Genomic DNA, 115343 nt, shown 5'->3' on the forward strand with positions numbered 1-115343 from the left:
CACGCATGCTATTCCGCGTTTGGGAATTCCATCCATGACGGTTTCTGATGGTCCGGCGGGTTTACGTATCGAACCTATCCGCGATGGCGATAAATCAAAAACGTATTACGCCACTGCTTTCCCGGTGGCAACCCTATTGGCCAGCAGCTGGGATACCCAATTGGTAAATAAAGTAGGCGTAGCCTTTGGTAACGAAGTGCGCGAATATGGTGTGGATATTTTATTGGCGCCAGGCATGAACATCCACCGCAATCCTCTTGGTGGCCGTAATTTTGAATACTACTCCGAAGATCCGCTTGTTGCAGGTAACATGACCGCGGCCATTGTAAACGGCGTTCAGTCAAACGGCGTAGGTACCTCTATAAAACATTATGCGGCCAATAACCAGGAAACCAACCGTAATTCTATAAACACCATTGTGAGCGAAAGGGCTATGCGCGAGATTTATTTAAAAGGTTTTGGCATTGCTGTAAAAAAATCACAACCGTGGACGGTAATGTCATCCTACAATAAATTGAACGGAACTTATACTTCTGAAAGACGCGACCTGTTAACCACCGTTTTAAAAGACGAGTGGGGGCTGAAAGGCTTTGTGATGACAGATTGGTTTGGCGGCAAAGATCCCGTGGCGCAAATGAAAGCCGGTAACGACCTCATTATGCCGGGTAGCCCAAGCCAGTCGGAGGCTATTGTGGCTGCGGTTAAGGATGGGTCATTGAGTATCAAACAGCTGAATGCCAATGTAGAACGGATGCTGAGCGTAATTGTTAAGTCGCCATCCTTCACCAAATACAAATATTCAGATGCGCCTGATCTGCCGGCTCATGCTAAAGTAGCACGCGAGGCAGCTGCCCAGGGCATGGTACTGCTTAAGAACGACGATCATGCTTTACCATTTTATCCTGCAAAAAGGATAGCTGTATTTGGCAACACCAGCTATGATATTATTGCAGGCGGCACAGGTAGCGGCGATGTTAACAAGGCGTACACCATTTCGTTGATGCAGGGTTTAACAAACGCCGGTTTTAAAGTGCAGGAAAAGCTATCAGGCAGCTACGCTGCTTACCTGGCCGATATGAAGCTAAAACAGCCTAAACCTAAAAATTTCTTTGATCATCCCGCGCCTATTCCCGAAATGGATGTAAATGGCATGGTGGCCGATGAAGCTGCCGGTGCCGACGAAGCACTCATCACCATCGGCAGAAATGCCGGCGAAGGGGCCGATAGGAAACTGGAAGGCGACTACTATTTAAATGATGCCGAAAAAGGCCTGATTAGAGGTGTAGCCGATGCTTTCCATGCCAAGGGAAAAAAGGTTGTTGTAGTGTTAAATATTGGCGGTGTTATTGATGTTGCCAGCTGGCGCGATGAGGTAGATGGTATTTTGCTGGCATGGCAGCCAGGCCTTGAGGCAGGTAACGCCATTGCCGATGTTTTAGGCGGCATGGTTAATCCATCGGGTAAGTTGGCCACCACTTTCCCAATGGATTATAAAGATGTGCCATCGGCAAATAATTTCCCGGGTACGCCCGCAGCTAAACCTGAATCTGTTACTTATGAGGAAGGAATTTATGTTGGCTACCGTTATTATGATGCCGCCAAAGTAAAACCGGCCTATGAGTTTGGTTACGGTTTATCTTACACCAAATTTAAATTTAGTGACCTGAAGCTGAGCTCCTCAAACTTTATGCGCAGCATTACGGCTACTGTAACGGTTAAAAACACAGGCGATATTGCAGGTAAAGAAGTAGTGCAGTTATACCTGAGCGCACCTAAAAAAGATATTGATAAACCAGAGCAGGAATTAAAGGCATTTGCTAAAACCCGACTACTGGCAGCCGGCGAATCGCAAACCTTAAGCTTTACCATTAAAGCAGCCGACCTGGCATCTTTTTACACCAGCCGCGAAGCCTGGATAGCCGATGCCGGTAAATATGAAGTTAGGGTTGGTTCATCATCAAGACAGATAGAAGAAAAGGCCTCGTTTAAGCTGGCCAAGGATATTACCGTTGAAAAAGTGGTTAAAGCGTTGACCCCGGAGGTCGCTATCAATGAGTTGAAGCTGAAATAACTGTTCACTCCCGTCATTGCGAGGCACGAAGCAATCCCAAACTATGTGGGACTTAGCATGTCGGGGATTGCTTCGTGCCTCGCAATGACGTTTTTTCGCACATATATTAACTAAACTAAACTATCAAGCCTTTGCGACTACGGTTGCAAAGGCTTTTACAGGTACAAGGCAATTATAAATACAAACCAAACAATTACAGTCTTCATGGCAAATCAATTCAAATTTATCGCGTTGCTCTGGCTGCTGCCTGCAACCGCCGCTATGGCTCAAACTAAATGGACCGAGAAAAAATCGGGTGATATTGTTTTTGTAAACAATAGCGGCGGGCAGCAACTGGGTTATGCCACCACATCGGGCGTAAAGATATTAACGGTTGATGGCCTGGCTTTTAAAGACCTGAATAAAAACGGCAAGCTGGATAAATATGAAGATTGGCGCTTGTCTGTTGACGTGCGGGCCAAAGATCTGGCATCGCAAATGAGTGTAGAACAAATTGCCGGGCTGATGTTATATAGCAGGCACCAGCCCATACCGGCAGCACCCGCTGGGCCATTTAAAGGTACTTATGGCGGTAAAGTATTTGCCGAGAGCGGTGCCAACCCCTATGATCTGTCCGATCAGCAGAAACAGTTTTTAGAAAAAGATAATGTACGCCACGTGCTCATTACATCGGTGCAAACACCTGAGATTGCAGCAAAATGGAATAATAACGCACAAGCGTTTGTAGAAGGTTTAGGATTGGGTATACCCAACAATAACAGCTCCGATCCGCGCCACGGCACCGTTGCCACGGCCGAGTATAATGCAGGGGCTGGCGGTGCCATTTCTATGTGGCCGGGCTCGTTGGGCTTTGCGGCCACGTTCGATCCAAAGGTAGTTGAAAACTTTGGCCATATAGCTGCTTTGGAATACAGGGCACTGGGCATTGCCACCGCGCTATCGCCACAGGTTGATATTGCTACCGAGCCACGCTGGGCAAGGGTAAGCGGTACGTTTGGTGAAGATCCGCAGTTATCCGCCGATATGGCCCGGGGCTACATCGATGGCTTCCAGACATCCGCAGGCGATAAAGAAATTAACGGCGGCTGGGGCTATGGCAGCGTTAATGCCATGGTAAAACACTGGCCGGGTGGCGGCGCCGGTGAAGGTGGCCGCGATGCGCATTATGGCTATGGCAAATACGCGGTTTATCCCGGTAATAATTTTAAGCAGCATTTAATCCCTTTTACCGAAGGGGCTTTTAAGCTGAATGGAAAAACAGGTATGGCTGCCTCAGTTATGCCCTACTATACCATATCTTTTAACCAGGATACCAAAAATAAAGAGAACGTTGCCAACAATTATAACTCTTATATCATTAACGACCTGCTGCGCAAAAAATACAAATTTGACGGGGTGGTTTGTACCGATTGGCTGGTTACCGGCGACGAAACCGCTGTAGATGTTTTCCTGTCGGGAAAGTCATGGGGTGTAGAGGGCTTGTCGGTGGCGCAACGCCATTACAAAATATTGATGGCCGGTGTTGACCAGTTTGGCGGTAATAACGAGGTTACACCAGTGATTGCTGCTTACCAAATGGGCGTGAAGGACCACGGAGAAGCATTTATGCGGGCAAGGTTTGAGCAATCGGCTGTACGCTTGCTGCGCAATATATTCAGAACAGGCTTGTTTGAAAACCCGTATTTAGATCCCGAAGCTACTAAAGCTGTTGTAGGCAATCCCGAATTTATGAATGCGGGTTATGCAGCTCAGCTTAAATCAATAGTTATGCTTAAAAATAAAGGCAACGTTTTACCATTACAAACCGGCAAAACCGTTTACGTGCCTAAAAAGTTCACCCCCGCCGGGCGCAATTTCCTGGGAATGGAAACTCCCGAGAAATTAGAATACCCGGTTAATATGGAAACTGTGAAAAAATATTTCAAGGTAACCGAAAATCCCGAGGAGGCCGATTATGCCCTGGTATTCATCAACAGCCCTAATAGCGGTGGTGGTTACAATAGCCAGGATGCCAAAAACGGCGGTACGGGTTACGTACCTATCAGTCTGCAATATGGCGAATACAAAGCGGTTGATGCCCGCGCCACAAGCATAGCCGGCGGCGACCCGTTAGAAAAATTCACCAACCGGACCTACAAGGATAAATCAGCAACAGCCATTAACGTTACCGACCTGGCTATGGTGAATGATACCTATGCAAAAATGAAAGGCAAGCCTGTTATTGTATCGGTAAATATGGCCAACCCAATGGTGTTTTCTGAATTTGAAAAGAATGCCAATGCTATCGTGGTAGATTTTGGCGTGCAGGGCCAGGCTACTTTAGATGTCCTCACCGGTAAAGCCGAACCATCTGCATTATTGCCGCTGCAAATGCCTGCAGATATGAAAACCGTAGAGCAGCAGTTTGAGGATGTACCCCACGATATGAAATGCTACACCGACGAGCAGGGCCACGTATATGATTTTGGTTACGGTTTAAACTGGAAAGGTGTTATCAGCGATGCCCGGGCTGCAAAATATAAGGTTAGTGCAAAGCCGTAAATGGGGCGTTCTATCTTCCATCCGTCATTGCGAGGTACGAAGCAATCCCGAACAATGTGGGACTTAGCATATAGGGGATTGCTTCGTACCTCGCAATGACGGATATTTGACATTTAAAATATTGTATAAATAAAATCTATATGAAAAATTACTTTGCATTGTTTTTATTGATATTGACAAGTGGTGCCGTATGCTATGCACAAAGGAGTAGCCTTAATACGGTAAAAACCAACAGCGGGATGGTATCCGGCAGTGCTAATAGCGATGGCTCCGTTCATATATTCAAAGGTATCCCCTTTGCCGCCCCACCGGTTGGTAATTTTCGTTGGAAAGAACCTCAGCCCGTAACGCCATGGGGCGGGGTTAAACAATGCACCACATTTTCGGCCAGCCCTATGCAGCCCAGGCCTGATGAGTTTGGTGTTTATACCCGCGAGTTTTTGATTCCCTATCAGCCCATCGGCGAGGATTGCCTGTACCTGAACGTATGGACCAACGCCACATCATCCGCTGATAAAAAGCCGGTACTGGTATATATTTATGGAGGTGGTTTTGGATCGGGCGGAGCGGCTTGCCCTATTTACGATGGAGAAGCAACATCCAAAAAAGGGGTTGTTTTTGTTGTGATTAATTATAGGGTGGGGATTTTTGGTTTTTTCGCCCATCCGGAGCTGAGTAAAGAATCGGGCCACAATGCCTCTGGTAATTATGGTTTGATGGATCAATTGGCTGCGCTTAAGTGGGTAAAACAAAACATCAAAAATTTTGGCGGCGATCCTGGTAATGTCACCGTAGCTGGTCAGTCGGCGGGTGCTATGAGTGTGAACTGTTTAGTAGCCTCTCCTTTAGCAAAGGGATTGTTTCAAAAGGCTATCGCCGAAAGTGGGGCTATGTTTATTAGCGGCCCATTTGGATCGCCAACATTACAGGAGGCCGAACAAAGGGGATTAAAATTAGCACAGCAATTAAAAGCAAACACCCTTGCCGATATGCGGAATATTCCCGCCGCCGATTTGCTCAATAAATGGCAGGCACGCCCTATTATTGATGGCTATGTATTGCCTGGAACCATTGCAGGTACATTTGCCTCGAATAAAGAAAACCCCGTGGCCTTACTTACCGGCTGGAATGAAGACGATGCCTTTGTAGGCAAATTGAAAACCGCCGAAGAATATAAAAAGCAGATAGCCGAACAATACGGCGATAAAGCGGCGGCTTTTTTACAACATTACCCCGGAAATACTGATGCTGAGGCCGCGCGGTCGCAGATCAATATTAGCCGCGATCAAATCTTCGGTATTCAAAACTATACCTGGGCAAATGTGCAGAGCAATAAAAAGCAGGCTAAAGTATATGTTTACCGCTTTACCCGCCGCCTGCCTGCCACGCCCGATTTTGTAAAATACGGCGCGTTCCATACCGGCGAGGTGGCTTATGCCTATGACAACCTTAAATTCCTGAACCGCCCCTGGGAGCCTATCGACCAGCAATTGGCCACAACCGTATCCACCTACTGGACAAATTTTGCCAAAACCGGTAACCCAAACGGGGCTGGTTTACCGCTATGGCCCAGCTATAACGCCACGGATGCCCAAATAATGATATTGGGCGAAATGCCCACAGCTAAGCCGTTACCTGATAAAGCGGCCTTAGATTTTATGGTTGGTTTGATGGGAGGAAAGTAATTCGCGAAAAGTAGATTTACGAAGTTTTTGAAACTTCGTAAATCTGTGCGAGACTTTTTGGCGTTTAACACCTTACTGCCGGTTGCAAAAATTACAATGCCGCCCTGATTACTTTCACCGGGTTGCCGCGCTCCAAAGAGTGGTGTGCCATCCATTGGCTTTCCAGCTGGGCTATTTGCTTTTCGGCCTGCGTGGCTATCAGCTTAGCCTCCAGGCGCTCGGCACAAAGTTTTTTATTTTGTAATTGCGAACGGCTATCCATAGCCAATACTCGCAGCCCTGTGGGTACATGCGTCCCTCGTACCGCTGTTTCTACCTTGTTTACATTTTGCCCTCCGGGGCCCGATGCACGCAGGGTTTCAAACTTTACATCGTTAGGATTAAACTTTACCTGCTCGCCCACACTAAAAATGCCCACCCCAACAAACCAGTTTTTGCGCTTGTGAAATTTGCGGTATGGGCTTTGCGATATCCACTGTACAGTGCCGTTCCACTCGTTTATAAAACCATCTGTATTATCGCCCTGCAACAGGAGGGTTGATGATAATAACGCGTTATTTAATTCAGCCTTTTTGTTTTCTATCACCGATAAGTCCAGCCCGCTGCCGGAGGCTTGTTTCAACATCAAATCCTGTACTTTGGCTACCACCAGGCAACATTCCAGCGGGCCTTTGCCTGCTGTTATTTGTATGATTAATTTTTTCATTTTACTATTCTTTATTCATGCGTACAATGTGCGGCCAAAATTTGCCCTGTATGGCAACCAGTTCGGTTTGCGCCTGCATTACCAATTCAATATCCTTATAGGCTGCCGGGTTCTCCTCGATACTGCCGTCAATCAACGTTACATCAGCCCCGGCCAGCATTTTTTTCATTGCCGATTTGGTGGTGCTGCCCCTGGCATCATGCCTGCTCATAGCCCGGCCGGCACCATGCGATGCCGAGTATAAGGCACCGGCATTGCCCTTACCCATTACCAAATAGGCAGCAGTAGCCATACTGCCGGGGATGATGCCCAACTCGCCAATATTTGCGGGCGTTGCCCCTTTGCGGTGAATGATGGCTTCGGTGCCATCTGTAAGTTTGTCTTTCCAGGCAAAATTGTGATGGTTTTCTATCTTACAAAGGGCTTTTAACCCAAGCGCTTTTAACAGGTTGCTATGTATCCGGTCGTGACAGGCTTTGGCATAATTGCCGGCCAGGGTCATGCTTACCCAATATTCCTGCCCGGCTTCGGTATCCAGGTCAAGCCAGGCCAATGGCTGCGCTTCGCGCGGGAGCTTGCAGGTATTCATGGCCACCTGTGTATAATGGCGGGCAATATTTGCGCCCAGCCCGCGGCTGCCCGAATGAGTAAGCAAAGCCATATAGGTTTTAGCCGGTAAGCCCATCGCGTTATTCTCGGCCAGTTCTATCGCACCAAACTCTACAAAATGGTTACCGCCGCCCGATGTACCTAATTGTTGCACGGCCTTGCCGCGCAGTTTTTTAAGCAGCGGCGTTTCATTAAACAGCGGGCTATCCAATACTTCATGCTCCTGGGGTACAGGCAGGCTGCCTTCCATGCCAAAATGTGTCCATTTGCCTATCGCCTGTTTAATTTGATGATCATACCGTTTGATGAATTTTTCATCGGCATCAATAATAGTTAAGGCCATGCGGCAGCCAATATCCATACCTACCCCGTAGGGAATCACCGCATTGCGGGTGGCCAATACGCCTCCAATGGGCAAACCATAACCGCTGTGTGCATCGGGCATTAAGGCGCCACGGATACTGATGGGTAATGACAGCGCCAGGGCCATTTGTTTTTTGGCTATCTCTTCAATTTCATCGGCCCCATAAATTTTAATAGGGGCGGGCTCGTCCGTTAGCTTAAATGTTTTTAACGCCGGTTCTGCCTCACCATTAATAAATGCTTCAGCTATTTTTTGCAACCGGTCATCGCCCGTATAGGCAGCCGGGTTATCCCGCACAGCAGTTAATAATGCCAATACATCGACTTTGTTGCTGTGCTTGTAGTACCGGGCTACTGTATTGATGGCGAGGCTTTTTAATGCATCGCCTGTGTAGCCTATTTTATCTAATTCTTTTGTTTTTAAATTGCCCATAAGGGTGCTGTTTAATAGCCCGTATATTCCTCTTGTAAGGAATGCGGGGGTTTGTTTTTTAATTCGTTCTTGTATTTTTTTTGTTCCTCGCGCCACTTCCAATATTTGTGCCGGCTACCGCCAACCAGCTTCGACATCCGTGGTTGCAGGTTTTCGCGGTCAATCCTGTTTTTGATTTGCTTGATCTGCTTTTCCAGCAATTCATCGTGCTGTTTTTTCTCATATATTATATGGGGTTTTACAACCAATACAAACCGCCAGGTTTCCATAAAGTGATACTCTGTTATCATCGCTTTTTTCCTGACCGACCATACTTCTTTAGGACTGAAAAGAACTTTTTCCCTATCCGTTAGCTTAAGGGTGTTGCGCAGCCAGTCGTATTCGTCAATTACCCGCAAAAGCTGCCGCTTTTCAGAATACACATATTTCCCCCGCTTTCTTTTCCTCTTTTTAAAAGCGCGGTCATGATGATATTGAACAGTATTAATCTTTTTGAGCAGGTTTTGATAAAATTCTCCCTTAGTACTGCGTAAGATATCGCCACGCAAAACAAACAGCCGTTTCCAGCCACTTTGGTAGGGAATTTCCAATGGCACCATAGGCAACTTATACTTTGTTGCCCACAATATGTCAAGCTGTTTATCCAACCTGATCAGTTGTTTATCGAAATCTTTTTTTACGAGCCGTTTCTTTCTCCGGGCCGACTTTTTAATGTACGGCCAATCATGCATGTCCATCGGACTTGTTCGTTTATTTTTTTGCCAATCTGTTAATGATTTTCAAAAGTCCATCCGCCGTGGCGGATATACCCATTTTGAAATTGCAGCAAACCACGAAACTTAAAAATCCGGCGACATGCAAAACCTTCAGGCGTTAAAAAAAAACGACAATTACAAAATGCTATTTCGGTAAAAAAGGGTTGCTGTCCACCTGTTTCAGGTAGTGCACTAATGGGATATGGATGAGATACTCTGCGTCATGATTCCTGATTATTATGAGTTAACAATTAAGGAATTGCTGCAAATGTGCAATTATTTTTTGAAAAGGCGAAGGAATTAAATCAACCGCGATGAATGAGTGGGGCGGGTGGCGTGATCATTATTGCTTCGTACCGGGCATCATGTATTGGAATTTACAACACATTCGCTTGAACGCTGGCTAAGACTCACCCGGTCGAGGCTACGCCCAACCACCCTCTCTTCACCTGCGGTGGAAAGAGGGTGGTTGTATTTAATTATTTAATAATCAATTATTTATTGAGTTTAAATTTCCCAAACCCTCTTTGCGGCTTCAGCCGGCGAGAGGGTGGTTGGGCGTAGCCTCGACCGGGTGAGTCGTAATCGACATACTAAATACTTTGTTATCCTTTCATTAGAAGCATAAACGGATTAGTAAACCAAATTTAGACAGGTTCTAAATCAAAAATCTTCGACTTATGGCTTCGGGCTCAATACTTAGCACTCAGGACTTAACACTAAATCTTCAGCCTCACATTTATTTTATCCAGCAGCCCGGTAAGCCACACCATTACAAAGGCAAAAACAATGCATTTGATCAGTCCGCCGGTGCCCTGGCTAAGGTATTCGGGGTAGCCAATATTGCTCATTTCATACAGCGGATAAAATATAAAAGGAACAATATAGCAGGTGAACGTATTGGTGCCTGCCGGCTCAATAATTTTAAACCATTTGTATTTGTGCTTAAAATCAACCACAAAAATAAATATGGCATAAGCTATCAGGCTGATGCCGGTACATATTAAAACCCATGAAGGGGTATCTCTTGTTTTGTTGATGCCGCCGCTAAAGTAGCGCACAATAAAGCCCAGGTTAAACAGTATGATGGCGATGAGTATTAGTGCCGCCCATAACATTTTAAGCTCGTTATTGGCCTTAAGGCGCATGTACAGCACCGATACAAACACCCCTGCCATGGTAAAAGCCTGCATGGCGCCATTGCCCGCTATCCAAACGTATTGCTGTACCGGTTCTAAAAAATTAAAGAAACCAAAATGAACATCCAGGTTAAACATCATGAAAAATATCCAGGCCGTGGCCTGTATCCATAAATGCCCGCCCGAGTAATAGTAAATAAGCGCGCATACCAGGTAGCTCCAGCCTATCAGGCCTAAAATGCCCCACCAGCTAAAATGCAGCCAGGTATGTCCCGGATCGCTGGTGCGGTACAGGGCCGACATGGCTATCAGCAACGCTACTCCAAAACCCTGCAGCAGGTAACGTTTCAGGTTGCTGGTATCTTTGCTGTAATCTAAAAATATAAAAAAAAAGCTGAAGGTAACCAGGCTTTCCCATACGGGCTTGGGCAGGGCGGTGGCAGCCTCATTATAGGTTTCCATATTGGCGTGAAAAAAACCAATGAACACCAGCGCCAGCGATCTGCTGGCTATGCGCGACAATAATTTATAATTACCGCTTTTTAACCTGTTTTGAAATGCGAAGGGGATAGATAAGCCAACGATAAATAAAAAAGCCGGGAAAATAGTATCTGCCAAACCCAGTCCATCAGCGTTTTCGGCAACGTGCTTGAGCCATTGGGGCGTACCCGGAATACCGTCAAGATCATTCACAAAAATCATGAGCAGCATCGTAAAGGCACGAAAAGCATCGATGGATCGTATCCGGTCCGAAAAAGTATTCATCAAGGGAGTAAATGCATTAGTAAAGCAAATGTTTTAACTAAACGGTAATTAAATTGAAACATTATGGTTACTAAATGGTTTTTTTAGTCCCTGTCGCGGCTCAGTTTGCTAAATGCCAAGGGGTTTTCGTTCAGTTCCAGCGTTTCGCGGCGATGCTTAACTATGTGAATAGCAGTAAATAAGGCCTCGCGGAACGATACCTCCGATGCCAGGTTTTTACCGGCAATATCATAAGCGGTACCATGATCTGGCGATGTGCGTACAAATTTTAACCCGGCGGTAAAATTCACCCCCGATTCAAAAGCAATTTGTTTAAAAGGGATCAGCCCCTGGTCGTGGTACATGGCCAGCACCGCATCAAACTGCAGGTAAGTGCCATTGGCAAAAAAGCCATCGGCAGGGTAGGGGCCAAAAGCCAGTACATCGTTATCGCGGGCAAGTTCAATAGCGGGTATAATGGTATCCTTTTCTTCGTGGCCAATTAAACCGTTATCGCTGGCATGCGGATTTAGCCCCAGTACGGCAATTTTGGGTTTGCGTATCCAGAAATCATTTTGCAAACTGTGGTTCATCAGCTTAAGTTTGGCCACAATTTTATCAACAGTAATACTTTCAGATATTTTCGATACCGGGATATGGCCGGTAACCACACCAACCCGCAAGGTGTCGCTCACCAAAAACATCAGCGATTCGGCTGCGCCGTCGCGCTCCTGCAAATACTCGGTATGGCCGGGAAAGTTAAATTTATCGCTCTGGATGTTATCTTTATTAATAGGCGCCGTAACCAGGGCATCAATGTAACCCTCCTTTAAATCGTAGGTAGCACGCTCCAACGAAATAAATGCGTATTTACCACCGGCTTCGGTAACCATGCCCGGTTCAATTTTTACGTCCTCTTCCCAGCAATTAATCATGTTGGGTTTTTTATGCTGGGTTTGCGATGGGTCGTTAATCACCTGGAAATTCAGTTCGGCAATATTAGTAGCCCTGCGGTGGAACGACGCCACCTTGGTATGGCCATAAACAATAGGCGTACAATAATCATAAATTTTACTATCGGCCAGGGTTTTAATAATTATCTCTAAACCTATTCCGTTAACGTCGCCTATGCTGATGCCTACTTTTATTTTATCGCTCATTTTTATTTTATGATTACACTGATTTTTGGGTGACTTCACCGATTATTGGAGGTGATTTCACTAATTAATCCGTGATTGAATTTATATTGGTTACCCTGAAACTATCTCCAGGATTATTTTTGTTCTTATTTCTTAATCTTCTAATCTAAAACGCCCCCGTCTTGATTCCTGACTCTTAATTCTTTGGCCCGCGGTATATCTTACTACTTGATACTTACTACTTACTACAAAAACGGGCGTTCCCTTCGGGCCGGGCTTTACGTTCATACTGCACAGGCCTTAGCCACAGGCCGGTATCCACTTCAATCCCTAACGCAACCTGTCTGAACCGGGATTTACAGGATTTTAGAATTTTCAGAATTACAGTTTATTATCCGGTTCCAATTCCTGCCTTTCACCCTTTACCTGTTCCCAACCCGGGCCTTTCACCCTTTACCTTTCGCCTTTAACCTGTTCCCAACCCGGGCCTTTCACCCTTTACCTTTCGCCTTTAACCTGTTCCCAACCCGGGCCTTTTGCCTTTTACCTTTCGCCTTTAACCTCTTCCCAACCCGGGCCTTTTGCCTTTTACCTTTCGCCTTTAACCTCTTTCCCCCTGCAAATAAAACATTTGTTCCCAATCAATGCGCAAATATCACGTAATTTGCTCAAATATTTGACAGATAATGACATTGGTAAGGGCAAAAAAACATTTAGGGCAACACTTTTTAACCGATAAAAATATTGCAGCCAAAATTGTAGACAGCCTGAAACCCGAAGGCAGGTTTACCAATGTGCTGGAAGTTGGCCCCGGAATGGGCGTACTCACCGATTTTTTATTGCTCAAGACCGAGTATGAAACCTCGGTAATTGATATCGACGATGAATCGGTACAATACCTTAAAAAGAAGTATCCCCAGTTGGGCAACCGCCTCATGAATGCCGACTTTTTGGAAATGGATTTTAAAACCGTTACTGATAAGCCCTTCGCCATCATTGGTAATTTCCCTTACAATATTTCGTCGCAAATACTTTTCAAGGTGTTGGATAACCGCAGCCAGGTTATCGAGGTAGTGGGCATGTTCCAGAAAGAAGTTGCCGAACGCTGCGCCGCCAAACCGGGTAGCAAAGAGTACGGCATCCTGAGTGTATTTTTGCAAGCCTATTATAAAGTAGAGTATTTATTTACCGTTAAAGCCGGCGTATTTAACCCGCCGCCCAAGGTACTCTCGGCCGTTATCCGCCTTACCCGCAACCAGGCCGAAAACCTTGAGTGCGACGAAAAACTATTCTGGCAAATTGTAAAAGCCGGCTTCAACCAGCGCCGCAAAACCCTGCGCAACGCCATATCGTCCCTCATTAACAAAGAAAAAATGACCGACAACCCAACGCTTGACCTGCGCGCCGAGCGCCTGAGCGTGGCCGATTTTGTGAAGCTTACGAACGAGGTAATGGCGGCGAGGTAGATTTGCTGATTTTTTAGCTCTCGTTGATTAATTTAACCCTATACAAAAAGCGTTATATACAAAAACTCCCAGATGAAATTAAGCATCCGGGGGGTATATTTATTACTTAGCATGGCTTTTACCTATCAGCGGGCCATAAGGCTGGAGGCGGCAACGACGGTTTTTTAACGTCTGTTCAACCAATCAACCCAATCCAACCACCCACAAAAATCCCTATTGTTTAATCAAAATATTTATATAGCTTTATTTCCAAATCAAAACTAATCACAAAATGAAAATTTTTATTACCGGGGCAGCTTTTATCGCGCTGCTATCGTTCTCGGCAACCTCTATGGCCCAGAAAGTTAAATTAAAAGATGGCGACTTTACTCCGCTAAAAAGCGAAACAACCGTCAATGTTGAATTTACTTACAACAACATGGCCGTTGGCAAATACAAAGACGAAGCCGATTACCTGGAACGCAAAAGAGCAGATTATAATAAAAAAGAAGATGGCAGAGGCGATACCTGGGTAAAATCATGGGTGGGCGACAGGCAGGCTAATTTTGAGCCTAAATTTATGGAATTGTTTGAAAAATACTCGCAAATGAGCCAAAGCAAAACCGCCAAATACACCATTATATTTAACACTTATTTTACCGAGCCCGGCTACAATATTTATATCAGCCGCGAAAACGCCAAGATTAGCGGCGACGCCGTAATTGTTGAAACGGCTAACAGGAGCAAGGTAATTGCCACCATATCGGTTGAAAAAGCGCCCGGCCGTACTTTTGGCGGTTACGATTATGATACCGGCACAAGGTTAGCCGAATCATACGCGACGGCAGGCAAAGCGCTGGGCAAGTTTTTAAAAGATAAGTAGTAATTTTTAATAACTGAATTAAAAAAAGCCGCCCCGTCAATAAAAATGAGGCGGCTTTTTTGTAACCTGCTATATCTGTTTTGAAGCCCATGCATTAGTTTGATGCTTTCTGCATTCGACTTTAAGATTATACCTGTTTGATGCTTTCAGCTTTTAGCCTTCTGCTTTCAGCTTTTAATCAAACACTACAGGCACTGTTAAATTTTCCCAATTTAACTCAAATCCTTTTCCCGAAATGGTGTAGGTTAGTCTTTCACTCATACCTGCTGATTTTCCGGGGGTAGCGGTTACTACAGCTACATCTTTTGCGGGGTCCTGGGTGGTGGTGCCATCGCGGTTAATGCCCCACTGCCCGGTTTGCGAATTGAAGATAATTTTCCATTCTTTTTCGCCCGGTACTGCGTATAGGCTGTATTTGCCGGCCGGGATGGTTTTACCTTGTATGGTTAAAGCCTTATCGGTAGTAAAAATGGTTGCCTGGTTGGCACCGGCCCGCCATACTTTGTCATAAGGCACAAGGCCACCCCATATGGTACGGCCTTTAACCGCAGGGCTGCTGTAAGCAATAGTTACCGCCGCGCCGTTTATAGTGCCGGTGGCGGTAGCCGCAGGACTTGCTTTTTCCTGTGCCATAACAGTAAACGACATCATGATGCCGAACAAAACGAGCATAAATGATTTTTTGAATGTGATACTTTTCATAATGGGTAATGTTTTATTGGTTAATATGAAGCAAGTTACAAGTTATTGACGAATAAAAATCATTAAACAAAGCTTGTATTGAATAAGTAAACAGCAGGAAGATTTGTTTGATTTTTTTAACCGTATGCTGTTCGCGGCTGTTTGCTGTTCAAATGTTTCTGCCCCGAACTGCTATGCTTTTAGTTGATAACTACCGAGACTAAGGTAACTAACATTTGGGATTTGCATACTCATTACATACCACATGGTGCACAAGGCCGGAGTCTTGTATTAGCGAAAAATGCCTGCAGAGTAGTGCGGGACGTCATATTACTCCAAAGATCTGCACCTATAATAATATAAACTACAAGTATATTGGCTCGGAGATATCCGAACGACGGCAGACAACGGAGAACAGGGAAGAAAGAAATTTTTAGGGCAGAATATTGTGTGGCCGCCCGGGGTGGAGAACAAATGATTTCGGGAACAGCAGTATGAAATAGAACCTTCATCACGTATAAAAAAGTAAAACCGTCAAAAGACGGCTTTACTTTTACCATAAAAATATCTGCTGTTAAAACCCGCTATTGAAGGCAGCCGAGAATGCGTAAATCAGTCCTTGTGTCGACGGGCTTTCGGTAATGCTAAATAAACCATAGGTTAACGTCCAATCAATTGACTGGTTATTACTAATGGAATAAGTTCCCACCGAAGTATCGCCGGTACCGGCTTTTGTGAACACTTCAAGAACCATTGTTTGCGCCATATTTTGTAGCATGTCGTCATTTACCGGGAACTGCCAGTTCACAAAATTTTGTGATAGCTGTTGTTTGAGTTGCACAATTGCAGCTTCAACAGTTGGGTCTGAGGGCTGCGCATCTGCACCGTTACCACAATAGTTATTAACAAGGCCGTTATCAGAGCGGATACCTGTATCGCCGGTGTAAGTGCTTGCAAAAACGTTTTGTGATTTTGCTAATGCAGCCTTCATGGTACTTTTGATTAAGGGCCCGATATCCTGTTGATCGTCGCTTAAAAGTAATGACCTGTTGAAGGCGTGATTTTTATGTAAGCCAACCGCGTAACCTTTTAATGCGGGGGCCTTTAATGAAGCCGAAGGTGTTACCGCGAAACTTGTTGCTAAAGTTGTAAGTTGTGCGGCTGTAGCGGTGGCGTCGGAAACGGTACTGGTTATCGCTCCTACAATTCCATCGATGCCGTCAGTTACGGCACTTATAATTTTTCCCATGATTTCTTTTATTTGTAATTTTTTTACCTACTCTGTTCAGGCTTTTCGGCATCGGCCTTTTTTGTCATCCAGGATTGAAAGCGCTTTCTTGTTTTGTTTGACAATTCAAAGTAACGGGATACTTGCGGGCGGCTTAAGCGCAGTAATGCGGATATTATAAAACAGGTAGTAATACGGGGTATTAAAGTAGTTGTACGTATGGCAGACGGGGTTAAAGCACCTCTATCAATTGGTGTTTAACGGCATATAGCACCAGGCCGGCGGTATTGCGGCTTTGGGTTTTAAGGAGCAGGTTGTTGCGGTGGCCCTCTACAGTGCGAATGCTTAAGAATAACTTCTGGGCAATTTCGGCGCTGGCATATTCTTTACAAATAAGCTCAAGCACCTCTCTTTCGCGGTTGGTGAGCTCAAAAGGCGAGGTGCTGAAAACGTTTGTGGTTTTACTACGGCGGGCGGCGGTATTTTGGATCGCTACCAGTGTTTGCCGGTTAATATAAAAGCTGGTATGATGAACGGTTTGTATCGCCGTAATCAATTCTTCCTTATCGCAATTTTTAAAAAGATAGGCGGAAGCGCCTGCCGAAACCATTTTGGCTATAAGCCTTTCCTGCGAATGTACAGACAGCACCATCACTTTTATTTGCGGGTACTGTTCCTGTAAAATCTGGTTAAGCTCGATGCCGTTCATGCCGGGCATATTCATATCCAGCAACAGCACCTCGGGGATTGAAGGGATGGTTTTTAAGATGCCGAGCAGGTCTGCTGCGCTTCCGGCATCGGCAACCAGCTCAAAATTGGGTACGCTGTTAATGAGTACTGCCAGGCTTTGTCTGAAAATATTCTGATCGTCGACAATGGCTACCCTTATTTGTTCCATTTTTAAATATTATCTGTTTTAAGCCGGATGCTCATATTAAACCCTTTGCGGCCTGGCAAATTAACCTCATAAGCTGCTCCGATAATGCCCAGCCTGCTTTCGATGTTTTGCCTGCCCATTCCTTTTTTTGTTTTGTCGGCAGCTGCAATACCCCGACCGTCGTCGTGGTAACTAATTAGCAGGTAATCGTCAGCTATATCAAACTTAATATTTACCAGGCTGGCATTGGCGTGTTTAAGGGTATTATTTAATAATTCTTCAAAAACCCGGTATAGGGACAGGGATACATTGGCACCAAGCTTATCGGTTACCGGGTTGGCGTTGTCGGTAATGTTTACCTGCAGTTTGCCCGTGGCGGTGATAAACTCGGCCAGGTCTTCTAAAGTCCCCATAAAGCCATACAGTTCAAGACCGGGCGGCGACAGGTTATGCGAGATATGCCTTACATCCTGTACAATTTTATCTATCTGATATTTACAGGTGCTTGAAAATTCACCGCTGCCGGTTGTAGCCACATTATTAAACATTTCGATAGTGATGCGCAGGTTTGACAGGGCGGTGCCAACATCGTCATGCAAATCCTGGCCAATGCGCTTACGCTCCGCTTCCTGCGATACGATGATGGTTTTTAACAGTTCCTGCTGGTGCGCAAGTTCTGCCTGTTGTAATTGGTGTTGCTTTTTTAACAGGTTGTTTTGGTTGCGGATAAAAATAAGCACAAAAGATACTACCAGCATGAACAGGCCGCCCATGCTAATCAGTAATAAAACGTAAATATTATCCTTCATTTTTTACCTGTAAAAAGCCAGCTGCCACCATAAGGTACATCAGTAGTACGAGGGTAGCATGGATACCTCCGAAAATGAAATAGAGATTGTCACTCGCTTTTTGAGTAATGAGATTTAAAAAAGCAAAATAAGCGAATGAGCTGGAAAAGTATATTAATAAACCGGTTACAATCCAGTTTACGGGGATAGTTACCCAGGGTGTTTTATTTTCTTGATTACTGTAATTTAAAAAATAATACATACACAAGCCAATTATAATTAGAGCAGAAATAGGCCTGGGATAAGAATTGTATTCATATATGTTTTGTATAAAAAGAAAATCAAGCACACTCAACAGAGGGAATAAAATAAATAAGGCCCAAATTATCCAGGAGACTCCGGATTTGTTTATGGACAATTGAAAGAATCTGAGTATAAATAAATATTCTGCAATGGTATAAAAGTGCAGTAACGGCAAATTATTGATGTTATGCAACCCCATTATTCGCTCAATAACATCTGTTACACCTGCAAATAGCAGGTATAACAGCATTGTTTTTGAGGGTTGGTTTTTGTAAACAGTTTTTATTAAACCGGTACCTATGGGTATCAAAACAGTTGCCGGCACTATAACCGTAACGTATATATGATTCATTTACAAATGATGTAGCTAAGAAACAGGTACATACAATTCACTTTGTTGATCGCAATATTTAGGGCAGGGTGATGTAAAATCATAAACATTGGTATCGTTCGGGTCAGGATTACTGGCATCCTTATGTACTGCATCAGTATACGGTGCCGAATGGTTAACCTTTAAAACAGGTACAATAAGCCCGCGCATATCGTCGGGGGTTGCCGAGGTAGGCATTGTTTCGCCGGCTATCCCGAAATACACCCTGATGCCAACCAGCGTGTCTTCATTATAGTAGTTTTTACATTCCTCTTGTATTGCTGTAATATCTGCAAAGGAGATATAAAGAGCCCGTGGAATGGATTCCGGATTTTTTTTAAAGCCAGGTATTTGCAGCATGGCATTTAGCCACCTGTCGATACGGATTTTGGCAAGCTCAAGGCTGATGGCTGTTTTTGAGGGATCTTTTTTGGGTTCAGTTTTATGTGTCATGGTACTTAGGTTGAAATTGTTATTATTATTTAATAAGCAATAATTTTAGGTAATAAATGAAACGCTTTCATATGCCAGCCGGCTGAGTTATAACATTCGGGAGCTATGCTAAATTAATATATATATTCAATAATTATAAGGCGAGTGAATATTAAAATACCGTGCTTCCCGGTTGTTGGTATTCCTCGGCGTCTGCCTCCCTTTGGTCGAGTTGTTTTCAACAAACTGTAGCCGCAATAATCAAAGTCCTCTTTGCCCGTAATAAAAGACCGGTACCCTTTCGGTATGGTTACTAACAGGTAATTATTTCGCAAGATATTTGCATTAGCGCAAAACCAGGCAACGTAGGTAAATATATTGTGCGCGGCTTTTCTTTTGGCAGGCACGGCGCTTTGTTTGATTGTTTTTTACAACCTGTGTGATGCAAGGCGCGTTTGGTTAAAATATGTTAAACACAATCCACGAAAGTCGCCGCCCGGTTATATTTGTAAGGAGCTCATTAATAAAGTTCTAAGTTTTGAGTCGGAAGCCCTAAGTACAAAGTTTAAAAAGATGCCTTTCGACTCAGAACTTTCGACTTAAGATTTGGGGCTTATGACTTAGAACTTACCACCACCACCTATGCGGCACCTGCTTATCATATTTTTTATTTGCACCGGCCTTGCGGGCTACGGGCAAAAAATAAACGGTATAGTAACCGATAAGGCAACCGGCCTGCGTATTAGCGGCGCGCTGGTAAGCACAACAAACTCCACGGCCATAAGCGACATGGAGGGCATATTCAGCATTGGTGTTGCCAGGCAGGGGGATACGTTAAAAGTAAAAATACAGGGTTATAAATCGTTTAAGCAGGCGGTGGCCCCTGCAGCAACCGGGGATGTGATTGTACAGTTGGAGCAAGCCACTATCCAGCTGCAGCAGGTAAACATCAGTGCCCGGCGCGATAGGGTGAAAGATTCCATCAGTAACCGCATTCAGTTTGCCCGGGATTTTAACAGCCATCCGCCAAAGTTTTCGGATATCATCAGGCCGGGCGCATCTGTCGGGCCCATACCCATGGCAGGCGTTTCCATTGTGCCCAGCCAGTTTATTGCCCTGCTTACCTACAAACACAGCAATGCCTACAGGTTTAAACAGGCGCTCATCCGCGACGAGGAGGGCAAATATGTAGATAGCCGCTTTAGCGACGAGCGCGTGGCCCAGCTCACCGGCCTTCAATCCGATTCGTTATACCATTTCATTAACCAGTACCGGCCCGCCGCCGCCCAGGTACGCAAAATGAGCGACTATGATATTTTTACCTACATCAAAAAAAGCGCTGCAAAATTCAGGAAGCCACACCGGGATGATGTAAAGGAGGCGGAGTTTTAGCACGAAATACAATAAAGGGTTCATTGGTGTGCTAAGGGTGCGTAGCAGGTACCCGGAAGGTGTGTGAAAGGATAGTCGAAGATGCTACGAGGGGTATGGCAGGGGGGCAGAAACAGGGTAATCTGAATGTAAAACTCAAGGCGCCACTTGACATGTGGTTTGAATTTTGTAATTTTGATTATGACTACCGAAACACTTGAAGATTTTTACAAAAACAAATTCGACTGGCTGCCCAATAACCTGCAGCAAAACATCGGTCATTTTAATGTTTTTAAAATTGAGGATTGTATTGGCCCCAATGCCAAACCGGTTACCTACAGCCGCCGCAGCTTTTATAAGATAAGCCTGATGCGGGGCGAAAACATTATCCATTATGCTGATAAAAGCATTACGCTGTCGGGTACTTCGCTCATGTTTTTTAGCCCGCTTGTGCCCTATACGTTTGAGCACATGAGCGACGACCGCACGGGCTTTTTCTGCATTTTTACCGAGGAGTTTTTTGTGGAGCGGTTTCGCAATGGTTTGAGCGAACTGCCCATGTTCGGCCTTAACGCCAAACCGGTGTACCAGCTTGATCGTACACAGGATGAATACGTTACGGGCCTGTTTCGTAAGATGACGGATGAGATTGCTTCTGATTACGCTTTCAAGTACGAACTGATTCGCAATTATGTAACCGAATTGTGCTACTATGCATTAAAAACCCAGCCATCCGAAAATGTTTATAAACACGCCGATGCCAAATCACGCATAACATCGGTATTTACCGAGCTGCTGGAGAGGCAGTTTCCGATAGAAACGCCTTCGCAGCGCTTTGCCCTGCGGTCGGCCAATGATTTCGCGCAACGGTTATCGGTACACGTAAACCACCTCAACCGCGCCATCCGCGAAACCACCGGCAAAACCACCACCGACCACATCGCCGACCGCCTGCTGAGCGAAGCCAAATCCCTCCTGCGCCATACGGATTGGAATATCTCTGAAATAGGTTACTGCCTGGGTTTTGAGGAACCAACGCATTTCAATAACTTTTTCAAAAAACAAACCCAGGTTACGCCATCACGGTTCAGAAATGTTTGAATTTCGTAATAATTGGTTTGAATAGCGTAATTACTCCCTTTTGCTGTCATATTACCTTTGTTTTATCAAAAACAAACACACTATGGACAACAAAAAAGTATGGTTTATCACTGGCGCCTCCAAAGGGTTCGGGCTCAGTTTAGTAAAACAATTACTGGATGCTGGCCAGCTTGTTGCCGCCACTTCCAGGAACCAGCAGGAGCTTGTAGCTGCCGTTGGTTCAAACAGCGCTGATTTTTTACCCTTACAGGTTGATCTGGTTAATGAGAGCAGCGTATCACTGGCGTTGCAACATGTTTATGAAACATTTGGCCGGATAGATGTGGTTATTAACAATGCCGGCTATGGCATTGGCGGTGCTATTGAGGAACTTACCGATGCCGAAACCCGCTCGGCTTTTGATGTAAATGTATTTGCTACCCTCAACGTAATCAGGTTTGTGATGCCTTACCTGCGTAAACAGCGCTCGGGGCATATTATAAATATCGCATCGATAGCAGGTATTACAGGAGGCACAGGGTGGGCGGTATACGCAGCGGCCAAATCGGCAGTAATTGGCCTGTCGGAAGTATTGGCTCTGGATGTTAAGTCGTTGGGTATCAAAGTTACGGTAGTAGCTCCGGGCGCGTTCCGCACCAGCTTTCTTACCGCCGATTCGTTAACAGTTACCCAAAATCCTATTGCCGAATATGAAGATGTAAGGCACTCGCACTGCAAATACCTGAGCATGAATGGCCAGCAGGCAGGCGATCCTGAAAAAGCGGCTGCAAGCATCATCAACGTGGTTTATGAAGAAAATCCGCCGCTCCGTTTGCTGTTGGGTGGCGACGCATATAACCGCGCTCTCACTAAACTGGACGGCTTGTATAAGGAAATTCACGAATGGGAGAATACTACCTGCGCCACTGATTTTTAAGTGCTTACATGTGCCTAAAAACAATAACGATGGAAAATATTAAAAACAAAGTTATAGTGATAACCGGCGCCAGCAGCGGGATTGGTGCCGTTGCTGCCCAAAAGTTGGCCGCGCTTGGTGCCAAAGTTGTATTGGCCGCCCGCCGGGAAGACCAGCTAAAGGCCATAGTTGCCGAAATAGGCGACAATGCCATCTATATACCAACTGATGTAAGCAAACGTGCCGATCTGGATAACCTTATCCAACAGGCTATCGACAAGTTTGGCCATGTAGATGTGTTGTGGAACAATGCCGGCATTATGCCCATATCCTTTTTTGAGGAAGGCCTGGTTGATGAGTGGGACCGGATGATCGACATCAATATTAAAGGGGTGCTATATGGCATTAATGCTGTGTTGCCACACATGCTGCAACGCGGGCAGGGCCATATCCTGGCAACCTCGTCCGTTGGCGGTATCAAAACATCTCCTGGTATTGGTGTGTACTCCGCAACTAAATTCGCGGTAAAGGCCATTATGGAAACCCTACGCGAAGAAGTGGCACAAACCATTAAGGTAACCACTATTTTCCCGGGCGCAACGCAATCCGAACTGGGGCATGATATTACCAGCCCAAAGATAAAAGCCCTGTACGGCAACCTTAAAAACATGCCTAAAATGGACGAAGACGCTATAGCAGATGCAGTAATTTACGCCATCGGCCAACCCGGCAATGTATCTGTCAACGAACTGGTGATTAGGCCCCTTGGGCAAACAAGATAATTAACACAAATAATTAACCGGTGAAATCATTTAACACTCAGTGAAATCACCCAATAAATCAAAACAATCATGAGCAATCAAAATATATGGTTTGTAACCGGCGCCTCAAAAGGGCTGGGACTTACCCTTGTAAAAAAGCTATTAAGTGAAGGCTATAAAGTAGCCGCTACATCAAGAAACATCAGCGACCTTGAAAACGCGGTAGGCATAACCAGCGATGCGTTTTTACCCCTTGCGGTTAACATCAAAAGTGAAGAAAGCGTTCAGCAGGCTATCGAAAAAACCATCAGCACTTTTGGTAAAATAGACGTGGTAGTTAACAACGCCGGCTACGGCATGCTGGGCGGCCTGGAAGAAACAACCGACCAGGAGGCCCGCGACAACTTTGATGTAAACGTGTTCGGGTCATTAAACATCATCCGCAAAGTATTGCCTTACCTGCGTGCACAACAATCAGGTCATATTATCAATATATCATCAATAGGTGGTTTTGTTGGTGGCTATCCGGGGTTTGGGGTTTACTGTGCTACCAAATTCGCTGTAAATGGCTTCTCTGAAGCTTTAGATGCCGAGGTAAAACCATTTGGCATCAAAGTAACCATTGTGGAGCCGGGATACTTCCGTACCAACTTCCTTTCAGAAGGATCGCTGATTGTCCCTAAAAACCCGATTGATGCTTACCAAAATGTACGCGACTCGCAAAACCTGCACCAAAATCAGATGGACCAGCAACAAGCCGGTGATCCTGAAAAAGCAGCGGCTGCGATGATAAAAATTGCAAACCAACCCGATGCCCCATTGAATTTATTTTTAGGTGAGGATGCCTACCAACTGGCCCACCAAAAAATAGCATCGGTACAAAACGATTTGGAAACATGGAAAGAATTAACAACCTCAACTGGTTTTTAACAACAAAAAATAACGAGCATATAGGCGTTTGGGTAACCAAAGACGGTTATATACGCCATGAATTTTTACCAAACGGTCGTTACGATGAAGCGCGCGGCGATATAAAAAGCGCTTATACCGGTTACTATAACAGGTTAGGCAACCACGTTGAATACCTGGATGATACCGGCTTTGTAGCCGAAGGTGATTTTAAAGACGGTGTTTTTTATCACGCAGGTATGGTATTATATAAAGAGAGTGCCTGAATTACAAATTTCGTAATTCTGCTTATCGACCATAAAAAAGCTTGCTTATAAAAGCAGGCTTTTTTTACCTTTATAAAAATCTAATACCTATAGAATATGAGTTTTAAAGACCAGATAACTTCGATATTTGTGCCCGAAAGCCAGATTGGCTTTGGGTTTCAGACAGAAGAAGTACACCAGCGTGAATACCTGAGCGATGGCGAAATGAAACCATGGGATGGCGAAGTAAACGAAGTATACTCGCCAATTGGCTTTTTTGATGCCGATGGCAACTTTGCCCGCAAGCTAATTGGAACCTACCCCGTTTGTACCGAAAAGGAAGCCTTTGAATCATTAGATGCCGCGATTGCAGCCTATGACAATGGCCGGGGCGAGTGGCCCACCATGAGCATTGCCGACCGTATTAAATGCATGGAGCGCTTTATTTACAAGATGAGCGAACAGCGCAGCCTGGTGGTAAAACTGCTGATGTGGGAGATAGGTAAATCCTATGGCGATTCGGCCAAAGAGTTTGACCGCACCATCGAGTACATTAATGCAACCATCGATGCGCTTAAAGATATCGACCGCCAGTCGTCGCGGTTTGAAATGGCCGAGGGGTTGATTGCCCAGATTCGCCGCTCGCCGTTGGGTGTGGTGCTGTGCATGGGGCCGTTTAATTATCCGTTGAATGAAACTTTCACCACATTAATCCCCGCCCTTATTATGGGCAATACCATACTTTTTAAACCACCAAAGCATGGTACACTTTTACATTACCCACTGTTACGGGCTTTCCAGGAGTCGTTCCCTAAGGGCGTGGTGAACACCATTTATGGCCGGGGTTCTGTGGTAACACCAGGGTTGATGGCTTCGGGCAAAGTAAATGTACTGGCCTTTATCGGCTCAAGCAAGGTAGCCAATGACCTTAAAAAACGGCACCCCAAAATAAACCGTTTGCGTGCGGTATTAAGTTTGGATGCCAAAAACGCCGCCATCGTAACCAAAAACGCCGACCTCTCTTTAGCAGTAAGCGAATGCATTTTAGGCGCATTATCGTTTAACGGCCAGCGGTGTACGGCCATAAAAATGATATTTGTTCAAAAAGATGTAGCCGACGAGTTTTTGAAACTATTGAGCGAAGCCGTTGCTAAATTGCCGTTTGGCTTGCCCTGGGATAAAGACGTAAAACTTACGCCTTTGCCCGAGCCGCATAAGCCAGCTTACCTTACCGATATTGTTGAAGATGCTATCGCCAATGGGGCAAAAGTAATTAACGAAAACGGCGGCGAAACGGTGGCCTCATTCTTTTACCCTGCCATCGTATACCCGGTTAATGAAAAAATGAAACTGTACCGCGAAGAGCAGTTTGGCCCGGTAATTCCGGTTGTTCCGTTTGAATCAATAGAGGAGCCTATTGAGTACCAGATAGATTCGCCGCATGGTATGCAGGTGAGCATATTTAGTAACGATGCCAAAGAGATCTCCTCGCTGATAGATCCGTTTGTGAACCTGGTAAGCCGGGTAAACATCAACAGTCAGTGCCAGCGCGGCCCGGATGTATTCCCTTTCACCGGTCGTAAAGATAGTGCCGAGGGCACCCTTTCGGTACATGACGCGTTAAGGGCTTTCTCCATCCGTTCGTTAGTGGCTACCAAAATGAACGATGCGAACAAACAGATCATTAATGACATTGTAAACGACAACGAATCTAATTTCCTGAGCACGAAGTTTATTCTATAGGTGAAGCCCCCTAACCCCCTGAAGGGGGAACAACAGCGGAGAAGCAAAAAACAGAAAGGCCTGGTGCGAAACGCCAGGCCTTTCTGCTAATCAAAAAGCTCCCCTTTCAGGGGGCTGGGGGGCTTCGTCTTCAGGGGATTAGGGGGCTGGGGCTTCGCTTCTTTTATATTAATCATTTCCACCAGTACCAAATTTGGCACCCAGCTTAAAAAAGCGATGATGATATAATTGTTATCAAAGTTTACCCCGTTGCCAAAAACGTGGAAAAGCAGGATATAAAACCTTAGGGTTACCGCACCAAAGGCAAGCCCGTAGCTACGGCGCATCATTTTAACATGTTCATCAATATTCCCTTTTTTAACGAGGGTGAATGCCAGCACAGTTGAAACTACCCAAAGCGTATTTTGTACCAGGAACGATATAAAAACACCCGTGCCCCGGCCAACAAACAGGGTCATCACGTAGGCCCCGGGCGCGGCTATAAACAATACGCCAATGATATATATATTCCCTAATACCTTATGTAGCCGCCGGTTGGTATATACTGTTTTTGAAAACTGGAAAAAGCCAACCAGTAATATAATGCTGCTGGCAAAAATATGGCAATAAAATGCCGGCATGTACCAGCCTGTTTTAATAGCTGCCTGTTTAAAACCCAAAAAGAAAGCATGATTATGCGCAAAACTCTCATAAAAGGTACCCAGGCTTAAAATGGCTATCCATATAAAAGCAAAGTATCTTAATAGCCTTGCGGTAATACTCATCTGGAAGTTAAAGCGTTGATCTTTTTAATATTTAATGGTTTTTCGTTTAGCTTGTTGTTAATAAATGCGATGTTGTATTTATCGATAACAGTAAGCGAATCATCAACATTTGCATTCTTTGTTGTATCGGCCGACTGGAAACGATACTCAAAAACATCACTCCATTCTTTAGCTTTAAACCTGTATTTATAAGAAGCGTAGATCTCATTTTTCATATACTTTAGCATTTCCTTAGTGAGGTGATCTACCGTTTTGGTTTTTCTGTCCGGATATACTCCAAAACCCAAAGTGTAACAAGCCTGTAAGTATGAATCGTCAAGCTTTACATATTGTGTAGGGAATACCCTTTTTGATTCCAACGCTACAAATTTGCCCCCCTTTACTTGCAGGTAATGATACAATCTGCCCTCGTCAATACTGACGGCCTCACCTTGTAATCTCACCCCGATATCAGATGTTGTTTTAAACTCAAACAATGAATCGTTAAGTGCTTTAATCGAGTATTCGCGGCAATCGCCGGTCAGGTTGCCGGTACTTTCCTCTTCTCCTAAGCTTAAATCCGCATTAAAGCCCAATATTTGGTTGCGCTTTTTATCAACTACAAGCACATTTTTACTTCGGTAAAGCCCTCCGCGACCGCCTAAGTAGTCATTGGCAATAGTATAATAAACGCTTTGGAACCAATTATCAGCACTTTCTTCTTTACCTGCACCATCAAATGAAACGGCTATCGACCCGCTGCCATCCTGCATTTCCTCAGATTCGGTTCCTGATAATTTTCGTAGCGGGTTAGGAAAATCTATAAACCGGGGCAACAGCTGCAGGTTGGCAAGATAGGATGGCGATATAATGATCGAGGTTGACCAATCCCGCGAATTGTACTCCATAATATTTTTTGAGCTCTTTTCTGATAATTCATAGGATTCGCCAAAAGTTTTAATTTGAGTTATCGCGTCGGCAATTTTAAAATCCGTTATCTTATCAGATATCGAGGTATCCCCCTTCAGATAGAAGAAGCCTTCGCCGTTTTTCAATACTGCTAAATTCTCACCGGTTTTTAACGGATAAATATCGTCGTAATCAGCATCAGCAATTAATTTACCATCAATGTTATACAGACCTTTTTTACCACCTTTTTCAACTTCAATTAAACCATCTACAGTGCCACCAACATTGTGTATCAAATCATATTCAACCGGGATTATCTCTTTAAGGTCAGGATTTAGAAGTCCCATTTTAAACTCGTCGTGTTTTGTTTTATATGGATTTGGGTTATAGAAATCAACCGGGAATTTACCTTTTACTACGTAAAAGAATGTTTTGCTATTAACATGATCAAACCATATTACACTATCGTACTTCGTTTTTAACTTTTCGGCCGTTTTAAATGCGGCAAGTGTAATAGCACTATAAATATCTTTTTCGGGCGTAATTTTGTTATATACTTTTGCCTGGTAGGTCACATAATCCTTCACAAAGCCAAGCGCATTTACCTGGGTTATTTTGTAGTTTTTGTCATCCATTTTATGGATGGTAAACGTTAAGGTCGATTTTTCTTCCGGCAGATTAGCATTCTTAAAAGTGGCAGCTATCGTTGCAGTAGCAAACTCGGGATTTGTCAATTTTATCAGGGCATCTTCGGTATTTAAACTCACCGTAAAAATGGGCTTCTTCTTACCGCCGGTATTGGTTTTATTGGTAAGTACGCTTAACAATACCCTTACCAGTTTACTTTTTTGATTGTCTTCAAAATAAGCGCTGGCCGAATCAATGTTGCCGGCTTTTATTTGCGCGTTAAAAGCATTCAAAAACTGCGTTATTTCGCCCTTCTCGGGTTTGCTCAGGTATTTGCCCCGGATAAATAAAAAGCTGCAAATCAGCAGCACAACAATCGCAATTATGATCAGAATAGGTTTGGTTTTCATGATACCAATATAGATATTTTAATCTGATGCCAAAATATTTGTTAACCGGGCAGATTTAACTACGGAAGGCCCTTTTAGATAATGTTAAACTAAACTATCAATAAAATCTATAGAGTATAGATTTTTAGAATGGAAGGCTGACTTTTAAATCAGTATATTTGCATAAATAATAATAAAAAGACACTTATGTTAACGATAGGACAAAAATTCCCCCAGTTTTCTAAAACGGCCGTAGTTAGCCTTGAAAAAGGTAAAGAGTTTGAAACACTTACTTCTGAGTATTTGGTGAATGATGATAACGTTTGGACAGTAATGTTCTGGTGGCCAAAAGATTTCACTTTTGTATGCCCAACTGAAATTGCTGAGTTCAATAAAAACTATGGCGAGTTCCGCGACCGCGAAACCCGTTTAATTGGTGCTTCTACCGATTCGGAATTTGTACACGCTGCCTGGAGACGCGATCATGACGACCTGCGCGATTTGAAATTCCCGATGCTTGCCGATACTTCAAAATCATTGGCCGAAGACTTGGGCATATTAGAGCCAACCGAAAAAATCGCTTACCGTGCTACCTTCATCATCGATCCTACCGGCATTATCCGTTGGGTATCTGTTAACGATTTAAGCGTAGGCCGTAACGTTAAAGAAGTTTTACGTGTACTGGATGGTTTACAAACCGACGAACTTTGCCCATGCAACTGGGAAAAAGGCCAGGAAACACTTACCGTTTAATTCCCCCTACAACATATGTTCCCCGTACAGTTAATTATTGTGCGGGGATTTTTTATAAGTTGATTATTGGTGACAACACCAACGATGGGCGGTTGAAATCACACACAATAAAAAACTGTCATGCTGAGGTACGAAGCATCTGTTCGCGAACTTTACTATCGGTCTTGCATAGCTGATAGATCCTTCGTACCTCAGGATGACAGGAAAATTGGATAGGTTAAAGGTAGTAAGAAACGTCTGCTGGAACCATGCGAATGCAAAATGCATGGCAGACAATAGATGCTTCGTGCCTCAGCATGACAGTGGAGAACAAGCCCTTAAAAATTAATATCAAAATGGTATCAAAGCCTTCTCTTTAAGCATAAAAACAAAACACCATGAACGAAAGTACCGAAGTGATCCAGGAAATACTGGAAAGTATTGGATTAGATAAAGATTACCGTACCACCAGCCTTACACTGTTAGAAAAAGGTGAATCGCGCTATTTACGCGATTTGAAGCTGAATTTTACAAGCACGCTTACATCGGCTCATTTAACCGCCAAGGAATGTGCCCTGTTGGGTTTAAGCATCGCGGTTAATAACAACAACACGCCGCTTACCAATTACTTTACCAAATACGCCGAAATACAGGAAGCTACCGCTGCCGAAATTGGCGAGGCTGTGGGCTGCGCATCGTTGCTGGCCTCAAATAATGTATTTTACAGGTTTAGGCATTTTACGCAAAAAGAAAAATATACCCAGATTCCAGCACGCATCCGCATGCAGCTGATGATGAAGCCTGTTACCGGGAAAGAGTTTTTTGAGTTGATGAGCCTGGCGGTTTCGGCTGTAAATGGCTGCGAAATGTGCGTAAACGCCCATGAAGATTCGCTGATAAAATTAGCAACTACCGAGGAGCGCATTTTTGATGCTGTACGTATAGCATCGTTGGTTACCGCTACCGGCAAGGTTATTTTTTAGCCATCAACAATATATGAGCATAAAAAAAGCATGAGATTTAAAAATTTCATGCTTTTTTCATAAATAACAGTTTATTACTTAATAAAATTTGCGTTTGTTAATTAAAAACTTCTAAATTTATGCCTAAGATTAAACAAACCTCGATTACACTTATTTTTTATTGAAAATCAATTGTATCTCGGGGAGAGTTATTAAATTTTAATTGTTAATTTTTTTTGGGGAAAGCCGTTCCAGGTAATAGTGGAACGGCTTTTATCGTATCAGATTAATGCGCGTCTACCGGCATTTTGGCGTTTGATTTCTTGAATGGCTGCAGATATAGCAACGGGATTGAAAATAACATTACCAGGCCCGATATCCAGTAAGCATCGTCATAAGTTAATAACAGCACCTGTTTGGTTAAAGCACCTTCAATAGCGCCGTATGCCATCCGGGTAGCATCAATTAACGAGTGCCCTTTGGCCATGAAGGCATGTATCGAGTTATTAACCCTGTCAATGAGCGCGGGGTTGGTTGCTGTAATATTTGTTAACAGGTTGTTACGGTGTACGCCCTGGCGTATGTGAATAACAGTAGTTAGCGTAGCAATACCAAATGAACCGCCAAGCTGGCGCATCATATTGTTTAAGCCCGTTCCCTGCCCCACTTCGGGCCCTTTCAGGTCGGCAATGGCCAGGGTAGTTAAGGGCACAAATAACAAGGCCATGCCTACGCCACGTATCATTAACGGTAAAAAGAAATTGTGGGTACCCATAGCCAGGGTAGAGTTGCTGAGCATAGTGGTAAACACAAAAAACAAGAACATGCCGGCGGTAGCCATAAACTGGGCCGGGATACCTTTATTAAGCATTTTACCTATAAAAGGCATCATTACAATGGTACATAACCCGCCGGGAAACAAAATTTCGCCGGTTTGCTGCGCGTCAAACCCCAATAAATTCTGGCAAAATACCGGGAACACAAACACCGAGCCGTACAATCCAAAACCCAGTACGAACGAGGTGAACATACCTACTGCAAAACTGCGGTGCCGCAATATGGAAAAGTTAACAATAGGGTAATCGATGCTCATTTCGCGCCATATAAAAAGTATTAAACCTAAAATGGCGCTTATGGTTAACACCGTTATATAAGGTGTGGCAAACCAATCTTCCGATTCGCCTTTTTCCAATATAGTTTGCAGGCTGCCTACGGCCACCGCCAGCAAGGCAATGCCCCACCAGTCTATCGGTTTTCCTTTTGCTTCCTTTGGCGTTTCCCTAACATAGGTATAGGCTAAAAAAGCGGCCATTGCGCCTACAGGTATATTTACATAAAATATCCAGCGCCAGTTCATGTGCTCGGTAATATAACCGCCAATAGTTGGCCCTACGGTTGGGCCTACTACCGCACCTAAGCCAAAAAGGGCTGTAGCGGTGCCAATTTGTTCGCGGGGCCAGGTTTCTATCAAAATAGCCTGTGATGTTGATATTAAACCACCACCTGCCAAACCCTGCAAAATACGAAACAGCACAAGCTCGTTAAGGCTGGTTGCATTACCGCATAAAAATGACGCTATGGTAAATACAATTATCGACGTAATAAAGTAGTTTTTTCGTCCGAATTTGCTGCCCAGCCAGCCCGACATGGGCAGTATAATTACGTTTGCCACGGCATACCCGGTAACCACCCAGGCCACATCCTCGAGGGTTGCGCCAAGGTTACCTTGTATTTTGGGCAGCGAAACGTTCACAATAGTGGTATCAATCAGCTCCAATAATGAGGCTGTGATCACAGTTATCGTGATGATCCATTTTCTAAAGCCTGTTTCAGCCATTGTGTTATTATTTAATTACAGAAACACTTACACTCATCCCAGGGCGTAATTTATCCATAGTTGCCTTGTCGGCGGTTATTTTAATTTTAACGGGTACGCGTTGTACAACCTTTACAAAGTTACCGGTGGCATTATCAGGGGGCAATAATGAAAACTTGGCGCCTGTTGCCGGCGAAAAATTGTAAACCTCGCCCTCAATTTTTAAATCAGGGTAAGCATCAACCTCAACTTCAACTTTTTGTCCGTTTTTCATGTCGGTAAGCTGTGTTTCTTTAAAGTTGGCAGTTATAAATAAACTGTTATCATTTACAATGCTAAACAATGTTTGCCCCGCCTGTACCAACTGACCCAACTGTACGCTCTTTTTAGCGGCTAACCCGCTTGATGGCGCCTTGATAGTGGTATAGCTTAGTTGCAGCTTTGCATAATCAATATCAACCTGTTTCTGGGTTACACCGGTGTTGGTAACTTTTAACTGGCTGCGGGTGGTGCCAATTTGCTCAACCGCTGCTTTGTATTGGTCTTGAGATGCCCTAAGGTTAGCTTTTGCCACATCCAGATCGGCCTTGGCCTGGTCAAATTGTTGCTGTGTTACCGATCCATCCTTTATCAGGTTGGCATAACGTGCATAATCTTTCTGCACTTTATCTAAACGGGCCGCATTTGATTCAACCTGCGCCCTTGCACTTGACGAATTTGCCTGCGTAGCATAAATCTGCGATTGGTTAACATTGATGCCCGCACTTGCGCCAACCTGTGCTGCCTGTGCCTGCTCTAATTTTATTTTGTAATCGTGGTCGTCTATTTTTACCAAAGTTTGGCCAGCTGTAACGTGGCTGTTTTCTTCAAAATAAATAGAATCAACGTATCCGCCTACGCGGGCTACTACCGGGCTTATATCGCCATCAATCTGGGCGTCATCTGTATCGATGTGTTTGCCGTAGTATATGTATTCTTTGATACCGAAAATGATACCACCAACAAGCAATACACCTAATATGATAGGGATAACTTTATTTGGTTTCTTTTTTGGTTCCTGTTCCTGAGTTTCTTGTGCCTGTGCCATCTTATTATCTGGTTTAAGTATTATTTGTTGTTAATTTTTCCTGTTGATTTTAGTAAAGTATAGTAAGCCAGGCCTGCATCGGCTTTAGCTAACTCCAGGTTTATCTGTGCCTGGTAAAGCAATGTTTCGGCATCGGCCCTATCGGTAGCTGATGCTATATTACTTTTGTATTTTGATTCGAGGATCTTATTATTTTCGCCCGCTTGCTCAATCGAAGTTTGTAAAAGCTTAATTTTATCCAAAGCCATTGTCCAGTTTTGGTAATTCTGGTTCACTTCGTTTTTAATGCGGTCAACCGTAATGCTTTTGTTTATGGTTACCTGCTCGCGCTGAATTTTAGCCTCGGTAACCTTGTTTTTGTTTGTCCACAGGTTGCCAAAGTTCCAGGAAAGGGTTAAGCCAACTGATATTGGAGTAATAAACTGCCCGCTTTTAGGAATCGGGTTCGAGTTTACATCCACATAATAGGCGCTTCCTGATGCCGCTAAAGTTGGCAATGTGTTGGCCTTTATGTTTTTGATGCTGGTTTCGGCAACTTTGCCATGTAAATCTGCCTGCTGCAATTCAACACGGCTTGCATAAGCCGAATCAAGGTAGTTGCTTAAAGGAGCAACAGGCCTGTCAGCCTCGGTTATCTGATCTATATTAAGCTGGGTACCTTCGGGCAAGCCTAACAAAACATTCAGGCTATAGTTGATGATACGGCGATTGGTTTCCAGGTCGATGCCATTCAGCTCGACATTTGAGCGTTGCAGCTGAAACCGTAACACATCATTTTTGGTAACCAAACCCTGCTCAAAAAACCTTTGCGATTGTTTGATCTGAGCATCAATAGTAGTTAAATTTTGCGCTACTACTTTTTTGCTTTGCAATACTTTATATAGGTTATAGTATGAGTTGATGATATCGTAGGTGATCTGGTCTTTATCATTAACCACATCCAAACGGGCAACCTGTGTAAGTAAATCTGTCGATTCGCGGGCATATTTGTATTTGCCACCGGCATAAAGCACTTCGCTTAACGATAGTATGCCTAAGTAAGCATCGGCCCTGTTGGGTAAATTAAAGCTGCTTTCGCCAAGCGAAAGCTTATTGGCAGGTATTTCGGCATGGTTGTAACCGTAGCTCACTTTACCGGTTGGCAAAGCCTGGTCTTTAGCCTGGTTGTATTGCGATACCGCCTGGTCAATTTTGGCCTGCGATAATTTTAATACCTTGCTGTTATCAAGGCCCAGCTTAATGGCCTCGTCTAAAGTGATGGTGCGGTCCTGGGCAGCAGCTGTTCCTGCAAGCAGCAAACCTGATACCGCGAAGGCGGTACCATACCTCCAAAACGCGCTAACTGTATGTTTCAACAGTTTAAGGTGGTTGGTTTTATTATTTTGAGTTGTCATGTTCATTTACTAAATAAGCTTTTAAAAGTCTTTTCATATATGCTTTAATCCTGGGCTTCAGCTCTTCTTCCATAAATTTTTCATCGCGAACATCATGGCCTAATATCAGGGATGATAACTGCGGCATATTGATGACGTAATTTTTGGTGCCGAATATGGTTGCTATCACCATGGGAACATCAATGTCTTTATAAAAACTGCCATTATTAACGCCCTCTTCAATTATCTTCCTGATCTCGACAACATTTACCATCAATATTTCGATGATCTTATCGGTAAGCCCCCAGCGTTTGTTCATCGATATTTCGCGGCTGATGAGCTTTTGAAAGCAGTTGTTCACAATAATGCGCTCTACGTAATTGTCAATACATTTATCAAGCTTGCACCACGCGGTCATGCTGTCGTCATTACCTATATTTTGAAGCAGTGTGCGGAACGACGAGATCTTACGCTCAAAGATTGCCAGGAAAAGACCTTCCTTTGAACCGAAATAGTAATTGAGCATAGCCATATTCACACCGGCCTCGCCCGAAATTGTCCGGGTAGAAGCTCCATCAAATCCATAGTCGGCAAACACGCGTTCGGCGACGTCAAGAATGTGGTCTTTTTTGTCTATTTTATCTTTGTCCATTGTTTTAACGGCACAAAATTAATCAAACGATTGATTAGTCAAAGAAGGTTAGGGCTAAATCGTTAATCGATTGATTAATGATTACTATTGAATGACAAAATTGTTTTCAACCAGTTAATTTTTTTTAAACTGGTAGTTTATGTATTAAGGCTGTTTTTAGCAATCCTAAATACAGTTATGAATAAACGCCCCGGAGATATAGTGATAGAAGGATAGCCCTATGGGGCAAAAGATACATTTGATCATTTTGTTCTACAACCTGGTAGCCTCTGCGGGGGGCCTAATATCTGCTAAACAAAGGTGCAATGCCTCGTAGACGCTACCAAGTTGCAGCAATATTTATCAAGAATTCTTGTATGCCATTAAGGGCCACCTATCTCAGTATTAAAAGCTATGGAAAAAGCTTAAGGGAGATCGCCTCTCGGGGTGGATACTATGTATTTATGTTTTGGAAAAACCCCAGCGGGGTTTAATGTCGGTAGAAATAGATCAAAAATATCTTCCCGTGCCGTAGGTACGTCACTATTGAACTTTTCAAGTCAAATGAGCATTGATAAATGAATAGCCAAACTGGGCGGTTAGTTCCGTACCTACGGCACGAAAAAAAGGGGGGCTTAATTATTCTACCGACATTTCACTCCTAACGGAGTGGCTTTTCAAAATTACTATCTCGTATAAAGATGCACACACACACAGTAACTTGGGGGCAAATTTCAAATTTAGGTAGCTTAAGGCTGTCTATATCTGCGAATAAGCCGTAGGCACCAGCATAGTTGATGTTATTTTGCTGACAAGCAGGGCATCCGCATATTCGGGCACGCTGCTTATTTTTTTCCATTGAGCGTCGCTGCCGAAGGCTTTCCAATGGGCATCTTTAGCGGGCAGGTCATCAAAGGTGATCATGTAGGTAAGGTTGGGCCGCTGGGGACCAATCACAGTTTCGCCCCAGAAAACAGGGTTGAAACCAAGGCGTTTAAAAATATCTATTTCGCCCTGGCCGGTAAACATTTCTATCTTTTTTTTACCTGCGGCTTCGCTGGCGCTCTGGTACTGGCGTAATTCAAAAATACGCGGCTTCTTTTCGGAGGCCGTAGCGAGTATCGTATGAGGAAATGCTTTTAAAAGGGAACTTTCTATACGGTCATAAGCAGGCGCAGTGACAGGCGCATTAAGGTAAGCAGCGGCTTTGGCAATATAGTCTTTATCGCCGCTAATCAGGTTTTGAACCCTATCAATTTGGGAGGGAGAAACATAAGGGATAAGTACAAATACTTTAGTTTGCCCTTCGGGCTTTAGCTCGGTAAATACACCGGCCCGTTTGATGGTATGACGATTTAACGCTGGTATTAATGCATTTTGCAAATAATCTTCCACCAAATTTTGCTGGCTTGCGTCTTTTAAATTATAAACCCGGAGTTCATAATATTCTTCTATCGGTACTTCGGTATGCATGGCATTGGCGTTGCTTACAGCGGGTAAAACGGTTGCAGTTACAGCACCCATTAGGGTTGATTTTACAAAAGAGCGTCTTTTCATGAAGGTATAATTGAATGTTTAAAGATAGTATTAATCCTCGTTCTTAACTTAAAAACTATCTGAGTTATAAAATTGAGTCCGTCGGCCTGCCGCCAACTCAGGCAGCAACAAGACCAGTAAAAATTACTATTTGCTATATTTACATTTGGAATACCTCTGTATAACCGCCCACAAAAGTATCCATGCAAAACCAACCCACACAAATCATCCGCAAAATTATCCATATTGATATGGATGCATTTTACGCATCGGTTGAGCAGCGGGATTTTCCTGAATATCGTGGCAAGCCGCTGGTAGTCGGTGGTTTACCACAGGGGCGGGGTGGGGTAGTGGCTACGGCGAGTTACGAGGCGCGTAAGTTTGGGGTGCGCTCGGCAATGTCGTCCAAAAGGGCATTACAGCTTTGCCCCGATGCCCTGTTTGTGCGGCCAAGGTTTGCTGCATATAAAGAAGTATCGCAACACATCAGGGAGATCTTCAGCCGGTATACCGACCTGATTGAACCATTATCTTTAGATGAAGCCTACCTCGACGTTACCAACGATAAGCTCAACATCGGCTCGGCAATTGACATAGCCAAACAAATAAAACAAGCAATAAAGGATGAACTTAACCTTACGGCATCCGCCGGTGTATCCATCAATAAATTTGTAGCCAAAATTGCTTCGGACATTAACAAGCCCGATGGATTGAAGTTTATTGGCCCATCAAGCATAGAAAGCTTTATGGAGCAATTGCCGGTAGAAAAGTTTTTTGGTGTAGGCAAAGTCACCGCTCAAAAAATGAAGCAGATGGGCCTGCATACCGGCGCCGACCTTAAAAAACTAACCGAGGATGAAATGGTACGGCATTTTGGCAAGCCCGGCCGCTTTTACTACCAGATAGTACGGGGCATTGATAATCGGGAAGTACAACCCCACCGCGAAACCAAATCGTTAGGTGCAGAGGACACTTTCGCTTATGACCTTACCACCCTGCCCGAAATGGAAGCCGAATTGGATAAAATTGCACAGGTGGTTCACAATCGTTTGCTTAAATATGAACTAAAAGGCCGCACGCTCACCCTCAAAGTAAAATACAGCGATTTTAAACAAATCACCCGAAACCAATCATTCACCACGGCTTTTAATGATTTGGAGACGATAAGTAATACGGCAAAACAATTGATGGCGGCCACCAATCCAGACGACAATACCCGCATCCGGTTGCTGGGGATTTCGCTATCGAATTTTGGTGATATTGTGCCGAAACAACGGGAAGAAAAAGAGGCCGGGCCAGGCGATCAGCTTGCACTGCAGCTGTAAGTTTTACTTGCTGAGACGGCGCCATTGGGGAGCCCTGAAGCATCGTTAAGACGCATGATTGCGTCGCTGCTTTTTTGTTCCCCTCTAGAGAGATTCTGTGTTAATTATCAAATAATTTTTAATTTTGTTTTCTTAAGGCGGCTTTATGCCAGCCTGTTTAGGGCAGTTCATTATTAATGGCTGCCCTAACCCTTTATACGACTTGAGTGTTTTCAATGGATTGATGGATATGGTTTTTCTCATATTTCTCGTTTGTTTTCCACAAAGTATATATCAGTTCCAATAGTCTTCGCTGTATTGCTACTGCGGCTTTCATTTTGATGCCGTGTTTTGATACAAGCCTGGCATATATTGCTCTAAACCGGTCATCGTATCTTATGGCGGTTAACGCAGGCATATGCATTGCTTTACGTAAATGCCGGTTTCCTTTTTTGGAAATCTTCGGTTTCTTCTTTACTGATGTGCCTGATTCTTTCTCCTCAACATCCAGCCCTCCATAGCTGGTAACCTGTCTTTTGTTTTCAACAAGATCAAATCCGTTGGTTTCCGCAATGCATATTACTACCGTAAGTTTACCTACTCCGGGTATAGTAGCTACATTAGTTATCCGCTCAGCCAGCTCTTTATCCTGTTTAATAATGGCCGCTATATCTTCTTTGATCTCTTTTTCCTGACTGTTACATAACTGAATGCGTTGCTTAAGCCTGCTTATACTTTTATCATTCGGAAAAGCTTCAGCTTGTTCGGCATGTAGCTGGTTCTTACTTACTGTACGTTCTGCAATGATCTGGTCACGTTCACGTGTAAGTTGTTTAAGGTCACGAAAAATCTTTTTAGGTTGCTGCCATACTTCATGTTTTCTTTCCAGGCCGAACTGGCAAATTGCCTGAGATGCGGTTTTATCGGTTACTGTTTTGGTATCCAGCGTGCGCATATAGTTACTGATCTTGTTGGGTAGCACTATACTTACTTCATGTCCCTGGTCTGTTAAGTAATAAGCCAGCTTCTCGTGGTAAATACCTGTAGCTTCCATTACATAACGTACGGTTACCTGTTGATCCGTATGCTTTTTAACCCATTTTTCAAGCTCCTTGAAGCCGGATAGCTTATTGGCAAATTGCTTGAATGCATAAATGGTTATTTGCACATTTTGGTCCATTCTGCCAAGGGATACTACCAGCTCATCCTGTGCTACATCAATACCTACTACCTGTTTTAAAATGTTTGTCATCACTGTGCTTTAATATGAATAATATTAAAGTGAAAACTCTTCTTCGTCTTTTCTCCTGCCGGATATCCTGGATATATCGCAAAGCAATATTCCTTACATTCTGTTCAAACTCCAAAGAGTAAAAAGGAATGAGGCAGCATCTCTCTCTCAACATACCTTAATGGTTGTTTGGGGCACACTCTGCTCTCATTCCTTCTCACTTCATAATGCAAATTTATTTGCTTATATTATGACAACAAACATAGGAGGGGCGCGCCGGATTGAGCGATGGCAGGGGTGTGTTAACCGGCGTTTATCATCAATTCATTAACACACCCCTCCGCCCCTCTCGAGAGCTACTGTGTGTACACATCTTTAAGACCAAAGGAAATGACATTGGGGATAGACGACGCTACTACTTCTCCACTACCCCCATGCTCAGCAACCCATTATAAACGCCGCCGGTTTCAACCAAAAGGGTTTGGGTGGTTATGGTGCCGGTGATTTTGCCGGTGGACCGTATTTCAAGGGATGAGGTCTGGATATCGCCGGTAACTGTACCGTAAACCACAATCTCTTTGGTATTGATATTGCCATTGACAACGCCTTTTTCGCCAAGGATAATACCTTCGTCAACAGTAACGTCGCCGGTTACCTGTCCGTCAATACGGGCAAACGCCGGGGCTTTAAAATTACCGCCAATTTCGCAGCCTTCGCTAATGAGGGTTGATATCGATTGCAGGTCGAGCGATACTTTGTCTTTTTTACCGAAAATAGCCATAGTTTTTTAGTATCAAGTAGTTAGTAGCAAGTATAAAGACCGCAGCTTTTTTACTTTGCTACCTTCCACTGTTATTTATAGTTTAGTATTAAATAGCAAGTACGACAACACTGTCTTGATACTTACTACTAACTTCTTGCTACTACTTATTAGGTGTTAAAAAATTAACCGGATTTACGGGTTTGCCGTGCCTGCGCACTTCGTAGTGCAGGTGTGCACCCGTTGAGTGGCCAGTTGAGCCAACAAGCCCGATCTCATCGCCCAGGTTTACTTCCTGTCCTACTTTTACTTTTATCTTAGACAGGTGCCCATAAACGGTCTGGATATCGTTAATATGCTGAATGCGGATGCAGTTGCCATAACCGCCGGCCCAGCCGGCAAAAACAACCTTGCCGCTGGCAGTACATTTCACCTCGTCGCCACGTTTGCCCTTAAAATCAATCCCGGGATGAAACTCGGCGCTTGCGCTATCGAAAGGATCGCTGCGGTAGCCAAAAAAGGAGGTGAATGAGCTGATGCGCGGGTAACCCATGGGGGTAAAAGCAATGGTACCCATCAGGTGGTTAAGGTAGTCATTGTACAACGAGTATACTTCGCCATCATTTAGCTTTTTGCCTTCGGCGTCGTTATCGCCGCCAAGCCCTTTGGTGCTAAAGCCTTTTATGCCCCGACGGCGCAGGTAATCATTGATTGTTTTAAGCTTACCTTCTATCGATTGAATATAACTTTGCGCGCTGCCTTGTTTAGCCTCGGCCGGCGCTGCAACCTGCGCAGGTACGGCGCCTTTTAATTTTACAATCTGGGCCATTAGCGCCTGTTTTTCAACTTCCTGTTGCTGGTTTTGCCATCTTAAATAAATAATACCTCCTACCAAAACCAGCACAACCGACAGGATGCCAAGCGCGTAATGTTTAAGATTATTAAGGTGTTTTGTTTTAATTTGTAAAGACCGTGTAGGCTGCTGGTTTTTATTAATAACAACAACGGTACTGATATCAGATGTCTTTTGTTTCATCAAAATCATAAATTAGGGTTGGCAATATAACGATAACATCGAACAAATCAATAGCCATTATAAACAAACGCCTTACGGCCTGATGGTTATAATAAAGCTACATCGTCAGTACATTGTTATTATTGCGTTTTTTAAACGGAAACTATTAATCATTTGTTATTTTTGTAGTTGATAAAATTTAAAAAAATAAACATACCATGTATCCAGAATATTTAGTTGCCCCAATGCGGGAAGATTTAACCAGGGTTGGTTTTGAGGAGTTGAAAGATGCCGAGGCGGTAAAAAACGCTATTGAAAGCGAAGGTACTGTATTTGTAATGGTAAACTCGGTATGTGGTTGCGCTGCCGCAAATGCCCGCCCAGCCGCCAGGATTGCTGCCGCAAATGAAAAACATCCCGACAAATTAGTTACTGTTTTTGCAGGTATGGAAAAAGAAGCCGTAGACGCCGCACGTAACTATATGTTGCCTTACCCTCCGTCGTCACCAGCTATGGCATTGTTTAAAGATGGTAAACTGGTACACATTATTGAGCGCTACCAAATTGAGGGCCGCCCTGCCCAAATGATTGCCGATAACCTGATTGGCGCTTTTGAGCAATACTGCTAATTTTAGGTGAAAGGTTAAAGGCGAAGGGTTAAAGGTGGGTAAAGCACATCATATTTTAAGCCAGTAAAGAAAAAGCCCGGAAGATTTGAAATCTCCCAGGCTTTTTCTTTTAATTTAAAATCTATCTTTTTTCATTTTCAAATCTTCAAATTACCAAATTTTCAAATTCTCTTCATATGCACATTTGAAATCTGAAATCTGCACATCTATTTAGCGTCGTTGATCTGTTTAATAGCATCGTCCGCAACTTTAACAGTTGCATCATCATGCATCTGCGCACGCTTTTCTTTAATGTCGGTTATAAATTTGATAGCGGGATCGGCAATACCCTGTGGTTTATATTTTATGCCAAAATCTTTAATCTGACTGATCCCTTGCTGGGCGTACTCTGGTTTTTGAACACGGCCTGCCATGGCGCTAAATTTATCGAGGGCATTATATTTAGCCTGCGGTGCAGCTTCGTCAAATTGCTTGTAAACAAATGTCCATTGGGCATCCGTGCCGCTGGTAGCGTAAACATTCATCATGGCTGCAGTAAGGCCGCCCTTGTTATCGGCTTCATAATTTTTTGCCAGGTTCATAGCCAACGCCGGGTCGAGCAAATTAATAGCGTTTAATGCAGCACCCTGTACAGCATATGACTGCCTGCTTAGTGCCTGTTTAAACAAATTCATATTACCAGACGCTTTAAGGCTGCCCAACGCGGCAATGGCCTGGGCCTGCACCAATGTATTATCATCTGTTTGCGCCAACCTGGCCAAAATAGGCTGTGCCGCATTGCGGATGGCATCATTATCCAGCTTAATTGTGCGGATGGCTTTATCCCGCAATCCATAATATTTATCGTTCAATGCTGCAATCAGAACTTTTTGCGCGTCTTTTTCGCTTTGCTTATCGGCAGCTGCATTAATGGCTTCCAATCTATCCAGGTAAAGCGGCGCGTTAAAATACTGGAAAGCAAATTCCTGCAAAGTTTTATGGTCAGTCTTTTTAGTCAGCAATATTTTATCACCGTCGACATTTACCAGGTCGGGTTTTGAGTCCAGCTTGAAGGTAAGGGTATCGTTTTGATTGTTCATCCAAACTTTATGACGTGTTTTTTTGCCGCCTGTGTAAATATCAATGGCCATTGGCAGTTTAAATATCTGCCCATCCTGGCTTTGCTGGAGGTAAACAGTTTGTGTTTTGGTAGCATCGTCCCATTTATAGCTAATGTCCAGTATAGGATGGCCTGCACCATAATACCATTGGTTAAAAAACCAATTCAAATCAAGTCCGCTGGCTTGTTCAAGGGCTAAGCGCAATTGCTGGGCTTCGCCATTTTTAAAGGCATTGGTGGTCAGGTAAATATTCAGACCTTTATAAAAAGCTTCGTTGCCTAAATAGTTGCGCAGCATATTTAATATGCGACCGCCTTTTTGATAGGTAACCACATCAAATACATCCTCCTTATCGACATAATGAAAGCGCACCAGGTTTTTGGTACGTCCATCTGGCGACCGGAAGTAGTTTTGCATATCAATATAGTTATGTTCGTCGGCTACATCATGGCCGTATTTATGTTCGGCCCAAAGGGTTTCGCTAAAGTTGGCAAATGATTCGTTTACCGTTAGGTTGCTCCAGCTTTCGGCAGTCACATAATCACCAAACCATTGGTGAAAAAGCTCATGCACGATGGTGCTGCGGCCATCGTCATAGTAAGCATCTAACAGTTCGCGGTGGGTGCCTTGCACATAAGCGCCATGCAGGGTAGCCGAGGTGTTTTCCATAGCACCGCTTACATAATCGCGAACCACAATTTGCGAGTACTTATACCAGGGATAATCTACCCCCAAAGTTTTGGAGTAAAACTCGATAGCTTCGGGTGTCATCCCGAAAATTTCTTTAGCGTATGGCGCGTACTTAGGCTCCAGGTAGTAGTTTACCTCTTTGTTGCGCCATTTATCCTTAAATATCTTAAAATCGCCAACCGCCATCATAAACAGGTACGGGGAGTGCGGCAAATCTTGTTTCCAGGTATCGGTGCGGGTGCCATCGGCGTTGTTTTTTTGCGATACCAGTTTGCCATTTGATAAGGTTACGTATTTGGATAGCACGGTCATGCTAATCTCTTCGGTAGTTTTTTGGCTTGGTTTATCAATGGTAGGAAACCATGCCGATGAGCTTTCGGTTTCGCCCTGCGTCCATATCTGGATTGGCTTATCCTTTTCGGTACCATCCGGGTTAATAAAATATAAACCTTTGGCATCGTTAATAGCTGCGCTGCCTTTTACTTTAAGCTCATTGGGTTTGGCAGTGTAATCAATGTAAACAGTATAGCTTTCGTTGTTGCGGTAAACTTTATCCAGTTTAATGGCCACGGTCAGGCTATCCTGATAAGTAAACTTCAGCGGCACGTTTTTACCGTTTTTTACGACGGCAATTGTTTTTAAGTCCATGCCTTTGGCATCCAAACGGAGTGTATCGGTAGGATAAAAATGTGGTTTTAACGTAACCCATTCCTTGCCGTACATGTAGCGTTTTTTGTAATCGAACCTGACATCCAGCTTGGTGTGCACCAAATCGTTAACCTTACGGGGTGTTTCGCGGTAAATTTTAAGGGCGGGATCTTCGGGTTGGGCCACTTGCTGGGCCTGGGATGATGTAAACGTGGCAGACAAAGCCGCGGAGAGCACTAGTGTAGATAATAGTTTCAAATCAGTCATATATGAAAAATGGTAAACAAACAGCTGCGGGCGTGTTATAAAATGAATACGCCCGCCGGGGGCAAAAAGTTTTGCCCTTTAACGCACGTAAGACGCGCGGCAAACATTAATGTTACCGCTATAAGAATTTATTTACCATTATAAGCTGTATATTTTTCCCTCTTTCATGATAAAGCTTACGTTTTTCATCGCTTTTATATCAAGTAAAGGGTCGCCGTCAACCGCAACAATATCAGCCGATTTCCCGCTGGCTATGCTGCCTATTTTTGAGCTCATTCCCAACAGATCGGCGGCGCTGCCTGTTGCCGACTTTATGGCTTCCATGGGCGTCATGCCACCCTCAACCATATACTGAAATTCGATGTAGTTTTTACCGTGCGCGTATACTCCGGCATCGGTGCCAAAGGCAATTTTTACCCCGGCTTTATAAGCTTTGGTAAACGTTTGTTGTATCTGGGGCCCTATTTCAAGGGCTTTACGGGCAATTACCGGCGGAAAATATCCCGGCATCCGGGCCGAATCGGCAACCGACTTTCCGGCGATGATGGTGGGTACGTACCAGGTGCCGTATTGTTTGGCCAGTTTAATATCTTCATCATCCATAAAAGTGCCATGCTCTATCGAGGTTACGCCACCCAGTATAGCCCTTCGTATGCCCTCGGCGCCATGGGCATGACAAGCCACTTTAAGGCCATAATCTTTGGCTGTTTCTACAACAGCCTTTATTTCGTCGATACTGAACTGTGCGCCCGACCCATCCTCGCTTAAATCCAGTACACCACCGGTAGATGCTATTTTGATTACGTCGGATCCGCGTTTAAATTGAAGCCTTACCGCTTTTATCAATTCGTCCTTACCATCGGCTACGCCTTCATCAGGCCCCGGGCGGTGGTTAAAAGCATCGTCCCTAAACCCATCCGATGGATCCATATGGCCGCCGCTCGCTGATATTGCCCTGCCGGCAGTTATTACCCTGGGCCCATCAACCAGCCCCTGCCTTATTGCTTTACGCAGGCTGATATTTACGCCGGTGCCGCCCAGGTCGCGCACGGTGGTAAAGCCAGCCATCAGGGTGCGTTTGGCAAATACTGATGCCTGGTAAGCAATATCGGCATCAGTTAATGTAAAACCCTGGATAGCTGAATTTTTATTAAATTGAGATTCAAGATGTACATGGCAATCAATTAGCCCCGGCATTACCGTTTTGTTTTGCAGGTTAATAACCTTGTCTGTAGCGGTTCCTGATGTATACCCTTTTTGAATATCGACAATGGTTTTACCCTCGACAACTATAGTTATTTGTGTTTGCGCTGCCGGCGAGGTCCCGTCGATCAGTTTTCCGCATTGGATGTAAGTTTTTTGGGCGAAGGCGGTTTCGGCAAAAAGAAGGAAAATGAGGAGTATGATTTTTTGCATATAAAGATAGGTGACTGATACTTAAGCTAATTTATGATAATTTTCCTCAAATCTGTACTGTATAGCTCAACCTTCCGTATAAAACCGAACACCAGATGTTCGTATTCGAACACCCGGCATATTTAGATCGATACAAACGACTGATTTACTGCTGTTTAAATAAATGGCACATATTTTATTCTATGTAATTAGTAGGATATAACCTGGTATCATAATTTATCTACCTGTAAGCTATGGATATAGAGGAACACGTTTGGCAACTGGCGACAAAAAAACTGGCTAACGAGGCATCGGCAGCGGAATTACGCGAACTGGATAGGCTGTTAATGGAAAATCCAAAACTAAAAACCTCCCTGATGTTAATTTTTGACTGGTGGCGGGATGAAAAAGAGGATACCACAACTAATAGTTCCTTGTTATTTGAAAGAATTCTGCAAAATATAAAACCTGAAGATACGATGGCCGGCGAAAACACCAGGGTGATGCCACCTTATTTGCCGGCCTATAAAGAACGCTATAAATCGAATAAAAGAAGTTCAATTTTAATTAATATCGGTATGATTAAAAATTATTTAAAAGTTGCGTTAAGGCAATTACAAAAGCAAAAAATGTACGCGGCTATTAAAATTGGGGGCTTTGCTTTTAGTATTGCCGCCTGTTTATTAATTGCCTTATATATCCGGGACGAAGTTAGCTTTGATAAAAACTACCCGGATGCCGATAGGATTTACCGGGTTGTGGGTGCCTATAATATAGATGCCATACATGAAAAAGGCACTTCATGGCCTGCAGTTATGGCCAAGACCTTAAAAAACGACTTCCCGGAGATAGAAAAATCGGGCCGTTTGATGCCAAACTCCCTGTTTTGGGGAGCCGGCAGCAACGAGTTGAAACGTGCCGATGGCGTAGAAAACACCCATGAGGATGGTTTTGCGTACGCCGATCAGTCGTTATTGGAGATGCTAAAAGTGCCCATGGTGTATGGCGATCTGGCACACGCCCTTACCGAGCCGCAAACCATGGTGATATCAAAAAGTAAAGCCGATAAATATTTCCCTGGCCAAAACCCGGTTGGCAAGGTGATGTACCTGAACAATAACAAAAGCAGGCCCTATAAAATTGGTGCGGTAATGCAGGATTTCCCCGCAACAACGCACCTGCATTATAACTTTTTGCTTACCCTTACCGGTATTAAATTTTGGGATGGCGAGCAGGAAACCTGGGGCGCCAGCAATTACGATGTTTATGTACTACTTAAGCCGGGCGCAGATGTTAACGCGTTAAATAAAAAGATAACCGATGGCATAATACAAGGCTATTACATACCTGATATGAGAAGGGGTGGCGATAAAAACGCGGATAGGATTGCCGGTGCTTTAACTATGTTTTTGCAAAACATCAAAGATATCAACCTATACTCTTATGATATCCGTGATGGCGTTTCGCACGGCGATATCCGTTTTGTGTGGTTGTTTGGGGCGGTAGCAGGCTTTATATTAGTGATAGCCTGTATCAATTTTATTAACCTGGCCACAGCAAAATCTGCCAACAGGGCAAAGGAGGTAGGCCTACGTAAGGTGGTAGGTTCGCAACGCAGCGGGCTGATCAGCCAGTTTTTAACCGAGTCATTAATTTACAGCTTTATATCCTTTATTATAGCCATTATTTTGGCGGCATTATTAATGCCTTATTTTAATACGCTTGCAGCAAAAACATTAACCATACCGTGGCAGCACTGGTGGTTTATGCCCACTATAATGGCTGCCGCGGTAGTAGTTGGCATACTGGCCGGCGTTTACCCCGCATTCTACCTCTCCGGCTTTAAACCGGTTGAAGTGCTGAAGGGCAAGCTGGTTGCGGGCAGCAAAAGCTCTTTTTTACGCAACGGGCTGGTGATTTTTCAGTTCACTACATCCATTATATTAATTATCAGCACGGTGGTTATTTATAACCAGATGCATTATATACTGAATAAAAAGGTAGGTTTTGAAAAAGACCAGGTGCTGATGATACAGGGCACGCAAACGCTGGAGGGCGAAGTGCAAAACTTCAAAAACGAATTACTAAAGCTATCGGCAGTAAAAAGCGCCACCGTGAGCGATTTTTTACCCGTATCGGGTACCAAGCGCAACGGCAATGAGTTTCATAATGAGGGTAAACAGAAATTGGAAGCCGGTACGGGCGGCCAGTTTTGGGATGTTGATGCCGATTATATAAAAACTCTGGGCATGACTATAGTAGCCGGCCGGGATTTTAACCCTAAACTAAAAACCGATTCGCAAGCGGTTATCATTAACCAAACCATGGCCCAAAAATTAGGCCTTAGAAACCCCATCGGCAAAAAAATAAGCAATTACGGCGCGCCTGTGCCCATTATTGGCGTGGTAAAGGATTTTAATTTTGAAACGCTAAAGGGCTCGCTTGACCCGTTGGTGATGCACCTGGGTAATAGTCCGTCTATAGTATCGGTAAAAATTAAAACCGACGACGTAAAAGGTACTTTGGCGCAGATAAATGCGGTATGGAAAAGCTTCTCGCCAAACCAGCCCATCCGCTATAGTTTTATGGACGAGCAATTTGCCAACATGTATGCCGATGTGCAGCGCATGGGCCGCATATTTACCAGCTTTACTATGCTGGCTATTATCATAGCATGCCTTGGCCTGTTTGCCCTGGCTGCTTTCATGGCCGAACAACGCAGCCGCGAAATAGGCATCCGGAAGGTGCTCGGCGCAAGCATAGCCAACATTACCCGCCTGCTCTCGCTCGATTTTGTTAAGCTGGTATTTATAGCCATACTGATAGCGTCCCCCATATCCTGGTGGGCCATGAACAAATGGCTGCAGGATTTTAACCCCAGCAACCGCATTAGCATCAGTTGGTGGATGTTTGCCCTGGCGGGGATAATGGCCATTGTAATTGCTATTTGTACCGTGAGTTACCAAAGCATCAAAGCCGCGTTAATGAACCCGGTGAAGAGTTTGAAAGCGGAATAGATCAGTCATTGGTCATTTCGCTTCGCTGTCATTAGTCATTGGCTGCCAGACGCACTAATGACTAATGACCAGTGACTAATGACAATGCACCAATGAACTAATGAACCAGTGAACCAATAAACTATGATCAAGAGTTATTTAAAAACAGCGTGGAGGTTTTTGTTAAAAAACAAAACCTTTAGTTTCATCAACATTATAGGCCTGGCTACGGGTACTTTGTGTTGCCTGTATATTTTATTGTACGTTCAGGACCAGTATAGTTATGATAAACAGCATAACGGTGTCGAAAATATTTACCGGGTGACTACCGACCTGGAGCTGACCGGCGATAAACATCATAGTGGGGCAAGTTCGCCGCCGATAACCCCGGCTATGCGGAATGACTTTGCCGAGGTAAAGCAATTTACCCGTGTGGTAACTACCGAAAAGTTTGGTGCTAAACAACACCTGCTGCGTTACAAAGAAAAGTCGTTTTATGAGAAGGATGCGCTGTTTGTAGATTCTACATTCTTCGACGTATTCAGCTACCACTTTGTGAATGGCAGCGCTACCAATGCTTTAACCGAGCCATATTCTATAGTGCTGTTCAAACCCGTGGCCGACAAGCTATTTGGTAACGAGAATGCAGTTGGAAAAATGATATCTATTGATAACTCCTTCGGCAAACACGATTATAAGGTTATGGGCGTGGTTGATGAAAGCCTGGGCAAATCGCACATTCATGGCAATATGTACATAGCGTTGAACAGCGGTGGCTTTGGCGAATCGGTACGGCAGAATGATGCCTGGGCCGGCAACAACTTCCTGTATGCCTACATTAAATTAAGGCCCGATGCCAGCGCCGTAGCACTGGAAAAAAAGCTGCCCGAATTTTTGAATAAATATGCGGCCCAACAGCTAAAAGCTATCGGCATGAAAAAGGTATTACACCTGCAGCCGGTAAACAGTATTCACACCACCCCAGGTTTTGAAAACGAACTGAGTAAAACCCTCGACCCTTCGTTTTTATTCCTGCTGATATTAATTGCCGTAATGATCCAGGTAATTGCCTGTATCAACTTCATGAACTTATCCACCGCCCGCGCCTCAAAACGCGCCAAGGAAGTTGGTGTACGCAAAGTGATAGGCGCAGGCAAAGGCGATTTAATCAAACAGTTTTTAGGCGAATCGTTCCTGCTGGCTTTTATAGGTGTTGCCATTGCATTGCCGCTGCTTATATTGCTAATGCCTTACCTTAACCAGGTTACCAGGGCTAATATCCAATTAGATTTTTTTAGTAATTACAAAATCTGGATAATGCTGTTAAGCCTTATAGCGGTTACCGGTTTGGTGGCGGGCAGCTATCCTGCATTTTACCTGTCGGCTTTCGAAGCAATTAAAGTGATCAAGGGGAATTTTACCAACCAGGTTTCGGCAACCGGCATTCGTAAATCGCTGGTTGTTTTCCAATTTGTTTTATCTATAGTTTTGGTTACAGGTATCATTGTTATCTATAGCCAACTAAACTACATCAAGAATAAAGATCTTGGCTTTGATAAAAATCAAAAGCTAATCTTCAATTTTTACACCGAAGCCTCGCAGAAAAAGATGGCTGCTTTTACCAATGATCTTAAAGAACTCTCGGAAGTAAAAGCGGTAAATAATGCGGATAACTATTTAGGGCAATTTGTACCGCATGATCACGGCGTTTTCCTGGCAGGTGGCAACATGGCTGCCGCTGTTGATGCCCAAAACATTAATACCGACGAACATTTTGTAAAAGCCAATGGCGTAAACTTAATAAGCGGCCGCGATTTCAGGCTGAACGATACCAACCGCGTATTGATCAATGAAACTTTGGCCAAACGCCTTGGCCTGGATGTGCAAAAAGCACCCGGCACCAGGCTGTACTCCCAATATGATGGCAAACCAGCCACCTTTGTTGAGATAGCGGGCGTAATGAAAAACTTTAATTACAATTCCCTGCACAGCGAGGTACGGCCCTTTATGATGGTTTACCAAAACGATCCCGGCTATTTTAATTGCATGCTGGTATCGGTAGGCAGCAGTAATTATAAAGCGTTGCTTGATAAAATATCGGCAGTTTGGCGTAAAGATTTCCCCGAGGTGCCATTTGAATATACTTTCCTGGATACCGAGGTTCAAAAACAATACGAAACCGAGATCATGCTATCGCAAATCATCAATTCATTTACGATGGTGGCTATTGTGATATCATGTCTTGGCCTCTTCGGCCTGGCAGCTTTTAGTGCCGAGCAGCGCAGCAAAGAGATAGGGATCCGTAAAGTATTAGGTGCAAGCGTAACCGGCATAGTGCAATTGCTATCGACAGATTTTTTAAAGCTGGTGATCATCGCCTTTGTAATAGCCACACCTTTGGCCTGGTGGGGCATGAGCAAATGGCTGCAGGATTTTGAATACCGCGTAACCATTAGCTGGTGGATGTTTGCCCTGGCCGGTGTATTGGCAGTAATAGTGGCCCTGTTTACCGTAAGTTTCCAGGCTATAAAAGCAGCACTAATGAACCCGGTGAAAAGCTTAAAAGCAGAATAGTATCAAGTAGTAAGTATCAAGTATCAAGACCGTTGCAGGCGATTTGGGATCAAGAATCAAGATAGCTGCAATGAACTCAATCCGAAAATCAAAAATCTTGCTACTTGATACTTACTACTTGATACTCCAAATGAACAAGTGAACTAATGAACTAACATTATGTTAAAAAGCTATTTAAAAATCGCATGGCGAAACATCGCCAAAAACAAGGTGCATACATTTATTAATGTAGCCGGGTTATCGGTTGGCATGGCGGTGGCTATGGTGATAGGGCTTTGGATATGGGATGAGTTATCGTTTGATAAGTATCATCAAAACTATAACCACATAGCCCAACTGATGACCACCCAAACGGCCAACGGCGAGACAGGCACCTTCGGGTCGACCGTGGTGCCCCTTAGCGCCGAACTGCGTACCAAATATGCGGGTGATTTTAAGCTGACCGCGCTTACCTGGGAGGGCACACATATATTAGCTGTTGGCGATAAAAAGATCTCCCAAAACGGCATGTGGGCCGAGCCCGATTTGCCCGCTATACTTTCATTAAGAATGATAAAAGGTAGTTACGCCAATTTTAACGATCCTTCATCTTTTGTACTGTCACAATCTGTAGCTATCGCCCTTTTTGGCAACGCCGACCCCATAAATAAGGTAGTACGCATTGATAACAAAGCCGATATGAAGGTAGCCGGAGTTTACCAGGATTTGCCTTATAATACCAGCTTTTATCCAACTAAATTTATGTTACCCTGGAGCAACCCGGCAAACTGGTGGAATACGCAAAGTACTGCCTGGGATAACCATGGCTGCCATTTATTTGCTTTGATGAATGAGCATGCCGATTTTGCCAAAGTATCAGCAAAGATCAGGAATATTACCAAGCCTCATTTCAAAATGAACGACGAGGTAATGCAAATACATCCCATGGCCAAATGGCACCTGTACAGCGATTTCAAAAACGGCAAAGCAGTTGGCGGCCGCATTGAGTTGGTGTGGCTGTTCGGCATCATCGGTACGTTTGTATTGCTGTTGGCCTGTATCAATTTCATGAACCTAAGCACCGCCCGGAGCGAAAAACGGGCGAGAGAAGTGGGCATCCGTAAAGCGATAGGTTCCGTCCGCTCGCAACTGATAAAGCAGTTTTTGAGCGAATCGCTGATGTTTGCATTTTTAGCTTTGGTGATTACGCTTGTTTTGGTTTTAGTTGCTTTGCCCTATTTTAATAACATTGCCGATAAGCAAATTGCTATGCCTTTTACTAATCCCTGGTTTTGGGCAGCATCTTTGAGCTTTACTTTTTTTACCGGAATTATAGCAGGAAGCTATCCGGCATTTTACCTTTCGGCCTTTGAACCAATTAAGGTATTAAAAGGGACTTTTCGTGTTGGGCGCTTTGCTTCGTTGCCGCGTAAGGTTTTAGTAGTTGTACAGTTCACGGTATCTATTGTGCTCATTATCGGCACCATTATCGTTTTCAGGCAAATTCAATTTGCACGCAGCAGACCTATTGGCTATACACGCGAGGGGTTAATTACGATTGATATGAACACGCCCGAAATTTATGGCCATTATGAAGCCATGCGGAACGACCTGATCCAAACCGGGGCGGTGGCCGACATGGCAGAATCAAACAGTTCAACAACCCAGGTATGGTCAAACAACGGTGGCTTCGATTGGGCTGGCAAAGCCACGGGCTTCGATCCAACATTTGGTACAATAGCCGTAACTTATGATTATGGTAAAACCGTTGGCTGGAAGATAATTGAAGGCCGCGATTTTTCAAGAAGTTTTCCTACTGATACAGGGGCGTTTATCTTAAACGAATCGGCAGTAAAGCTAAGCGGACTTAAAAACCCCATTGGCAAAATTATGCATTGGGCAGGTAAAAACCACGTTATAACCGGTGTGGTAAAAGATATGGTAATGGAATCACCGTACAAACCTACCGTCGCTACCGTTTTTCATATGAACCCGACTTGGGTTAACGTCATCACCTTGCGCATAAACGCTAAAATGCCCATGCGCGAAGCGTTGGGTAAAATTGAGCCCGTGTTTAAAAAATACAACCCCGGCAGCCCATTTCAGTTTAAGTTTAATGATGATGAGTACGCCCGCAAATTTAGCGACGAACAACGCATAGGCAACCTGGCAACGGTGTTTGCTGTGCTGGCTATCTTTATCAGTTGCCTTGGCCTGTTTGGCCTTGCATCATTTGTTGCCGAACAACGGGTGAAAGAGATTGGCGTACGCAAAGTATTGGGAGCATCCGTAGCAAACCTGTGGCGCTTATTATCAACCGAGTTTGTGTTGCTGGTAGTTATATCATTACTTATTGCAATCCCCGTGGCTTATTATTTTATGAACGGCTGGCTTCATCAATACCAGTACAGGTCGCCAATAACCTGGTGGATATTTGCATTATCGGGTACCGGGGCTATTGCCATTACATTAATTACAGTAAGTTTCCAGGCCATCAAAGCAGCACTGATGAACCCGGTTAAAAGCCTGAGATCTGAATAGTCGTTAGTCATTGAAAAAAGGTTAAAATTAAAAACGTATTACGTATAACTTAAAACGTACCACATGTTCAAGAATTATATCAAAATCGCGTGGCGAAATCTTATTAAAAATAAGGCGCACACTTTTATAAATGTTACCGGCTTATCGGTTGGTATGGCTGTAGCTGTGCTGATAGGCCTTTGGATCTGGAACGAGCTATCATACGATAAGTATCATGATAACTACGACCGAATTGTGCGGGTAATGCAGCACCAAACCTTTAACGGCGAAGTTGGGACGCAAAACTCTATTCCCCTGCCACTGGGTTATAAGTTAAGGGATGAATATAAAAGCGACTTTAAATATGTGGTATTATCTACCTGGAATTTTAAGCATATAATTGCATCGGGCGAAAAAAAATTATCCTACGCGGGCTCCTATATGCAGGCCGAAGCACCTGATCTGCTTACCCTTAAAATGCTGAAGGGGACACGTTCGGCATTAAAAGATCAATCGTCTATCATACTTTCGGCATCATTGGCAAAAGCCATTTTTGGTAATGCCGACCCTATGTTTAAGTCTATAAAAATAGATAATAAATGGAACGTAAAGGTGACAGGGGTGTATGAGGATTTGCCCCATAATACCAGCTTTAAAGAACTTGGCTTTATTGCACCGTGGGACTTGTTTATGACAACGCAGCCTTACCTGAAACAGGCGCGCACAACCTGGGGCAATAACTCCTGGCAATTGTTTGCCCAACTACAACCCAATGCCGATCCGGACAAGGTATCTGCCAAAGTAAAAAACCTAAAAATGGAGGGGTTAAAGCTTAATAACGACAAAATTGGCTTAACCTTTAAGGCCGCTATTTTTCTACATCCCATGAGTAAATGGCACTTGTATTCGGAGTTTAAAAATGGCATCAATACGGGCGGCGATATTAAATTTGTTTGGATGTTTGGCCTTATCGGCGTGTTTGTATTGCTACTGGCTTGTATTAATTTCATGAACCTGAGCACCGCCCGCAGCGAGAAACGGGCCAAGGAAGTGGGCATCCGTAAAACAGTTGGTTCGCTACGTAGCCAGCTCATTGGGCAGTTTTTTATGGAATCGATGCTGATAACCATTTTCGCCTTCTTCCTGTCGTTAGTTTTGGTGCAGCTGATATTACCGTGGTTTAACCAGGTTGCCGATAAAACCGTTACTATACTATGGTTTAATCCCCTGTTCTGGATTATGGGTATTGGCTTTAGTATTTTTACGGGTATCATAGCAGGCAGCTATCCGGCGTTTTACCTATCGTCATTCCAGCCTGTAAAAGTGCTAAAGGGCACCTTCAAGGCGGGCCGCTTTGCTGCCCTGCCGCGTAAAATATTGGTAGTATTACAGTTCACTGTTTCAGTTACCCTCATTATCGGTACCATCATTGTTTTCAGGCAGGTGCAGTATACCAAGAACCGGCCGGTAGGCTATGATCGTACCGGGCTGATCCAGGTTGATATGCGTACCGACGAGATCCATAATCATTTCGATGCGGTACGAAACGACCTAATCCAGTCGGGCGCTATCGTTGACATGTCTGAATCTGACAGCCCGTTAACTGATATATACTCTGACAACAGCGGCTTTAAATGGCGCGATAAAGACCCAACTCTTCAGGATGATTTTGGTACGATATCCATAAGCGCAGAATTTGGCAAAACAGCTCAGTGGAAAGTATTGGATGGCCGCGATTTTGACAAAAACAACTTAGCCGATTCATCAGCCATGGTGGTAAACGAGGCTGCGGTTAAATTTATGCATTTGAAAAACCCGGTAGGCGAAACACTGGAATGGTATAAAAAATTCCAGATCATTGGTGTAGTAAAGGATATGGTGATGTCATCGCCTTACGAGCCAATACAGCCAACCGTTTTCTATCTTACAAAAAACAGCGGCGGCCTCATTAATATCCGCATTAACCCTAAAGTGAGCCCGCATGAAACCCTTGGTAAAATCGAGGCCGCCTGGAAACAATATGCCCCCGGCAGCCCCTTTGAATACAAATTCACCGACGAAGAGTACGCCCAAAAATTTGCCAACGAAGAACGTGTAGGTAAACTGGCCGGTTTCTTTACCCTGCTGGCCATCTTTATCAGTTGTATGGGGTTGTTCGGTATGGCATCTTTTATGGCCGAGCAGCGCACCAAAGAAATTGGCGTACGCAAGGTATTAGGGGCATCAGTATTTGGCCTGTGGCGCTTAATGTCGATAGATTTTGTGGTGCTGGTTTCAATATCCCTGCTGATATCTATCCCTACGGCATACTACTTTATGCACGGCTGGCTACAGGATTATAAATACCGAGCCGAGCTTTCCTGGTGGATATTTGGCGCAACAGCATTAGGATCAATCATGATTACCCTGCTTACCGTAAGCTATCAAAGCATTAAGGCCGCGCTGATGAACCCGGTGAAAAGCCTTCGGTCGGAATAGAGGCAAGACGGAATTAGTCATTGGTCATTTCGCTACGCTGTCGTTGGTCATTAGTAAAATAAAAACGTATCACGTACAACTTAAAACATACAACATGTTCAAGAATTATATCAAAATCGCCTGGCGAAACCTTACGCGTAACAGGGCGCATACTTTTATTAATATAACCGGCCTATCGGTTGGTATGGCAGTGGCTATGCTTATTGGCTTGTGGATATGGGACGAGCTGTCATACGACAAGTACTTTAAAAACTATGACCGCCTGGTACAGGTTATGCAGCACCAAACCTTTAATGGCAGTGTAGGCACACAATCGGATATACCTATGCCGTTGGGTTATAAACTGCGGGATGACTATCAGAATGATTTTAAGTATGTGGTACTATCTACCTGGACATACGCACACATCATAGCATTCGGTGATAAAAAACTAACCCAACAGGGAAATTATATGCAGGCCGAAGCACCCGACCTGTTCAGTTTAAAAATGATTAAAGGCACACGATCCGGTTTAAAGGATCCATCGTCTATCATTCTATCTGCATCACTGGCTAAAGCACTTTTTGGTGACACAGATCCCATGTTTAAAGCCTTAAAGATCGACAATAAATGGAACGTTAAGGTTACCGGCGTTTACGAAGATCTTCCGCATAATAACAGCTTAGCTGAAGTGGCATTTATTGCACCGTGGGATTTATACATGACTACTCATGTAAAAACAAACATTACACAATGGGGTAATAATTCATGGCAGCTATTTGCACAGCTAAGTCCCAATGCAGATATAAACAAGGTATCGGCCAGGATAAAAGATTTGAAACTAAATGCTTTTACCGCTGAGGGCAATAAGCTGGGTTTATCTTTTAAGCCAACAGTGTTTTTGCACCCGATAAGCAAATGGCATTTATATTCGGAATTTAAAAATGGTATTAATACCGGGGGGGCTATACAATTTGTATGGATGTTTGGCATTATTGGCATATTTGTATTATTGCTGGCTTGTATCAATTTCATGAACCTAAGCACGGCCCGGTCAGAAAAACGGGCCAAAGAAGTGGGTATACGTAAAACGGTAGGATCGCTGCGAGGCCAGCTTATTGGTCAGTTTTTGGTAGAGTCGGTACTGATCTCGGCATTTGCCTTCCTGTTTTCCATAGTTCTTGTGCAACTCATTTTGCCCTGGTTTAACCAGGTAGCCAATAAAACCATGCAGGTATTATGGGCCAACCCGATGTTTTGGATACTGGGAATTGGTTTTAGCCTCATAACAGGGCTCATAGCTGGTAGCTTTCCTGCTTTTTACCTGTCATCATTTAAGCCGGTGAAAGTTTTAAAAGGAACATTTAAAGCCGGGCGAATGGCTGCAATACCCCGTAAAGTACTGGTGGTTTTACAGTTTACGGTTTCCGTTACTTTAATCATAGGTACTATTATTGTTTTCAGACAGGTGCAATTCACCAAGAACAGGCCAATAGGTTATGATCGTACCGGTCTTATACAGATAGAAATGAAAACGGATGCTATTCATCAGCACTTTACGGCAGTAAGGAATGACCTGCTGCAGTCTGGAGCAATAGTTGAAATGGCCGAGTCTGATAGTCCGTTAACTGGGGTATATTCTAATAATAGTGGCCTTACCTGGAGAGATAAGGACCCCAATTTACAGGATGATTTTGGCACTATTGCGGTGAGCCCCGAATTTGGGAAAACGGCTGGCTGGAAACTTACCGACGGACGCGATTTTTCAAGGGATGTTTTAACAGATTCATCGGGGATAGTATTGAACGAAGCCGCCGTGAAGTTTATGAACTTTAAACACCCGGTTGGCGAAACCATTAAATGGTACAAAACTTTTAAAGTTATAGGCGTAGTGAAGGATATGGTTATGTCATCACCCTATGAGCCTGTAAAACCAACTATATTTTATATGGTTCCGTATGCTCCCGGGATAGTTGATATCAGGCTGAACACCGGCAAAAGCGCCAGCGAAGCATTACGTAAAATTGAAGCTGTATTTAAACAGTATGACCCGGCCAGCCCTTTCGATTATAAATTCACAGATGATCAATATGCTCAAAAGTTTGCCAACGAGGAGCGGATAGGTAAACTGGCAGGTTTCTTCACTATATTGGCCATCTTCATTAGTTGTATGGGCCTGTTTGGCATGGCATCATTTATGGCCGAGCAGCGCACCAAGGAAATTGGAGTACGCAAGGTATTGGGCGCCTCAGTACTTGGCCTGTGGCGCTTAATGTCGATAGATTTTGTAGTGCTGGTTGTTATATCATTACTCATAGCTATACCAACCGCTTATTACTTTATGCAAGGCTGGATAAAGGATTATAAGTACCACGCCGAACTATCCTGGTGGATTTTTGGGGCAACAGCTATTGGCTCTATCATAATCACCCTACTTACGGTAAGCTATCAAAGTATTAAGGCTGCGTTGATGAACCCTGTAAAGAGTTTGAGAAGCGAATAATGGATATTAAAATGAAGAAAACGTTCCGCTTATTTTTAATTGTGCTAATAATCATCAGCGGCCTGGTTACGCTGGTTAAGGCGCAGGATACTGTGCTTAGAGTACCCGAAAGAAGTAAACTCGACTCCTTGAATTCGGCCGTATTAAACCAAAAAAGACTAATACAGGTATTTACTCCCGCAAATTATAAACCAGGGAGCACTGATAAATATGATGTGCTTTACGTGCTTGATGGCGGCAACTGGAACACCGGTCTCATTAAACAGGTACAGCGCTTTGTAGAAGGCGAAGCCTATATGCCGCCAACGATAATTGTGAGCGTTTTAGGTATTGACAGGAATAAAGATCTTACACCAACTCATTTAGAAGGTTGGAAAACATCCGGCGGGGCCGATAAATTCCTTAGTTTCATTAAAACCGAGCTGATTCCTTATGTTAATAAAACGTATCCATCCAACGGCGATAATACGCTTTGGGGGCACTCATTGGGCGGTTTATTCGTGATTTACGCGATGCTAAATGAACCCAAAACGTTTAAATCGTATATAGCTGTCGACCCCAGCCTTTGGTGGGATAATTGCTATCTGCCCAAAATAGCTGGCAGTAAACTGCCCGCTTTAGCGGGTTCAAATACCACAATTTTCATAAGCGGCCGGGAGGGGCGTGATGGCAAATCAATGAGGATTGATACCATGGATCTCGTACTCAAAAAAGCCGCCCCGCAGGGTTTAAACTGGAAGATAGTTACCTATCCTGACGAAACCCATAGCTCGGTAAGACTCAAAACCACATACGACGGGTTGAAATTTACCTACGCCGGTTATACAGGGGCGTTGGAATTTCACCCGATGAATGGTATAATTTTAAAGGACAAGCCTATTAAGTTATGGTACTTTAACGACACCACAAAGGTGCGCTACACAGTTGACGGAACAGAGCCCACAATTTCATCGGCAAAAGCACAACCCGAAATTACGTTAAGCGAGCCTGCCACTGTAACGTATAAACGGTTCACCAACCGAGACCGCTATGATAAAACCGTAAGCGGCAATTTTACCACTGAAAAAGAACTACACCCGATGGGCCTGCAAAAAAACACAAAACCGGGTGGCTTTAACTATATATATTATGAAGGCTCATGGGATAAATGGCCGGACGTTAAAAGTTTAAAGCCCGCAAAAACAGGGATAACCACCAGCGATTTTGATGCAGATAACCTACCACGCAAAAACAATTTCGCCCTGGTTATTGACGGGTTGCTGGAAACAAAGGAAGATGGTTATTATATATTTATTTTAGATGCCGATAAAGATTCAAAGTTATATATAGGCAATAAGCTTCTGATACAATGGGAGGGCGACTACAGGCGCCATACATACTCATACATTTTACCGCTAAAAAAGGGATTTTATCCGCTCCGGTTGGAGTATCTTCACAAGAATGAGGACTTTAAACTCAAGTTGAGTTATCTCACGCCCGGCACCATCAGTGGCAAAAACCCTGTCCCCATTCCCTTAAACTTGCAATATAGCCGTAATTAGCCGGCAGCTATCAACAAAAGAGGAGCTGTAAAGCTCCTCTTTTGTTGTGCATATGTGTTTGTTATACGCCAGCTTTTACATCCTGCATATTGTAATGCTTCAATACATCATCGGGTACGCCGGTCCATTTGTTGGGGTTGTTGCCGGCAAAGCCAATATCATCAATACCCATTTTGGTGGTATAAAAACCAGATGCGGTTAAATCGCGCATGCGGTTAAAAAAGGCCACGCCCTGGGCCATTTCTGGTTTGGCTTTGGCGGGGTAGGCAATCATATCTACCAGCTCTATCTGCTGGGCATGGCTGCAATCGGTAAATACCTTGTCAAAACGGTTAAGGCATTGCAAATCTAACCAGCGCAAACCGCCACGCATGGGGGTTTGATGATCGGGCATATCCTTCACAATAAACTCAATAAAATCAGGCACCTTGGCATCAGATGCGCTGCCAGATTTTTCGTCTTTAGGGATAATAATATCGCCCAAGACAGTGATCGTAGCCATTTCTGCCGCTGTAAAAAATTTATCGCCATTCAGCTTTTTATCGCGCTCAACCTCAAAAGGCTGGCGACCAGCCTCGGCTCCGGTGGCTGCCGGCGCTGCTTCTTCTGTTTTTGGCGCACCGGGTTTACAAGCTTCCAGTATTAATCCTGCCGAAAGTGTGGTAAAGCCTAATGCTTTAAGGGAATCACGTCTGTTCATAATATTTTGTTGGATTAACTTGTTAAACGTTTAGTGCTTTTCGTTGCTGTAATATGTATTCTGCGGTACGCATGCTCATGGCCAGGATTGTCCAGGTAGCATTTTTATCGCCCTGCTGAACAAACGGTGCGGCATCAACCACAAACAGGTTTTTACAATCATGCGCCTGGCACCATTTGTTTAGGGCCGACTTTTTAGGATCGTTACCCATACGTATGGTTCCAACTTCGTGAATAATTTTGCCCGGCGCCTCTAAGCCGTAGTTGGTTTCGGGGCCTTGTGGTGGGCCATAAATGGCGCCGCCCATATTGTGCATAATTTCCTGGAAGGTTTCCTGCATGTGCTTAGCCTGTTTTATCTCTTCATCGGCCCATTTGTAGTGGAAACGCAATACCGGGATACCGTATTTATCAACCACGTTAGGGTCAATCTCGCAATAGTTATCGTAACGGGCAATAGCAGTACCGCGGCCGGCCATGCCAAACTGTGTACCATAAAAACGGCGGTAATCGTCTTTTAACGATGCACCGTAGCCGCCTCCGTCTTTCATTTTACCATCGCGGCCTGGTACGGCACCATTCATATTATGAATACCGCCGCCAAAGCCATATGATGGCATATGCATACCGCCACCATATTCGATGTGATAACCACGCGGAAAATCAAGTTTTTTATTATCAAGCCACCATGGCGAGTAGATGTGCACACTACCCACCCCATCTTCATTGTAGCGTTTACGGTCCATCAGCTCGGGCAGGAAACCGCCGGCACTTGAGCCTGTTGAATCATGCAGGTAGTGGCCAACAACACCACTGCTGTTTGCCAAACCTCCCGGATGCTGGGCCGATTTGGAATTGAGCAGGATACGGGCCGATTCGCCGGCGCTGGCGCCAAGGATAACAGTTTTGGCGTTTACCTGGTACTCCTGCAAATCTTCGCGGTTTACGTAGGATACGCCTGTAGCTAATCCTTCGCTATTAGTTATCACCTCGCGCACCATGGCGTTGGTTATCACTTTTAGGTTGCCCGTTTTTACAGCCGGGATAACCAAACATGACGATGCCGAAAAATCGCCATAAACTTTACAGCTCCGGCCGCACTGACCGCAGAAGAAACATGCACCACGATCTTTATTACCAGGCAAAGCTTCCGTTAACACCGAGCCACGGCCAGGGATAATAGTAACACCGGCTTTTTTAGCGCCTTTTACAATGTACAGTTCATTAAGCCTTGGCTTTGGCGGGGGCAGGTAAATGCCATCCGGTTCGTTTTCCAGGCCTTCTTTGGTACCGTAAATGCCTATCATGCGGTCAACCTTATCATAGTAAGGTTTTACATCATCGTATGTTATTGGCCAGTCATCCGTAAGGCCGTCTTTAGCCTGGAAATCTTTCGGGCCCATACGCAACGATATACGGCCCCAGTGATTGGTACGACCACCCAGCATACGCGAGCGGAACCAGAAAAACTCAGTTTTGTCTTTAGTGGTGTAAGGTTCGCCATCAATTTGCCAGCCACCAAAAGCGGCGTCAAAATCACCAAAAGGGCGTGTTGTTCCGGCACCGCGGCGCGGCGACTCCCAGGGCCATTTTAACTGGGCCGAGTCTTTTTGCGGATCGAAGTAAGCACCGGCTTCCAGCATCAGCACTTTGATGCCGGCATTGGCCAATACGTAACCGGCCATACCGCCACCTGCACCCGAACCAACAATTACTACATCATAAGTTTCAGATGATTTTTTAATTTGTAGATCGCTCATATTATCTCAAAAATATCCTTTGTTTTAAAACAGGAAAAATGCACGCCCGGCATGCATTGGTTAAATTGGATTATTGGTATAAATATATTGAACGCTGCGCGTAGAATACACTCATGTTTAAAGAATTATAGTTGTTTAATCGATATTTTGCGGAAAGACACCACATGCCCATGATCCTGCAAAGCGATGTGGCCTTTAGGATATGCAGCAAAATCGGCCCAGGATTTAAATTTGCTGTTGGCAAGCAATGTTTTCCATTCTTCACTTCCCATTTGTACATCAACTATTTGGGTACCATTGAGCCAAAAGGTAAGGTGGCCGTCTTTTTTACGCAATTTTACTTTGTTCCACTCACCGGCAGGTTTTGCAACATCTGCCGATGGTGCTTTCATATCATATAACGAACCTGCAAGGTGGTTGGCTTTTTTATTGTCTTCGGCATCTTTATTATCCAAAACCTGCATTTCGATACCGGTTTGATAGGTAGCGCCAAATTTAGGGTCTTCATGTACACCAAAAATAATTCCGCTGTTACCTTCCTTGGTAATGTTCCATTCCAGCGTTAACTCATAATTTTCGTATTCATCATTGGTAACCAAATCGCCCTGGTCTTCGGCTTTGGGGTCAAGCTGTAAGGCGCCATCAACAACTTTCCACGCTTTGGTGTCGGTTTTTAAGTAGGTGTGCCAGCCGGCTGTTGTTTTACCGTCAAATAACGATTTGGTTTGCGCCGATGAGGCAAAATGCAGGGCAGAAACAGCCATCAGGCTTAGTAAGATCTTTTTCATCGATAGTATTTTATAATTTAACCGGAGATATAGTACCGTTTGGATGGCTAAATATATCTGCTTTTTGTTAATGCTAAAACGATTATCGGAAAAATAAATTACAAACAGCTGTGGAAGCTGTGTAAAAATGTGGATAGGTAAAGCGAAGGGCTTAAAGCATAAAGCCAAAAGCTGGAAAGGCTATCGGCTTTATGCTCAAAATTTATTTAACGTGTTATTTAAAGCGAAGGCCTTAAACAAAAAACCTTACATGCTTTCGGCCTTAAGCTTTTTGCTTTCAGCCTTACTCAGCGTGTTTGTGAAAGCCGAATGATAAGTTGGCGGCAATACCAATCATGCCGTAACCATAGCTATCCTGAAAACTTTGGTTGTAGTCGTCCTGGCCGCGGTAGCCGGCGCCAACCATAAAGGCTGTTCCCTGCATAAACGGAAACGAGTAGTAATATTTAAGGCTCACGTTCAGGCGTTTTTTCACGTCAAAAGTCGAGTAGTTATTGTACTTATCGGCTATGTAGGTAAAATCAAACTGAATGCGTTGCCAGTTTTCGTATGTTTTACGGCCTTGCTCCAACGGATCGTCGTATGCCTTTACAAAGTTGTACATACGACTGCCATTAATACGTACAAAGCCATAATGATCTTTTAAACCCTGCGAAAGCCCCAGATTGAACAATCCGGCGTGTACCTCCAATGCTATGTTATCGTAACGGTTAATAGTAAGCCCCGGCTTATCAACCCGCTTGCCGGTATAATAGGTAAGGGTATAAAAGTTGGTGGTAAACTTGCCGCTATCAACATTAAAGGTACCGTCCTTATTTAACGATGGCCCTCTAACGCCGTTGGAATGGTGCGAATAACCTAACGATAAAAACTTTGGCCTGTATGTGTCTTCGTTTAGCCTGTAAAATAAGTTGGCGTTGGGCATATAGCTGGGCGATTTTACCGGTGCATCGCGGGTATTCAGCAACCGGATTTTTACCCTTGAGGTAAACTCAAAAAAGAAACGAGACTTTGGCGTACTAAACAGGATAAAGTTTGGTGAAAGATCGGCTGCTAACTGCGTTTTAACCGGCTGAAAATATTCGTTACCGGCCAAAGAAAGCCGCATGTTTTCTTCAAATATATTATCAAACGCATGGTTTATAATATGGTGCGATAAACGCACCGAATCGGCCCGGCTGGTATCGCCGTTTAATGTAACAGCGGTGACTGTTAAGCTTTGAAAAAATACCAATACAAGGCCGAAAATGATTTTTAAAAAGGCCCGTTTTGATTTATGCTGAAAGGCCGAAGCAGCTTTGCTGGCTGATGCCTTAATAAATGTAAAATTGTTCAATGGAGTAGTGCTTTTGTACAGATCGATATAAAGTTTAAATAAATTAAAGGCCTAACTAATGTGATGCATCCTATAGTTAAATACCATGCCGCAATATTAATTATTAATCATTTTTGAGTAAACCGCCCTCTGTCAGGAAAGGGTAAAGCTTGGTAAAATGGCCTTTTAAGCGCAAATACGGCACATTGCAGTTTTCGGTTTTTACAGTAGCATTACAGTTAAGCATACCTTTTGGACCATGACGGATACAAAAAAGTCGTTTAAACAACTAATCTTCGTTAAAAAAGTTATGCTATTACGTTATTTAATCACATCTGATCCTAAATCCGTGTCACTTTTAACCTTACGCCTCCATTGTTATAGCTGCCCATCTGGATTTAATTTCCTAAATTATTGATAGATATAATTTAAAAATCCACTTGCTTTTAATCGGGAATTGTTATATTTGGTTATAAGCCAATCTCTAATTTTAACCTGAGTATCATGATAAAAGTTTCGAACATACTGGCCCGTAAGGGTGGCGGTGCTATCAGCATTGATGCAGGTACATCTGTTTTGGAAGCATTGGAACTGATGGCGGCCAAAAACATCGGCTCGGTAGTGATAACCGAAGATGGCGAATACCTCGGTCTGCTCACCGAGCGCGATTACGCACGCAAAGTGATCCTGAAAGGCAAGTCATCCCACGAAACCCTGGTGCGCGAGATCATGAGCACCGGCCTGCCCCGTATTGTGCCCGAAAATTCCATAGAAACCTGTATGCACATCATGAGCGAAAGCAACATCCGCTACCTGCCTGTTTTTATGGCCGATAAACTTTGCGGTATCATTTCTATTAACGATTTAGTAAAAGAAACCATTTTAAGTCAGCAGGAAACTATTGAGCAGCTGAGGGGATATATACATTCTTAGGATTTCGGAATTGGGATTTTCGAATTCGGAATTTTAGATAGTTGATTTCTAGGAAATAAAGCCTAATAAGTTATGTCATTGCGAGGCACGAAGCAATCGCGAACTATGCCTATCGCCTATTAACTAACTATATATCATACAGCCTTTCCAATTGCTTTTTGAAATGAAGATGCAATTGCGCATCACTGTCAAATTCGGTTTGGAAGTGGCCGAGTTCTTTTAGCTTATCCTGGAATGCCCAAACGCTTTTCAGATCATCTCTGTTGATGGAAGCATTGTTGACATCTGCCTTTTTGAAGTAGGTATATATCTTGGGCTTATCCGCTTCCCTAAATTGCTTAAAAGCAGTTTCAAATTCTTCGGCTGTGTATTTGCCAACTTTTGAAAAGTATAACATAATAAATACATCGCAGCCTTTTATCACTTTGTTGTACTCGTCTTGCAAGCGTGTTTGAGACATGTGATCCAGGAAGTCTTCCCATATTTCTAAATTCAGGAAAATGCCTTTTTTACTTAGACGTTTGTTTTCTCTCGATAGGAACAATTCAAATTGTTCTCTTTCCGTTTTTAATTCAGATGATGAGGCTAAGAAGATGGTTATTGTCTGATCTTCCCTTTTTTGCGAAGAAGCCTCTTGTTCTTTTTTATCAGCAAAAACGCCACTCAACAATTCTTCAATATTTACCTCTGCAAATGGTTTCCTTTCACACTCAATTTTGGTTCTTCCATATTCCTTTCGTTCCAATAATTTCTGATAATCATAAAAATGCTTGTCTGCATTATCCGCACAACTTATACAATTACAGGGAATCATTTTATACCAACGGCTTTTTTGCGAATCATGATCTTTGCTTACCTGTCTGAAATATTCGTTATTAAGCTCATCGAATTGAAAAGTAATCTTACTTAAGAGTTCTTTCGCATATGGCCCTTGAACTTTAATGTCCAAACGTTTATTATCCCATGCTTCAGTTATTTCAGCTATGGTACTACCACAATCCAAATTTTTGCCTTCAATTCTAACACCGGTTTTCCAAACAAATTGCAGGTCATTGATTCTGGATATGTACTTATGCATCCTAACAATAAAGCGGGTTAAAATGCCCCTCGGCATAAAATCGTATTTATACTGTAGTGGTAAATCATTTTTTATCTTCCATTCCCCCCCTTCCGGACGGGTATCCGAAAGCATTTCCGGAATTATGTAAACATGGGGATTGGATTTATCAATCATATAACACAATTCAAACTGGATCATCAGGTTCAATAGTTTTTTATGAACAATGCCATCATATTCTTTGTCTTTCCAAATTCCGGAAAGATCAGAACTTGTAAACCTTCCTTTATTAGTTTGAACTTGCTTGTTGTCAAAAACTGCAAAAACCGCATCTGTAGCCCATGTATTTTGAAGGATGATAAAATCTTCTAAAGTGCTATGCTCTTGAAAATGTAAAAAGATTCCGAGGTCATGAAAAATTCGGCTTAATTCCATCTGTCTATCAAAGTCAGTGACATGATATTGTTTACATAATTCAATAAATCTATCTTGATTGATATAATGATTAGATAAACTAAGTTCCTGTAATTCATAACGAATAGCCACCCAATTTTTAGGCATTGGAAAACCCACTAACGGCAGCCGCTTTAATTGTGTTTGAATATCCTCTTTTAGATTTTGGAAGACATTAAAACGTGTATCACTAAAATCAGGGGATCCTTTTATCAAAGCATTCAGGTCAATTCCATAATCTCCTTTCAAGAACTCAAAACGTGCTCTTTTTTGCGGAATATCTATATTTATCTGCCGTTCATTTTTTTCGTTGCGAACAAGCAGCATTGGACTATTTCCCCCTAACAATTCAACCGCCTGTAGCCAATAATTTACTGTATTATCATCATTACCAATGCTGTCCTTTCCGGTATCAATTACTAAAACATAAAGCGAACGATGAGTTAGAAAAAATTGATGTGTTGTTTGGTAAATATGTTGTCCTCCAAAATCCCAAATATTATATTGAAACTTTCGGATATTATTTTCCTTATCAACTACGTCAAAATTAACGTACTCAATATCAATCCCTTTTGTAGTTTTATACTCCCCTGACAGAGGCCTATTAATATCAATTAATTTGTTCATTAATGATGTTTTGCCTGCCCTGGGTTGCCCCACTATCAGCATCTTAGCTTCATATAGATATTCAGTCCCTTGATCTTCTGATTCAGAAAAAAAGTTTAAAATAGCTTTTTTGCCTTGCATAACCACTTCAATAGGAGGCGAAACGATAGGATTATTGTAAAGATTTATCTCATAAAATTTCACCTTTTCTCCTAAAGATATATTCAGTCGATCCGTATTCTTTTTTTTAATGAAAGGCAGTAATGGTTCAATGTCAGAAATTTCATTGCTGGACAAATCCAAAAGAGTCAAACAATCTAAATTTTCTAAACCAGCTAACTTCTGTATTCGATTGTAAGACAAATCTAGTTTTCTTAAATTAATTAGATTTTCGAGACCTTTAATCTCTCTGATTTGATTACTATGGATGTGTAATTGTTGTAGCGATTTTAAGTTTTCGAGACCCTTAATTTCTTTAATCTGATTGTTGTAGATATAAAGTTGTTGTAAGGAATTTAGATTCTCGAGGCCTTTTATTTCCTTAATTTGATTGCTGTAAATAAATAATCTATATAGAGACTTTAATCCTTCTAAACCTTTTATTTCTCTAATTTGATTCCCTGACAATAACAACTCGATTAACGAGTATAGATTCTTTAAGGCCGTTATATGTTCAATCTTATTATTAGATAAAAATAGTTTCTTCAGTGAAACTAAATTTTCAACACCAGAGAGTTCTTTAATTTGATTGTTGTTTAGCTGCAGATATTCCAGCGATGTCATATCATCAAGACCCTCTATTTTTTCAATTTTATTATAACTGAAGTCGAGGTGTCTTAAATTTTTATAAGTAGATATAAATGACAGGTCGCTAATTCCCCAGGAATCATTGTTGCGGCCACCGCTGCAAATAATGATTTGTAATTGTTTTAATTTTAAAAATGATGACGGATAGACTTCAAAGTAATTCTTAATCCCCCAGTTTGGGCTTTCAATTAATTCGTTAATTTGTGGGTCCCACCACTCGTTACTTAGTATGAGTGTATGTATGTGGGTACACTCAGATATTGCTGTATCTAAAATCCCGCCTTCAACAAAATCGTCGTCCCACAGTCCGCTATATCCCAGGTCCAAAACAGTGTTTTTATCTGCAATGCATTTTTCAATAAGCCTAATTGCTTTCTTGCTCATAAAGTTCAGATTTATATAATACTAAGGTTTATTCCCACAATATACCCCATTTCGCTCAAATCTCACACACATAACTTCTTAACCATTAAATTTTCATACCTTGCATAATTTACTTATAAGATATAGTGACTTTTCAGGATTTTAATTTTAACGAGCAATTATTTGAAGGCATAGAGAGTATGGGTTTTACTACCCCTACCCCGATACAGGAAATGGCCATCCCGGCAATTATGCAGGGAAAAGACCTTATTGCCTGCGCCCAAACCGGTACCGGTAAAACCGGCGCCTACTTATTGCCAACCCTCAATCATATTACCGGTACGGCCAAACACCAAACCAGCGTGCTTATTTTAGCGCCAACCCGCGAGCTTGCCCAACAGATAGACCAACAGGTAGAAGGCCTGGCCTATTTTACCGGCGTTAGCTCCATTGCCGTTTTTGGCGGTGGCGATGGTATGGCTTACGAGCAGCAACGCCGCGGCATCCAGAATAATGTAAACATTATTATTGCCACACCGGGCCGCCTTATTGCGCACCTTACATCGGGCGTATTAAAGCTTAACCATTTAACCCACCTGATATTGGATGAGGCCGACCGCATGTTGGACATGGGCTTTAGCGACGATATCATGAAGATTATCAGCTATCTGCCTAAAACCAGGCAAACGCTGCTGTTTTCGGCAACCATGCCGGGGCGTATCCGTTCATTGGCTAAGGCTATTTTGAAAGATCCCGAGCAGATCAATATTGCCATTTCGCAGCCTGCCGTAGGTATCGATCAGCAGATCTACCGGATGCACGATCAGCAAAAAACGCCTTTACTGCAATTGATCCTGCGCGATGCCGCTTATACAAGCACCATTATCTTCGCGTCCCGTAAGGAAATCGTAAAATCGTTATATAAAGAATTAAAAGCAGCCAAAATTAATGCCATGGCCTTCCACTCCGATCTGGAGCAAAAGGAGCGTGAAGAAATCCTGCTGAAATTCAAAAACAGGCAGTTGCCGGTTATTATTGGTACCGACGCCCTTTCGCGCGGTATTGATGTTGAGGGTATCGACCTGGTGGTTAACTATGATGTTCCGGGCGACCCAGAAGATTATATCCACCGCATAGGCCGTACCGCACGGGCCGCTACAACCGGCACCGCCATCACTTTTGTAAACCACCGGGATGAGCGTAAGCTTAAAAACATCGAGCAACTAATGGATCGCGCCATCCGCGTAGTTGGCCTGCCCGATGAATTGGCTGCCATACAACCGGCGCCGCAATCGGCCCAGTCTGACGATAAACGAAACCCCAAAAGACCAAACAGGCGTTTTAACAAAAACAAACCGAAGCCGAAGCCGAAGTCTTAAGTCCAAAGTATGAAGTCCGAAGTCTTAATTTTGGACTTTCGACTTCATACTTAAGACTTAAACTTATGGATCCAGTGGCTCAAGCGGGTTTATTTGTAACGATGCGATATTGGGGTAAAACTCCTGCTCGGTATTTGATAACCGGCGGCCAAGGGAATAGGGCACATAGCCCAGATCGGCTATGCAGCGTTTATCCATGTAAGATATATAATAACTCTGTATTTTATTGGTCGATGTGATAAAAGGCTTGTTAAAAGGCATGCCGTACCTGAATATCAGGCGTGCGCAATTGCGCAGGTTGGTGGTGGTATGGCGTGCCTGGGGTTCAATAAAAATGGCGTTTTCGGGAATTTTCAATTGATTAACCAGGTATTTTTTCATTTCCTCGGCCTCGGCAAACCTGGTTTTAAAAGGGTGTACCCTGCCACCCGATACCATAATGAACGGCGTTAAACCCTGGGCAAATTTTAAGGCGGCTATTTTGCAGCGCTCAATACTTCCCTTACTTATGGATACCCCCGGCTTATCGGGCCCTTCGCCGGGCACCAGTATCAAGGTGTATTGATATTTTTTCCAGTTGATGGTTTTTAGCCGGTTGTAAGCCGCTTTGTTGGCCTTTTGTTCCAGCGGTTCGTCGTTGGCGGCATCGTTGCGGCCGTTAACATCCAAACTATGCAGGGCATAATTAAGTGATGGTAAATAAAAAAGCTTTGTGGCGCCATATTGCTTCAGGATGGATTTGGCCCCATCGGCAATTAACTTGGGGTAAGTATTGCGATATACATTAAAATTGATAGAATCCACATCTGGAAAGTTGGGCTTTTTACCTTCGGCATACACTTCAATGGTATGGTTTATGGCCAGGGCATCCTGTTCCCAGGCCTTTACCAGCATCGCGGCCGGCGCCAACGAATCGTATTTAATATAACAGCCAGAAGGGATTAAATGATTTTTAACCAGCAGGCCCAACGCATTATTAGGTTTATACAAAGCAGAAAGCCTGTCGCCTGCTGTTTTTATTTCCAATTCAGAAAATTTTAACGGCTGTAAAACACTGCGAAAGTTCTTATTCGCCTTTAACGAATCCTGTATGTTTTTAATCTTAACCTGCACCATGCGTACCAAAGCAGCATCGCTACCAATGAGTTTAGTTGCCTGTGCGTAGTTCTGGAGCAAGTTTAGCAGATAATAATTTTTGATCTCGGTATAGTTTTTCCCAATCAACCGGTATTGCTGGCTGGCAGTTTGAGCGTTAACATGTAGCGTGACAAGGCTGATAAACAGGGCCAGAAAAAATTTCTTCATAAATGATTCAAAGAAACAATGTTTCGGATTAAATTTAAGTAAACAAAGTGTTAATCAATAAAATAGCCCCTTTGTTTTAGCTCGAATAAAAAATGCCTGCAATATGGCGATTGCCGGCACTGGTGGTGTGGCTAATAAAGATGAGGTTGAAACTATGTTATTCAAATATTATGTCATTTTTTTGATTCCCTCCCTTGGGAGGGCGCGCGTTAGGTATGAGCGCAAAGGCAGGGAGGGGTTATTTGAGCGACCTATCATAGACCTACTTGAACGCCTGATTTAACCCCTACCTTCCCTTCCCCAAGGAAGGAATCACACATCCCTTTGCTCTTTTATTTTTCCCTCTCTCCTTATTTTATATTCAGCGTGAGCGTGGTATAATAAAAGCCGCCAATAGCCGGGCCGCCCAAAAACGAATAGTAATATTGATTGGTGAGGTTACTGGCCCCAATTTTTACATTAAGGCCCGTTTTTACAAAATCATAGTTAACCTGGGCATCAATAGTGCCGTATGAGGCTACATTACCACTAACCAAAAACGATTGCCAGTAAAAGCCGCTTTGCCATTTATAGGTGGCGTTAAACCCAAAATTGCCAACAACATGATTACCGCCAAAAGAGTAATTAGTGATCCATTGCGGCGTATTAAAACCATCTTCCAACGCATCTTCGTTGGCGGTGCGCTGTAGTTTGGCGTACGATACATTCCCAGTCAAAATATATTTTTGCCATAGACGATAGGATAAACCCAGGCTGCCGCCAATATTGTAAACCACACTTTGCGAGTTTGTCCACACCCGGTAGCGGGCCTGTTTGGTTTTATCGTTCAGGTAGTATGGGATAGAATCGGGCTTGGTGGTCCCGGGTACGTTCAGTTCAATCTGCCCTATAAAATTATTGTAGCGGTTGTAGTAAAAATCAGCATCAACAGTCAAATCACCATTAAAAAACAAAGACTTATAGCCAGCCTCAAACGAGTTGATATGCTCGGGCTGTAGGTAGGTGTAAGTATTCTTTTTAAGCAGCCCTTTCTCTTTTTCGATAGCCGCGCTGGTTGACATGCCCGCGTTAAAATCATTCTTAACCGCCGCCTGGAAAGCATCTATCGACGTGCGCACATAGGAGTTTTCAAAAACACCGCTCGATACTACCCTTAAGCCACCAACCCGTTTTACGCCGCCGCTGTTCACATTACTAAATGCTTCAAAAATGCTGGGGAAACGATAACCGCTTTGGAACGACACCCTGAAATTCTGTTCGGGTATTGGCGAAAATACAGCAGTAAAACGAGGGTTCAGCTTCAGGCTAAAGTAGTCGTTTTTATCGGCACGTAAAGTAGCCGACAGCTTTAACTCGTCATCAAAAAGTGATTTGGCGACCTGCACAAAGCCGCCGGTTTTACTATAATCAAGGTTACTGTACTCCTTCCCCTTTACGTAATTAATAAAATAGTTACCGTCCGGGTGAATAATGTAGGTGCGATGATCAAAGCCTGCCATCAGTTCAAGGCCTGTTTGTTTTTTAAACGTTGATGAAATAGCGTTCGAGATATCTACCTGCCCTTCAGCATGCCACATACCATCCTTAACACGCAACGCCGAACCGATATCCCAGTTATTGATATCGGCCAGTTTGTCAAGTGTAGCTTTAAATGCAGCGGTTCCGGGCTGGTAACGACCGGCATCGGCCAGTTGGCGTGCCTGTTGCAAAGCCTGTGGCACGGTAGCGCCAGCAGATGTGGCCGTATTAAAACCCCTGGTAAAATCGGCATACCAGGTATTATCGTCTTTATAATTACGGTCGATATTTTCGCCGGCCGAGCGCAGGTTGTATGATTTGCCGGTATTTTCGCTGGTCCAGTAGGTCCGTACCTGGTAAATATTATTCTTCAGTTCAAGCGCGTGTTGCTGCAAAACATATCCCGACAGCCTGAAACGGTTGGCACGCTGGTAAATATTATCCAGATCGGCAAAGCGGTAGGTGTAAGTTAAGCGGGTATTATCATTAATCTTATAAGCCAGGCCAACATCAACCTTTATGTTGTGCAGGTTGTAGCTGGTCACATCCTTTTCTGCATAGCCGGTGCGGGCAATGGAGTATTGTTTACCCCCAAGCGTTACGGTTTTCCTGTCGGATGACTCATTACCGTATCCATTCACCGGGTCGTAACCGGGGTTATCGGGGCCGCCGTCAATACCTAATTTTGCGTTGGCGGCGGCATTTAAATCGGTGCGGTTATCGGCAATCCAATCGTAACCCGTAGTATAAGTTCCGTTTATTTTAAAGGCGAACCTTTTAGAGATAGCCCTGGCCAGCCTGAAACTGGTTTCAGAAAACAGCTTTGCAGATGTCTCCGAATCGCCAATATGATTAATACCTGTTTTTTGCTGAATGCTGATGCCCTGGCTGGTAAAAGGATCTTTGGTGATAAAATTGGCCAGCCCGTTAATGGCATTCAAGCCATATAGTGCCGATGCCGTGCCGGGGATAATCTCCACACTTTCGATATCCAGGTCGCCTGGGCCCATGGCGTCACCAATTGGGGCGCCTATATGCGGTGCCTGGTTATCAATCCCGTCAACCAATTGCGTAAAGCGAACATTGGTGGTATTGGCAAAGCCACGGGTATTGATGATCCTGAAGCCAAGGCTGGGGGTTATCAGCTGTACCCCTTTCACATTTTCCAGTGCATCAAAAAATGACGGCGCGGCAGATCTCCTGAAATCGGCGGCGGTTATTTTCTCGATGCTTACCGGCGACCGTAAAATATTTTCGCTGATGCGCGATGCGGATACCACTACCTCGCCAAGTTCCTGCTTTTTGATTTGTGTGGTATCATTTTTTGGGGCGATAGTATCTTTTGCCTTTTTTTTGCTTTGGGCAAATAGTGTACCTCCTGCAAGTAACATCATTGATAATAAGGCGTAGTATTTATTCATATTATTTGGTTAAAATTTCGATATGCTTTCATTTATATAACGATAGTCAAAAATAAACCGGCTATCCAAAAACCGGCCTGATACGCTGTAATCTATACCTCTATAAGAGAACTATTTTCCTTCAAAAAATCCTTGAACTTAGCCTGGAACTGTTTAAACTGCTCAATGGCTTTAACCCCTTTTTCGGTAAGCTGCGCACTGCCGCCACCTTTACCGCCCCGGTGCGAAATGACAACAGGCGAACCAAAATGTTCGTTCATGTAATTAACAATGTCCCATGCCTGCCTGTATGACATTTTCATTTGCAAAGCCGCCTGCCTTAATGATCCCGACTGCTGGATGCGCTCCAGTAACTCAACCCGGCCATGGCCAAGCAGCTTTCCATCCGGGCTTTCAAACCAGATGCGCCCGTTTAAGTTCAATTTCACATTCATTTAACCAAAACACCAACGTATTTAATCATCAACACAAAAACAAAGAAACGATATTATCCTGCCTGTTTGTTAATATAATAAAAAAAAATGCGTTCGCCTTTTCCAGGGAACGCATCAGGATATTTTACTAACCGTACAAGGCACAAGCCTATGCAATTGAACAAACTTTATGTTCTCGGTCTTTTTGGATTAAAGGCCACCAGGTAATTCAAATCTTCAACCGGCGGGTTACGCTCGTCAATTTTTTGCGGCTCTTTGTTGAAAGTTTGATTAAGACGCGTTTTTACGGTATGAAATACCTGTAGCAAAATTTCGGGGCCAACTTTGGCGGCGATGGTTGGGTAATAATCTTTTTGAATCCTTACCCTGTCGGTATTGGTTACCATGCTCAGTTCCCAACTGTCTTCGGCCTTAAAGCCAAATTCTTTAGCGGTGTTCAGCAGGTCGTACATGTACATACGGGTTTCGGTTTCAATGGATCTTTCAGCAGCAACTGTCATATGATTATTTTTTACGGTATTGCAGCCTCTTAGGGGCTGGTATTATTTTAAAGCTTAACTATCACCGTATCTGGATATGGCAATGCCTAAGGTAGTAGTATTTGAAGGAAGGAATTGTTGCAAGATAACTATAATTTACTGAAAATCAGCATTTATTAAATATTAATTAAAAAAAACAATTAAATCAAAGCCTTCTTGCGGGCAACAAAACGCATCTCCACCGCCAGGATTATACTTTCCTCTATTCCTAAATGACAAAAATGGATGCCGCGAAAACGCCGCCGGTGGTAAAAATAACTTTTGTGACTATCATGAAAAACGACAAAATACTGTTAGTACCTGTTAGAAAACACCCACAGCTTTTGTCCTGCTTTAAATATATTTGCCCAAACATACGCGCGGTGCAAACCGTTGTTAATTCAAATATACATCTGCCATGGCAAATAATTTTAAAGAAGCAAGCGTCGACGAAATAAACCAGGTAATGCAACAAGCACAAACAGCTTTTGAAGCTTACAAACAAAGCAGCATCGAGCAAAAAAGCCTGTTTTTAGAGGCTATTGCTGCCGAAATTGAAGCATTAGGCGATGCCTTGCTCCAAAAAGCGTCCGAAGAAACCAACCTGCCTATCCCCCGCTTAACCGGCGAGCGCGCCCGTACCACAGGTCAGCTCCGCATGTTTGCTACCATGCTGCGCGAAGGCAGTTGGGTTGAGGCCAGTATTGATACGGCTAATCCCGACAGGGCACCATTGCCCAAACCCGATGTTCGCAAAATGCTTACACCGCTTGGCCCGGTAGTTGTTTTTGGGGCAAGTAATTTCCCTTTCGCTTACTCAACCGCAGGCGGCGATACTGCGAGCGCTTTGGCAGCAGGCTGCCCCGTAGTAGTAAAAGCACACCCCGCCCATGCCGAAACATCGGAGATGGTGTACAGCGCTATCAAAAAAGCCATTGTACGTAGCAATATGCCCGAACATATTTTTCAGCATGTACATGGTACCTCGTTTGAAAGTGGCAAAGCATTGGTGCAGGCTGATGAAACAGCAGCAGTTGGCTTTACCGGATCAACCGTTGGCGGTTTGGCATTGCTGCAATATTCATCGCAACGCAAAAAGCCTATCCCGGTATTTTCTGAGATGGGCAGTATAAACCCGGTTGTATTTTTGCCTGATACCCTAAACAAAAATGCCGCCGACCTGGCCGCGCAATATGCCGGCTCAATAACTTTGGGCATGGGCCAGTTTTGTACCAACCCGGGTCTGATGCTTGCTATTGAAGGCGACGGACTTTACAACTTCCTGGATAGCCTTGGTAAAGGCATTGAAGCTATAAAGCCCGCCAAAATGCTGCATGCGGGTATCCATACCGCTTATAAAAAAAAGAGCCAAGAAGCGTTAGTGCAGGATGGTGTTAAGGTGATCCAAAAATCGGCTACAGAAGCGCACGATATTGAGGCGTTGCCAACAGTTGCCCTGGTAAGCGGCGAAACATTTTTAACCAACCCACTGTTGCACGAAGAGGTTTTTGGACCATACTCACTGATGGTAAACTGTAAAGACGAGCAGGAACTGCTTAAAGTATTAAAATCGGTATCGGGACAGTTAACCACCACGGTAATGGGTACCGACGAGGATTTTGCAGGGCATAAAGCTTTACTACAATTACTGCCATCCATAGCCGGCCGCGTATTGTTTAACGGCGTACCAACCGGGGTTGAAGTTTGCCATAGCATGGTACATGGTGGCCCTTTCCCGGCTACTACCGATAGCCGCTTTACCGCAGTAGGCACCAACGCCGTAAAACGCTGGGTGCGCCCGGTATGTTACCAAAACTGCCCTGATGGTTTATTGCCTTTGGCGTTGCAAAATGCGAATCCTTTGGGGATTTGGAGGCTGGTAGATAATGAGTGGAAGAAATAGTTCAATTAAGCCATAGCGATTAGTTCGAAACAGATGGCTATGGCTTAATATCATTTAGGGTCATCGTATATGCTTCTTTTCAACTCCATAACCGATGTTATCAACTATTGGAAAAGCAATTTAGCGCGCATATACTAAGGCGTTGTTACCACCGTATGCGAACCATCAGGATTTACCACGATAGTTGTGTTACCGGCTGCTTTAACGGCAACTGAGTGCGTGCCATCGGGATTTACAATAACCACAGTTTGCCCGTTATCTATCATGGTAGTGTGTGTGCCATCGGGGTTAACGATTGTTGAAGATGATCCATTTTTTATTATTGTAGAATGTGTACCGTTTGGATTAACAACAGTGATGGTTGGACCATTATCTATCCACAACGAATGTGTACCATCTGAATTGGTAACAGTAGTTGTTTGCCCGGTTTGCGATACTACCGTATTTGTACCATCGGGATTTACTATGGTAGCTGTTTTCCCGTTTTTAATTACGGCACCCCGCTTACCATCCGGGTAAACAAAAGTGAAGTTATACATGCTGTCTTTACTTGATTTTACAGCATCATAAACTGCAAGGTCGTTGGTGTTAAATATTGCTGCTTGCTGGGCAAATATATTACAGCTAAAAGCTATTGATAGCAGGAGGAGGGTAAGTTTTTTCATGATGCAGCAGGTTTCCGAATTTGACTATAACATCCGGAAAAGGTTTAATAACCATTTTCAAAAACTCAAGTTACTGCTTCAATATTGTTGGCCAATCGGCTACTTACTTCCCAAACCGTTTTACCACATCGGGTGCGGCACCTGCAAGTTTAATTTTATAGCGGTAGCCGCCGTTAAAAAAGTCCTCTTCCCGTAAAAACTCATGGCTGTTTTTACTTATCCAAAAGGTTTGGGTATAATGCTGGCCTTTATAATTGGCTTCGGTAAAAAGTTTCCAGCAATCAACTTTTTCGTTATCCAGCGTGGCCAGCTCTTCGCTGCCGGTTACTTTGTACACCGCGTATTCGGGGGTGTTGCTCACCGCGTCGTAAAAATTAATGGCGAACGTTTTGCCGGCTGCAAGGGGCAGCATCTCAAAAGTTTCTATATCCAGGTTCCAGTTAAAATAGGGCTCTTTAACATTTAGCAAAAAATCCTTCGCCAGGTTATTTTTCACAGTATCGGATCCGGCAATTTTAGTAGCGCTCCAATTGAATGCTTTGGTTTTTGCACCTATGGTTTCTGAATGATAAACCGGCATAAAATCTGCCGCCCTGTTTGCCGAGAATGTCGACCGGTACGATGCACTGTCGGCTGCATACCAATGCTGGGTTACGGTAAAAAGCTCCTCGCCGTTACGATTGCCGGTCTCTACGTCGCGCAGCCAGATAGACATGCGCAACCGCCTGTCGTCCTTAAGGTTTTGAAAGTACACCAGGTATTGGCGCAACCCCGGTTTAAGGTTGGCTATAATGAGTCGTTTATCTTTTAAGCGGATAGTATCTGTTTGCGCCATTACCCTGGGGCAATGAGCAGCCAGCAATAGTAACGTAACGGTAATAGCTATTATTTTTTCAACTATAAGTTCGGTTTTCATGGTAATTATTGTGCTGGTAAGGATGTTTTGTTCTATTTATTAATCAAAGCTGCTTTTTCGGCTTCGGCAAAAAAAATCATTTCAACCATTGCAGGTTTATTTTTAACGTGCTTGCCTTTTTGTTCAATGGCTCGTGGCGTCAAATGTCGTCCGGCAACCTTAAACTACCTCCAGCCATTTTCAAATCCTCAAACGGCGCAGCCCTCAACGGAGTTAATTTTCAAATCTTCAAATCAATAGCAAAATCTTACCTTTACAACCCCATGTATCTGCAACAGCTATCCGTTATCAATTTTAAAAATTACGAAGAGGCCGAACTTGTTTTCAGCAAGGGAGTGAATGCCTTTACGGGTAACAATGGTGCAGGCAAAACCAATTTGCTTGATGCTATACATTACCTGTCGCTTTGCAAAAGTTACTTTAACCCCATAGATAGTCAGCAGATAAAACAAGGCACCGATTTTTTTATCATAACCGGCGTTTTTAATAAAAACCAGCAAACCGAGGCCGTAGCATGCTCGGTAAAACGGAACCAAAAAAAACAGTTTAAGCGAAATAAAAAAGACTACCAGCGCCTGGCCGACCATATTGGCCTGCTGCCATTGGTGATGATATCGCCCTATGATACCAGCATTATAACCGAAGGCAGCGAGGAGCGCCGCAAGTTTATTGATAATGTAATATCGCAAACAGATAACCATTACCTTGATGAGCTGATAACCTACAACAAAGTATTGGCCAACCGTAACGCCCTGCTGAAACTGATAGCTGATACCGGCCGTTATGATCCAAGCCTGCTGGAGGTGATGGATGAGCAGCTGGTACAATCGGGCAACCGTATATTTGAGCGCCGCAAGGCCTTTATGGAAGGCTTTACCGAAATATTTAATAAACACTACAGCTTTTTAAGCGACGATGCCGAACTGGTTGAACTGGCTTATGAGTCGCAGTTGTTACAGGACGATTTTGGCGGATTGCTGAAAAAAACGGTGGAGCGCGACAGGGCCCTTGAACGTACAACCGCCGGCATCCACAAAGATGACCTTCAATTTGGTATTCATGGCATGGCCATGAAAAAATTCGGGTCGCAGGGGCAGCAAAAATCATTTTTGATAGCACTTAAACTGGCGCAGTATACTTTTTTATACCAGCAAAAAGGATTTAAGCCCTTGTTACTACTGGATGATATTTTTGATAAGCTGGATGACGAACGCGTTACCAAACTAATGAAAATGGTGAGCAACAATGATTTTGGACAAGTATTTATTACTGATACCAGCGTAAAGCGGGTGAGTGAAATATTTGAAAAAATTGCCGTGGAGGTTAAATTATTTAATGTGAGCAAAGGAGCTATCGATGCGTAAAACAAACGACAAATCATTAAAAGAGGCCATTGAGCAGATGCTTAATGTATACAAAATTAAGCGCCGCTATGATGAAACCGGGGTGGTTGCGGCATGGCCCGAGCTGGTTGGTAAATCGGTAGCAAATCGTACTAAAGAATTATTTATCCGCGACAAAAAATTGTTCCTGCGGATTGAGTCATCTGTGATAAAACACGAATTGATGCTAATGCGCAGCCAGATAATAGATAAAATTAATGCTGAGGCAAAAGGAATTTTGGTTGAGGAGATTGTATTTTTATAATGCTTACCTGCAAAAAAATACCCTGATTGGGGAAACCGGGTAACAAATGCATCAAACGTAAATGGTAAATTATTGCTATCTTTCTCTTGATATGCGAAGCTGACGAGAGCGGATATGTTGCTTGATACCAAGATCATCGGTGATCATAGAATATACAAGAATAAACAGGCCAGGGATAACAAAAGCCAATTGAACCTCGGGATGGCTCTTATATAGCAAAATTGTTGATGTAGATAGGCATACAACAAGCAGTGTATATATGATAATCTTCAAAAACAATTTCATATCAAAATGAATTATATGGGTTTCTCCCGTTTTATAATAACTTAGATTTACAAAAATCTAACCGGTTTTGTAAATCTACAAAATTTATATTTAATAAGCCACACGGCGCAGCAAAATTATTTAGGGATGTAACGTTTGTATTACATCCCTAAGTACGAGGTTTTTAAAATTTCTCAAATGCCGAGAAAAAGAAACTGCCTTCAATAGCGGCATTTTCGTCCGAATCGGATCCGTGAACGGCATTTGCATCAATTGATTTTGCAAAAAGATTACGGATGGTACCTTCATCGGCTTTAGCAGGATCGGTAGCGCCAATCAGTTTACGAAAATCCTCAATGGCATTATCTTTCTCCAAAATAGCAGCCACTATTGGTCCAGACGACATAAATGTTACCAGGGCATTATAAAACGGGCGTTCTTTATGCACTTCATAAAACTGGCCTGCCTTTTCGGCGCTTAAAGCAGTGTATTTAAGTGCAATTATTTTAAAGCCGCTTTTGGTTATCTTGTCAATTATAGCACCAATATGTCCGTTTGCAACGGCATCAGGCTTAATCATGGTAAAAGTTCTGTTTGTGGTCATTATACTTAATTGTTTTTTTTGGTTTCAATGTGAAATGCAATCAGTATCTGCCTGCTATTCGCTTGGCGGTCACCGGTTGCTTATTATTTAAATTTTGCCGCAAAAGTAGCTTTTTACATCTGTAAGATAAAGCTTTTTGTATTAAAATAGATGGTTTGTATTTAATTTATTTATTTAGCTTTGCAACTCTTTTTTAAAATTGATGTTAGATTTAGCCGCGCTTACAGAACTTTTAGCAAGCCCCAAAAAAATAGTGATCACTACCCATCATAAACCTGATGGTGATGCTATGGGTTCGTCATTGGGTTTGTACAATTATTTGATACAGCAAGGTCACCATGCCTCGGTTATTGCGCCTACAGATTATCCCGCATTTTTAAGCTGGCTGCCCCGCAATGGCGATGTTATCATCTACACTGAACAGGCCGAAAAGTCGGCAGCGTTAATTGCCGATGCCGATCTAATATTTTGCCTTGATTTTAACGCCTTAAGCCGCATTAATGAAATGGGTGTTTTGGTAGGTGAAAGCAAGGCCTATAAAATCATGATAGATCATCACCTGGAACCCCAGGATTTCGATGATTATCGTCACTGGAACATTAATGCCTGCGCAACGGCCCAGCTCATTTACGATTTTATTGTTAACGAACTGCACCATCGGGAACTTATTAACGCCGATGTAGCAACCTGCTTATACACCGGCATCATGACCGATTCGGCATCGTTCCGCCTGCCCAATACTACATCAACCGTACACCGAATAGTGGCCGATTTGATTGATATGGGGGCAGTTAACTGGCGCATTCATGAACTGGTGTACAATAGCGCAACCGAAAACCGGTTAAGGTTTTTAGGGCATTGCCTGGCAAATTGCCTGGAAGTACTGCCCGAATACCATACCGCCATTATTGCCGTTAATAATACCGACCTGCATAAATACGATGTTGATACCGGCGATACCGAAGGCATTGTAAACTATGCGCTATCAATGGCCGACATCAAGCTGGCTGCATTTATAGTTGAACGTAGCGACAGGGTGAAACTTTCATTACGGTCAAAAGGCGAGTTCCCGGCAAACGAAATTTGTAAAAAGTATTTTGATGGCGGCGGTCACCGCAATGCAGCCGGCGGTCATTCAAGCAATACCCTTGAACAGGTTATACAACAATTTAAAACCATATTACCCGAATATAAAAAACTATTAAATCAATAAAATGAAACAAAAATTAATGTTCCTGGCCATTGCTGCAATTGGATTTACAAGTTGCAACGGAGGCTTTAAAAAAGGAGATGCCGGATTACTTTATAACATCCACACATCTAAAGGCGGTACGCATATTAAAGATGGCGATTTCGTAAGTGTAAATATGATTGTAAAAACCGATGGCGATTCGGTATTAAGCAATACTTATGATATGGGCCACCCTATCATTATTATGCCAATGCCTAAGCCACAGGCAAAAGGTGATATTTATGCCGGCCTTGAAATGCTTGGCGAAGGCGATAGCGCAACCTTTAAAGTACCTACCGACTCGATATTTAAAGGTGGCCAGCAGCGCCCGCCAAACCTGAAAGGCAAGTTCTTAATATTCCAGGTTAATATTAACAAAGTATTGGCAAAAGGCGCGCTTACCGAACAGGTTTTCCGTGGCAGGGTACAGGATTACTTAAAAACCCTTACCGAAGGCATGAAAGCGCAGGAGCCGGGCAAAATCAAAAAATACATTGCCGATCATAACCTTAAAGTTACAACTACAGCATCTGGCTTAAATTATGTTATTACCACGCCGGGTACAGGCCCAACCCCTGCAGTTGGCGATACCGCTGTTGTTAACTACACCGGCAGGCTTCCAAATGGTAAAATATTTGAAACCAGTGTTAAAGAAGTAGCGATAAAAGAAAAACAACCAATTGAACCAGGCCGCCCGTATGCACCTATCCGCATTCCTGTTGGACAGGGTAAAGTTATACCAGGCTGGGACGAAGGCTTGCAATTGATGAACAAAGGATCAAAAATCACTTTGGTTATCCCTTCGGCTATTGCTTATAAAGATCAGGGTGTTGGCCCAATCGGCCCATACACACCAATTATTTTCGAAATGGAAATGGTTGAAATTGTTAAACCTAATCCAAATGCGCCAAAACCGGTTGAGCCGCAGATGCAAATGCAACAGGCGCCAAGCCAGTCACAACCTACTCAAAAATAAGTTATAACTCTTTTACAGCCTTCCCGACACAAGTCAGGAAGGCTTTTTTTATTTTTATGAAAAACATATTTTATTTATTAACGGCCCTGTTTGGCGTAGCTACCTTAACCGCCCGTGCACAAAACGGTATGCAAACCACGCCGGCCGGCGCCCAATACCAGATTTTTACACATAACACCGGCGAAAAAATTAAACTGAACGATATTGTTTATTTTAATTATATCCAGATGACTGATAAAGATTCGGTTTTATATAGCTCATTTAAAACAGGCAAGCCTCAGCCTGCACAAATCCGCCCATCGCAAAACGTAGCCGATTTGATGGATATTTTCCCGCTGCTTACCCTGAACGATAGCGCAATGGTGAAAGTACCTACCGACTCTATTTTTAAAGGGCACGAAGAAGCGCGTCCGCCGTTTTTCCCTAAAGGCAGCAAACTGGTGTTTATCCTTAAAATTATCAAAGTTCAATCTTTACAGGAAGCTATGGCCGAACGTACAGCGGCTATCGAGAAGATGAAATCACAGGAAGCCACTGAAACCAACACCTATATAACAGCAAACAAACTAAGCCCGGTTACAACAGCATCCGGCTTAAAGTATATTGTAACCAAGGCATCTGCCTTACGCAAACCATTAAATGGCGATACAGTAATGGTTAACTATACCGGCTATTTATTAAACGGGCAGGTATTTGACACCAGTATACAGGCCAATGCCAAGGCAGCAGGTGTTGAGCAGCCTGGCCGCCCGTATGAACCTATACCTGTAGTATTGGGCTCTCACGGTGTAATACCCGGTTGGGAAGAAGGCCTGGCTTTGTTGAACGAAGGGGCAAAAGCAAAATTCATCATCCCGTCAAAATTGGGCTATGGCGAACAAGGTATGGGTAATGGCGCTATTCCGCCCTACGCAACCCTGGTGTTCGACCTTGAAATTGTAAAGGTAAAACCCGGAAAGCATGCGCCTGTTGCTGCCAAGCCCGGTATTAAACACACGTTAAAGAAAAAAACAACTGTATCTAAAAAGAAAAATTAAGCTTAAAAGCCTTCCTGATAAACCGGGGAGGCTTTTTACTTTTGTACCATGGTATTAACAGACACACATACCCACTTATACTATGAAACCATTGCCGGTAAACGCGCCGCCCTTGTGAAGCGTTGTATCGACAATGATATCAGCCGCTTATTTTTACCGAATGTAGATGCAGCATCGGTGCCCCTGGTTTATGACCTGGTACAAGCTTATCCCGGTTTATGTTACCCTATGCTGGGCCTGCATCCATGCTCGGTAAAGGCAGATTGGGAGCAGGAACTGGCAACCATTAAAGCGGCGCAAGGGCAACATCCAATTTACGCTATCGGTGAAATTGGTATCGACCTGTATTGGGACAAAACTTTTTTAACCGAACAGGTTGAAGCCTTCAAACAGCAGATTAACTGGGCAAAAAGCCTCGATCTGCCTATCGTAATTCATTGCCGTGATGCTTATAACGAGGTTTATGAAGTGTTACAGCAGGAAAACGACGACAAACTGCGCGGTATATTCCATTGCTTTGGCGGTACGGTGGAGCAGGCTCAACAGGTTATTGACCTGGGTTTTTACTTAGGGGTAGGCGGGGTGGTTACCTATAAAAATTCGGGGCTCGACAAAGTTGTGGCCGAAATTGATTTAAAGCATATAGTTTTAGAAACAGATTCTCCGTACCTTACACCCGTTCCGTTCCGGGGTAAACCTAATGAAAGCTCGTACTTGATTTACATTGCCCAAAAAGTGGCGGACCTGCACCAAACCAGTGTGGAGGAGGTTGCACGTGTTACAACCGAAAATTCCAGGCTGGTGTTTGGTGTTTAATAATTGAAATGATTTATACAGCATAAAACCTATTTAATGAGCCAGATACTGATCATTTACACCGGCGGTACCATAGGGATGATGAGCGATCCTGTGACTAAGGTGCTCAAGCCTATCAACTTTGAGCAAATAATGGATAACGTGCCGGAGTTGGAGAAACTGAACTGCCGGATTAAAGTACACTCTTTTGATGAGATCATTGATTCATCAAACATGAACCCAGCTATCTGGAGCGACCTGGCCGGCCTTATCGAGTCAAACTATCACGATAATGACGGCTTTGTAATCCTTCACGGCTCAGATACCATGGCCTATACTGCCTCGGCATTAAGCTTTATGCTCGAAAACCTGGGCAAGCCCATCATTTTTACAGGCTCGCAATTGCCTATCAGCGCCATCCGCACCGATGCGAAGGAAAATTTGATGACCGCCATCGAAATTGCCAAAGCCAAAAAGAATGACCGCGCCCGCGTACCCGAAGTTTGTATCTATTTTGATTACAAACTCTTCCGTGGTAACCGTGCCTTTAAATATAATTCGTCCAAATTCGAGGCCTTCCGGTCGCCAAATTATCCTATCCTGGCCGAGAGTGGCGTACACCTTAAGTTTAACGCCAATGATATCAGGCACCCGCAGGATGGGGACGAGCTTATCATCCACAACAACCTTATAAGCGATGTAGGTGTGTTAAAACTTTACCCTGGCATAGGCACAAAAGTGGTTGAGGCCATTTTAAATGCCGATGTACGGGGCGTTGTAATGGAAACATTTGGTGCCGGCAATACCACAACCGACACATGGTTTCTTAACCTGCTGGAAAAAGCTATTAAAGATGGTAAAGTGATTGTAGATATCTCGCAATGTAAAGTGGGCACCGTTGAGCTTGGCCGCTACGAAACCAGCAAACAACTTAAAGACATGGGCGTAGCCAACGGTTACGATATGACTTTTGAATCGGCAGTAACCAAAATGATGTACCTGCTGGGCAAGTTTGACGACCCGGCCCTGGTAAAACATTACATGGAAACAGATTTGCGGGGCGAGATAACAGTATCGTAGCCATAACGTATGCGCAATTTCTTGTGCGGGTATCGGCTTATTATGTAAAAACTTTTGTCATTTCGATGAGCGAGGAGGGCCTGTGAGGTGGCGCGAAGAGAAATCTTATACGCCCTGCATTTTGGTATGTTCATCGTAAGCACAGTCGTAAAAGATTTCTCCTCGTTCCTCGTTCGAAATGACAAAAGTTTTATTTAGGCGTATGTTTTTGGTTCAACATCAGTTCTTATCTGCTCAAAACAGTTATTCCTCCCAGCCTTACCCTAAATACCGTTTCATCATCAAATCTGTCTGCAAATCATCGCCCAGCCAAAAGTCGTGCGAGCCAAACACCTCAAAACCATTCTTTTTATAAAAAGCCAGCGCCTTGGCGTTGTGCTCCCAAACACCAAGCCATATATAGGCTTTCTTCATCTGCACGGCAATATCAACCGCCTTATCAAAAAGTAGCTGGCCCACCTTTTTGCCGTGAAAAGCTTTCAGCACGTAAATTCTTTCAACTTCTAAAGCATTATCATCCTTTACGTCGGTTTGTGCCGGCCCGTGGTTGATTTTTACGTAACCAACTATATTGCCATCAACCTGCGCCATGTAAAATTCCGAGCATGGGTTGTTAACTTCGGCGGCCAGTTTTTCATCGGCAAAAGCAGTTGCCAGGTAGTTCTCCATATTTTCGGGCGTGTTCAAATGCGCGAAGGCTTCGTTAAAGGTTTCGATGCCAATTGCTTTTAAAACCCGGATGTTTTGCATATCCACTTTAATAAACCGGATGCCGGCGCTGTTTATGGTCATTGTATCGGTCATGATGATATTATTGAGATTCGAGTTTTAATACGTTGTTAAATAAATTCTCCTGTTCTGCCGGCACGTTATCAGCATGCCTGTTGGCCAGGTGCCGGAAACGTAAGTAAAGCAGTACCGATGCCATTAACAGGCCGCTGTAAAGCCCCAGCCATACGCCAGTTAAGCCCATAGGGGTGTGCAGGCCCAGTAAAAAAGCCACCGGCAGGGCAACGCCCCAGTAGGCGGCCAGGTTAATTAACACCGGGTATTTTAAATCGCCAAGGCCCCGTAATATACCCAGGCTCACCACCTGCAGGCCGTCAAAAACCTCTAACCCGGCAGCTATAACAAACAGGTTGCCCACCATACTTACCACCTGCGGATCAACCGAGATAACTTTAGGCAAAACACCGTTTAACACTAACAATAGCACCCCGGTTACCAGGTGAAATACAATGGTAAGGTGATAGCTTGCCAATGCCGAAGCCCGCAGTAAATAAACCTTTGCCTGCCCCAAAAAGTAACCGGTTTGAATGGCCGCCGCCGTGCCTATACCGTTAACGGCGTAGTAAATAAACGATAGATAGTTCATGGCTATCTGGTATGCAGCCAGTTGCCTGGCCCCTATTATCCCTACTATAAAAACCGCAGCGCTAAAGGCGCTTATCTCAAAAATGTTTTGCAATACAATGGGAACACTGGTAGCCAGAATTTTTCTGAACCGCACGGCATCAAACTGAAAAGGGCGGCAACCTTGCAGGAATTTATTAAACCGCTGCGTTTTAAGTACAAATGCAGCCATAACTACGGCCATCAGCCCCCTATCGATAATGGCGCTGTAACCTATGCTTTTGGCGCCCATGGCCGGCATCCCGAATAAGCCTTTTACCAATATAATACCAACTACAATATTGATTACATTACCCCAAATGCTCACCTGCATAGCCAGCCTGGTAAAACCCAAACCTTCGGCAAACTGCTTAAACGATAAAAACAGCATCAAAGGGATAATAGACAATCCTAACAACACCAACAGCGGTTTGGCCTGTGCCACCACAGCCGCATCCAAACCAATATGCGCTATTAAGTATTGCCCGCCAAGCCATGTAACTATTAAGAGCATTAAGCCCGTCAGGACATTCACCACTATACTGTGCGACAACAAACGACCGCATTCCTTGTAGTTACCTGCCCCGTTTTCGCGTGCAACCAGCGGGGTTATGCCGTAGGATATGCCGATGGCAATAATAAGCATAAGGTTAAAAAAACCGTTGGCAATAGCCAGCGCAGCAAGCGGTACCGTGCCGGCAAAGTGCCCCAATATAATGGATGCCGAAAAGCCAACCAACGGATGCCCTACCTGCGATATCATTACCGGGTATGCCAAACGCGTGGTAGCGTTGTAATAGGTTTTATATTTTTTAAAAAAAGTCAAACGGTTTTTATTTGCTGTAAAAGTAACTGATCTATAAATGCTAAAAAATGCCTATTTTAGATTAATTAATGATTTTTATACATTAATAACTATGGACTTACAGCAGATAAAAAACTTTTTGGCCCTTGCAGATGAGCTTCATTTTTGGAATACATCGGCCAAACAAAACATTACCCAATCGGCATTGAGCAGGCAGATCAAATCGTTGGAGGATGAGTTGAACGTACAGTTATTTGAGCGCACCAAGCGCAGTGTTAAGCTAACCCCAGCCGGCGAATTCCTGAAAACCAAATGGGCTGATATTGTGGATGAGTTTAATTTTATTCACCAGTTTGCCAAAAAAATCGAACTCGGCGAAACCGGCTCTATCAGGATAGCACACCCGGATTCTATTTCGTTTTCTACCCTTCCGCAGCTGATACTTGACATTTCCGTTCGCTACCCCGAGTTGAAGGTTGAGATGATACAGCTGGCTTATGAAGACGAACAGGAATTTTTGACCAAATACAAGATCGACCTCAAATTCAGCCGCGACATGAACCGGCTGGATAATATCAGCACGATGAAAGTACAAACAGATCACCTTGCCTTGGTATTGCCCCAGGATCATGCGTTCAGGGAACTGGCTGATATTACTGCTGAATCATTACAAACGCAAAAGTTTATTATGCCCCGTTCCAACAGCAGCAGCAGCTATAGCCAGCTTACCCAACAGGTATTTGAACACTACGGCATATCGCCCGAATTTTCTTATACTTCGGATTTTGGCTCAACCATCATTTCGCTCATCACCAGGCAATTCGGCATCAGCATAATGCCTTACTCGTACGCCAACCAGGGTTACCAGGGCATCCGTTTTATTGAACTGCCCTTTGAAAGCAACCTGTTTGTACACTGGCGAACGGACGACCAAAGCCCCATCCTGAAAAACGTTTTGAAGATGATTGAAGCGATGGCATAGGAAGGAGAATGGGGTTCAAAATGAGAAGATTTTACAATTATCCATGACGTGTTGGACGTTACAGGAACATTCGGGTTGAACACTGGCCACGACTCACCCGGCCAAAGCTCCGCTGCTTCACCCTCTCTCCGGCTTACGCCGCAAAGAGGGTGAACTCTTTTTTGCTCCTCTATGCGACGCAGTCGGAGAGAGGCAGACGAGCGTAGCCTCGTCGGGGTGAGTCGACTGGCCGCCATGCGATACACTTCATTCCCCTTGTGCGTTCCCGCGTTTTATAACTGAATGTCGTGATTAAATCTGATAGTGAAAATATTTTATAAGTAAATAAACATTTACTTATTATTGCATCAGATTTCATTTCAAAGGAAATTGAACACAACATGCGTCCAAAAAACTTAGATAAAGAGCAAGCCATCCGTACCATAGCCTTGCAAATAATTGCCGACGAAGGGCTGGAAAACCTCACCATGCAAAAGCTGGCTAAGGCAGCCAATATCTCGCCGCGCACCATCTATATCAAATACGAAAACAAAGAAGATCTGCTGGTGAAGCTTTTTATTGAAGAAGTTTTGGGCGCTTACGAAAAAGCACTTTTAGCCGGGTTCGACCCTGCAATGCCTTTTGCCGATGGCTTAAAAAAGATTTGGCTAAACGCGTTTGAATACCTTACCGGCAACAGGCATGCCTTCGCGCTTATCCGGCATGGCAAAAGCTCGCCTTTGTTGAACAGGGCTTACCAGCAGGCAAACATACAGGAAGGGTATTTTTTTGCCCCTATTCGCCAATTTTTTCAGCTAAATATAGCGGCGGGGTTAATAAAAAACTTTCCGCATGATGCGCTCCGGGCATTGCTGTTTTCGGCCATTTTTGATTTGGTTACCGAATACTTTGATTACCAGGAGCGTCCAACTCAAATTATTACCCAACAAACCCTTTTAGATTGCTGCGATGTGCTGATAAAAGGGATAATGATTAATCCATAATAAAACAATGAATACCATTAAAAGTAAAAAAATAGCCATTATAGGTGCTGGTCCGGGCGGGCTTACCCTGGCAAGGTTGCTGCAAATGAATGGCAGCAACATAAAAGTTTATGAACGTGATGCCCACGCCGATGCACGCCCAAAAGGCGCAACGCTCGATCTGCATGACGATTCGGGACTTAAGGCTATTCGCGAGGCCGGGCTTATGGATGCCTTTATGGCCAATTACCGTCCCGATGCCGGCAGGATGCGCATAGCAGATAAAAATGCAAATATCGTACTGGAAGATAACGAAGAAAAAGAGGGCGCGCATTTCCGCCCGGAAATTGATCGTGGCCCATTGCAAAAAATCCTGCTGGAATCATTACAACCCGGAACGGTGATATGGGACAGCCAGTTTTCGGCACTACATCCCCAGGGCGCTGGCTGGCAAATTGACTTTAAAAATGGCAATTCCAATTATGCCGATGTGGTAATTGCTGCGGATGGCGCCAACTCCAAAATCCGCCCTTATATTACGCCCATTAAGCCTTTTTACTCGGGCGTTACGGTGGTAGAGGGGGCTGTTTATAATTCGGCCATAGCCAGCCCGCGCATTCATCAGCTTTTAAATGGCGGCAAGATATTTGCCATGGGCGATGAAAAATCCATCATTGTAAGCTCAAAAGGCGATGGCAGCCTGGTATTTTATACCGGCTGTAACAAGCCCGAACATTGGGGCCGCGAAAGCGGGATTGATTTTACCGATAAAACGCAGGTTATTGCCTGGTTTAAACGTGAATTTACAGGCTGGGACAACATTTGGCTGGAACTGTTTGAAAGTGCCGATGCTGCCTTTGTATTGCGCCCTCAATATTGTATGCCGCTTGATCAAACCTGGGATGCACTGCCCAACTTAACTATACTTGGCGATGCAGCCCACCTGATGCCCCCTTATGCAGGCGAAGGCGTAAATATGGCCATGCTGGATGCGTTGGAACTAAGCCAATGCCTTACCGGCGATAATTTTACAGATCTGCCATCTGCAATTGCGGCTTACGAAAACCAAATGCGCATGCGGGCATCCCAGGTTGCTGCCACCACCATGGAATCAACAGCGGCGCTGCATTCAAAGGATGCTTTAGCTTATTTAATAGATGTGATTAGTTAAACCAATGCTACAATTAAGCAAATTCAGCGCCGAAGGTTATTACACCACAACCGGTTCAATCTTCAATGCCTTGCCTTCGCGCAGTAACTCCTGGGTAATCGCGCGGGTATAGGTCTTGATTTCTTCCTGAAAATCGGCAACGGATGCACCGGTACGGATCTCTTCCAGGCGTTTTTCCCAGTTACCTGTCAGTTCGGCCTGGGCTATTTGCTGGTTTTTTACCACCTGGTATACCGCCAGCCCGGTTGGGGTAGGTGCCAGGTTCTTTTTTTCGCGGAGGATGTAGTTACGTTTCAGCAATGTTTCGATAATGGATGCACGGGTAGCCGGGGTGCCCAGGCCACTATCCTTCATGGCATAACGCAATTCTTCGTCGTCAATTTCTTTTCCGGCCGTTTCTAAAGCTTTAAGCAGGCTGGCTTCGTTATAAAGAGGCTTGGGCTTGGTTTGTTTCTCTAACAAAGCCTTATCTGTAATAGGCAGCATTTCGCCCTGTTGTACTTTGGGCAGGGTTGGGTTTTCCTCGTCCTTTTTTTCCTCGTCGGTATCGTTAAATACGGCCCGCCAGCCCGGTGTTTGTATAACGGTACCGCTGGCCATAAACAACGAGCCTGATTCGATGGTAATCTTGGTGATCTCCTTAATACAATCCTGGTGAAATGCTTCCAGCATGCGGCCGGCAACCATATCGTAAACAGCCTGTTTATCGGGCGTTAGCTGGTAAGGAGGTTCGCCGGTGGTTAGTATGGCATGGTGGTCGGTTACCTTTTTGGCGTTTACACTGCGCTTGCTCAGCTTGGCCCCATATAACAGGGTGGCCTGTTTGCCAAAGTCGGGGTGCTCCTTTAACTTTTCAATCAAATCAGGTACGCCGGCAAATACATCATCACCAATATAACGACTGCCTGTACGCGGATAGGTTACCAGCTTACCCTCGTACAGGTTTTGGAGGATGTTAAGGGTTTGATCGGCAGTGAAGCCCTTGCGTTTGTTGGCTTCCTGCTGCAGGCTGCTCAGGTCGTGCAATAAGGGTGGTGGTTCTTTACGGGGCTTGGCCTCTACATTAACAACATGAGCACCTTGCGGAAAGCCCGATGCCACATCCTGTACCTTATCAAAAATAACCTGCGCTTCTTCTTTAGTTTTAAAGTTGCTTACCGAAATGGCTTTAAACACCTGCCCGTCCTTATCGGGCTGAATGCTTACCTGGTAATACAACTGGGGCACAAAATTCTTATTATCCAGGTAGCGCGAACAGATCATGGCCAGTGTAGGAGTTTGCACCCTGCCTAACGACAGTACGCCCCTATTGCCCGACGACAGGCTTAAGGCCTGGGTGGCATTCATCCCCACCAGCCAATCCGACTGTGACCGGCAATGCGCCGAATTGAACAGCGTATCATAATCGCTGCCCGGTTTCAGGTTGCGGAAACCTTCTTTAATAGCCTCATCCGTTTGTGATGAGATCCAGAGCCTTTTAAAAGGCTTTTTGCATTTAAGATAATAATAAATATAGCGAAATATGAGTTCGCCCTCGCGCCCCGCATCCGTTGCTACAATAATTTCGGTAGCTTCGTCAAACAGGCTTTTGATAATATCCAGCTGTTTTTTCACCGATGGATCATCAATCATCCCATCCTTTGATTTTACCTTACGGATAGAGAGTTTGAATTTGGGCGGCAGCATAGGCAGGTTTTGAACGCTCCAGCCGTAATAGCCGTATTCTTGCGGGGCTGCCAGTTGTAGCAAGTGGCCAAATGCCCAGGTAAAAGTATAGCCCTTCCCCTCCATATAGCCGTCTTTTTTGGTGGTAGCACCAAATACTTTGGCAATTTCGCGGGCAACGGATGGCTTTTCGGCTATAATAACTTTCATTTGAGTTCGTTGGTTCACTTGTTCATTAGTTTATTGGTGAATAGTTTGATACTCATCGCTTCGATATTCGCGTAGCTTAATTGTTTGCAAGCAATACGATAAGCGGGGCGACCAACAAATTAATTTAGAACCGGGGAACAAATATATAAACTAAAGGCGCCACAGAAGCAAACTAATTACCAAGGAAGTGGCGAGCTATGCTAAGACACAACAAAATCAAAAAAGAACCTGCATATCAGGTCAAGGATTATTTTTGATAAATCCTACCTCTTTTAATCACCATTTCTACCGATTTAATGTTGTCTATATCATTTAAAGGGTTGTGAGTAAGCACCAATAAATCTGCATCCATACCAACACCGATACTTCCCTTGGTAGCTTGCAGGTTTAATGCGGCCGCGCTATTTTTTGTCGCCGCCACAATGGCATCAAAAGGACTAAACGCAGCATCGGTTATGAGCAATCGCATTTCGTCTTGTACAAATTGTTCCTGATCATCATCAGTACCGGCACAAATAGTGACGCCTGCTTTGTAAGCCCGCGCAGTAATCCGTTTGGCAATCTCATAATCCCATTGCATCGATGTGTCACTTGTCGCCCATTTTTTATAAGTCAGCAGCGTTGCATCAAATACGGTGTGATGTTGTTTCATCTGGCTGAACAATTCATCAAGCGCTGGTACCGCTTTATCCCAAAAAGCGGCATCATGATGGCTTTTCTTCCAAAAATCGGGCACCTTATCAATTTTTTCATAGATCAGCAACGGTGCGTGTGAAATGGAAATACAGCCGGCTTTAACAAGGTCGGAAGGCTTTGCACCCTGCAACCAGGCATGCGACCATACCGACATGTTCTGTCTTTTTGCTTCATCTACAATTTTGTTGGCTAATACGCCGGAAAGATTTGCATATAATTTAATACCACTGGCTCCGCATCCTTTTGCCTGGGCCACCGCCAACAGCATATTAGTTGTATCTGTTACCGCTTTCATATAGGGCATATTTCCTGCCATACCACCTTTAGTAGCTGCTTGTGTTCTTGGATCACTAAAAAATGAAGGGCCTGCCATTAATGCAGAATAGTAAATTTCCGGTGATGTTATTTCACCTTCATTGGCATCGCGGCCAAGTTCGGCCAATACCCTTCCATCGCCCGCCATATCCCTAACTGTTGTTATGCCGCTGTAAAGCATTTGCTTTAATGCCTCTAAAGTGTGTGAACGATTATCTGTACCGCTTGGGTCGGTAGCCATATGCACATGACTATCAATTAAACCAGGGAGTAAATATTTCCCCTTTAAACTAACCACGACGGCAGAATCAGGAAATGTCCTGGTTCCGGTTGGAAGAATTTCGGTAATTCGCCCATCCATAATCACAACAGTCTGATGCATGGCCGGGGCCTGATGCCCGGCATCAATTATAGTTGCGTCGTTAAGTACTAAGAGGTGTGGTTTAAACTGCGCGTAAGAAAGGCAGGGAATCAAACAAAAAAATAAGATATAACAAGAGTAAAATTTCATACTTCCGGCTTGGGTAATTCAATGTTACTGCAATTTAACAATTATTATCCGGCAAATAGTGGCGTGCGCCTGTGTTTTCAGTTTTATCAGCCCTACACATTTTTAGAGGAGATCTGATAAATCATCCTGCCGCCATAACCAAGCTCCCGCCAAACCAGGCCAATGAACTAATGAACCAGTGAACCAATGAACTAACGGAGCGCCTCATATATCTCGGCAGCAAGTAAGCCACTGCCGCCACCGTAGTGTTGTACAATGCGGATATCAGGCTTACAATTACGAAAGTATTGGCTAAGCCGGTTTTCAGATTCGGGTGGGATGCCGCCACCGAGGAGTACCAGGGTAAACCTCTGCGCATCAAAAGCCTGGATAGCTTCATCGTCGGTTTGGCAGCCGGTGGCATTCCAGGCCGGATTGTTGTTCACCAGGCGCACTACCGTTGCCAAAATTTCGGGGTGGCGACCGATGACGAGGATAGGAACAGCGGGAGCTGAAGCCCCGCCTAAATCCTCCCCTGAAGGGGAGGACTTTTGATTATCTTGATTCATAGTTGTTATATTTTACTGTCATTGATTATCAATACCACATATCCGTCATTGCGAGGTACGAAGCAATCTCCGAACTGAGCAAATCCGCTTAGCAGGCGACGAGGTTGCCACGCTGCGCTCGCAATGACATAGTTTTAATCCATTTCATGCATCATCTACACATCTTAAACAGCAAAGCCATAAACGAAGTTAATTTGCATATCTGCACATTTAAAATCTGCACATCAAAAGCTCATCGGCACTTCCATCAGTAAAAATTCCGCGTCGGTGCTTGCGGTGATGGTAAAACTTTCGGCATCCCAAATACCCAATGCATCACGGGTGCCAACCGCTTGCCCATCAATCTGCACTTCGCCGCTTAATACAAATGCGTATACGCCGTTGCCGGGTTTGTGGATAGTATAATCAGTACTTACGCCTGCATCAAATTTACCCAGGTTAAACCATGCGTCCTGGTGAATCCATACACCTGCATCGTCCGGATTGGGCGATAGTACCTGTTGCAGTTTATTATGGCGGTCATCAAGATTAAGGGTAAGCTGGTCGTACCGGGGCTCAACGTTGCGTTGGTTGGGATAAATCCAGATTTGCAGAAATTTTACCCGCTTGTCGGGGTCCTGGTTGTACTCGCTGTGATAAATACCGGTACCGGCGCTCATAGCCTGGATGTCGCCATTTTTAATAACGGCCACATTATTCATGCTGTCTTCATGCTCCAGGTTGCCTTCCAATGGTATGCTAATGATCTCCATGTTATCATGCGGATGTTTGCCAAAGCCCATCCCGGCGTCCACAGTATCGTCATTTAAAACGCGCAGTGCGCCAAAGTTCATTCTTTCGGGGTTGTAATAACTGCCAAAGCTGAAAGAATGGTAGCTGTTCAGCCAGCCGTGGTTAGCGTGCCCCCTTGTTTCGGCTTTATGTAAAATGGTTTGTGCCATGATGTTGTTTCCTCTGTTTTGTTGATATAAAGGTACAGCGGATTTGGCAAGGGGGAGTTGATGTAGATTAAGTTTTTCAGGTTCGGGTTGCGTGGTTCGAGGTGTGGGTGGCAGAGCCTGAGAAAAAACGGTTGAAACTGTATCCGCCTTGCCACCAGTACCCCGAACCTCGCAACCGGCAACTACCTTCTGCTCCTCATCCTGCTAAAAAATTCCGGCGTAACGCCAATGTATGATGCTATTTGCTTTTGGGGCAGGGTGTAGATCAGCGTGGGGTAGCGTTTGCAAAAGTTGTTGTAGCGGTCTTCGGCCGTAAGGCTGAGGCCGTCAATAAGGCGTTGCTGACTTGCAACCAGCGAATTCTCTACCAATACCCGGAAAAAGTGCTCAAACTTGGGAATTTGCTTATACAACGCTTCCTGGTTGGCTTTACTCAGCAACAATACTTCAGTATCTTCCAGCGCCTCTACGTTCAGAATGCCCGGCTTTTGGCTTATCAGGCTGTACATATCGGCCATCCACCAATCTACCGGGGCAAAGCTTAGCACATGTTCAATGCCATTTTTATCAACCGTAAACCCGCGCAGGCAGCCCGAAGTAACAAAGGCCGAGTGTTTGCATATATCGCCATCGCTCAACCAAAATTGTTTGCGCTTTATGGTTTGCGGCCGTAGCATGCCGGTAAAAATACTCTGCTCATCGGCGGTTAAATGAATGTGTTTGGCAATGTTGTTTAGTATAAGGATAAATGACATATACAAAGGTAAGGAAGCCCCACCTAAATCCTCCCCTAAAGGGGAAGACTTTAAAAGAATAACATGCCAATTAAAAGTCTCCCCCTTCAGGGAGAGATTTAGAGCAGGGCTTCCCCATGCTAATATCCTTGAAGTTTATGCTAATAAAGCGGGTTGTAATAAAAAAAATTATCTTTATGATTGTGACCGGCTTTGGGCTCATTGTGCATAAAGCAAGCGTTACAGCAAATAAATAAGGTATTGCATTTTACCAATTGATGCATTATTGATTTTTTACTAACAGATAACCTATGTTTTTAAGATGAAAAATTATGTTTTATTATTGCTGAGCTGGATGTTTGTTTTACTGGCAACACCGGCCGCGTTTGCCCAAAAAAAGTTTAATGGTTTGGATGTCGGCCTTGGCAACCTGTACCGTACCAGCGATGCCAAAACCCGGTCGATAAGCCCCGAAAATTTTAATGGAGAAAAGGGTAAAGGCGGCATGGCCACTACCGGTACGGGAAGTAACGCATCCCGCGATTTGGGCCAAACCTGGAAGGTGAGCCCAAGCGTTGTCATAAAAAAACACACCACCTTTACCATTGCCGAAATTAACGAAAGCGGCGCTATACAACACATCTGGATGACGCCTACCGGCAACTGGCGCTACAGTATACTCCGTTTTTATTGGGACGATGAAACTACCCCCGCTGTTGAAGTTCCCGTTGGCGACTTTTTTTGCATGGGCTGGGGCAAATATTCGCCGCTGGCCAGTTTAGCGGTGGCAGTTAACCCGGGCAGTGCCTTTAATTGCTACTGGCCTATGCCGTTCCGCAAAAAATGCCGCATCACCATGGAAAACATTGATGATAACGATATGGTGCTCTATTATCAGGTTGATTATACGCTAACGGATATTCCCGATGATGCTGGCTACTTCCACGCGCAGTTTAGGCGTACCAACCCGCTGCCCTATAAAAAAGATTATGTTTTGGTGGATAGCATTGCAGGCAAGGGACAGTATGTGGGCACTTATTTAGCCTATGGCAGCCACAAAAACGGCTGGTGGGGCGAGGGCGAGATTAAGTTTTTTATGGATGGCGATACCAAATTCCCTACTATAAACGGCACCGGTACCGAGGATTATTTCTGCGGATCATATGACTTTGATACCCGCCATAAGGACGCCAACGGCAAAGAGAAGAACGAAACCGAATACACCGAATTTAATACGCCCTACAGCGGCCTTGCCCAGGTAATTGGCGGCGATGGCCACTATACCGTGGCCCAGCGCTTCGGCCTGTACCGCTGGCATATTGTTGACCCCATCAGGTTCGAAAAAAGCCTGAAAGTAACCATCCAGGCACTGGGCTGGCGACACGATGGGCGGTATATGCCTTTGCAGGATGATATTGCATCTACCGTATTTTGGTACCAAACCGGCCCAACTAACCCATTCCCCAAATTACCCTCGCGCGACGAACTGGAAGTAAACTGATGAAGCTATACAAAATTGCCAAAGGCATCCTGCTGGAGCATGAAGGTGCCGCTTACATTATTGATGATAGTTGGGATAAACTGGTGAACCGCGATAACCTGGCCGCCTACCTGCAATCCGTTATTGACGACACTACGCCGTTAACTGCCGGCGTACACCAGGAATTTACCAACAGCCAGGCGCTGCCGCCCATTGGCACGCAGGAGGTCTGGGCCGCGGGCGTAACCTATTTAAAAAGCCGCGACGCCCGGATGGAAGAATCGGAAAGCTCGGGCGGGGCCAGTTTGTACGATAAGGTTTATGATGCCCCCCGGCCCGAACTGTTTTTTAAAGCCACGCACTACCGGGTAAGTGGCCATGGCGGCGAGGTGTACATCCGCAAAGATTCTGAATGGAACGTGCCGGAACCCGAACTGACGCTGTACATCAACAGCAAAGGCAATATCCAGGGCTATACCATCGGCAACGATATGAGTTCGCGTAGTATTGAGGGCGAAAATGCCCTGTACCTGCCGCAAGCCAAAATCTACGAAAAAAGCGCCGCGCTCGGCCCATGCTTATATGTAAGTGCAGAACCATTGCCTGCCGATTCGGCCATCAAACTGCTCATCAAAAGGGATGGTGCTGCGGTGTACCAGGATGAAACCACCATATCGCGCATTAAACGCTCTTTTACCGAACTGGCGGGCTATTTATATGCCGAGTGCGATTTTCCGCAGGGTTGTTACCTCATGACGGGTACGTGCCTGGTGCCGCCGCCAACGTTCACTTTGCAAGTAGGCGATGAAATTTATATCAGCATAGATCACATCGGCACCATGATCAATACTATCGGTATTAACCCAAAACATAAATAAGCCAATGAGGAATTTGAAGATAGCTTATTTTATGCTGATAGCTGCAAGCCTTAATTCCTGCACCATGCGAATGCCGGATGCCTTACCCGGAGAATTTCGTTATGATCGTCTCTTTTTAGAAAAACACGATAAAGGCCTTATTCTTTTAACCACCAAAGATTTAAATGGTGCAATCATCGTATCGCCAAAATACCAGGCCAAGGTGTTTACATCAACAGCTGATGGGGTTACCTTCGGGAAAAGTTTTGGCTGGATAAAATACGAAACCTTCGACCTGAAACAAGCCGACCCGCACATGAACGCTTTTGGCGGCGAAGACAGGCTTTGGCTTGGCCCCGAGGGCGGCATGTTCTCGCTGTTCTTTAAACCGGGTACCAAAATGGAATTTGCTAACTGGCACACCCCGGCCGCGGTTGATAACGAAAGCTGGGAATTGGTTTCCTCATCGGATAAAAAGGTATCCATGAGTAAAACTACCCGGTTGCAAAACTACGCGGGAACTCAGCTGGATATCAAGCTCGACAGGGATATCGAGATCATGGAACCCGAAGTGATTAACCGGTTGCTGGGCATCAGCCCTGATTCTGCTATAAAACTGGTTGGCTTCAGCACCATAAACACCATTACCAACACAGGCAGCACAGCCTGGGACGAAACCACCGGCGCGCCCTGCCTATGGAACCTTGATATGTTTACCCCATCGCCCAAAACAGTTATAGTGGTGCCTTACGTAGATAACGCCACCGGTAAGGTTGCCACCACCAATTACTTTGGCGAGATTGCTAACGACCGCATCACCTACAACAAAGGCATCCTGTTGTTTAAAGCCGATGGCAAATCGCGCGGCAAGCTGGGCATCCCGCCAAACCGGGCCAAAAACATGGCCGGAAGCTATGATGGCAGTAACCGGGTGTTAACCATCACGGTTTTTGATATTGACAGCAGCGTCAAATACCTTAACCAGGAGTGGAAAACCGATGCCGCCCCCTTCAGCGGCGATGCCGTAAACGCCTATAACGATGGCCCGCTGGCAGATGGCAAACAGATGGGCCCTTTTTACGAAATTGAAAGTGTATCGCCCGCCGCGTTTTTAAAACCAGGTCAAAAATTAACACACAAGCACAGCGTATTCCACTTTACCGGAGACGAAAAAGCGCTTAACACCATCGCCCTGAAAACGCTGGGTGTTTCAATAAAAGATATTACACCAGCATTAAAATAAAAGCAACCCAATAAACCAATTATAACAAAAAACAACTATGTCGAAAAATAAAAATACGCTTGCTGTGGTCTTAATAACATCCCTGTTCTTTATCTGGGGTTTTGCGTTAAATCTTAACCCGATACTGATACCGCACTTAAAAAAAGCCTGCCAGCTAAGTGATCTGCAATCATCACTGGTAGATTCCGCGGCGTATTTTGCTTACTTTTTGTTGCCGATACCAGCTGCCCAGTTTATGAAACGTTATGGTTATAAAGGGGGCATCCTGTTTGGTTTAATCCTTTTTTCGGTTGGTGCATTCCTGTTTTTCCCGGCATCAATTGTGCGTAACTACGCGTTTTTCCTGGGGGCGTTGTTCATCATATTTTCGGGTGCTGCCTTTTTAGAAACCGCGGCCAATCCATACATCAGCGTATTAGGAGATCCGGAGAGTGCTACGCAACGTATAAACTTTGCACAAACGTTTAACGGCCTTGCAGCGGTATTGGCATCTTATTTAGGAGGCAAGGCTATACTATCGGGCAAAGTGCTTACGCCCGACCAGGAGAAGGCCATGTCATCACTTCAACTGAATAACTATTTAAATAAAGAGGCTTCATCTGTACAATTGCCCTTTCTGATCATCGCAGTTACAGTGCTTATAGTGGCTATCTTGTTATGGCGTACGCATTTGCCCGAAATTGTTGAAGAAGGCGAAGGCCTGCCACAGCACGAAGACCGCACTTTTTTGGAGCGTATTGCCGACTTATTGAACGAAAAAGGTTTAAGGTTTGGGGTAGTAGCGCAATTTTTTTATGTAGGCGGGCAGGCCTGTGTAGGAAGTTTTCTAATCCGTTTTTCTGAAAGAGTAGCGGGCGTAGATGAGGCAGCGGCCAATAATTACCTTACTATGGCCCTTTTTGCATTTCTGGCAGGCCGGTTTATTGGCACTTTCCTGATGACATTTATCAACCCGGTAAAACTGCTGGCTATTTATGGTATCACCAATGTGGCACTTATTGTGCTTTCGGTGTTTTTACACGGTAAGTTCCCGGTTTACGCGTTAATTGGGGTAGAGTTTTTTATGTCCATCATGTTCCCTACTATATTCTCGTTAAGTATCCGCGGATTGGGGGCCAAAACCAAAGAGGGTTCATCACTGGTGATCATGGCTATAGTAGGCGGTGCTATTTTCCCGCCGATAATGGGCAAATTATCTGATATGACCAATATCCAGATTGCGTACCTGGTACCGGCGGCCTGCTTTTTGTTTGTTTTTTACTTTGCCATGCGCAATTTAAAAGTGAAAGAAGTGAAACTTACCGTATCCCACTAACAATAAAAATTTTACAACGAATACCCATATACCATGAATTTACAACTCACAGATAAAGTAATTATAGTAACAGGCGGCGCAAAAGGTATAGGCGAGGGCATTGTGAAAGTTTTGGCTGCCGAGGGCGCCATTCCGGTTATTATAGGCCGCAGCGAGGCGGATAACCTTAAAGTGGTTCATGAAATTGAAGCCGCCGGTGGCAGGGCATTTCAGGCTGCCGCCGAACTTACCGATCCTAAGGCTAACCAAAATGCCATTGATGCAACCATAGATAAATATGGTCGTATAGATGGCCTGGTAAATAACGCCGGCGTAAATGATGGTGTAGGCCTGGAAGATGGCAACTACGAAGCCTTCATAGCATCGCTGCATAAAAATGTGGTACACTATTACCTGATGGCCCATTATGCCCTACCCGAACTCATCAAATCCAAAGGTGCTATCGTCAATATCACCTCCAAAACTGCCGACACCGGACAGGGTCATACCTCGGGATACGCCGCGGCAAACGGCGGGCGTAACGCTTTAACCCGCGAATGGGCTGTGGAGCTGTTGAAATATGGCATCCGTGTAAACGCCGTTGTGGTGGCCGAGTGCTGGACCCCATTGTACGAAACCTGGCTAAACAAAATGGCCGACCCGGAAGCCAAACTACAAGAAATTCAATCAAAAATCCCCCTGGGTAACCGCATGACCACCGCCGAGGAACTGGCCAACACCACTGCCTTCCTGCTCTCGCCCGTATCCAGCCACACCACCGGCCAACTGGTATACGTCGACGGCGGGTACACGCATTTGGATAGGGCGCTCGCTAACGCTTAAGGGAAGAATCAAGAGTTAAGATATTTTGCCCGTCAAGCCGGTCCCTTCGATAACGGGCCGGCTTGACTTTTTCTTTCCCACTCACAACTCACTACTCACCCCTTCACCACCTCCGCAAATAGCTTATACGATTTCAGCTTCGCTCCATGATCGTAAATATGCGATGTTGCCATAATCTCATCTATCCCGTTTTGTTCCACAAAATCGGTTAGCATGGCGGTAATTTTTTGCCTGTTGCCTATGAACGAGTAGGCCAGCATCTGCATCACGGCTTCTTCTTCAAACACGTTCCAGATGTGGGCCATACTTTCAACCGGGGGTTGTAGCAGGCGGCGTTTGCCGGTAACAATGCCCATAAACATTTGCTTTACGCTGCTGGCCAGGTATTCGGCTTCCTCGTCGGTATCGGCGGCTACTACGTTTACGCAGGCCATTACGTAGGGCTGCTGCAATACTGCCGATGGTTTAAAATTATCGCGGTATATTTTAATGGCCTCCTTAAAGTAAGCAGGCGCAAAGTGACTGGCGAAGGCATAGGGCAAACCCTTGGCCGCGGCAAGCCTGGCGCTATCCGTGCTCGAACCTAATATCCATATTGGTATATCCAGCCCCTCGCCTGGGATAGCGCGGACTTTGGCGTCGGCATTATCGGCCGAAAAATATTTTTGCAACGCCTCCACATCCCGGGGGAAGTAAAACGACGCGTTCATATTATCGCCCCTGATGGCCGCGGCGGTAACCTGGTCGGTGCCGGGCGCGCGGCCAAGGCCAAGGTCAATCCGGTTGGGGTAAAGGGTGGCCAGGGTGCCAAACTGCTCGGCAACTACCAGCGGCGAATGATTCGGCAGCATAATGCCGCCCGAACCCACGCGGATGGCCTGCGTATTGCCCGCCACATAACCAATCAATAACGACGTGGCCGAACTGGCCACACTAATCATATTATGATGCTCGGCAAACCAGTAACGGGTATAGCCCAGCTGCTCGGCCTGCCGCGCGTTTTGCAGGCTGTTATGGTAAGTATCGGCAATGGGGTGCCCCTCAACTACCGTAGCCAAATCCAGTACCGAATAAGCCAGCTTATCCAATGTTTTTAAACTCATATCACAAATTTAAACCTAAACCAGGCAGGTATGCGAAACGGCACGACAGATATGACTTTGGCTAAACAATAGCCTCCTCATGACCACCATGGAAGGGAGACATCCGGGAGCCCCGAAATTGAGATGGGCCTTGCATGATAAAATTTTGCGAAATTCTGACTGGGCGGGGACGTATACCGCATGGCTACGATTCGACGCACCACGCTCAGAGATATTATTGCGCTTAGTTATTATCCTGTACCAGCGTCAGCGCCACTTCGTAAGCTGTTTTTTTCTCGCGCCGTGCTATCAGCCAGGCTATAAAGCTTAGCGTGAAAATGTCGTTATTTTCTGGCTTATCAAGCAGGTTTAAAGCCTGGTCACGGTACGTGGTTTCAAAAACCACATCAGGCTTTTGCAGGTATTTTTCTACCAACTTCAGGAATATCAGTACCCGCTCCTCCGAAGTTTTTAACAGGTACTTCCTATACCGCCGCCTGAAGCTGTTTAGCCGCGACATAGCAACGTCGATATTGGAGAACTGCGCGTGCACCAAAATTTCCATCAGGTTTTTGCGGATGGTCCATAACATGCCCATCTTTTTTTCGTACCAGGCATCGGTTCGGGTAAGTAACATGAGTTGTTTTAAGCTCTGCTGGTTGTTGCACAGGGCCAAAAACATGGCCAGACATATGCGTACATCTTCTATGTCTTCCGGTTTGCTCCTGTTGTTGGTTTTGGCAAGCGATTCCTGTAGTATCCCTATGGCATCGTTGGCAAAGCCTGTAAAAAACAGGTTAAGGCCACGGAGTAACTGGTAACGTAAATAAAACACCGCATAGTAACGGCTATCCGTTTCCATCAGATCCATCTTTTCTTTTAACCAGGATGCGCTCCTGGCAAAATCCTTTTGCCGCAGGTGAAAGTTGGCCAAAAAGTACAGGATAGAGATATGATAAAACAGGTACGACTGCTTTTTACCCGCCTGGCCCTGCATAAACTCATCCGTGCGTTTAACGTAGCGCTCTATCAGTCCATAATTTTGCTGTATAGCCGCGTATTCATTGGCAATGAAAAGGATCTGGTAGATCGATTTATAGGTCATCAGGTCCTGGGCCGAGATTTTGTATTTCCTGATGGTGGTGATCACCAGGCTGGTCAAATTCACTATCTTCCCTTGCAGGTGTATCGCCTGTAGTTCCTGCCTCAAAAAAGCATAGGCTATGTTTAGCTTAGCCTCGCGTTGCATGTGTAATTGGTTCTGCATAAAGCGCGCGGTGAGGGCATCCAGGTCTTCGGCCCCCTCCAGATGGGCATACTGCAGCTTCAACAGCAAAAGCTCGTTCAATAAATTAAACTGCTCCAAATGGCTGGCCAGTTTTTCGGCCTTGTCCAAACATTTAAAGGCTACCTTAACCACATCATTCTCTAACAGAAAACGCCCTACCACCACCAGGCGCAAGGCGTCGTAAGTTTCGGCGTGGCTGCTTTCGAAGGTTTTTTGCGATAAAAACAGCAGCAAATTATCCTGCAATCTTTTGCGTAATGCATGGTAAGCATCCTTATTTTTTCCGGGCTTGTATAGTTTATTTATGCCAGCTATATCGTCAGTTTCTATTAAATAAAGTAGGGCCAGGTTTTTTACGTCATCCCTTTTGTTTTTGCGCTGTAAAAACTGCCTGAAAAGTGCTTTATCAGTATTATTGAGCAGGTTAACTAACTCCGATAGTGAGTCCATATCAATGTGTTAATGCGCATAAAGGTACATTAATTACCAAATTACATCGTCAGTAATTTACATAATATGATTTTAGCCGGCCGGTTTTACATCGCACATTTGCTTCCATATTAACAACTAAAACAAAACAAACATGGAACCGCTACAAAACAAAACAGACGAAAATTCAGCCTTTGGAAAATATGGCGACAAGATTAAAAGAAACCCGTTTAAACCCACTGCCGCCTTTATAGGGGCCTCGTGGTTTGCCTTATTGGTGGGCGTAATAGGTTACTGCGTTGGCTTATGGAACGCCACTATACAGCTGAACGAAAAAGGCTATTACTTCACCATTTTATTATTTGGCTTATTCGCCGTTATCTCGGTACAAAAAAGCGTAAGGGACAGATCCGAAGGGTTGGCCGTTACCGACCTATACTACGGCCTCAGCTGGTTTGCCACCATCGCGGCAATGGTTTTATTAACCATCGGCCTGTGGAATGCAGATATCACCCGAAGCGAGAAAGGTTTCTACGCCATGGCATTTTGCCTCAGCATGTTCTCGGCCATTGCCGTCCAAAAAAACACCCGCGACGCCAAACTGATAGACGATAAAGAACTGTAACGTAGCGGTTACCACCCCGCAGCGCCCTTGTTTAACAAGGCCTGCGGGGTTTTTAAATGAATTTAATATCGAACACCGAATATCCAATTTCGAATAATGAATTATAAAATCTCGGTGTTGGACATTCGATATTCAGTGTTCGATATTGTTTTTCACTTTGTCCCCCCTTCAAAATCTTGCTACTTGATACTAAAAAGTGCTGAAGGAAAATATTTCCATATTAAAAATCTTGATACTTGATACTAAAAGGGGCAATACCTGCGGTCCGGGCTATGCGTTCATACGCCTGCAGGCATTACGCGCGGGGCCGGTACCCACTTCTATCCCTATTGCGGAGGAGGGCACAAGCGGTCCTTCCGAGTGCAGCCGCACAACACTACGTCAAAGGGCGAATGGGTTTAATTGCGGGTGTGTGTACCGGTACGGATTGAAACAGGGTGACACGCCCTGGTACGGGGTGGTACGCCCTGAAACGGGGTGGTACAGGGTGGTACACTACCAATGGTTAATTTTTTTAATCCGGGCAAAATTTCGAATTGAGCCGGGCCGGCATTATCACCGCACGCCCTCCGGTTGGCCCTCGCAGAAGCCGGGTATTATATAAATTTGCAACTAAAGCATATGTAAAACTCAAGCTTTGGCTGTTGTGGTGATAACACCGGCCGGAAGCTAAATGGTATGTTTACTTTATCACCTCACTTACCAAAATAACGGGAGTGATATTGGTATAATTTGGAAAATCGGCACGAATGGCATCTCTGTTTGGCGCGATAGCGGCTTGATAGTCGCTCAGGCTTTTTATATAAAATGTGCCAATAGCCATAAAAGGCAGCGGTTGGTTTGGGATACCACTGGCCATCCCTTTTTCGATGGTGTATTTAACCAAATTCGATCCTAAAAACCGCGCTACCATTGGCATGTGCTTAGTTTCATAATACTCCATATTAAAGGTTTTACCTTCGGCATAAGGGTACATCACAGATACTTTAATTAAACCTTTTTCAACAATAGTTACGTTCTGCTTGTCCTGGCTAAACACGGTAAAAGAAATGGTTAAAAGCAGGACTGATAAAATTAGCCTTATTTTCATAATTGGTTTATTTAACTGAAGGAGTTCAATTTAACATACAAATATTAAAATATAGCATTGATTCACAAAACGTTATACCGGTTAAAATTTAAGGTTTTTATACCATCGTTCTTCCGCGCCGTTGTTGGAGTTGTTTTCAACAAACCCGGTCGCGGCTTATGCTGCCGACTATCTTTACAGCATTACCAGTAATTACGAGGAAAAAGGTGGTATTTTGATGCAAGTTGAGTGCTGTTACTAAATAGAAGAATTTCAATAAAAGTCAAAAGTAATTCTCCCACAAACAGCCGCAACACTGCCAAAAGTGGGAGGTTATGGCGGCTCGCGTGTGCCCAAGGCTGGTTCAACATCCGGCTTCAAGTTTGCTAATGCAACAAATACTAAAGTATTTGCAACGCATGCATAAGGCAAACCGGTTAATAATTGCCTTTTTTTGAGGTGTACTTATAAACATATAAAATCCTATGAAAAAAACAATTCGGCCAAACACGGCCATCAGGATATGCCTGGCCACTCTTATTTATACAACTGTTAATTTCGCGACTTATGCCCAGGCCCCGAAACAGCCGGACACCATGACCCAATTGCTTGATTATTCGCGGCCGGGAAATGCCCATGCGCAATTAGAAAAACTGGCAGGCACCTGGTTATTCCAGGACGCTAAGCTGGCTTTTGTAAAGGGTACCCTTGTGCGCAAAGTTATTTACAACGGGCGATTTTACACCGTTGAAATGACGGGGGGAAAATTGCCGCTACCGGTTGCAGATGGCAAAATGAAAGAAGATTTTTATCAAAGCATGCAAATTGAAGGTTTTGACAATCCAAAAAAGAAATATATCACCACCTCTATCAACAACCATATCGGCAGCGACATTCAAATGCAAACGGGAACTTTTGATGCGGCTAAGCAGGCCTTTACTTACGATTGGGAGGACGAACTGATTCCTGGACAGGCTCAAAAAAACCGCCGGATTTTAACCATCATAGATGCTAATCACTATAAAGAAGAGTTCTATGAAATGCATGGCAATGATTTTGTTAAGGTAAGGGAACTGGATTATACTAAAACTGCCGGTCAATAATCAAATGCCATGGATTACCTGAATTTTTAAGCCCTGAAGCAATGTGATTAAACAATCCTTGGCGCAAGTGTTGTGCGGCTGCATGCGGGAGGATCACTTGTGACTTTTGTAAGCCATGCAAATTGCACGCAAAAGGTCAGCTACGGTACCTGCCCCAGCACAATACATGTACTTAAAAATTGAATTTGGTTGTTGCTTTCAGCCTGTGTTCAGCCTGTTATCACCGCACCACTTCCAGTTGGCCTCACGGAAGCCCGGTATTATATAGATTTGCAACTAAAGCATATGTAAATACAAGCTTTTGCTGGTGCGGTGATAACACCTGGCGGAGGCTAAATCTTGATTATTGCCTCTTGATTCTTTTCCCGGGCAATACCTGCGGTCCGGGCTATGCGTTCATACGCCTGCAGGCATTAAGCGCGAGGGCCGGTACCACTTCTATCCCTATTGCGGACGAGGGGGTGTACCAAATCATACGTGATCCGCCCGCGAGCAGCCGCACAACACTGGGCTAAGATGTTAATGCTGCCAATCTTTCAAAATAGCCTGCACTTTTTCAACCGCTTCATGTAACGTTATCCCATTTAGCTGATCAGTACGCAAGGGATGATTTTCTTCAACCACCATAATATCCGGCGTGAATCCCACATTGTTTTCGCACGCCAAGGCTTTAACGCCTAAGGTATTATCATAGGTAGGCACTATATTATGCAAAAAACCAAAATAAGGGTCCTGCTTTAATCTTTCTGGATCATTCCAAAGCGTATTTCGGATTTCGAAATTTTCTTTGGTGATGGTTAGCCAAACGTTAAATATTAAATCTTTGGGGTGATCATTTATAGGGATCATCAATTCACCCTTGTGGAAATAGTAATTATCAATAACACAAAGGTTCTCCGTCATCTCAACTCGTTCCTTTACTTCATTTTCGGGCACGTTGAAATAATATGCGGGATAGTCGCTATCAAAGCACAATGGAATTTCACTGTACACCTTGCCGCAGCATGAACATGTAAATTGAGTAGAGCTTAACATAGAAATTCTAAAATACGATTTGGTTTGTAGATTAACAAAAGTCACATTGATCCTCCCTCATGCTACAGCACGCCAAGTATACGCCATGCCTTTAGGACAATCAACTACGCAACTTGTTAACCTCAATCTTTTAATATTACTCTTTCGCCCCGCTTAAAATACAAATCCCGGATATATTATAACATCTGGGATTTGCGTGGCGTATACTTAGCATGGTGTTTACCTGTCAGCGGGCACACAAGCTTGGAGGCTTGCGGCAGCGCAAAAAGTTCTTGCGGGAGCGGGGCTGAAAATTACGCGTGCGCCAGCTTGGGCTTTATTAGTCTACAAAAAATTAATAAAATATATCTTAAAAGTATTTATATTTGAATAACCTATAAACTTATCGAACACATGGCATTATTTACTGAAACTTACCTCAAGAACTTAGCGCAGACCCAACCGATTAATGAGAGCACTAGGATGATGTCTGAAAGCAAACAGAAAAATTCATTTGATATCTTTCTATCACATTGTTATTTAGATAAAACCGCTGTTAAGGGTTTGTACATCGAGTTAACAAGACTTGGGTTTTCGGTTTACGTTGATTGGATTGTTGACTCACATTTAGATCGTAATAATGTAACCAAGGAAACAGCCAAAATTATTCAGTCAAGATTAAAATCGTCAAAATCACTTTTATTAGCAACTTCGGAAAACGCCGATTTGTCAAAGTGGATGCCTTGGGAATTAGGTTATGTGGATGGTCACACGCAACTTTGTGCGTTAGTCCCAGTTACAAATTTATCAATAACTAAGCGTACTTTTGAAAGAAGGGAATTTTTACTACTTTATCCTTACATAAAAAGAGCACAAAGTACAAATTCTAGAGAACGACTCTGGGTGGTTGAAAATGCCACTAATTACGTAGTTTTTGAAGATTGGATGAACAATATCCGCCCATTTTTTCGAGACATAAATATTGATGGACTATGAGAAAAGCTTTATTAATTGGCATCGATGATTATAGTTTCAGCCCTCTTGTTGGCTGCATTAGAGATGTAGAAAAATTGTCTATGTTACTTTCACGGGATTTTGATGAAACGCCAAATTTCACCTGTAAAAAGCTAATCTCCTCTGAAGTTGAGATTGACATACTAACATTAAAAGAAGCTATAGTTGAATTATTTGAAAATAAAACTGAGGTTGCTTTATTTTATTTTTCAGGTCACGGATCTGAAAAAGATAAATACGAAAATGCCTGTCTAGTAACACAAGACGCCGCGGCCGCAAACTCGGGAGTAGATTTAGATTTTTTACTTAAGACTGCGAGCGAATCTGCGGCGACGGAGGTAGTAATAATTTTGGACTGTTGCTTTAGCGGTTCATTAGGGAATCCATCATTTTTAGAAAAGATGTCACATTTGCGAGAGGGCATATCGATATTGACGTCAAGTCATGAGAATCAAGTATCAATGGCGGGTGTTAACGGCAGTGTTTTCACAGACATGGTTTGCAACGCATTAGAAGGGGGCTCTGCTGATACAATAGGGCTAGTAACTGTTGCAGGGATTTATAGTTATGCTGATAAATTATTGGGGCCTTGGGACCAACGGCCAATATTTAAATGTAATTTATCTAAGATGATGTCTCTACGTCGCTGTAAACCTATAATCCCACTTCATACCCTTCGCCAATTGCCAATTTATTTTAATAATCAAGATGATATTTACAAATTAGATCCTTCTTATGAGCCAGATGCTGATCCGCGTGGGCATGATAACGAAAAAATATTTGAGGATTTACAAAGATTTAATCGAGGCAGTTTATTGCATCCAGTTGATTCTGAGCATATGTATTATGCCGCGATTAATAGTAAGTCATGTATTTTAACCCCATTGGGAAAATACTACTGGCAACTAACAAAAGAAGGGAAAATTTAAAATGGCAAACCCAAGAGCATTTATAAGTTTTGATTTTGACCACGATGAAGGTAGCCGCAGATATTTTGTCGGTCAATCTATTAACTCAACAACGCCATTTAACATTGAAGATTGGTCTTCAAAGAGCGTACTTCCTGAGCCTCTGTGGGAAATGATGTTAGAAGAGAAGATAAAAAAATGTCATTTGGTAATAGTTTTGATAGGAAGGTTTATGTCCTCGGCTAGAGGTGTCCAGAAAGAAATTAGAATGGCTGAACGTAATAATATACCCATCTTTGGAATTTACGTAGATGGAGCTGGTTTAAATTCTAATCTTCCGTTAGGATTATCTCGCACTAGAGTGACACCTTGGTCATGGATACCTATAGCTAACCAAATTGAGAAGTGTATGACTGAAGGTAAAAATCGATTATAAATGATTATTGTAGGAATTTCTGGACATCAAAACTTAAGCAAATTCGATATAAATTGGATAAATAAAGAATTACTCATTACAATCAATAAATTACCTATTGCGCTGGGAATGTCGAGTTTAGCTATAGGGAGTGATCAATTATTCGCAGAATTAATAATTGAAAAAAAAATTCCGTTAAATATTATAATACCGTGTACGAACTATGAAAAAACATTTACAAGTTCCCGCGATTTAGAAAAATATAAACTATTACTCGGAAAGGCCGCACAACAATTTAAATTAGATTACAATGAGCCAACTGAACAAGCCTTTTATGCCGCAGGCAAATCGATTGTTAAAACATCAAATTTATTAATAACCATTTGGGATGGTCTTAAAGCTAAAGGCTTAGGCGGAACGGGCGATATCGTTGAATATGCACTTGAACGAAGGTTGAGTGTAATTCATCTAAATCCTTTAACAAAGTTAACTACTTATCATAATTATGCCGATTGATATATTTATTTCGCATCCGACTCCATATAATAGCCATCAAGAAAAGTTTCTCCATTTGTTAGAAGCATATCTTCAGTCTTACGATTTAAATCCTATTAATTTAGGTAAAGAAAACTGGAGTCATAAAAGCCCGTTGCTGCCTATCAAAGAATTAATTAACAAATGCCAAGCTGCTGTAATAGTGGGTATGGAACGCTATCACTCATACATCGGATATGAATACGAATTTTCCAAAAGAAAAACAGAATTCGTACATCGATATACGTCAACAGCTTGGATACAGATAGAGGCGGGAATGGCCTATCAAAAGGGCCTTCCTTTATTGATTCTTAAAGAAAGAGAATTGGTAAAAGAAGGAATTCTAGACCCTTTAAACAGTGAGTTTTTCGTTTTTGATTTTAACATTAACGAAGTTCAAAAACAACTACCAGAAAACATGCAAAAGGTTATTGACAACTGGATGAGGTCGTTCAACTCTTGTAGCCACGGTTCGCCTAAGTGACTAACTTTCTGATCGTCCTTAAAAAGGGTTAGACTGTCTACTTTTTCTCTTTGGATTGCCTTATTCGATCTATATGCGACGCAATTTCACTTAAAATAACATCCGCATTATTAGCATTTAACCCAAACCTACTAATAAATTCGTTATAATTACTAATGGTTTCTAATAGTTGCTTGAAGTCGATAAGCACAGATAAACTTTCAGCGGATAGAGAATGTCGTTCGATTAACTTTTTAAAAAAGTGTAATGAACCAGAACCATGTGAGTAATTTCTCGATATTACTTGAGAAATGGATGATAGTCTTTCAAGTTTGTCTTTGGATCGATCATTATCAAACCAGAGATTGTTCCATGTATCATTATCTATACTATATCTAATGTTAGAATAAGTGCTATATACGTCAAAATGACTCCATTTGTCGATATGTTTATAGTCATAAGGTTTTTTATGACTTATTACTAATTGGTTTGACATCCACCTTTTAACAGAATTCAAGATGTCTCCATTGTCTTTAGTGACACTTTTTTTATTTTCAAATAGTTCTGATATACTTTGTAATAGGTAAACTTCATTTTTGTGTGAAGACCAATGTGAAAACGTTTTTTTTATAAATGGATCTGCATCAATGATAAAAAATAATGTATGAAAATAACATAGTGCACCAATCTGGAAGTCTTTTCGATGCTTTATATTCTGTACTGGATCATGATTAATATGTTCTGATAGAACTATCCAATTTCTTAAATCATTAGCCGTTCTTAAATAGTGGGAGTAAATATGAGACCTTGAAAAAATAAGCAGATCAATCAAATAGTTTTTGATATCATCTTCGAAATAAAAGTTATCAACCATATCATTGATTATATCTTTTTCTATTCCGAGTGAGGAAATAAAATCTTTACCTTTATCTGTAGAATATAAGCTATTTTTACCAAATACGATATACCGATTTTGATAAAGACGAAGTAATATCTGTGATAATTCATGCTTTTTTAAACCTGTTTCTTCAACAATCTCCTCTTCATTAGTGACTCCAGTTCTTTCAATCCAGGCAAGTATGGAGGGTGTTGCTTCATCGTTCAAACATGACGATGCATATTCTCGTAATATAATCCATTGATCCATATCCGTGTCTTTCATATGCGTCCCTTGAATATGTATTTTATTTCCCTAATCCGCTGAATATGATTGAGAATTTCAGATTTAATAATGGGAAGTTCAGCATAGCCATCATAATATATTGCTTCAAATGTCAAAACAGAACAAACTGCACTGATGCTTTGATTGCTATAACCATCCATTAATTGTTTATTTAAGCAAACTAATAACTTAGTATTAACTCGCCAATCATGTGCAAAGTCATGAAGTTCGCCAATCGCTCCCGGAGTACTTGGCAATGATACCACTACATCAAATTGTCCAGCATGAACGAGTTGTTGTACGCGTAAAGATGCTGTCAATTTAAAGTCAACAATTTCTTCGCCAAACATGGCGAGATGTCCTTCTTCTCGAAGTTCATTACGCAAATCTATTCTAAGTCTTCCTACCTCATGAGTATCGTCTGGATAAGGCCCCCATAACAACACACTTACAGGAATCTCTGAAACATGACTTAATTCTTGA

The 115343-nt window shown here is 43.8% G+C and carries 96 protein-coding genes (2 of these 96 cut by a window edge); 48 read left to right on the forward strand and 48 right to left on the reverse strand.

What is annotated here, in order from left to right; genetic code table 11:
* The 3 genes from BMX56_RS02945 to BMX56_RS02955 form a co-directional block, all read left to right on the forward strand.
* Positions 1-2071: the 3' portion of a beta-glucosidase gene (locus BMX56_RS02945; RefSeq protein ID WP_090640510.1), read on the forward strand. Its footprint begins 314 nt before the window's first position; 2071 of the gene's 2385 nt are visible here — the last part of the coding sequence; its start codon lies off the left edge, out of view; the stop codon is at positions 2069-2071.
* Between the two features lie 204 nt (positions 2072-2275).
* Positions 2276-4612, forward strand: a complete 2337-nt coding sequence (locus tag BMX56_RS02950; protein WP_090640514.1) for a glycoside hydrolase family 3 protein — start codon at positions 2276-2278, stop codon at positions 4610-4612.
* A gap of 140 nt (positions 4613-4752) precedes the next feature.
* Positions 4753-6297, forward strand: coding sequence for a carboxylesterase/lipase family protein (locus tag BMX56_RS02955; protein ID WP_090640519.1), 1545 nt, complete (start codon positions 4753-4755; stop codon positions 6295-6297).
* Between the two features lie 91 nt (positions 6298-6388).
* On the opposite strand, the gene prfH is transcribed toward BMX56_RS02955, so the two are convergent.
* The 5 genes from prfH to pdxA all read right to left on the reverse strand — a co-directional run bounded on the left by prfH (position 6389) and on the right by pdxA (position 12206).
* Positions 6389-7003 carry a peptide chain release factor H gene (prfH, locus tag BMX56_RS02960; protein WP_090640523.1) on the reverse strand — a complete coding sequence of 205 codons (615 nt, stop codon included), beginning with the start codon at positions 7001-7003 and terminating at the stop codon, positions 6389-6391.
* 4 nt (positions 7004-7007) lie between these two features.
* Positions 7008-8408, reverse strand: a complete 1401-nt coding sequence (locus BMX56_RS02965) for an RtcB family protein (protein WP_090640527.1) — start codon at positions 8406-8408, stop codon at positions 7008-7010.
* Positions 8409-8419: 11 nt separating this feature from the next.
* Positions 8420-9145 carry a hypothetical protein gene (locus BMX56_RS02970; protein WP_090640531.1) on the reverse strand — a complete coding sequence of 242 codons (726 nt, stop codon included), beginning with the start codon at positions 9143-9145 and terminating at the stop codon, positions 8420-8422.
* 737 nt (positions 9146-9882) lie between these two features.
* A complete protein-coding gene (locus tag BMX56_RS02975; protein WP_090640536.1) occupies positions 9883-11067 on the reverse strand; it encodes a DUF5009 domain-containing protein in 1185 nt (394 codons plus the stop codon).
* Between the two features lie 83 nt (positions 11068-11150).
* Positions 11151-12206, reverse strand: coding sequence for a 4-hydroxythreonine-4-phosphate dehydrogenase PdxA (gene pdxA / locus BMX56_RS02980; RefSeq protein WP_090640540.1), 1056 nt, complete (start codon positions 12204-12206; stop codon positions 11151-11153).
* A gap of 665 nt (positions 12207-12871) precedes the next feature.
* Between pdxA and rsmA the strand changes: the two genes are divergently transcribed.
* Together rsmA and BMX56_RS02990 are read left to right on the forward strand one after the other, a co-directional pair.
* Entirely contained in the window at positions 12872-13651 is a 780-nt protein-coding gene (rsmA, locus tag BMX56_RS02985) for a 16S rRNA (adenine(1518)-N(6)/adenine(1519)-N(6))-dimethyltransferase RsmA (RefSeq protein WP_090640544.1), read from the forward strand.
* Positions 13652-13922: 271 nt separating this feature from the next.
* On the forward strand, positions 13923-14513 hold the full coding sequence (locus BMX56_RS02990) for a hypothetical protein (RefSeq protein WP_090640549.1): 591 nt from the start codon (positions 13923-13925) through the stop codon (positions 14511-14513).
* A gap of 174 nt (positions 14514-14687) precedes the next feature.
* Here the strand turns inward: BMX56_RS02990 and BMX56_RS02995 are convergent, their stop codons facing one another.
* From BMX56_RS02995 to BMX56_RS03020, 6 genes are all read right to left on the reverse strand, one after another.
* A complete protein-coding gene (locus BMX56_RS02995; protein ID WP_090640552.1) occupies positions 14688-15215 on the reverse strand; it encodes a DUF2911 domain-containing protein in 528 nt (175 codons plus the stop codon).
* A gap of 553 nt (positions 15216-15768) precedes the next feature.
* A complete protein-coding gene (locus BMX56_RS03000) occupies positions 15769-16443 on the reverse strand; it encodes a hypothetical protein (RefSeq protein ID WP_090640557.1) in 675 nt (224 codons plus the stop codon).
* Between the two features lie 211 nt (positions 16444-16654).
* Entirely contained in the window at positions 16655-17320 is a 666-nt protein-coding gene (locus tag BMX56_RS03005; protein WP_090640560.1) for a response regulator transcription factor, read from the reverse strand.
* Positions 17321-17322: 2 nt separating this feature from the next.
* On the reverse strand, positions 17323-18108 hold the full coding sequence (locus BMX56_RS03010; protein ID WP_090640564.1) for a sensor histidine kinase: 786 nt from the start codon (positions 18106-18108) through the stop codon (positions 17323-17325).
* Positions 18098-18640 (reverse strand): hypothetical protein, encoded by a 543-nt coding sequence (locus BMX56_RS03015; RefSeq protein ID WP_143065349.1) that lies wholly within the window; start codon positions 18638-18640, stop codon positions 18098-18100. The genes BMX56_RS03010 and BMX56_RS03015 overlap by 11 nt, the downstream gene beginning before the upstream one ends.
* 117 nt (positions 18641-18757) lie before the next feature.
* On the reverse strand, positions 18758-19213 hold the full coding sequence (locus BMX56_RS03020) for a hypothetical protein (protein WP_090640572.1): 456 nt from the start codon (positions 19211-19213) through the stop codon (positions 18758-18760).
* 621 nt (positions 19214-19834) lie between these two features.
* Here BMX56_RS03020 and BMX56_RS03025 point away from each other — a divergent pair.
* From BMX56_RS03025 to BMX56_RS03055, 7 genes are all read left to right on the forward strand, one after another.
* Positions 19835-20584, forward strand: a complete 750-nt coding sequence (locus BMX56_RS03025) for a carboxypeptidase-like regulatory domain-containing protein (RefSeq protein WP_090640576.1) — start codon at positions 19835-19837, stop codon at positions 20582-20584.
* A gap of 180 nt (positions 20585-20764) precedes the next feature.
* A complete protein-coding gene (locus tag BMX56_RS03030) occupies positions 20765-21664 on the forward strand; it encodes a helix-turn-helix domain-containing protein (RefSeq protein ID WP_218152367.1) in 900 nt (299 codons plus the stop codon).
* A gap of 82 nt (positions 21665-21746) precedes the next feature.
* Entirely contained in the window at positions 21747-22580 is an 834-nt protein-coding gene (locus BMX56_RS03035) for an SDR family NAD(P)-dependent oxidoreductase (protein ID WP_090640579.1), read from the forward strand.
* Positions 22581-22609: 29 nt separating this feature from the next.
* The gene (locus BMX56_RS03040) at positions 22610-23341 is read left to right on the forward strand and encodes an SDR family oxidoreductase (RefSeq protein ID WP_090640582.1); all 732 of its coding nucleotides are present in this window, start codon (positions 22610-22612) and stop codon (positions 23339-23341) included.
* Positions 23342-23410: 69 nt separating this feature from the next.
* Positions 23411-24250: an SDR family oxidoreductase gene (locus BMX56_RS03045; protein ID WP_090640587.1), complete on the forward strand. Its 840-nt coding sequence runs from the start codon at positions 23411-23413 to the stop codon at positions 24248-24250.
* Complete coding sequence (locus BMX56_RS03050; protein ID WP_090640590.1) at positions 24217-24495, forward strand: Atu4866 domain-containing protein; 279 nt, start codon at positions 24217-24219, stop codon at positions 24493-24495. Before BMX56_RS03045 ends, BMX56_RS03050 begins: the two co-directional genes overlap by 34 nt.
* A 96-nt stretch (positions 24496-24591) precedes the next feature.
* A complete protein-coding gene (locus BMX56_RS03055; RefSeq protein WP_090640596.1) occupies positions 24592-26217 on the forward strand; it encodes an NADP-dependent glyceraldehyde-3-phosphate dehydrogenase in 1626 nt (541 codons plus the stop codon).
* A gap of 86 nt (positions 26218-26303) precedes the next feature.
* Here BMX56_RS03055 and BMX56_RS03060 read toward each other — a convergent pair whose 3' ends face one another.
* Entirely contained in the window at positions 26304-26981 is a 678-nt protein-coding gene (locus BMX56_RS03060) for a DUF2306 domain-containing protein (RefSeq protein ID WP_090640606.1), read from the reverse strand.
* Complete coding sequence (locus BMX56_RS03065; protein WP_090640611.1) at positions 26978-28906, reverse strand: WG repeat-containing protein; 1929 nt, start codon at positions 28904-28906, stop codon at positions 26978-26980. The genes BMX56_RS03060 and BMX56_RS03065 overlap by 4 nt, the downstream gene beginning before the upstream one ends.
* Before the next feature lie 186 nt (positions 28907-29092).
* Here BMX56_RS03065 and BMX56_RS03070 point away from each other — a divergent pair, with 186 nt between their 5' ends.
* Both BMX56_RS03070 and BMX56_RS03075 read left to right on the forward strand, forming a co-directional pair.
* Positions 29093-29638 carry a peroxiredoxin gene (locus BMX56_RS03070; protein ID WP_090470236.1) on the forward strand — a complete coding sequence of 182 codons (546 nt, stop codon included), beginning with the start codon at positions 29093-29095 and terminating at the stop codon, positions 29636-29638.
* Between the two features lie 377 nt (positions 29639-30015).
* A complete protein-coding gene (locus tag BMX56_RS03075) occupies positions 30016-30600 on the forward strand; it encodes a carboxymuconolactone decarboxylase family protein (RefSeq protein WP_090640614.1) in 585 nt (194 codons plus the stop codon).
* Between the two features lie 265 nt (positions 30601-30865).
* Here the strand turns inward: BMX56_RS03075 and BMX56_RS03080 are convergent, their stop codons facing one another.
* The 5 genes from BMX56_RS03080 to BMX56_RS03100 all read right to left on the reverse strand — a co-directional run bounded on the left by BMX56_RS03080 (position 30866) and on the right by BMX56_RS03100 (position 37043).
* Positions 30866-32416, reverse strand: coding sequence for a DHA2 family efflux MFS transporter permease subunit (locus BMX56_RS03080; protein WP_090640615.1), 1551 nt, complete (start codon positions 32414-32416; stop codon positions 30866-30868).
* Positions 32417-32423: 7 nt separating this feature from the next.
* Positions 32424-33482: an HlyD family secretion protein gene (locus BMX56_RS03085; protein WP_090640617.1), complete on the reverse strand. Its 1059-nt coding sequence runs from the start codon at positions 33480-33482 to the stop codon at positions 32424-32426.
* 20 nt (positions 33483-33502) lie between these two features.
* The gene (locus BMX56_RS03090) at positions 33503-34876 is read right to left on the reverse strand and encodes a TolC family protein (RefSeq protein ID WP_090640621.1); all 1374 of its coding nucleotides are present in this window, start codon (positions 34874-34876) and stop codon (positions 33503-33505) included.
* Positions 34860-35507: a TetR/AcrR family transcriptional regulator gene (locus BMX56_RS03095; RefSeq protein WP_090640624.1), complete on the reverse strand. Its 648-nt coding sequence runs from the start codon at positions 35505-35507 to the stop codon at positions 34860-34862. The genes BMX56_RS03090 and BMX56_RS03095 overlap by 17 nt, the downstream gene beginning before the upstream one ends.
* Positions 35508-36245: 738 nt before the next feature.
* A complete protein-coding gene (locus BMX56_RS03100) occupies positions 36246-37043 on the reverse strand; it encodes an NIPSNAP family protein (RefSeq protein WP_090640629.1) in 798 nt (265 codons plus the stop codon).
* Positions 37044-37225: 182 nt separating this feature from the next.
* On the opposite strand from BMX56_RS03100, the gene dinB reads away from it, so the two are divergent.
* Entirely contained in the window at positions 37226-38347 is a 1122-nt protein-coding gene (gene dinB, locus BMX56_RS03105) for a DNA polymerase IV (protein WP_090640632.1), read from the forward strand.
* Positions 38348-38540: 193 nt separating this feature from the next.
* Here dinB and BMX56_RS03110 read toward each other — a convergent pair whose 3' ends face one another.
* From BMX56_RS03110 to BMX56_RS03120, 3 genes are all read right to left on the reverse strand, one after another.
* Positions 38541-39578, reverse strand: coding sequence for an IS110 family RNA-guided transposase (locus tag BMX56_RS03110; RefSeq protein ID WP_090640634.1), 1038 nt, complete (start codon positions 39576-39578; stop codon positions 38541-38543).
* Positions 39579-39972: 394 nt separating this feature from the next.
* Positions 39973-40338 carry a bactofilin family protein gene (locus tag BMX56_RS03115; RefSeq protein ID WP_090640637.1) on the reverse strand — a complete coding sequence of 122 codons (366 nt, stop codon included), beginning with the start codon at positions 40336-40338 and terminating at the stop codon, positions 39973-39975.
* A gap of 142 nt (positions 40339-40480) precedes the next feature.
* Positions 40481-41353 (reverse strand): M23 family metallopeptidase, encoded by an 873-nt coding sequence (locus tag BMX56_RS03120; protein ID WP_177183695.1) that lies wholly within the window; start codon positions 41351-41353, stop codon positions 40481-40483.
* A 197-nt stretch (positions 41354-41550) separates the two neighbouring features.
* On the opposite strand from BMX56_RS03120, the gene BMX56_RS03125 reads away from it, so the two are divergent.
* A complete protein-coding gene (locus BMX56_RS03125) occupies positions 41551-41961 on the forward strand; it encodes a BrxA/BrxB family bacilliredoxin (protein ID WP_090640641.1) in 411 nt (136 codons plus the stop codon).
* 206 nt (positions 41962-42167) lie between these two features.
* Here the strand turns inward: BMX56_RS03125 and BMX56_RS03130 are convergent, their stop codons facing one another.
* Both BMX56_RS03130 and BMX56_RS03135 read right to left on the reverse strand, forming a co-directional pair.
* Entirely contained in the window at positions 42168-44666 is a 2499-nt protein-coding gene (locus BMX56_RS03130) for a M1 family metallopeptidase (RefSeq protein WP_090640643.1), read from the reverse strand.
* 138 nt (positions 44667-44804) lie between these two features.
* On the reverse strand, positions 44805-46082 hold the full coding sequence (locus BMX56_RS03135; RefSeq protein WP_090640646.1) for a metal-dependent hydrolase family protein: 1278 nt from the start codon (positions 46080-46082) through the stop codon (positions 44805-44807).
* Between the two features lie 233 nt (positions 46083-46315).
* Between BMX56_RS03135 and BMX56_RS03140 the strand changes: the two genes are divergently transcribed.
* From BMX56_RS03140 to BMX56_RS03165, 6 genes are all read left to right on the forward strand, one after another.
* Positions 46316-49078, forward strand: coding sequence for an ABC transporter permease (locus tag BMX56_RS03140; RefSeq protein ID WP_255369756.1), 2763 nt, complete (start codon positions 46316-46318; stop codon positions 49076-49078).
* A 123-nt stretch (positions 49079-49201) separates the two neighbouring features.
* Entirely contained in the window at positions 49202-51631 is a 2430-nt protein-coding gene (locus BMX56_RS03145; RefSeq protein ID WP_090640648.1) for an ABC transporter permease, read from the forward strand.
* Positions 51632-51790: 159 nt separating this feature from the next.
* Positions 51791-54151 (forward strand): ABC transporter permease, encoded by a 2361-nt coding sequence (locus BMX56_RS03150; protein ID WP_090640651.1) that lies wholly within the window; start codon positions 51791-51793, stop codon positions 54149-54151.
* A gap of 63 nt (positions 54152-54214) precedes the next feature.
* A complete protein-coding gene (locus BMX56_RS03155; RefSeq protein ID WP_090640655.1) occupies positions 54215-56608 on the forward strand; it encodes an ABC transporter permease in 2394 nt (797 codons plus the stop codon).
* 94 nt (positions 56609-56702) lie between these two features.
* Positions 56703-59090, forward strand: a complete 2388-nt coding sequence (locus BMX56_RS03160) for an ABC transporter permease (RefSeq protein WP_090640657.1) — start codon at positions 56703-56705, stop codon at positions 59088-59090.
* An 11-nt stretch (positions 59091-59101) separates the two neighbouring features.
* Entirely contained in the window at positions 59102-60631 is a 1530-nt protein-coding gene (locus BMX56_RS03165; protein ID WP_177183696.1) for an alpha/beta hydrolase-fold protein, read from the forward strand.
* Positions 60632-60692: 61 nt separating this feature from the next.
* Here BMX56_RS03165 and BMX56_RS03170 read toward each other — a convergent pair whose 3' ends face one another.
* The 4 genes from BMX56_RS03170 to BMX56_RS03190 form a co-directional block, all read right to left on the reverse strand.
* Positions 60693-61331: a gluconate 2-dehydrogenase subunit 3 family protein gene (locus BMX56_RS03170; RefSeq protein WP_090640663.1), complete on the reverse strand. Its 639-nt coding sequence runs from the start codon at positions 61329-61331 to the stop codon at positions 60693-60695.
* 22 nt (positions 61332-61353) lie between these two features.
* A complete protein-coding gene (locus BMX56_RS03175) occupies positions 61354-63090 on the reverse strand; it encodes a GMC family oxidoreductase (RefSeq protein WP_090640666.1) in 1737 nt (578 codons plus the stop codon).
* Between the two features lie 125 nt (positions 63091-63215).
* Positions 63216-63878 (reverse strand): 3-keto-disaccharide hydrolase, encoded by a 663-nt coding sequence (locus tag BMX56_RS03180; RefSeq protein ID WP_090640669.1) that lies wholly within the window; start codon positions 63876-63878, stop codon positions 63216-63218.
* 283 nt (positions 63879-64161) lie between these two features.
* On the reverse strand, positions 64162-65214 hold the full coding sequence (locus BMX56_RS03190) for a hypothetical protein (RefSeq protein ID WP_090640674.1): 1053 nt from the start codon (positions 65212-65214) through the stop codon (positions 64162-64164).
* A gap of 483 nt (positions 65215-65697) precedes the next feature.
* Here BMX56_RS03190 and BMX56_RS03195 point away from each other — a divergent pair, with 483 nt between their 5' ends.
* Complete coding sequence (locus BMX56_RS03195; protein WP_090640676.1) at positions 65698-66126, forward strand: CBS domain-containing protein; 429 nt, start codon at positions 65698-65700, stop codon at positions 66124-66126.
* Between the two features lie 127 nt (positions 66127-66253).
* Here BMX56_RS03195 and BMX56_RS03200 read toward each other — a convergent pair whose 3' ends face one another.
* Positions 66254-69433: a COR domain-containing protein gene (locus BMX56_RS03200; RefSeq protein WP_090640679.1), complete on the reverse strand. Its 3180-nt coding sequence runs from the start codon at positions 69431-69433 to the stop codon at positions 66254-66256.
* A gap of 125 nt (positions 69434-69558) precedes the next feature.
* Here BMX56_RS03200 and BMX56_RS03205 point away from each other — a divergent pair, with 125 nt between their 5' ends.
* Positions 69559-70791 carry a DEAD/DEAH box helicase gene (locus BMX56_RS03205; protein WP_177183697.1) on the forward strand — a complete coding sequence of 411 codons (1233 nt, stop codon included), beginning with the start codon at positions 69559-69561 and terminating at the stop codon, positions 70789-70791.
* Between the two features lie 63 nt (positions 70792-70854).
* Here BMX56_RS03205 and BMX56_RS03210 read toward each other — a convergent pair whose 3' ends face one another.
* From BMX56_RS03210 to BMX56_RS03230, 4 genes are all read right to left on the reverse strand, one after another.
* Positions 70855-72096 (reverse strand): YdcF family protein, encoded by a 1242-nt coding sequence (locus BMX56_RS03210; RefSeq protein ID WP_090640681.1) that lies wholly within the window; start codon positions 72094-72096, stop codon positions 70855-70857.
* 350 nt (positions 72097-72446) lie between these two features.
* Positions 72447-75035: a TonB-dependent receptor gene (locus tag BMX56_RS03220; RefSeq protein ID WP_218152368.1), complete on the reverse strand. Its 2589-nt coding sequence runs from the start codon at positions 75033-75035 to the stop codon at positions 72447-72449.
* A gap of 92 nt (positions 75036-75127) precedes the next feature.
* Entirely contained in the window at positions 75128-75463 is a 336-nt protein-coding gene (locus BMX56_RS03225) for a winged helix-turn-helix domain-containing protein (protein WP_255369757.1), read from the reverse strand.
* A gap of 173 nt (positions 75464-75636) precedes the next feature.
* Positions 75637-75969 (reverse strand): hypothetical protein, encoded by a 333-nt coding sequence (locus tag BMX56_RS03230; RefSeq protein WP_090640688.1) that lies wholly within the window; start codon positions 75967-75969, stop codon positions 75637-75639.
* Between the two features lie 436 nt (positions 75970-76405).
* Here BMX56_RS03230 and BMX56_RS03235 point away from each other — a divergent pair, with 436 nt between their 5' ends.
* Positions 76406-77890 (forward strand): aldehyde dehydrogenase (NADP(+)), encoded by a 1485-nt coding sequence (locus BMX56_RS03235; RefSeq protein ID WP_090640690.1) that lies wholly within the window; start codon positions 76406-76408, stop codon positions 77888-77890.
* 134 nt (positions 77891-78024) lie between these two features.
* On the opposite strand, the gene BMX56_RS03240 is transcribed toward BMX56_RS03235, so the two are convergent.
* The gene (locus BMX56_RS03240; RefSeq protein WP_090640692.1) at positions 78025-78555 is read right to left on the reverse strand and encodes a hypothetical protein; all 531 of its coding nucleotides are present in this window, start codon (positions 78553-78555) and stop codon (positions 78025-78027) included.
* Between the two features lie 103 nt (positions 78556-78658).
* Complete coding sequence (locus BMX56_RS03245; RefSeq protein ID WP_090640694.1) at positions 78659-79471, reverse strand: DUF3108 domain-containing protein; 813 nt, start codon at positions 79469-79471, stop codon at positions 78659-78661.
* Between the two features lie 263 nt (positions 79472-79734).
* On the opposite strand from BMX56_RS03245, the gene BMX56_RS03250 reads away from it, so the two are divergent.
* Both BMX56_RS03250 and BMX56_RS03255 read left to right on the forward strand, forming a co-directional pair.
* The gene (locus BMX56_RS03250) at positions 79735-80835 is read left to right on the forward strand and encodes a DNA replication/repair protein RecF (RefSeq protein ID WP_090641663.1); all 1101 of its coding nucleotides are present in this window, start codon (positions 79735-79737) and stop codon (positions 80833-80835) included.
* Positions 80828-81118: a DciA family protein gene (locus BMX56_RS03255; protein WP_090640696.1), complete on the forward strand. Its 291-nt coding sequence runs from the start codon at positions 80828-80830 to the stop codon at positions 81116-81118. Before BMX56_RS03250 ends, BMX56_RS03255 begins: the two co-directional genes overlap by 8 nt.
* Positions 81119-81566: 448 nt before the next feature.
* Here BMX56_RS03255 and BMX56_RS03260 read toward each other — a convergent pair whose 3' ends face one another.
* Complete coding sequence (locus BMX56_RS03260) at positions 81567-81986, reverse strand: nucleoside-diphosphate kinase (protein WP_090640699.1); 420 nt, start codon at positions 81984-81986, stop codon at positions 81567-81569.
* A gap of 202 nt (positions 81987-82188) precedes the next feature.
* On the opposite strand from BMX56_RS03260, the gene BMX56_RS03265 reads away from it, so the two are divergent.
* From BMX56_RS03265 to BMX56_RS03285, 5 genes are read left to right on the forward strand one after another with little or no spacing between them, the layout of a single operon-like run.
* Positions 82189-83199, forward strand: coding sequence for a DHH family phosphoesterase (locus tag BMX56_RS03265; RefSeq protein WP_090640701.1), 1011 nt, complete (start codon positions 82189-82191; stop codon positions 83197-83199).
* A 1-nt stretch (position 83200) separates the two neighbouring features.
* Positions 83201-84193, forward strand: a complete 993-nt coding sequence (locus BMX56_RS03270; RefSeq protein ID WP_090640704.1) for an FKBP-type peptidyl-prolyl cis-trans isomerase — start codon at positions 83201-83203, stop codon at positions 84191-84193.
* Positions 84194-84249: 56 nt separating this feature from the next.
* Positions 84250-85230, forward strand: coding sequence for an FKBP-type peptidyl-prolyl cis-trans isomerase (locus BMX56_RS03275; protein WP_090640707.1), 981 nt, complete (start codon positions 84250-84252; stop codon positions 85228-85230).
* A 48-nt stretch (positions 85231-85278) separates the two neighbouring features.
* Positions 85279-86046 (forward strand): TatD family hydrolase, encoded by a 768-nt coding sequence (locus BMX56_RS03280; protein ID WP_090640710.1) that lies wholly within the window; start codon positions 85279-85281, stop codon positions 86044-86046.
* 36 nt (positions 86047-86082) lie between these two features.
* Complete coding sequence (locus tag BMX56_RS03285; RefSeq protein ID WP_090640713.1) at positions 86083-87105, forward strand: asparaginase; 1023 nt, start codon at positions 86083-86085, stop codon at positions 87103-87105.
* A 258-nt stretch (positions 87106-87363) separates the two neighbouring features.
* Here the strand turns inward: BMX56_RS03285 and BMX56_RS03290 are convergent, their stop codons facing one another.
* Positions 87364-87909, reverse strand: coding sequence for a GNAT family N-acetyltransferase (locus BMX56_RS03290; protein WP_255369758.1), 546 nt, complete (start codon positions 87907-87909; stop codon positions 87364-87366).
* 7 nt (positions 87910-87916) lie between these two features.
* Positions 87917-89323: an MATE family efflux transporter gene (locus tag BMX56_RS03295; protein ID WP_255369759.1), complete on the reverse strand. Its 1407-nt coding sequence runs from the start codon at positions 89321-89323 to the stop codon at positions 87917-87919.
* Positions 89324-89414: 91 nt separating this feature from the next.
* Here BMX56_RS03295 and BMX56_RS03300 point away from each other — a divergent pair, with 91 nt between their 5' ends.
* From BMX56_RS03300 to BMX56_RS03310, 3 genes are all read left to right on the forward strand, one after another.
* Complete coding sequence (locus tag BMX56_RS03300) at positions 89415-90284, forward strand: LysR family transcriptional regulator (RefSeq protein ID WP_090641675.1); 870 nt, start codon at positions 89415-89417, stop codon at positions 90282-90284.
* Between the two features lie 380 nt (positions 90285-90664).
* Complete coding sequence (locus BMX56_RS03305; protein ID WP_090640716.1) at positions 90665-91267, forward strand: TetR/AcrR family transcriptional regulator; 603 nt, start codon at positions 90665-90667, stop codon at positions 91265-91267.
* 7 nt (positions 91268-91274) lie between these two features.
* A complete protein-coding gene (locus BMX56_RS03310; RefSeq protein ID WP_090640719.1) occupies positions 91275-92417 on the forward strand; it encodes an FAD-dependent oxidoreductase in 1143 nt (380 codons plus the stop codon).
* A gap of 39 nt (positions 92418-92456) precedes the next feature.
* Here the strand turns inward: BMX56_RS03310 and BMX56_RS03315 are convergent, their stop codons facing one another.
* From BMX56_RS03315 to BMX56_RS03335, 5 genes are all read right to left on the reverse strand, one after another.
* Entirely contained in the window at positions 92457-94292 is a 1836-nt protein-coding gene (locus tag BMX56_RS03315; protein ID WP_090640721.1) for a DNA topoisomerase 3, read from the reverse strand.
* A 247-nt stretch (positions 94293-94539) separates the two neighbouring features.
* Positions 94540-95664, reverse strand: coding sequence for an amidohydrolase family protein (locus BMX56_RS03320; RefSeq protein ID WP_177183698.1), 1125 nt, complete (start codon positions 95662-95664; stop codon positions 94540-94542).
* Positions 95665-96005: 341 nt separating this feature from the next.
* Positions 96006-96362 (reverse strand): hypothetical protein, encoded by a 357-nt coding sequence (locus tag BMX56_RS03325; RefSeq protein WP_218152369.1) that lies wholly within the window; start codon positions 96360-96362, stop codon positions 96006-96008.
* A gap of 224 nt (positions 96363-96586) precedes the next feature.
* Positions 96587-97303 (reverse strand): pirin family protein, encoded by a 717-nt coding sequence (locus BMX56_RS03330; RefSeq protein WP_090640731.1) that lies wholly within the window; start codon positions 97301-97303, stop codon positions 96587-96589.
* A 182-nt stretch (positions 97304-97485) separates the two neighbouring features.
* A complete protein-coding gene (locus BMX56_RS03335; RefSeq protein WP_090640735.1) occupies positions 97486-98058 on the reverse strand; it encodes a Crp/Fnr family transcriptional regulator in 573 nt (190 codons plus the stop codon).
* A 301-nt stretch (positions 98059-98359) separates the two neighbouring features.
* Between BMX56_RS03335 and BMX56_RS03340 the strand changes: the two genes are divergently transcribed.
* The 5 genes from BMX56_RS03340 to BMX56_RS03360 are packed head-to-tail and all read left to right on the forward strand — an operon-like array spanning position 98360 to position 103754.
* Complete coding sequence (locus tag BMX56_RS03340; RefSeq protein WP_090640737.1) at positions 98360-99538, forward strand: glycoside hydrolase family 172 protein; 1179 nt, start codon at positions 98360-98362, stop codon at positions 99536-99538.
* Positions 99538-100395 carry a fumarylacetoacetate hydrolase family protein gene (locus BMX56_RS03345; RefSeq protein WP_090640741.1) on the forward strand — a complete coding sequence of 286 codons (858 nt, stop codon included), beginning with the start codon at positions 99538-99540 and terminating at the stop codon, positions 100393-100395. Before BMX56_RS03340 ends, BMX56_RS03345 begins: the two co-directional genes overlap by 1 nt.
* 4 nt (positions 100396-100399) lie before the next feature.
* A complete protein-coding gene (locus tag BMX56_RS03350; protein ID WP_090640745.1) occupies positions 100400-101617 on the forward strand; it encodes a DUF6786 family protein in 1218 nt (405 codons plus the stop codon).
* A gap of 37 nt (positions 101618-101654) precedes the next feature.
* Complete coding sequence (gene fucP / locus BMX56_RS03355) at positions 101655-102932, forward strand: L-fucose:H+ symporter permease (RefSeq protein WP_090640748.1); 1278 nt, start codon at positions 101655-101657, stop codon at positions 102930-102932.
* 33 nt (positions 102933-102965) lie between these two features.
* Positions 102966-103754: an SDR family oxidoreductase gene (locus BMX56_RS03360; RefSeq protein WP_090640754.1), complete on the forward strand. Its 789-nt coding sequence runs from the start codon at positions 102966-102968 to the stop codon at positions 103752-103754.
* A gap of 95 nt (positions 103755-103849) precedes the next feature.
* Here the strand turns inward: BMX56_RS03360 and BMX56_RS03365 are convergent, their stop codons facing one another.
* Positions 103850-104857 (reverse strand): LLM class flavin-dependent oxidoreductase, encoded by a 1008-nt coding sequence (locus BMX56_RS03365; protein ID WP_090640761.1) that lies wholly within the window; start codon positions 104855-104857, stop codon positions 103850-103852.
* 223 nt (positions 104858-105080) lie between these two features.
* Entirely contained in the window at positions 105081-106574 is a 1494-nt protein-coding gene (locus BMX56_RS03370; RefSeq protein WP_090640764.1) for a hypothetical protein, read from the reverse strand.
* A gap of 133 nt (positions 106575-106707) precedes the next feature.
* On the opposite strand from BMX56_RS03370, the gene yiaA reads away from it, so the two are divergent.
* Entirely contained in the window at positions 106708-107178 is a 471-nt protein-coding gene (gene yiaA / locus BMX56_RS03375) for an inner membrane protein YiaA (protein ID WP_090640767.1), read from the forward strand.
* 682 nt (positions 107179-107860) lie between these two features.
* On the opposite strand, the gene BMX56_RS03385 is transcribed toward yiaA, so the two are convergent.
* On the reverse strand, positions 107861-108268 hold the full coding sequence (locus BMX56_RS03385) for an EthD family reductase (protein WP_090640773.1): 408 nt from the start codon (positions 108266-108268) through the stop codon (positions 107861-107863).
* A gap of 464 nt (positions 108269-108732) precedes the next feature.
* On the opposite strand from BMX56_RS03385, the gene BMX56_RS03390 reads away from it, so the two are divergent.
* Both BMX56_RS03390 and BMX56_RS30015 read left to right on the forward strand, forming a co-directional pair.
* The gene (locus BMX56_RS03390) at positions 108733-109350 is read left to right on the forward strand and encodes a DUF1579 family protein (RefSeq protein ID WP_090640776.1); all 618 of its coding nucleotides are present in this window, start codon (positions 108733-108735) and stop codon (positions 109348-109350) included.
* 353 nt (positions 109351-109703) lie between these two features.
* The gene (locus BMX56_RS30015) at positions 109704-109865 is read left to right on the forward strand and encodes a hypothetical protein (RefSeq protein ID WP_177183699.1); all 162 of its coding nucleotides are present in this window, start codon (positions 109704-109706) and stop codon (positions 109863-109865) included.
* A gap of 4 nt (positions 109866-109869) precedes the next feature.
* Here the strand turns inward: BMX56_RS30015 and BMX56_RS03395 are convergent, their stop codons facing one another.
* Entirely contained in the window at positions 109870-110385 is a 516-nt protein-coding gene (locus tag BMX56_RS03395; protein WP_090640778.1) for a DUF2199 domain-containing protein, read from the reverse strand.
* Between the two features lie 393 nt (positions 110386-110778).
* Between BMX56_RS03395 and BMX56_RS03400 the strand changes: the two genes are divergently transcribed.
* From BMX56_RS03400 to BMX56_RS03420, 5 genes are read left to right on the forward strand one after another with little or no spacing between them, the layout of a single operon-like run.
* Positions 110779-111360, forward strand: coding sequence for a hypothetical protein (locus BMX56_RS03400; protein ID WP_090640781.1), 582 nt, complete (start codon positions 110779-110781; stop codon positions 111358-111360).
* Positions 111357-112307: a caspase family protein gene (locus BMX56_RS03405; protein WP_090640784.1), complete on the forward strand. Its 951-nt coding sequence runs from the start codon at positions 111357-111359 to the stop codon at positions 112305-112307. The genes BMX56_RS03400 and BMX56_RS03405 overlap by 4 nt, the downstream gene beginning before the upstream one ends.
* 1 nt (position 112308) lies before the next feature.
* A complete protein-coding gene (locus BMX56_RS03410; protein ID WP_090640786.1) occupies positions 112309-112722 on the forward strand; it encodes a TIR domain-containing protein in 414 nt (137 codons plus the stop codon).
* Positions 112723-113217 carry a hypothetical protein gene (locus tag BMX56_RS03415; RefSeq protein ID WP_090640789.1) on the forward strand — a complete coding sequence of 165 codons (495 nt, stop codon included), beginning with the start codon at positions 112723-112725 and terminating at the stop codon, positions 113215-113217. It begins immediately after the preceding gene.
* Positions 113207-113719, forward strand: a complete 513-nt coding sequence (locus BMX56_RS03420) for a hypothetical protein (RefSeq protein WP_090640792.1) — start codon at positions 113207-113209, stop codon at positions 113717-113719. The genes BMX56_RS03415 and BMX56_RS03420 overlap by 11 nt, the downstream gene beginning before the upstream one ends.
* A gap of 37 nt (positions 113720-113756) precedes the next feature.
* Here BMX56_RS03420 and BMX56_RS03425 read toward each other — a convergent pair whose 3' ends face one another.
* Entirely contained in the window at positions 113757-114860 is a 1104-nt protein-coding gene (locus BMX56_RS03425) for a hypothetical protein (RefSeq protein WP_090640795.1), read from the reverse strand.
* On the reverse strand, positions 114857-115343 hold the 3' portion of the coding sequence (locus BMX56_RS03430; RefSeq protein WP_090640798.1) for a hypothetical protein. Its footprint extends 68 nt past the window's final position; 487 of the gene's 555 nt are visible here — the last part of the coding sequence; its start codon lies beyond the right edge, outside the window; its stop codon occupies positions 114857-114859. Before BMX56_RS03430 ends, BMX56_RS03425 begins: the two co-directional genes overlap by 4 nt.

Origin of the sequence: Mucilaginibacter sp. OK283 (assembly GCF_900110415.1) — a bacterium.
Lineage (GTDB): Bacteria > Bacteroidota > Bacteroidia > Sphingobacteriales > Sphingobacteriaceae > Mucilaginibacter.

Bases quoted from the DNA above. Each gene is read 5' to 3' on its own strand.
- BMX56_RS03140 (WP_255369756.1), top strand. From the start codon at position 46,316: ATGGATATAGAGGAACACGTTTGGCAACTGGCGACAAAAAAACTGGCT.
- rsmA (WP_090640544.1), top strand. From the start codon at position 12,872: ATGACATTGGTAAGGGCAAAAAAACATTTAGGGCAACACTTTTTAACC.
- BMX56_RS03180 (WP_090640669.1), bottom strand. From the start codon at position 63,878: ATGAAAAAGATCTTACTAAGCCTGATGGCTGTTTCTGCCCTGCATTTT.
- BMX56_RS03315 (WP_090640721.1), bottom strand. From the start codon at position 94,292: ATGAAAGTTATTATAGCCGAAAAGCCATCCGTTGCCCGCGAAATTGCC.
- BMX56_RS02950 (WP_090640514.1), top strand. From the start codon at position 2,276: ATGGCAAATCAATTCAAATTTATCGCGTTGCTCTGGCTGCTGCCTGCA.
- BMX56_RS03200 (WP_090640679.1), bottom strand. From the start codon at position 69,433: ATGAGCAAGAAAGCAATTAGGCTTATTGAAAAATGCATTGCAGATAAA.
- BMX56_RS03285 (WP_090640713.1), top strand. From the start codon at position 86,083: ATGAGCCAGATACTGATCATTTACACCGGCGGTACCATAGGGATGATG.
- BMX56_RS03035 (WP_090640579.1), top strand. From the start codon at position 21,747: ATGGACAACAAAAAAGTATGGTTTATCACTGGCGCCTCCAAAGGGTTC.
- BMX56_RS03030 (WP_218152367.1), top strand. From the start codon at position 20,765: ATGACTACCGAAACACTTGAAGATTTTTACAAAAACAAATTCGACTGG.
- BMX56_RS03255 (WP_090640696.1), top strand. From the start codon at position 80,828: ATGCGTAAAACAAACGACAAATCATTAAAAGAGGCCATTGAGCAGATG.
- BMX56_RS03135 (WP_090640646.1), bottom strand. From the start codon at position 46,082: ATGCAAAAAATCATACTCCTCATTTTCCTTCTTTTTGCCGAAACCGCC.
- BMX56_RS03400 (WP_090640781.1), top strand. From the start codon at position 110,779: ATGGCATTATTTACTGAAACTTACCTCAAGAACTTAGCGCAGACCCAA.
- BMX56_RS03120 (WP_177183695.1), bottom strand. From the start codon at position 41,353: ATGAAACAAAAGACATCTGATATCAGTACCGTTGTTGTTATTAATAAA.
- BMX56_RS02975 (WP_090640536.1), bottom strand. From the start codon at position 11,067: ATGAATACTTTTTCGGACCGGATACGATCCATCGATGCTTTTCGTGCC.
- BMX56_RS03060 (WP_090640606.1), bottom strand. From the start codon at position 26,981: ATGAGTATTACCGCAAGGCTATTAAGATACTTTGCTTTTATATGGATA.
- BMX56_RS03080 (WP_090640615.1), bottom strand. From the start codon at position 32,416: ATGGCTGAAACAGGCTTTAGAAAATGGATCATCACGATAACTGTGATC.
- BMX56_RS03305 (WP_090640716.1), top strand. From the start codon at position 90,665: ATGCGTCCAAAAAACTTAGATAAAGAGCAAGCCATCCGTACCATAGCC.
- BMX56_RS03250 (WP_090641663.1), top strand. From the start codon at position 79,735: ATGTATCTGCAACAGCTATCCGTTATCAATTTTAAAAATTACGAAGAG.
- BMX56_RS02970 (WP_090640531.1), bottom strand. From the start codon at position 9,145: ATGGACATGCATGATTGGCCGTACATTAAAAAGTCGGCCCGGAGAAAG.
- BMX56_RS03360 (WP_090640754.1), top strand. From the start codon at position 102,966: ATGAATTTACAACTCACAGATAAAGTAATTATAGTAACAGGCGGCGCA.
- BMX56_RS03070 (WP_090470236.1), top strand. From the start codon at position 29,093: ATGTTAACGATAGGACAAAAATTCCCCCAGTTTTCTAAAACGGCCGTA.
- BMX56_RS03350 (WP_090640745.1), top strand. From the start codon at position 100,400: ATGAGGAATTTGAAGATAGCTTATTTTATGCTGATAGCTGCAAGCCTT.
- BMX56_RS03045 (WP_090640587.1), top strand. From the start codon at position 23,411: ATGAGCAATCAAAATATATGGTTTGTAACCGGCGCCTCAAAAGGGCTG.
- BMX56_RS03125 (WP_090640641.1), top strand. From the start codon at position 41,551: ATGTATCCAGAATATTTAGTTGCCCCAATGCGGGAAGATTTAACCAGG.
- BMX56_RS03155 (WP_090640655.1), top strand. From the start codon at position 54,215: ATGTTCAAGAATTATATCAAAATCGCGTGGCGAAATCTTATTAAAAAT.
- BMX56_RS03175 (WP_090640666.1), bottom strand. From the start codon at position 63,090: ATGAGCGATCTACAAATTAAAAAATCATCTGAAACTTATGATGTAGTA.
- BMX56_RS03370 (WP_090640764.1), bottom strand. From the start codon at position 106,574: ATGGACTCACTATCGGAGTTAGTTAACCTGCTCAATAATACTGATAAA.
- BMX56_RS02955 (WP_090640519.1), top strand. From the start codon at position 4,753: ATGAAAAATTACTTTGCATTGTTTTTATTGATATTGACAAGTGGTGCC.
- BMX56_RS03275 (WP_090640707.1), top strand. From the start codon at position 84,250: ATGAAAAACATATTTTATTTATTAACGGCCCTGTTTGGCGTAGCTACC.
- BMX56_RS03270 (WP_090640704.1), top strand. From the start codon at position 83,201: ATGAAACAAAAATTAATGTTCCTGGCCATTGCTGCAATTGGATTTACA.
- BMX56_RS03340 (WP_090640737.1), top strand. From the start codon at position 98,360: ATGAAAAATTATGTTTTATTATTGCTGAGCTGGATGTTTGTTTTACTG.
- BMX56_RS03300 (WP_090641675.1), top strand. From the start codon at position 89,415: ATGGACTTACAGCAGATAAAAAACTTTTTGGCCCTTGCAGATGAGCTT.
- BMX56_RS03115 (WP_090640637.1), bottom strand. From the start codon at position 40,338: ATGGCTATTTTCGGTAAAAAAGACAAAGTATCGCTCGACCTGCAATCG.
- BMX56_RS03025 (WP_090640576.1), top strand. From the start codon at position 19,835: ATGCGGCACCTGCTTATCATATTTTTTATTTGCACCGGCCTTGCGGGC.
- BMX56_RS03150 (WP_090640651.1), top strand. From the start codon at position 51,791: ATGTTAAAAAGCTATTTAAAAATCGCATGGCGAAACATCGCCAAAAAC.
- BMX56_RS03325 (WP_218152369.1), bottom strand. From the start codon at position 96,362: ATGAATCAAGATAATCAAAAGTCCTCCCCTTCAGGGGAGGATTTAGGC.
- BMX56_RS03050 (WP_090640590.1), top strand. From the start codon at position 24,217: ATGGAAAGAATTAACAACCTCAACTGGTTTTTAACAACAAAAAATAAC.
- BMX56_RS03170 (WP_090640663.1), bottom strand. From the start codon at position 61,331: ATGAACAGACGTGATTCCCTTAAAGCATTAGGCTTTACCACACTTTCG.
- BMX56_RS03410 (WP_090640786.1), top strand. From the start codon at position 112,309: ATGGCAAACCCAAGAGCATTTATAAGTTTTGATTTTGACCACGATGAA.
- BMX56_RS03405 (WP_090640784.1), top strand. From the start codon at position 111,357: ATGAGAAAAGCTTTATTAATTGGCATCGATGATTATAGTTTCAGCCCT.
- BMX56_RS03110 (WP_090640634.1), bottom strand. From the start codon at position 39,578: ATGACAAACATTTTAAAACAGGTAGTAGGTATTGATGTAGCACAGGAT.
- BMX56_RS03245 (WP_090640694.1), bottom strand. From the start codon at position 79,471: ATGAAAACCGAACTTATAGTTGAAAAAATAATAGCTATTACCGTTACG.
- BMX56_RS03310 (WP_090640719.1), top strand. From the start codon at position 91,275: ATGAATACCATTAAAAGTAAAAAAATAGCCATTATAGGTGCTGGTCCG.
- BMX56_RS03230 (WP_090640688.1), bottom strand. From the start codon at position 75,969: ATGACAGTTGCTGCTGAAAGATCCATTGAAACCGAAACCCGTATGTAC.
- BMX56_RS03000 (WP_090640557.1), bottom strand. From the start codon at position 16,443: ATGGGAAAAATTATAAGTGCCGTAACTGACGGCATCGATGGAATTGTA.
- BMX56_RS03100 (WP_090640629.1), bottom strand. From the start codon at position 37,043: ATGAAAAGACGCTCTTTTGTAAAATCAACCCTAATGGGTGCTGTAACT.
- BMX56_RS03090 (WP_090640621.1), bottom strand. From the start codon at position 34,876: ATGACAACTCAAAATAATAAAACCAACCACCTTAAACTGTTGAAACAT.
- BMX56_RS03160 (WP_090640657.1), top strand. From the start codon at position 56,703: ATGTTCAAGAATTATATCAAAATCGCCTGGCGAAACCTTACGCGTAAC.
- BMX56_RS03420 (WP_090640792.1), top strand. From the start codon at position 113,207: ATGCCGATTGATATATTTATTTCGCATCCGACTCCATATAATAGCCAT.
- BMX56_RS03130 (WP_090640643.1), bottom strand. From the start codon at position 44,666: ATGACTGATTTGAAACTATTATCTACACTAGTGCTCTCCGCGGCTTTG.
- BMX56_RS03210 (WP_090640681.1), bottom strand. From the start codon at position 72,096: ATGAAGAAATTTTTTCTGGCCCTGTTTATCAGCCTTGTCACGCTACAT.
- BMX56_RS03195 (WP_090640676.1), top strand. From the start codon at position 65,698: ATGATAAAAGTTTCGAACATACTGGCCCGTAAGGGTGGCGGTGCTATC.
- BMX56_RS03015 (WP_143065349.1), bottom strand. From the start codon at position 18,640: ATGCTGTTATACCTGCTATTTGCAGGTGTAACAGATGTTATTGAGCGA.
- BMX56_RS03145 (WP_090640648.1), top strand. From the start codon at position 49,202: ATGATCAAGAGTTATTTAAAAACAGCGTGGAGGTTTTTGTTAAAAAAC.
- BMX56_RS03395 (WP_090640778.1), bottom strand. From the start codon at position 110,385: ATGTTAAGCTCTACTCAATTTACATGTTCATGCTGCGGCAAGGTGTAC.
- BMX56_RS03065 (WP_090640611.1), bottom strand. From the start codon at position 28,906: ATGAAAACCAAACCTATTCTGATCATAATTGCGATTGTTGTGCTGCTG.
- prfH (WP_090640523.1), bottom strand. From the start codon at position 7,003: ATGAAAAAATTAATCATACAAATAACAGCAGGCAAAGGCCCGCTGGAA.
- BMX56_RS03260 (WP_090640699.1), bottom strand. From the start codon at position 81,986: ATGACCACAAACAGAACTTTTACCATGATTAAGCCTGATGCCGTTGCA.
- BMX56_RS03345 (WP_090640741.1), top strand. From the start codon at position 99,538: ATGAAGCTATACAAAATTGCCAAAGGCATCCTGCTGGAGCATGAAGGT.
- pdxA (WP_090640540.1), bottom strand. From the start codon at position 12,206: ATGAGCGATAAAATAAAAGTAGGCATCAGCATAGGCGACGTTAACGGA.
- BMX56_RS03320 (WP_177183698.1), bottom strand. From the start codon at position 95,664: ATGGATGGGCGAATTACCGAAATTCTTCCAACCGGAACCAGGACATTT.
- yiaA (WP_090640767.1), top strand. From the start codon at position 106,708: ATGGAACCGCTACAAAACAAAACAGACGAAAATTCAGCCTTTGGAAAA.
- BMX56_RS03330 (WP_090640731.1), bottom strand. From the start codon at position 97,303: ATGGCACAAACCATTTTACATAAAGCCGAAACAAGGGGGCACGCTAAC.
- BMX56_RS03085 (WP_090640617.1), bottom strand. From the start codon at position 33,482: ATGGCACAGGCACAAGAAACTCAGGAACAGGAACCAAAAAAGAAACCA.
- dinB (WP_090640632.1), top strand. From the start codon at position 37,226: ATGCAAAACCAACCCACACAAATCATCCGCAAAATTATCCATATTGAT.
- BMX56_RS02990 (WP_090640549.1), top strand. From the start codon at position 13,923: ATGAAAATTTTTATTACCGGGGCAGCTTTTATCGCGCTGCTATCGTTC.
- BMX56_RS03415 (WP_090640789.1), top strand. From the start codon at position 112,723: ATGATTATTGTAGGAATTTCTGGACATCAAAACTTAAGCAAATTCGAT.
- BMX56_RS03095 (WP_090640624.1), bottom strand. From the start codon at position 35,507: ATGGACAAAGATAAAATAGACAAAAAAGACCACATTCTTGACGTCGCC.
- BMX56_RS03235 (WP_090640690.1), top strand. From the start codon at position 76,406: ATGGCAAATAATTTTAAAGAAGCAAGCGTCGACGAAATAAACCAGGTA.
- BMX56_RS03265 (WP_090640701.1), top strand. From the start codon at position 82,189: ATGTTAGATTTAGCCGCGCTTACAGAACTTTTAGCAAGCCCCAAAAAA.
- BMX56_RS03005 (WP_090640560.1), bottom strand. From the start codon at position 17,320: ATGGAACAAATAAGGGTAGCCATTGTCGACGATCAGAATATTTTCAGA.
- BMX56_RS03425 (WP_090640795.1), bottom strand. From the start codon at position 114,860: ATGAAAGACACGGATATGGATCAATGGATTATATTACGAGAATATGCA.
- BMX56_RS03290 (WP_255369758.1), bottom strand. From the start codon at position 87,909: ATGACCGATACAATGACCATAAACAGCGCCGGCATCCGGTTTATTAAA.
- BMX56_RS03220 (WP_218152368.1), bottom strand. From the start codon at position 75,035: ATGAATAAATACTACGCCTTATTATCAATGATGTTACTTGCAGGAGGT.
- BMX56_RS03055 (WP_090640596.1), top strand. From the start codon at position 24,592: ATGAGTTTTAAAGACCAGATAACTTCGATATTTGTGCCCGAAAGCCAG.
- BMX56_RS03040 (WP_090640582.1), top strand. From the start codon at position 22,610: ATGGAAAATATTAAAAACAAAGTTATAGTGATAACCGGCGCCAGCAGC.
- BMX56_RS03010 (WP_090640564.1), bottom strand. From the start codon at position 18,108: ATGAAGGATAATATTTACGTTTTATTACTGATTAGCATGGGCGGCCTG.
- BMX56_RS02965 (WP_090640527.1), bottom strand. From the start codon at position 8,408: ATGGGCAATTTAAAAACAAAAGAATTAGATAAAATAGGCTACACAGGC.
- BMX56_RS03385 (WP_090640773.1), bottom strand. From the start codon at position 108,268: ATGAAAATAAGGCTAATTTTATCAGTCCTGCTTTTAACCATTTCTTTT.
- fucP (WP_090640748.1), top strand. From the start codon at position 101,655: ATGTCGAAAAATAAAAATACGCTTGCTGTGGTCTTAATAACATCCCTG.
- BMX56_RS03240 (WP_090640692.1), bottom strand. From the start codon at position 78,555: ATGAAAAAACTTACCCTCCTCCTGCTATCAATAGCTTTTAGCTGTAAT.
- BMX56_RS02995 (WP_090640552.1), bottom strand. From the start codon at position 15,215: ATGAAAAGTATCACATTCAAAAAATCATTTATGCTCGTTTTGTTCGGC.
- BMX56_RS03365 (WP_090640761.1), bottom strand. From the start codon at position 104,857: ATGAGTTTAAAAACATTGGATAAGCTGGCTTATTCGGTACTGGATTTG.
- BMX56_RS03020 (WP_090640572.1), bottom strand. From the start codon at position 19,213: ATGACACATAAAACTGAACCCAAAAAAGATCCCTCAAAAACAGCCATC.
- BMX56_RS03390 (WP_090640776.1), top strand. From the start codon at position 108,733: ATGAAAAAAACAATTCGGCCAAACACGGCCATCAGGATATGCCTGGCC.
- BMX56_RS03280 (WP_090640710.1), top strand. From the start codon at position 85,279: ATGGTATTAACAGACACACATACCCACTTATACTATGAAACCATTGCC.
- BMX56_RS03165 (WP_177183696.1), top strand. From the start codon at position 59,102: ATGAAGAAAACGTTCCGCTTATTTTTAATTGTGCTAATAATCATCAGC.
- BMX56_RS03335 (WP_090640735.1), bottom strand. From the start codon at position 98,058: ATGTCATTTATCCTTATACTAAACAACATTGCCAAACACATTCATTTA.
- BMX56_RS03075 (WP_090640614.1), top strand. From the start codon at position 30,016: ATGAACGAAAGTACCGAAGTGATCCAGGAAATACTGGAAAGTATTGGA.